The organism is Chitinophaga agrisoli, from assembly GCF_008386695.1.
Taxonomy (GTDB): Bacteria; Bacteroidota; Bacteroidia; order Chitinophagales; family Chitinophagaceae; genus Chitinophaga; species Chitinophaga agrisoli.
In genome coordinates, this window is record NZ_VUOC01000001.1 from 1,382,512 (window position 1) to 1,497,854 (window position 115,343).

General features: G+C 48.3%; 114 protein-coding genes and 1 tRNA gene (1 of these 115 running past the window's edge). 44 read left to right on the forward strand and 71 right to left on the reverse strand.

Translation table 11 applies throughout. The features are described 5' to 3' along the window. Positions 1-76 precede the first annotated feature (76 nt). The 9 genes from F0L74_RS05720 to F0L74_RS05760 all read left to right on the forward strand — a co-directional run bounded on the left by F0L74_RS05720 (position 77) and on the right by F0L74_RS05760 (position 14,881). A complete protein-coding gene (locus tag F0L74_RS05720; RefSeq protein ID WP_149836844.1) occupies positions 77-976 on the forward strand; it encodes an alpha/beta fold hydrolase in 900 nt (299 codons plus the stop codon). Between the two features lie 124 nt (positions 977-1,100). Beyond that, positions 1,101-1,571 (forward strand): beta-barrel fold lipoprotein, encoded by a 471-nt coding sequence (locus F0L74_RS05725; protein ID WP_149836845.1) that lies wholly within the window; start codon positions 1,101-1,103, stop codon positions 1,569-1,571. Positions 1,572-1,696: 125 nt separating this feature from the next. Beyond that, positions 1,697-3,691, forward strand: coding sequence for a sensor histidine kinase (locus F0L74_RS05730; RefSeq protein WP_149836846.1), 1,995 nt, complete (start codon positions 1,697-1,699; stop codon positions 3,689-3,691). Then, positions 3,678-4,316: a response regulator transcription factor gene (locus F0L74_RS05735; RefSeq protein ID WP_149836847.1), complete on the forward strand. Its 639-nt coding sequence runs from the start codon at positions 3,678-3,680 to the stop codon at positions 4,314-4,316. Before F0L74_RS05730 ends, F0L74_RS05735 begins: the two co-directional genes overlap by 14 nt. A gap of 59 nt (positions 4,317-4,375) precedes the next feature. Further along, positions 4,376-4,972 (forward strand): RNA polymerase sigma factor, encoded by a 597-nt coding sequence (locus F0L74_RS05740; RefSeq protein ID WP_149836848.1) that lies wholly within the window; start codon positions 4,376-4,378, stop codon positions 4,970-4,972. A gap of 125 nt (positions 4,973-5,097) precedes the next feature. After that, positions 5,098-6,315 carry a FecR family protein gene (locus F0L74_RS05745; RefSeq protein WP_149836849.1) on the forward strand — a complete coding sequence of 406 codons (1,218 nt, stop codon included), beginning with the start codon at positions 5,098-5,100 and terminating at the stop codon, positions 6,313-6,315. A 265-nt stretch (positions 6,316-6,580) separates the two neighbouring features. Next, on the forward strand, positions 6,581-9,853 hold the full coding sequence (locus F0L74_RS05750; protein ID WP_188315866.1) for a TonB-dependent receptor: 3,273 nt from the start codon (positions 6,581-6,583) through the stop codon (positions 9,851-9,853). 12 nt (positions 9,854-9,865) lie between these two features. Continuing rightward, positions 9,866-11,332: a RagB/SusD family nutrient uptake outer membrane protein gene (locus F0L74_RS05755; RefSeq protein ID WP_213086899.1), complete on the forward strand. Its 1,467-nt coding sequence runs from the start codon at positions 9,866-9,868 to the stop codon at positions 11,330-11,332. A 114-nt stretch (positions 11,333-11,446) separates the two neighbouring features. Then, positions 11,447-14,881 (forward strand): carbohydrate-binding protein, encoded by a 3,435-nt coding sequence (locus F0L74_RS05760; RefSeq protein ID WP_149836851.1) that lies wholly within the window; start codon positions 11,447-11,449, stop codon positions 14,879-14,881. 74 nt (positions 14,882-14,955) lie between these two features. Here the strand turns inward: F0L74_RS05760 and F0L74_RS05765 are convergent, their stop codons facing one another. After that, positions 14,956-15,249 carry a hypothetical protein gene (locus F0L74_RS05765; protein WP_149836852.1) on the reverse strand — a complete coding sequence of 98 codons (294 nt, stop codon included), beginning with the start codon at positions 15,247-15,249 and terminating at the stop codon, positions 14,956-14,958. Between the two features lie 202 nt (positions 15,250-15,451). Here F0L74_RS05765 and F0L74_RS05770 point away from each other — a divergent pair, with 202 nt between their 5' ends. Both F0L74_RS05770 and F0L74_RS05775 read left to right on the forward strand, forming a co-directional pair. Further along, the gene (locus tag F0L74_RS05770) at positions 15,452-16,210 is read left to right on the forward strand and encodes a carboxypeptidase-like regulatory domain-containing protein (RefSeq protein WP_149836853.1); all 759 of its coding nucleotides are present in this window, start codon (positions 15,452-15,454) and stop codon (positions 16,208-16,210) included. Positions 16,211-16,286: 76 nt separating this feature from the next. Continuing rightward, the gene (locus F0L74_RS05775) at positions 16,287-17,072 is read left to right on the forward strand and encodes a carbon-nitrogen hydrolase family protein (RefSeq protein WP_149836854.1); all 786 of its coding nucleotides are present in this window, start codon (positions 16,287-16,289) and stop codon (positions 17,070-17,072) included. Here the strand turns inward: F0L74_RS05775 and F0L74_RS05780 are convergent. Next, positions 17,067-17,453 (reverse strand): DUF302 domain-containing protein, encoded by a 387-nt coding sequence (locus F0L74_RS05780; protein WP_213086900.1) that lies wholly within the window; start codon positions 17,451-17,453, stop codon positions 17,067-17,069. The genes F0L74_RS05775 and F0L74_RS05780 overlap by 6 nt on opposite strands. A 267-nt stretch (positions 17,454-17,720) precedes the next feature. On the opposite strand from F0L74_RS05780, the gene F0L74_RS05785 reads away from it, so the two are divergent. From F0L74_RS05785 to F0L74_RS05800, 4 genes are all read left to right on the forward strand, one after another. Further along, a complete protein-coding gene (locus tag F0L74_RS05785; protein ID WP_149836856.1) occupies positions 17,721-18,317 on the forward strand; it encodes an RNA polymerase sigma factor in 597 nt (198 codons plus the stop codon). Positions 18,318-18,402: 85 nt separating this feature from the next. Beyond that, entirely contained in the window at positions 18,403-19,386 is a 984-nt protein-coding gene (locus tag F0L74_RS05790) for a FecR family protein (protein WP_149836857.1), read from the forward strand. A gap of 272 nt (positions 19,387-19,658) precedes the next feature. Beyond that, on the forward strand, positions 19,659-22,928 hold the full coding sequence (locus F0L74_RS05795; protein WP_188315867.1) for a SusC/RagA family TonB-linked outer membrane protein: 3,270 nt from the start codon (positions 19,659-19,661) through the stop codon (positions 22,926-22,928). Between the two features lie 24 nt (positions 22,929-22,952). After that, on the forward strand, positions 22,953-24,689 hold the full coding sequence (locus F0L74_RS05800) for a RagB/SusD family nutrient uptake outer membrane protein (protein ID WP_149836859.1): 1,737 nt from the start codon (positions 22,953-22,955) through the stop codon (positions 24,687-24,689). 72 nt (positions 24,690-24,761) lie between these two features. Here F0L74_RS05800 and F0L74_RS05805 read toward each other — a convergent pair whose 3' ends face one another. After that, positions 24,762-26,207: a hypothetical protein gene (locus tag F0L74_RS05805; protein WP_149836860.1), complete on the reverse strand. Its 1,446-nt coding sequence runs from the start codon at positions 26,205-26,207 to the stop codon at positions 24,762-24,764. 305 nt (positions 26,208-26,512) lie between these two features. On the opposite strand from F0L74_RS05805, the gene F0L74_RS05810 reads away from it, so the two are divergent. From F0L74_RS05810 to F0L74_RS05825, 4 genes are all read left to right on the forward strand, one after another. After that, entirely contained in the window at positions 26,513-26,902 is a 390-nt protein-coding gene (locus F0L74_RS05810) for a hypothetical protein (protein ID WP_149836861.1), read from the forward strand. Between the two features lie 172 nt (positions 26,903-27,074). Further along, entirely contained in the window at positions 27,075-28,157 is a 1,083-nt protein-coding gene (locus F0L74_RS05815; RefSeq protein WP_149836862.1) for an efflux RND transporter periplasmic adaptor subunit, read from the forward strand. 26 nt (positions 28,158-28,183) lie between these two features. Beyond that, on the forward strand, positions 28,184-31,351 hold the full coding sequence (locus tag F0L74_RS05820; RefSeq protein ID WP_149836863.1) for an efflux RND transporter permease subunit: 3,168 nt from the start codon (positions 28,184-28,186) through the stop codon (positions 31,349-31,351). 70 nt (positions 31,352-31,421) lie between these two features. After that, positions 31,422-32,777: a TolC family protein gene (locus tag F0L74_RS05825; RefSeq protein WP_246197628.1), complete on the forward strand. Its 1,356-nt coding sequence runs from the start codon at positions 31,422-31,424 to the stop codon at positions 32,775-32,777. 114 nt (positions 32,778-32,891) lie between these two features. Here the strand turns inward: F0L74_RS05825 and F0L74_RS05830 are convergent, their stop codons facing one another. Continuing rightward, on the reverse strand, positions 32,892-33,548 hold the full coding sequence (locus F0L74_RS05830) for an alpha/beta hydrolase family protein (RefSeq protein WP_149836865.1): 657 nt from the start codon (positions 33,546-33,548) through the stop codon (positions 32,892-32,894). Positions 33,549-33,643: 95 nt separating this feature from the next. Between F0L74_RS05830 and F0L74_RS05835 the strand changes: the two genes are divergently transcribed. After that, a complete protein-coding gene (locus F0L74_RS05835; RefSeq protein ID WP_246197629.1) occupies positions 33,644-34,039 on the forward strand; it encodes a DoxX family protein in 396 nt (131 codons plus the stop codon). Position 34,040: 1 nt separating this feature from the next. Here F0L74_RS05835 and F0L74_RS05840 read toward each other — a convergent pair whose 3' ends face one another. Further along, positions 34,041-34,472 (reverse strand): DUF1493 family protein, encoded by a 432-nt coding sequence (locus tag F0L74_RS05840; RefSeq protein WP_188315868.1) that lies wholly within the window; start codon positions 34,470-34,472, stop codon positions 34,041-34,043. 165 nt (positions 34,473-34,637) lie between these two features. Continuing rightward, on the reverse strand, positions 34,638-35,369 hold the full coding sequence (locus F0L74_RS05845; RefSeq protein WP_149836867.1) for a sensor histidine kinase: 732 nt from the start codon (positions 35,367-35,369) through the stop codon (positions 34,638-34,640). Between the two features lie 64 nt (positions 35,370-35,433). Here F0L74_RS05845 and F0L74_RS05850 point away from each other — a divergent pair, with 64 nt between their 5' ends. After that, positions 35,434-35,733: a helix-turn-helix domain-containing protein gene (locus F0L74_RS05850; protein ID WP_149836868.1), complete on the forward strand. Its 300-nt coding sequence runs from the start codon at positions 35,434-35,436 to the stop codon at positions 35,731-35,733. Positions 35,734-36,097: 364 nt separating this feature from the next. Here the strand turns inward: F0L74_RS05850 and F0L74_RS05855 are convergent, their stop codons facing one another. From F0L74_RS05855 to F0L74_RS05960, 23 genes are all read right to left on the reverse strand, one after another. Beyond that, complete coding sequence (locus F0L74_RS05855) at positions 36,098-37,339, reverse strand: hypothetical protein (RefSeq protein ID WP_149836869.1); 1,242 nt, start codon at positions 37,337-37,339, stop codon at positions 36,098-36,100. An 11-nt stretch (positions 37,340-37,350) separates the two neighbouring features. Further along, positions 37,351-37,875, reverse strand: coding sequence for a hypothetical protein (locus F0L74_RS05860; RefSeq protein ID WP_149836870.1), 525 nt, complete (start codon positions 37,873-37,875; stop codon positions 37,351-37,353). After that, positions 37,875-38,987 (reverse strand): hypothetical protein, encoded by a 1,113-nt coding sequence (locus tag F0L74_RS05865; protein ID WP_149836871.1) that lies wholly within the window; start codon positions 38,985-38,987, stop codon positions 37,875-37,877. The genes F0L74_RS05860 and F0L74_RS05865 overlap by 1 nt, the downstream gene beginning before the upstream one ends. Beyond that, positions 38,984-39,166, reverse strand: coding sequence for a hypothetical protein (locus tag F0L74_RS05870; protein ID WP_149836872.1), 183 nt, complete (start codon positions 39,164-39,166; stop codon positions 38,984-38,986). Before F0L74_RS05870 ends, F0L74_RS05865 begins: the two co-directional genes overlap by 4 nt. A 298-nt stretch (positions 39,167-39,464) precedes the next feature. Further along, positions 39,465-40,331: a nucleotidyltransferase gene (locus F0L74_RS05875; RefSeq protein WP_149836873.1), complete on the reverse strand. Its 867-nt coding sequence runs from the start codon at positions 40,329-40,331 to the stop codon at positions 39,465-39,467. Between the two features lies 1 nt (position 40,332). Beyond that, complete coding sequence (locus tag F0L74_RS05880; protein WP_149836874.1) at positions 40,333-40,608, reverse strand: hypothetical protein; 276 nt, start codon at positions 40,606-40,608, stop codon at positions 40,333-40,335. Further along, on the reverse strand, positions 40,574-40,876 hold the full coding sequence (locus tag F0L74_RS05885; RefSeq protein WP_149836875.1) for a hypothetical protein: 303 nt from the start codon (positions 40,874-40,876) through the stop codon (positions 40,574-40,576). The genes F0L74_RS05880 and F0L74_RS05885 overlap by 35 nt, the downstream gene beginning before the upstream one ends. 3 nt (positions 40,877-40,879) lie before the next feature. Then, positions 40,880-41,107 carry a hypothetical protein gene (locus tag F0L74_RS05890; protein WP_149836876.1) on the reverse strand — a complete coding sequence of 76 codons (228 nt, stop codon included), beginning with the start codon at positions 41,105-41,107 and terminating at the stop codon, positions 40,880-40,882. After that, complete coding sequence (locus F0L74_RS05895; protein ID WP_149836877.1) at positions 41,097-41,582, reverse strand: hypothetical protein; 486 nt, start codon at positions 41,580-41,582, stop codon at positions 41,097-41,099. The genes F0L74_RS05890 and F0L74_RS05895 overlap by 11 nt, the downstream gene beginning before the upstream one ends. Beyond that, entirely contained in the window at positions 41,579-42,544 is a 966-nt protein-coding gene (locus F0L74_RS05900; RefSeq protein WP_149836878.1) for a hypothetical protein, read from the reverse strand. The genes F0L74_RS05895 and F0L74_RS05900 overlap by 4 nt, the downstream gene beginning before the upstream one ends. An 89-nt stretch (positions 42,545-42,633) precedes the next feature. Then, the gene (locus F0L74_RS05905) at positions 42,634-43,185 is read right to left on the reverse strand and encodes a DUF6046 domain-containing protein (RefSeq protein WP_149836879.1); all 552 of its coding nucleotides are present in this window, start codon (positions 43,183-43,185) and stop codon (positions 42,634-42,636) included. Next, the gene (locus F0L74_RS05910; RefSeq protein WP_149836880.1) at positions 43,172-44,986 is read right to left on the reverse strand and encodes a tape measure protein; all 1,815 of its coding nucleotides are present in this window, start codon (positions 44,984-44,986) and stop codon (positions 43,172-43,174) included. The genes F0L74_RS05905 and F0L74_RS05910 overlap by 14 nt, the downstream gene beginning before the upstream one ends. Positions 44,987-45,151: 165 nt before the next feature. Further along, a complete protein-coding gene (locus tag F0L74_RS33210; protein WP_188315869.1) occupies positions 45,152-45,298 on the reverse strand; it encodes a hypothetical protein in 147 nt (48 codons plus the stop codon). A gap of 35 nt (positions 45,299-45,333) precedes the next feature. Beyond that, complete coding sequence (locus F0L74_RS05915; protein ID WP_149836881.1) at positions 45,334-45,729, reverse strand: hypothetical protein; 396 nt, start codon at positions 45,727-45,729, stop codon at positions 45,334-45,336. A gap of 54 nt (positions 45,730-45,783) precedes the next feature. Next, complete coding sequence (locus tag F0L74_RS05920; RefSeq protein ID WP_149836882.1) at positions 45,784-46,215, reverse strand: hypothetical protein; 432 nt, start codon at positions 46,213-46,215, stop codon at positions 45,784-45,786. Between the two features lie 29 nt (positions 46,216-46,244). Next, positions 46,245-47,480, reverse strand: a complete 1,236-nt coding sequence (locus F0L74_RS05925; protein ID WP_149836883.1) for a DUF2586 family protein — start codon at positions 47,478-47,480, stop codon at positions 46,245-46,247. Between the two features lie 48 nt (positions 47,481-47,528). Then, complete coding sequence (locus tag F0L74_RS05930) at positions 47,529-48,047, reverse strand: hypothetical protein (protein ID WP_149836884.1); 519 nt, start codon at positions 48,045-48,047, stop codon at positions 47,529-47,531. 10 nt (positions 48,048-48,057) lie between these two features. Further along, on the reverse strand, positions 48,058-48,558 hold the full coding sequence (locus F0L74_RS05935) for a CHAP domain-containing protein (protein WP_149836885.1): 501 nt from the start codon (positions 48,556-48,558) through the stop codon (positions 48,058-48,060). A 5-nt stretch (positions 48,559-48,563) separates the two neighbouring features. Next, positions 48,564-48,932, reverse strand: a complete 369-nt coding sequence (locus F0L74_RS05940; protein ID WP_149836886.1) for a hypothetical protein — start codon at positions 48,930-48,932, stop codon at positions 48,564-48,566. Positions 48,933-48,999: 67 nt separating this feature from the next. After that, on the reverse strand, positions 49,000-49,179 hold the full coding sequence (locus tag F0L74_RS05945) for a hypothetical protein (RefSeq protein ID WP_149836887.1): 180 nt from the start codon (positions 49,177-49,179) through the stop codon (positions 49,000-49,002). A 36-nt stretch (positions 49,180-49,215) separates the two neighbouring features. Continuing rightward, positions 49,216-49,626, reverse strand: a complete 411-nt coding sequence (locus tag F0L74_RS05950) for a hypothetical protein (protein ID WP_149836888.1) — start codon at positions 49,624-49,626, stop codon at positions 49,216-49,218. A 64-nt stretch (positions 49,627-49,690) separates the two neighbouring features. Beyond that, positions 49,691-50,722: a hypothetical protein gene (locus F0L74_RS05955; protein ID WP_149836889.1), complete on the reverse strand. Its 1,032-nt coding sequence runs from the start codon at positions 50,720-50,722 to the stop codon at positions 49,691-49,693. Between the two features lie 99 nt (positions 50,723-50,821). Then, a complete protein-coding gene (locus F0L74_RS05960; RefSeq protein ID WP_188315870.1) occupies positions 50,822-51,862 on the reverse strand; it encodes a phage protease in 1,041 nt (346 codons plus the stop codon). A gap of 170 nt (positions 51,863-52,032) precedes the next feature. Between F0L74_RS05960 and F0L74_RS05965 the strand changes: the two genes are divergently transcribed. The 7 genes from F0L74_RS05965 to F0L74_RS05995 all read left to right on the forward strand — a co-directional run bounded on the left by F0L74_RS05965 (position 52,033) and on the right by F0L74_RS05995 (position 57,892). After that, on the forward strand, positions 52,033-52,587 hold the full coding sequence (locus F0L74_RS05965) for a terminase gpP N-terminus-related DNA-binding protein (protein ID WP_149836891.1): 555 nt from the start codon (positions 52,033-52,035) through the stop codon (positions 52,585-52,587). After that, complete coding sequence (locus F0L74_RS05970; RefSeq protein ID WP_149836892.1) at positions 52,574-54,130, forward strand: hypothetical protein; 1,557 nt, start codon at positions 52,574-52,576, stop codon at positions 54,128-54,130. The genes F0L74_RS05965 and F0L74_RS05970 overlap by 14 nt, the downstream gene beginning before the upstream one ends. Positions 54,131-54,132: 2 nt before the next feature. Then, positions 54,133-54,546, forward strand: a complete 414-nt coding sequence (locus tag F0L74_RS05975; RefSeq protein WP_149836893.1) for a phage protein Gp36 family protein — start codon at positions 54,133-54,135, stop codon at positions 54,544-54,546. Between the two features lie 2 nt (positions 54,547-54,548). Beyond that, positions 54,549-55,910: a phage portal protein family protein gene (locus F0L74_RS05980; protein WP_149836894.1), complete on the forward strand. Its 1,362-nt coding sequence runs from the start codon at positions 54,549-54,551 to the stop codon at positions 55,908-55,910. A gap of 170 nt (positions 55,911-56,080) precedes the next feature. Further along, positions 56,081-56,785, forward strand: a complete 705-nt coding sequence (locus F0L74_RS05985) for a putative phage head morphogenesis protein (protein ID WP_188315871.1) — start codon at positions 56,081-56,083, stop codon at positions 56,783-56,785. A gap of 2 nt (positions 56,786-56,787) precedes the next feature. Continuing rightward, positions 56,788-57,363, forward strand: coding sequence for a phage virion morphogenesis family protein (locus tag F0L74_RS05990; protein WP_149836896.1), 576 nt, complete (start codon positions 56,788-56,790; stop codon positions 57,361-57,363). Positions 57,364-57,373: 10 nt separating this feature from the next. Then, positions 57,374-57,892 carry a hypothetical protein gene (locus F0L74_RS05995; RefSeq protein ID WP_149836897.1) on the forward strand — a complete coding sequence of 173 codons (519 nt, stop codon included), beginning with the start codon at positions 57,374-57,376 and terminating at the stop codon, positions 57,890-57,892. Here the strand turns inward: F0L74_RS05995 and F0L74_RS06000 are convergent, their stop codons facing one another. The 16 genes from F0L74_RS06000 to F0L74_RS06075 form a co-directional block, all read right to left on the reverse strand. After that, positions 57,893-58,219 (reverse strand): hypothetical protein, encoded by a 327-nt coding sequence (locus F0L74_RS06000; protein ID WP_149836898.1) that lies wholly within the window; start codon positions 58,217-58,219, stop codon positions 57,893-57,895. It abuts the gene before it with no gap. 83 nt (positions 58,220-58,302) lie between these two features. Next, positions 58,303-58,698, reverse strand: a complete 396-nt coding sequence (locus F0L74_RS06005; RefSeq protein WP_149836899.1) for a hypothetical protein — start codon at positions 58,696-58,698, stop codon at positions 58,303-58,305. Between the two features lie 153 nt (positions 58,699-58,851). Beyond that, positions 58,852-59,289: a hypothetical protein gene (locus tag F0L74_RS06010; RefSeq protein ID WP_149836900.1), complete on the reverse strand. Its 438-nt coding sequence runs from the start codon at positions 59,287-59,289 to the stop codon at positions 58,852-58,854. Positions 59,290-59,291: 2 nt separating this feature from the next. After that, positions 59,292-59,729 (reverse strand): hypothetical protein, encoded by a 438-nt coding sequence (locus tag F0L74_RS06015; protein ID WP_149836901.1) that lies wholly within the window; start codon positions 59,727-59,729, stop codon positions 59,292-59,294. After that, positions 59,726-60,142 carry a hypothetical protein gene (locus tag F0L74_RS06020; protein WP_149836902.1) on the reverse strand — a complete coding sequence of 139 codons (417 nt, stop codon included), beginning with the start codon at positions 60,140-60,142 and terminating at the stop codon, positions 59,726-59,728. Before F0L74_RS06020 ends, F0L74_RS06015 begins: the two co-directional genes overlap by 4 nt. Before the next feature lie 16 nt (positions 60,143-60,158). Then, complete coding sequence (locus tag F0L74_RS06025) at positions 60,159-60,788, reverse strand: DNA cytosine methyltransferase (RefSeq protein ID WP_149836903.1); 630 nt, start codon at positions 60,786-60,788, stop codon at positions 60,159-60,161. A 436-nt stretch (positions 60,789-61,224) separates the two neighbouring features. Next, the gene (locus F0L74_RS06030) at positions 61,225-61,722 is read right to left on the reverse strand and encodes a hypothetical protein (protein ID WP_149836904.1); all 498 of its coding nucleotides are present in this window, start codon (positions 61,720-61,722) and stop codon (positions 61,225-61,227) included. A gap of 293 nt (positions 61,723-62,015) precedes the next feature. After that, positions 62,016-62,666 carry a DNA repair protein RadA family protein gene (locus tag F0L74_RS06035; RefSeq protein ID WP_149836905.1) on the reverse strand — a complete coding sequence of 217 codons (651 nt, stop codon included), beginning with the start codon at positions 62,664-62,666 and terminating at the stop codon, positions 62,016-62,018. Then, positions 62,666-63,253 (reverse strand): HD family hydrolase, encoded by a 588-nt coding sequence (locus F0L74_RS06040; protein ID WP_149836906.1) that lies wholly within the window; start codon positions 63,251-63,253, stop codon positions 62,666-62,668. The genes F0L74_RS06035 and F0L74_RS06040 overlap by 1 nt, the downstream gene beginning before the upstream one ends. Positions 63,254-63,773: 520 nt before the next feature. Further along, positions 63,774-64,397: a DUF3164 family protein gene (locus tag F0L74_RS06045; protein ID WP_149836907.1), complete on the reverse strand. Its 624-nt coding sequence runs from the start codon at positions 64,395-64,397 to the stop codon at positions 63,774-63,776. Positions 64,398-64,409: 12 nt separating this feature from the next. Continuing rightward, complete coding sequence (locus F0L74_RS06050; protein ID WP_149836908.1) at positions 64,410-64,760, reverse strand: hypothetical protein; 351 nt, start codon at positions 64,758-64,760, stop codon at positions 64,410-64,412. Further along, complete coding sequence (locus F0L74_RS34085) at positions 64,757-65,101, reverse strand: helix-turn-helix domain-containing protein (RefSeq protein WP_149836909.1); 345 nt, start codon at positions 65,099-65,101, stop codon at positions 64,757-64,759. The genes F0L74_RS06050 and F0L74_RS34085 overlap by 4 nt, the downstream gene beginning before the upstream one ends. Next, a complete protein-coding gene (locus tag F0L74_RS06060; RefSeq protein ID WP_149836910.1) occupies positions 65,098-65,514 on the reverse strand; it encodes a hypothetical protein in 417 nt (138 codons plus the stop codon). Before F0L74_RS06060 ends, F0L74_RS34085 begins: the two co-directional genes overlap by 4 nt. An 11-nt stretch (positions 65,515-65,525) precedes the next feature. Continuing rightward, positions 65,526-66,407 (reverse strand): AAA family ATPase, encoded by an 882-nt coding sequence (locus F0L74_RS06065; protein ID WP_149836911.1) that lies wholly within the window; start codon positions 66,405-66,407, stop codon positions 65,526-65,528. A gap of 264 nt (positions 66,408-66,671) precedes the next feature. After that, a complete protein-coding gene (locus F0L74_RS06070; protein WP_149836912.1) occupies positions 66,672-68,639 on the reverse strand; it encodes a hypothetical protein in 1,968 nt (655 codons plus the stop codon). 14 nt (positions 68,640-68,653) lie between these two features. Beyond that, positions 68,654-68,854 carry a hypothetical protein gene (locus F0L74_RS06075; RefSeq protein ID WP_149836913.1) on the reverse strand — a complete coding sequence of 67 codons (201 nt, stop codon included), beginning with the start codon at positions 68,852-68,854 and terminating at the stop codon, positions 68,654-68,656. Between the two features lie 36 nt (positions 68,855-68,890). Between F0L74_RS06075 and F0L74_RS06080 the strand changes: the two genes are divergently transcribed. Then, complete coding sequence (locus tag F0L74_RS06080) at positions 68,891-69,493, forward strand: helix-turn-helix transcriptional regulator (RefSeq protein WP_149836914.1); 603 nt, start codon at positions 68,891-68,893, stop codon at positions 69,491-69,493. A gap of 532 nt (positions 69,494-70,025) precedes the next feature. Here the strand turns inward: F0L74_RS06080 and F0L74_RS06085 are convergent. Beyond that, the gene (locus F0L74_RS06085) at positions 70,026-70,772 is read right to left on the reverse strand and encodes a hypothetical protein (RefSeq protein WP_149836915.1); all 747 of its coding nucleotides are present in this window, start codon (positions 70,770-70,772) and stop codon (positions 70,026-70,028) included. Between the two features lie 258 nt (positions 70,773-71,030). Further along, positions 71,031-72,692 carry a leucine-rich repeat domain-containing protein gene (locus F0L74_RS06090; RefSeq protein ID WP_188315872.1) on the reverse strand — a complete coding sequence of 554 codons (1,662 nt, stop codon included), beginning with the start codon at positions 72,690-72,692 and terminating at the stop codon, positions 71,031-71,033. Positions 72,693-72,855: 163 nt separating this feature from the next. Here F0L74_RS06090 and F0L74_RS06095 point away from each other — a divergent pair, with 163 nt between their 5' ends. Next, the gene (locus F0L74_RS06095) at positions 72,856-73,368 is read left to right on the forward strand and encodes a hypothetical protein (RefSeq protein ID WP_188315873.1); all 513 of its coding nucleotides are present in this window, start codon (positions 72,856-72,858) and stop codon (positions 73,366-73,368) included. Positions 73,369-73,610: 242 nt separating this feature from the next. Further along, entirely contained in the window at positions 73,611-74,420 is an 810-nt protein-coding gene (locus F0L74_RS06100; protein WP_149836918.1) for a hypothetical protein, read from the forward strand. A 66-nt stretch (positions 74,421-74,486) separates the two neighbouring features. Here the strand turns inward: F0L74_RS06100 and F0L74_RS06105 are convergent, their stop codons facing one another. From F0L74_RS06105 to F0L74_RS06150, 10 genes are all read right to left on the reverse strand, one after another. Further along, positions 74,487-75,383, reverse strand: a complete 897-nt coding sequence (locus tag F0L74_RS06105) for a dioxygenase family protein (protein WP_149836919.1) — start codon at positions 75,381-75,383, stop codon at positions 74,487-74,489. Between the two features lie 359 nt (positions 75,384-75,742). Beyond that, a tRNA-Arg gene (locus F0L74_RS06110) sits at positions 75,743-75,814 on the reverse strand. Positions 75,815-75,876: 62 nt separating this feature from the next. Continuing rightward, positions 75,877-77,661 carry an AMP-dependent synthetase/ligase gene (locus F0L74_RS06115; RefSeq protein ID WP_149836920.1) on the reverse strand — a complete coding sequence of 595 codons (1,785 nt, stop codon included), beginning with the start codon at positions 77,659-77,661 and terminating at the stop codon, positions 75,877-75,879. Positions 77,662-77,688: 27 nt separating this feature from the next. Beyond that, positions 77,689-77,976, reverse strand: coding sequence for a 2TM domain-containing protein (locus F0L74_RS06120; RefSeq protein WP_149836921.1), 288 nt, complete (start codon positions 77,974-77,976; stop codon positions 77,689-77,691). A 62-nt stretch (positions 77,977-78,038) separates the two neighbouring features. Then, positions 78,039-78,695: a YceI family protein gene (locus F0L74_RS06125; RefSeq protein WP_149836922.1), complete on the reverse strand. Its 657-nt coding sequence runs from the start codon at positions 78,693-78,695 to the stop codon at positions 78,039-78,041. Positions 78,696-78,782: 87 nt separating this feature from the next. Further along, positions 78,783-80,441 carry a phenylacetic acid degradation protein PaaN gene (gene paaN / locus F0L74_RS06130; RefSeq protein ID WP_149836923.1) on the reverse strand — a complete coding sequence of 553 codons (1,659 nt, stop codon included), beginning with the start codon at positions 80,439-80,441 and terminating at the stop codon, positions 78,783-78,785. Between the two features lie 177 nt (positions 80,442-80,618). Next, positions 80,619-81,707, reverse strand: a complete 1,089-nt coding sequence (locus F0L74_RS06135; protein WP_149836924.1) for a tetratricopeptide repeat protein — start codon at positions 81,705-81,707, stop codon at positions 80,619-80,621. 195 nt (positions 81,708-81,902) lie between these two features. Next, on the reverse strand, positions 81,903-83,147 hold the full coding sequence (locus tag F0L74_RS06140) for a DUF1015 domain-containing protein (RefSeq protein ID WP_149836925.1): 1,245 nt from the start codon (positions 83,145-83,147) through the stop codon (positions 81,903-81,905). Between the two features lie 499 nt (positions 83,148-83,646). After that, a complete protein-coding gene (gene serC, locus F0L74_RS06145; RefSeq protein WP_246197630.1) occupies positions 83,647-84,756 on the reverse strand; it encodes a 3-phosphoserine/phosphohydroxythreonine transaminase in 1,110 nt (369 codons plus the stop codon). Between the two features lie 196 nt (positions 84,757-84,952). After that, positions 84,953-85,930 carry a zinc dependent phospholipase C family protein gene (locus F0L74_RS06150; RefSeq protein ID WP_246197631.1) on the reverse strand — a complete coding sequence of 326 codons (978 nt, stop codon included), beginning with the start codon at positions 85,928-85,930 and terminating at the stop codon, positions 84,953-84,955. A 237-nt stretch (positions 85,931-86,167) separates the two neighbouring features. On the opposite strand from F0L74_RS06150, the gene F0L74_RS06155 reads away from it, so the two are divergent. Next, on the forward strand, positions 86,168-87,001 hold the full coding sequence (locus F0L74_RS06155) for an alpha/beta fold hydrolase (protein ID WP_149836926.1): 834 nt from the start codon (positions 86,168-86,170) through the stop codon (positions 86,999-87,001). Positions 87,002-87,023: 22 nt separating this feature from the next. Here the strand turns inward: F0L74_RS06155 and F0L74_RS06160 are convergent, their stop codons facing one another. Then, on the reverse strand, positions 87,024-87,638 hold the full coding sequence (locus tag F0L74_RS06160; protein WP_149836927.1) for a DUF502 domain-containing protein: 615 nt from the start codon (positions 87,636-87,638) through the stop codon (positions 87,024-87,026). Positions 87,639-88,158: 520 nt separating this feature from the next. Between F0L74_RS06160 and F0L74_RS06165 the strand changes: the two genes are divergently transcribed. The 6 genes from F0L74_RS06165 (at position 88,159) to F0L74_RS34010 (ending at position 97,622) form a co-directional block, all read left to right on the forward strand. Then, positions 88,159-88,770, forward strand: a complete 612-nt coding sequence (locus F0L74_RS06165; RefSeq protein ID WP_149836928.1) for a TetR/AcrR family transcriptional regulator — start codon at positions 88,159-88,161, stop codon at positions 88,768-88,770. Between the two features lie 10 nt (positions 88,771-88,780). Then, positions 88,781-90,157, forward strand: a complete 1,377-nt coding sequence (locus tag F0L74_RS06170) for a TolC family protein (RefSeq protein WP_149836929.1) — start codon at positions 88,781-88,783, stop codon at positions 90,155-90,157. Between the two features lie 26 nt (positions 90,158-90,183). Next, complete coding sequence (locus F0L74_RS06175; protein WP_149836930.1) at positions 90,184-91,302, forward strand: efflux RND transporter periplasmic adaptor subunit; 1,119 nt, start codon at positions 90,184-90,186, stop codon at positions 91,300-91,302. A gap of 24 nt (positions 91,303-91,326) precedes the next feature. Then, positions 91,327-94,890, forward strand: coding sequence for an efflux RND transporter permease subunit (locus F0L74_RS06180; protein WP_149836931.1), 3,564 nt, complete (start codon positions 91,327-91,329; stop codon positions 94,888-94,890). Positions 94,891-95,062: 172 nt separating this feature from the next. Then, on the forward strand, positions 95,063-95,848 hold the full coding sequence (locus F0L74_RS06185; RefSeq protein ID WP_149836932.1) for a TIGR00266 family protein: 786 nt from the start codon (positions 95,063-95,065) through the stop codon (positions 95,846-95,848). Between the two features lie 571 nt (positions 95,849-96,419). Beyond that, entirely contained in the window at positions 96,420-97,622 is a 1,203-nt protein-coding gene (locus F0L74_RS34010; RefSeq protein ID WP_262714225.1) for a 2'-5' RNA ligase family protein, read from the forward strand. 109 nt (positions 97,623-97,731) lie between these two features. Here the strand turns inward: F0L74_RS34010 and F0L74_RS06200 are convergent, their stop codons facing one another. From F0L74_RS06200 to F0L74_RS06215, 4 genes are all read right to left on the reverse strand, one after another. Further along, complete coding sequence (locus F0L74_RS06200) at positions 97,732-98,727, reverse strand: FecR family protein (protein ID WP_149836933.1); 996 nt, start codon at positions 98,725-98,727, stop codon at positions 97,732-97,734. 4 nt (positions 98,728-98,731) lie between these two features. Continuing rightward, on the reverse strand, positions 98,732-99,412 hold the full coding sequence (locus F0L74_RS06205; RefSeq protein ID WP_149836934.1) for an RNA polymerase sigma factor: 681 nt from the start codon (positions 99,410-99,412) through the stop codon (positions 98,732-98,734). Positions 99,413-99,577: 165 nt separating this feature from the next. Next, a complete protein-coding gene (locus F0L74_RS06210; RefSeq protein ID WP_149836935.1) occupies positions 99,578-99,895 on the reverse strand; it encodes a carboxypeptidase-like regulatory domain-containing protein in 318 nt (105 codons plus the stop codon). A 340-nt stretch (positions 99,896-100,235) separates the two neighbouring features. Then, complete coding sequence (locus tag F0L74_RS06215; protein ID WP_149836936.1) at positions 100,236-100,976, reverse strand: Bax inhibitor-1/YccA family protein; 741 nt, start codon at positions 100,974-100,976, stop codon at positions 100,236-100,238. A 289-nt stretch (positions 100,977-101,265) separates the two neighbouring features. Here F0L74_RS06215 and F0L74_RS06220 point away from each other — a divergent pair, with 289 nt between their 5' ends. The 3 genes from F0L74_RS06220 (at position 101,266) to F0L74_RS06230 (ending at position 104,400) form a co-directional block, all read left to right on the forward strand. Continuing rightward, entirely contained in the window at positions 101,266-103,119 is a 1,854-nt protein-coding gene (locus tag F0L74_RS06220; RefSeq protein WP_149836937.1) for a 2-oxoacid:acceptor oxidoreductase subunit alpha, read from the forward strand. 72 nt (positions 103,120-103,191) lie between these two features. Then, complete coding sequence (locus F0L74_RS06225; protein WP_188315874.1) at positions 103,192-103,722, forward strand: OmpA family protein; 531 nt, start codon at positions 103,192-103,194, stop codon at positions 103,720-103,722. Between the two features lie 84 nt (positions 103,723-103,806). Further along, positions 103,807-104,400, forward strand: coding sequence for a DUF6134 family protein (locus tag F0L74_RS06230; RefSeq protein ID WP_149836939.1), 594 nt, complete (start codon positions 103,807-103,809; stop codon positions 104,398-104,400). A gap of 79 nt (positions 104,401-104,479) precedes the next feature. Here F0L74_RS06230 and F0L74_RS06235 read toward each other — a convergent pair whose 3' ends face one another. From F0L74_RS06235 to gldA, 9 genes are all read right to left on the reverse strand, one after another. Then, a complete protein-coding gene (locus F0L74_RS06235; RefSeq protein WP_149836940.1) occupies positions 104,480-105,673 on the reverse strand; it encodes a Gfo/Idh/MocA family protein in 1,194 nt (397 codons plus the stop codon). A gap of 81 nt (positions 105,674-105,754) precedes the next feature. Next, entirely contained in the window at positions 105,755-106,981 is a 1,227-nt protein-coding gene (locus F0L74_RS06240; RefSeq protein WP_149836941.1) for a nucleoside permease, read from the reverse strand. A 74-nt stretch (positions 106,982-107,055) separates the two neighbouring features. Continuing rightward, a complete protein-coding gene (locus tag F0L74_RS06245; RefSeq protein WP_149836942.1) occupies positions 107,056-107,922 on the reverse strand; it encodes a phytanoyl-CoA dioxygenase family protein in 867 nt (288 codons plus the stop codon). A 93-nt stretch (positions 107,923-108,015) separates the two neighbouring features. After that, positions 108,016-108,744, reverse strand: coding sequence for a YqjF family protein (locus F0L74_RS06250; RefSeq protein ID WP_149836943.1), 729 nt, complete (start codon positions 108,742-108,744; stop codon positions 108,016-108,018). Positions 108,745-108,747: 3 nt separating this feature from the next. After that, positions 108,748-109,398, reverse strand: coding sequence for an endonuclease III (nth, locus tag F0L74_RS06255; protein WP_149836944.1), 651 nt, complete (start codon positions 109,396-109,398; stop codon positions 108,748-108,750). Positions 109,399-109,661: 263 nt separating this feature from the next. After that, a complete protein-coding gene (locus F0L74_RS06260) occupies positions 109,662-109,874 on the reverse strand; it encodes a hypothetical protein (protein WP_149836945.1) in 213 nt (70 codons plus the stop codon). A gap of 100 nt (positions 109,875-109,974) precedes the next feature. Further along, the gene (locus F0L74_RS06265; protein ID WP_246197632.1) at positions 109,975-110,286 is read right to left on the reverse strand and encodes an FtsB family cell division protein; all 312 of its coding nucleotides are present in this window, start codon (positions 110,284-110,286) and stop codon (positions 109,975-109,977) included. Positions 110,287-110,368: 82 nt separating this feature from the next. Further along, the gene (eno, locus tag F0L74_RS06270) at positions 110,369-111,658 is read right to left on the reverse strand and encodes a phosphopyruvate hydratase (RefSeq protein WP_149836946.1); all 1,290 of its coding nucleotides are present in this window, start codon (positions 111,656-111,658) and stop codon (positions 110,369-110,371) included. Between the two features lie 41 nt (positions 111,659-111,699). Next, complete coding sequence (gldA, locus tag F0L74_RS06275; protein ID WP_149836947.1) at positions 111,700-112,608, reverse strand: gliding motility-associated ABC transporter ATP-binding subunit GldA; 909 nt, start codon at positions 112,606-112,608, stop codon at positions 111,700-111,702. 310 nt (positions 112,609-112,918) lie between these two features. Here gldA and F0L74_RS06280 point away from each other — a divergent pair, with 310 nt between their 5' ends. The 3 genes in view from F0L74_RS06280 to F0L74_RS06290 are tightly spaced (at most 36 nt apart) and all read left to right on the forward strand, a layout consistent with a single transcriptional unit that may run on beyond the window. Next, positions 112,919-113,605 (forward strand): hypothetical protein, encoded by a 687-nt coding sequence (locus F0L74_RS06280; protein WP_149836948.1) that lies wholly within the window; start codon positions 112,919-112,921, stop codon positions 113,603-113,605. Positions 113,606-113,624: 19 nt separating this feature from the next. Next, entirely contained in the window at positions 113,625-114,614 is a 990-nt protein-coding gene (locus tag F0L74_RS06285) for a hypothetical protein (protein ID WP_149836949.1), read from the forward strand. A gap of 36 nt (positions 114,615-114,650) precedes the next feature. Further along, positions 114,651-115,343: the beginning of an OmpA family protein gene (locus F0L74_RS06290; RefSeq protein WP_149836950.1), read on the forward strand. Its footprint extends 1,074 nt past the window's final position; only the first 693 of its 1,767 coding nucleotides appear in the window; it begins with the start codon at positions 114,651-114,653; its stop codon lies beyond the right edge, outside the window.

Consider the following 115,343-nt stretch of genomic DNA (forward strand, 5'->3'; position numbering starts at 1 on the left):
AGTAATACGCGTTAAAAGTAGCAAAAAATCTTACTACTTTACGCATCATATCTACACACCGTTTACAATAATACTTATGAAAAACACTTTAATCTTATTGACCTTTATCTGTACTGGCAGCCTTAATGTATTTTGCCAGCAAATAAAAAATAATGATACTACCATCCTCACATCAGATAGTGTGGCATTGTATGTGAAAAAAGCGGGCAAAGGCACGCCTTGTATCTTCGTGCATGGTGGCCCCGGCGCCTGGAGCCGCTCCTTTGAGGCTATGGGCGGTAATAACCTGGAGCGGCATCTTACCATGTATTATTTTGATCAGCGTGGTTGCGGGCGCTCACAGGCCGCTCCTAATAACGATTACAGCATGGATAGGATGCTGGCGGATATAGAATCCATCCGTTTGCTAACCGGCGCAGAACAGGTATATATAATGGGTCATTCCTTTGGCGGTATCCTGGCCTTTAAATATGCGCTCAAATATCCCGCGCATGTACGAGGCCTGATCATGCTCAATGCAACATTATATATTTATAATTCTCTTTTATCACAGATACAGTTCATTAATCTGCAGTTGGGCACGCATTTCACGGTAAGGGACCAGGATTCCCTGATGTCCGTTTTTACAGCGGCCAAAAAAGCCCTGAATGAAAAAGGGTTGGAGTACACCATGTTATCAGATAATAAAGCATCCATTCAGAAACTGGATAGCATAGATAGTTCACCCCGTAACACAGCATTTGCACGCTACGCATTCAGCAACCGGGTCTACCTGCAGGATTTTACCCGGGAAACGGCCGCCCTGCAGACCCCCGTGCTGGTAATTGGAGGAACAGTGGATCATAACATTGGCCCGGAGCACTATAAGCTGTTTAAATTCCCGCATCAGCAGGTAAAGATCATTCCCGGCGGCCATGTCCTATACTATGAAAAGAATAAGGAATTTACAGCCGCCGTCTGGAACTTCACCCGGTAACTACCGGAAAACCAGTAGATAAATTTACAAGATTACGGGTATTAGCCATCTACCCCATCATACCTACTTTTGCTACACTTAGAAAAACAAGCGTACTCATTCTTCATTAAACTCAAAAAAGCACATGAAAAAATTTAACCGATCCCTTTTCTCCGTAGTAGCATTGTTAGCCTCCGTAGTACTGTTAGCCTCCTGTGGAAAAGATAAAGACAACACCCCGGACTTTAACACCGTAAAAAGCGCTAAGTTCACGATCACCCTGTCCGGCGCAACAGCGGATGACCGCGCATCCTTTATATTCGCCAGCACCACAATAGATGGTAACAGCACCATCTGGAAAGTAGATGGCCAGGTAAGACAGAACGAAGCCGGCATCACCCTGGATCAGGACGACTTCGGTACCGGCACCAAAACCTTTGTAGTAGAAACTACCCAGGCGGTACCGGCTATCTCCGTAGGCATTCAATGCCTCAACTTCGACGCCAACTATACCGTAAGTTATAAAGCAGAGATCAATGGCCAGGTAGTGAATAACGACCAGAATGTGACCGTGACCACGGCCAAAGACTATACACATGATTTCAATTATAAATAAACAGCATCCACTGTTTAATATCACCATATTTAGCCCTGGCCTTGCCGCCGGGGCTAAATAATTGTAGGCCCCATCCCATCACTTTTCTACGGAAAAGTTAAAAACTATATTGCATTTTTACGTTTATGGTTAAACTCTTTTATACCTGTTGCCTTATTTGTGTAGCGTTTTGCAGCTATGCGCAGGTACTGCCGTTGAATGAGCAACGTTATGCAGACAGCCTCAAAAACCGGCTGCAGTCCAATAACCCGGATGCAGAAAAAGCAAAGGCCAGCTTCCTTTTATCAGAATACTGGTCCGCTAAAGATAGTACCCAGGCTAACCAATACCTGCAGCAGGGCTTACAGCTCAGTCATAATGATCCCTGGCTGCTGGCCATCTATGGCTACTATCATGCCCATGTGCTGGGCAGGGCACATATAGACGAAGCTGCCCGCAGCTATCTACAGGCAGATAGCCTGCTCAAAGCATTCAAAACAAAAGAGGCTTCCCTGTTCCGCGCCAAATGCTGGCATAACTATGCCGTTTTGCAAAAGCTAAAGGACGACCATAAGGCCTATACGGACATTCTCCTGAACAAAGCCATCCCGCTGGCCCGCGAGGCCGGTGATAGCATATACGTTGGCAAGAACTACCTGGACCTGGCCATTGCCTTTAAAAACCTGGTAGAGTTCCCCCAGGCGGAGCCCTACATCCTCCGCGCGATAGATGTGTTAAGACATGCCCATGCGCCGGCGGAACAACTGTTGCCTGCCTATCATACCCTGTCAGAAAACTACGTGCTGTCTGGCCAGAGCGATAAAGCAAAACCCTTCCTGGATAGCATCCGCATACTGCTTACCCCTTATCCAGAATCGGATGCCTGGCTGGATTATTACGCGGCCACAGGCATGTACCTTACCGTGGCGGAGAAATTTGACGAGTCGCTGGTGCAGATAGAAAAAGGTATCACCCTTGCGCGCAAGCTAAAAGAAGCCTACCCGGAGCAGCGTTTGCTGCTGCAGAAATTCTATGCGCTCTATAACCGCAAAAGTTTTGCAGATGCCCGGGATGTATTGCTGAATTTAACCGGCAAAAAGGAATTCATGGCGCTCACCGCCAACCGGCTGCAGCTGTGTTATGGCCTGGCAGAGACCTATGTGGGCCTCAACGATATGAAACCCGCTTACCAATGGCTAAAGCAATACGCTGCCCTGAGCGACAGTGTAAGCAGCAGTAAGCTGGTCAGTGATGTAAACGCCCTGGAAGTAAAATTCCATAATGCGGAAAACCAGCAAAAGATAGCAGAGCTGGAGGCATTTAAACAAAAAGCCGCCCTCCGGGAAAGTAATCAACGGTTGACCAACTGGCTGCTGGGCAGCCTCAGCCTCTTCCTCCTGATCACCTTCGCATTCCTGTGGTATTACTATAAAAACAAACAAAAGCTGGCCGCACAAAAAGAGATCAACCACCACCAGCAGATGAAGGAAATGCAGCAGCAACAGCAGCTGCATATGGCGCAGGCCCTGCTGGAAGGGCAGGAGCAAGAGCGTAGCCGCGTAGCCCGCGATCTGCATGATGGCCTGGGCGGTATGCTGGCCGCCGTTAAGATCAAACTATCCGGCCATGCAGGCGAAGAAACGAACGGCTTCCACTACAACAAGCTGGAAGGCGTGATCGATCAGTTGGATCAATCTGTACACGAGCTGCGCCGTATTGCCCGTAACATGATGCCGGAAAGCCTGCTGAAATTCGGACTGGAAACAGCGCTCAAAGACCTCTGCGAATCTATGATGACCACAGAGATGCAGATAGAGTTCCAGGCATTCTCTATTGACTCCGGTATGCCCATGTCAGCGCAGGTGGCCATTTACCGTATTATCCAGGAAGCCCTGTCCAATGCCCTCCGCCACGCAAAGGCCTCCAGGATCATCCTGCAATGCAGCCAGAACGATAAAATGTTCTTCATCACCGTAGAGGATAATGGAAAAGGGTTTGATGTAAATAAGCTGCATCAGCATAAGGGCATAGGCTTCAGCAATATCCGTAACAGGGTAGAGTATATGAAAGGAAAATTAGAAGTATCTTCCACCATCAATGAAGGCACGGTTATTAATATTGAGTTGAATGTCGAAGGATAATAATATCATACTGGCCATTGTAGATGATCACCCGGTGGTCATAGAAGGTATCAAGGCCTTGTTAAGACAGGAACCCGATTTTGGCGTATCCGTCAGTTTTACCAATGGAACAGATTTCCTCTCCTTCCTCAAAGGGAACGAGGTACAGGTGGTCCTGCTGGATATTATGCTGCCGGATATCAATGGTATCGAATTGTGTAAGGAGATCAAAGCCCAGTCGCCGGATACCCTGGTGCTGGCCCTCAGTAACCAGGTAGAGAGAAGTATCATCCTGCAGGTATTGCAGAACGGCGCCAGTGGCTATGTGTTAAAAAATGCCTCCGCGGAGGAGCTGCTGGGCTGCATACGGGATGTAATGAACGGCGAGATCGCCTTTAGCCGCGAGGTAAAGGAGATCATGACCCGCCCCTCCAAAACAGCGCTTAAAGAAATACCCACCATTACCAAACGGGAAAAAGAGATCCTGCAGCTGCTGGCAGAAGGAAAGACCACCGCCGCTATAGCAGAGCAGCTGCTTCTGAGCCCGCTAACGGTAGATACCCACCGCCGCAACCTGCTGCAGAAGTTCAAGGTCAATAACAGCGCGGAGCTCATTATGGCCGCGGTGCAACAACGGTTACTATAGTACGGAATTTCCCTCCTGCCGGAAATTAAATTTTCCTACATTAGCGGGGGGCGTCCGTCATGCATGTGGATCCAAATGACGATAAGGAACTTTTTCAACTGATATCGGAAGGCGATGAAACCGCTTTCCGTAGGCTCTTCCATCGCTATGTGCCCCAACTGCGCCCCCTGGTGCAGCATGTTACCAAAACAGCCGCCGTTACAGAAGATATTATCCAGGAAACCTTCCTGCGCCTCTGGCTCAGCCGCGATAAACTTACAGAGATAGAGAACCCCCGCTCCTGGTTGCTGCGCATCGTATTTTACCAGTCTTTTTCTTATCTCCGCAAACAGGCCGTACATGATAAGGCCATGGATGTAATGGCTGCCCGTTATCCCGGTGCGGAGCCGGCCAGCGCCACGGAAGAGGAAATGGTATTTACCTCCATGATGCAGCAGGTAGGTTTGGCCGTAGCGCAGCTGCCGCCCCAGGCTAAACGTATTTACCTGCTTAGCCGGGAACAGGGCCTGCGCATACCGGAAATTGCCAAACAGCTGTCTATCTCCCCCAATACGGTCAAAAATTCCCTGGTCCGCTCCCTGCAGGCTATACGTAAACACCTGGAGTTGTCCGGTTATTTCTTTCCGATATTGATACTGTGGTGTTTACGTGTCTGAAAATATTTTTTCAAAACCATAGGTCCTAAACTTTCGCTTACGCGTCTGTTATTATAAGGGGGATTTTAATGCCACGTTAGATGAATGACCACGTTCACTGCATTAAACTATAAAACAGATACAAATTGTCAATAGAGCAACGCTTAGCGTACCTGGTTGGGCAGGTAGCGCAACAGGCAGCCACCACGGAGGAATTACAGGAATTGTCTGAGCTGATCAACGCAGACCAGACGGGCCACACCGCCCGTGAGGTGGAACTGCTGCTGCAAAAAGACTTGCCCGCCGCCACGCCGGATTACAACGAAACTTATTGGGACCAGGTCGCCAGCCGCATCCTGGCAGCTGATCATCCGCAGCAAATGCCGGTTGGTAAAATAGTGCCTATGCGCTCCCGCCGCCCCTGGATGGCCGCCGCTATAGCCGTAGGGCTGTTGCTGTTAGCCAGTGGGGTGTACTGGCAGCTGCGTAAACAGCCGGCCGCACCCACGGTGGCGGTAACACAAACGCCCGCGCCTGCGAATGATGTAGCCCCCGGCGGCAATAAAGCCGTACTGGTGCTGGCAGATGGTACAGAAGTACCGCTGGATAGCACCGGCAGCGGTACGCTGGCCCAACAGGGCGATACCCGCATCACCAAACCGGCCGCCGGCCAGCTGCTGTATTCCCAGGCAGGCAATACGACCGGCAATATCCGCTACAATACCCTGCGCACGCCAAGGGGCGGCCAGTTCCAGGTCACCCTGCCGGATGGCACCAGGGTATGGCTCAATGCTGCCAGCACGCTCCGCTATCCCACCGCATTCAACGGGCGCACCAGGCTGGTGCAGCTAAAAGGCGAAGCCTATTTTGAAGTGGCCGCCAACGCCGCTAAACCATTCAAAGTAAATGTGCTCACCAGTCAGTCAGACAGTATGGAAGTGGCCGTACTGGGTACCCACTTTAATATCATGGCTTATGATGATGAGGCGCTGGTAAAGACCACCCTGCTGGAAGGCGCTGTACAGGTAAGCAGCGGCAACAGCCATAAACGGCTGAGCTCCGGCCAGGGCGCCAGCCTCAATAAGCAGGACTATACGCTGGCCTTGCACGATAACGTAAATACAGAAGAAGCAGTAGCCTGGAAAAACGGGTTTATCCAGCTGGAAGGGAATGATATTCAATCCGCCATGCGCCTCATCGCCCGCTGGTACGATGTGGAAGTGGTCTATAAAGCGCCCGTGCCCGCCCACTTCAGGGGTATCATTCCCCGGAATGTGCCGGTATCACAGGTGTTAAAGATGATGGAACTGACAGGAGAAGTACACTTCGAAATAAAGGGGAAACAATTGATCGTATCGCCCTGATCTATTCGCCACGTTTTTAAAAACTGATTTTTATGAGTCCTTAATATCTATCCCGTTACCAGTTTTATAAGGGCCAAAAAAAACCGGGGGCGTTCGCACCGCTCCCGGAAACGCTCGGGCTTATAACTACAATCGCTTACGGCAATCTCATTATTTACCCAAACCATACAAATGTATGCAATTGACGCTTTTTTCCCAAAGCGGGCTGCTATGCCATGCCTGGGGCAAAAACTTTCCACGATTATTAGTAAAAACGTTACTGATCATGAAATTAACGGTGCTTTTGATGACCATTACCCTGCTGCAGGTACATGCGGCCGGGTATGCACAAACAGTTACCCTTTCGCAACGTAACATTTCCCTTGACAAGGTTTTTAAAGAGATCAGGAAGCAAACAGGGTACGCCTTCCTCTATACGGACGAGCAGCTGCTGCAAGGCCGTAAAGTAAGCCTGGACCTGAAAGGCGTGCCCCTGCAACAGGCGCTGGACGCCTGCTTCCAGGATCAGCCGCTTACCTATACTATCACAGATAAAATGATCATCGTTAAACGGAAACCTGCCTTGCCAGCGCCCGTCAACACACCGCCGGAACGGGAAATAAAGGGAAAGATCGTGAACGAAAAAGGGGAGCCCCTGCCCGGGGTGACCGTGCAGGTAAAAGGCACGGCCAGGGGCGTGGTGACCAACGGCAACGGCGAGTATACCATTACCGTACCGGATGACAATGCGGTGCTGGTAGTTTCATCCATCGGCTATAATAAAGAGGAAATATTGGTGGGCGGAAAAACAGAACTGCCGGTTACCCTGCAGTCCGCCGCCTCCAATATGAACGAGCTGGTGGTAGTGGGCTATGGAGAACAAAAAAGAGGCTCCCTCACCAACTCCATTACCACCGTATCTGCCAAAGCGTTTAAAGACCAGCCGGTGAACCGGCTGGACCAGGTACTGCAGGGCCGCGCTGCCGGCGTACAGGTAACCAATGCGGCCGGCTCTCCCGGCGGCAGCGTTAGGATCCGTATCCGTGGCGCCAACTCCATCAACGGGGATAACAGTCCGCTCTACGTAGTAGACGGTTTTGTAGGGGCAGAGTTCTTCTCCATCAACCCGGATGATATCGAGTCCGTACAGGTGCTTAAAGATGCTTCTGCTACCGCTATTTATGGCAGCCGCGGTTCCAATGGGGTAATTATCGTTACCACTAAAAAAGGCAGCAAGGGTGGCCTGAAAGTGAATTTCACCAGCCGCTTCTCTTCTTCACAGGTCATCAAAAAACTGGACCTGCTTAATGCCGGCGATTTTGCAGAAACCGCCAACGCGCATGCGGAAGCTGTAGGCACCACCAAACCTTTTACGGATCAGCAGGTGGCAGACTATCGCGCCAAAGGCGGCACCAATTGGCAGGATGAGATCTTCCGCACCGCGCCCAGCCAGGAATACCTGCTTAGCCTTTCCGGTGGCAGTGATAAAGCAGGTTATTTTATTTCCGGCAACTACCTGGATCAGGATGGGGTGATCAATAATTCATTCTACAAACGCTATACCCTCCGTTCCAACATCAACGCCAACCTCTCCAGCAGGGTGTCTGCTTTCCTGAACATTACCGGCTCCTACAGCGAAGCGCAGAATGTGGATATCCCGGCAGATGGGCCCAGCAGCCCTCTGGCGCAGGCTATCACCTGGTCGCCTACCACCCCGGTGTACCAGGCCGATGGTAAGTTTACCACCAAAGATCCCGTAGGCTCCCTGTCCTTTAATCCGCTGGCGCTGACCACAGACCGCCTGGCGGTAACAGACCGTATGCTGGCCAACATGATTGGCGGCTTCCGCTTTGAGCTCTTGCCTGGCTTAAGCTTTAACCTGCAATACGGCGCTAACTACCTGGGTTACGATAACAAAAGTTTTGCCGGTAAGGTCACCAACTCCGGTAGCGCTACCAGCAGCCTGCGCTCCAATAAAGAGATCCGTTTGCAGAACACCAACACGCTCAACTACCGCAAGGTGTTTAACAATGTGCACAGCCTGGATATAACGGCCGTTACAGAATACCAGCAATCTACCTACGATTATGTATCTGCCGGCGCATCCAACCTGGTGTACGAAAACTTTATGTGGAATAACCTTACGCAAGGCACGGCAGGCAGCCCTTCATCAGGCTATTCCAAATGGGCGCTGTTTTCCCTGGTTGGCCGTGTAAACTATGGCTACGCCGATAAGTACCTCGTATCAGCCGCCCTCCGGCGCGATGGTTCCTCCAAATTTGCAGGCAGCAATAAGTACAGCTATTTCCCTTCCGTATCTGCGGGATGGGTAGTATCTAATGAGCCGTTTATGCAGGAGGTACCGGTGCTTAGCTTATTAAAACTGCGTGCCAGCTGGGGCTTAACCGGTAACCAGGCCGTGAATCCGTACAGCACCTTCTCTTCTTACTCCAACAGGATCGCTTCTTATAATAATTCCACTTTCCTGAACGGCATCATCCTGGGTAACATCGGCAACCCGGACCTGAAATGGGAAACCACAGAGCAGAAGAACGCAGGGCTGGATATCGGCTTATTTAACAACCGTATCTCTATCGCCGCAGACTACTTCATAAAAGACACCCGCGATCTGCTGCTCACAGAAACGCTGCCCCTCTACCTTGGCGGCAACAGTATCACCCGTAATGTGGGCAACGTACAGAATAAAGGCTGGGAGTTTTCCATTGAAGGAGATATGATCAAAAAAGGCGCTTTCGCCTGGAACACTGCCTTCAACGTGTCCTTTATCAAAAACAACGTACAATACATTGGGGAAGATAAAACGATGATCTTCGATCCCAACACCCGTAAAATAGGCGGTGGTATGTCGCCGCAGTCAGAGTTTGTGGTAATGCCCGGCCAGCCGCTGGGCGCTATCTGGGGCCTTACCTACCTGGGCACCTGGAAACCCGGCGATGCTAAAGCAGCGGAATTTGCCGCCAAACCTGGCGATGCCCGCTACAAAGACCTGAACGGCGATGGCGCTATCGATGCCAGCGACTATGGCGTAATAGGCACCGGCATACCGCGTACCTCCCTGGGCTGGAGCAACACGGTCACCTACAAAGCCTTTACCCTTAACATCCTGTTCCTGGGCCTGTTTGGGTTTGATAAACTGAACTATAACAAAGCTGCAGCCATGTACTATGGCGGCGATGCGCGCGAAGCTACCCTGGTGGATATCAAAGACCGCTACATACCCGGCGTGAACGAAACGTCTGATATACCGGCCTTCAGTTCCACCAACAAGAACTTCACGCAAAGCACCCGCTTCCTGGAAAAAGCAGATTTCGTACGCCTCAAGAACCTGAGCCTGGCATATGATATACCTAAGTCCAAATTGAAGAACGCGCTGGGTATAAAAGTATTTGTAAGCGCTACCAACCTGCTCACCTTCACCGGTTACAGTGGTATAGATCCGGAGGCAAATTCTGCGGACGGCGATATCCGCCAGGGCATAGACTTTGGCTCTTATCCAAATGCAAAGACCATCACCGGCGGTGTTACGCTTAGTTTCTAAAATCTCATGCACATGACCAAACGATTCTACATGAAACGCATATACCTGGCAGCCTGCCTGTTGCTGATGGCCGGCTGCAGTAAAGAGTTAACGGAAAATCCCCGGGGCCTGGTAGGCGGCGCTGCTGCCCTCAGCAGCCAGGCAGGATTGGAATCCGCCCTTACCGGCGCATACGGCAGCCTGCTGGTGCCATGGACCAGCGGTTTTACCAGCGTATCGCAGATAGCCATGACCATGGGCGGCGATGATCTGACCACCCATTCTGGCTCCAACAAAGAGGAGTTCCGCGAATTTGACCTCTTCAACGTATCCTCGCTTAACAGCCGCATTACACCCATCTGGCTGGGCTGTTATAAAACCATACAATCCGCTACGAACATCATCAACAATTACGAGGCGGTAGAAGATGGTACAGAAAAAGACATCCATACCATCGTAGGCGAAGCCAGCTTCCTGCGCGCGCTTTGTTACTACTGGCTTACACGGCTCTGGGGCGAGGTGCCTATCATCCCTTCAGAAGTGTATGATCCGGCTTATCTCACGCTCAAAAAAAGCCAGCCTGCGGAAGTATACAAACTCATAGAAGAAGACCTGAAACGTGCGGAAGAATGGCTGCCGGATACCAAGCGCGATCCGGGAAGGTCCAACAAAGGCGCAGCCAAAGCATTGCTGGCAGATGTGTATCTTACAGAAGCCGGCTGGCCGTTGAAAGATCAGTCCAAATACGCCCTGGCTGCCGCTAAGGCCAAAGAGGTGATCGACAATAAGGCCGCATATAAATTTGATCTTTATCAGGATGGTTTCCTGAAGATCTTTGCCGGAGGCACGGTGGAGGATGTATTTACCCTGTTTACCCGCGGGCAATGGTCTACCTACAACTCCTTCTACGGCCTCTCTACCATGCCGGAAAATGAAGGCGGCTGGAGTGATTTCTTCCCGGAGCTGAAGTTCTTTAATAACTTCCCCGCCGGCCCCCGTAAAGACGCTACCTTCTCTACAGCGTTTGTAGTAGGGGGGGAGACCATTACCTGGCAGCAAACTACCACCAAACATCCCTATTATAAGAAGTTCACTATCCAGCAACCCGGCGATAAAGCCGTGTATATGTCCAATAACCCGGTGATCATGATCCGTTATGCGCATGTGCTGCTTATTTATGCGGAAGCGCAGGCACGCGCTGCCGGTACGCCTAACGCAGATGCATATGCGGCCGTGAATGCGGTACGCGCCCGTGCAGGATTGCCGGACCTGGCGGCTGGTATGTCCGGTCCGGACTTTGCCGCAGCCGTAGTGCAGGAAAGGGCCTGGGAGTTTGCGGGTGAGTGGAACCGCTGGTTCGACCTGGTACGCCTGGATCAGGTGGCTGCCGCCAACGCAGATAAAGACCCCGGCGATATGAAGGTCACCACGCCCATCACCCAGGATAAATACTGGATGCCCATACCCGGCGTAGACGCTATCGTCAATCCAAACCTCTGACCAATAATACAGCCAATGATCCTATAGCCTGAAACTTTTCCCATGTAAGATCAGAAAACCCGGGCCAGCGCGATAAACCACCGTGCTGGCCCATTAATCCAAAAATGAAACGTTATGAGAAACAGTTCAACACTCTTTGTGTTGCTCCTGGGTTTGCTATGCTGTGGCAGGCTCCAGGCGCAATTCCTTTTATTAGATGATTTTGAAGGCCACGGCCCCGCCTCCGGCAAATGGGACTATTACGCCGGCGCCACCACTACCGGCAAGGTCCAGTTTGGCGTCCCTAATCCCAGCATCTCCGGCGTAAACACCAGCCCCCTGGTAGCCAAATTCATTAAAGACACTACCTGCTTCGAGTACATGACCGCAGGCTGCACCCTCACAGATTCCTTTGATCTCTCCGGCAACAGCGTATTCAAAATGATGGTATACGCCACTACAAAAGATGAGATCATGTTTAAGCTGCAGCACAACAACGACTACGGAAAAGCGGTGTACTTCACCTACAAGGTCAGCCAGATCAATCACTGGGAAGAAGCCTCCTTTAACTTCCAGAGCGTAAAGAACAGAACAGATTTTAACCGCGTGGAAGTGCATTACATTGATGGCCGCAAAGCCAATGGCACCCTCTATTTCGACCTGGTACAAGCCCCTAACGCTACTGCGGTGAACCTGAAGGACACCAGCATTGCCATGGGCCACGAGAACGGCGCCACGCTTACCGCCTCCCTGCGTAATGGCGTATACAGCTCCGTTTTAACAGCTTCTAACTGGGTGGCTGATAATCTGCCGCCAGGCGTAAGCATCGGCAACGTAACACGCGTAAATGATACCACCGCCCGTATTACGCTTAGTGGCAACTCAGCGGCTAATTACTCCCGCGCTACGCTTAAACTGTCTGTATCTGGCCAGGAACTGGTCAATGCCAACGTGAACGCCTATGTAGTAAAAGGCAACGTGGTGTTTGAAGGCAACCCCAACTGGACCATGATCTTTAATGATGAATTCAGCACAGATGGCGTGCCCGATGCTACCAAATGGAAAATAGACCCGCAGCCCAAAGGCTGGATCAACGGAGAGCAGGAGGTGTATACAGATGCTACGCATGATAACGCCCGCGTAAAGAATGGTAATCTCATCATCAAAGGCAAAAAGGATTTCCCCACCGGCAACCCCAATGAGCCCTGGTCATCTGCCCGCCTCATTACCCAGGGCAAAATGGATTTCCTCTATGGTAAGGTAGATGTGAGGGCTAAGCTGCCCCGCGCCCGCGGCTCCTGGCCCGCTATCTGGCTCATGCCCACCAGCAGCGCATATGGTGGCTGGCCAGCTAGCGGTGAGCTGGATGTGATGGAGCATGTAGGCAATAACTTCGGTACCGTACTTTCCACCGTACATACCCAAAGCCACAACTGGACCAACGGTGGCCAGATCTCCGCCAACAAGCGCCTCATGGATGCAGACACCGTATTCCATACCTATAGCATGGAATGGACCGCAGACTCTATCAGCTTCACCTATGACACCATACATGTGCTCACATACGCCAATCCACATACAGACTGGAAAGACTGGCCCTTTGACCAGAAATTCTTCCTGATCCTGAATGTGGCCATCGGCGGCGGTATGGGTGGCAACATCGTAGAAGCAGACTGGCCGGATAGCATGACGGTGGATTATGTGCGCATCTACCAGAAAGGCCTGGGCACGCCCGTAGTGGATACCGTAATGGTAACACCGGCAGATATCACCTTCCTGGCAGGTAAAACCCAGCAATACACCGCTAAGGTGCTGGATCAGAATGACCAGGTGATGACCGCTACGCCCGTATGGAGCATTACCGGCGCTGGCAACAGCATTACGGCTGGCGGCCTGGCTACGCTGAATGTATCCGGTACGGTTACCGCTACTGTTACGGTAGATAGCGTTACAAAATCAGGAACGGCCAACGTTACCCTTCGCCCCACCAACTACAAACCTATTCCCGTTAAAATAGAGGCAGAGAATTTTGATAACGGCAACGCCTGTTGTACAGAGCCTGCTGCTGATACAGGCGGCGGCCTGGATGTTAGCTACATTGGCGCCGGCACGTGGTTTGAATACGATATTGACGTACCGGACAGTAACGAATACCGCATACAGTTCCGCGTAGCAGTAAACGGCGCTTCCAGCCTTAACATACAGCTGGATACCACCATCCTGCAAACAGTAAGCCTCCCTGCAAGCGGCGGCTGGCAAAAATGGGTCACTGTTACCTCCGCGCCTATCCGGCTGCTACCCGGACAAAAGACCATCCGCATCACCGCCAATAAAGATGGCTTTAACTTTAACTGGCTGCGGTTTATCCGCGCGGATTCCATTTCGCTGGCGCGTATGGTGGTAAAACCGGATACCGTAACCATGAATACTGGCCAAACCAAACAATTCACCGTAACCGGCTACGGCCAGGATAGCAGCATCTATGCGGTAACGCCCGTATGGTCTGTATCCGGCGGCGGTAGTACCATCAATGCCAATGGCCTTTTCACCGGCTCCGCCAATGGTACTTATACCGTAAGGGCCACCCAGGGCAGCATAAGCGATACGGCCATAGCCACCGTAATACCGGTACCGGTACTAACCCGGATCGTATTAACGCCGGATAGCATTACGGTGCCGCTGGGCGCTTCCCAGCAGTTTACCGCTACCGGCTATGATCAGCGCGACAGTGTATTTGCCTTTACCCCCGCCTGGTCCGTGACCGGCACGGGTAACAGTATCAGCAACACCGGTGTTTTCACCGCCGGCAGCACCGCGGGCAATTATGTGATCACCGTTTCCAGCGGCAGTTTGTCTGCTACCGCGGATGTAACAACAGGTTACACCTGTACCGTGAATTACAAATATGAAGCGGAAAGTGCCTCCAACCGCGCCACGGGTCCTTACCTGCAGGCCTGTACAGATATTGGCGGCGGCCAGAACTTCACCAACCTGCATGTAAATGACTGGTTTGCCTACAGCACCTTAAACGTGCCCGTAGCCGGCAGGTACAAGGTCAGCGTACGGGTATCCACCACAGCGCCCGCACAGATCTGGGTAGGGCATAGCGGATTTAACTTTGGTACTATTGATGTGCCCAACACCGGCGGCGCCTGGCAAACCATTACAGATACCATGACATTGCCGGCGCTCACCTACACAGGCTTACACGTAGCAACCGGCACGTTTAAGTATAACTGGTTCAGTATCGATAACTGCGCCGTGGATACAAGTGGCGCCTCCTCCGCTGCCAGGATGGTATACACAAAGCTGCCGCCTGCCACAACAGCAGCAAAGGCGGCTATCCTGTATCCCAACCCCACCACCGGCCGGCTGGTGATATCGCTAAAAGCAGCGGTATATAGAACGCTGACCGTGCTGGATATGCGGGGCAATGTAGTAAGGCAATGGAACCTGCGCGAAGGAGAGACACTGATCAATAGGGATATCAGTTCCCTTGTAGGCGGTACCTACATTATAAAGCTGGAAAACGCACAGCAAACAACAACATTCAGGGTGGTTAAGCTTTGAGTGGGCGGTTGGTTACAAACAAAAAAGAGGCGCTGGTATCAGCGCCTCTTTTTTGTGGAACAAAGCCGGCTTAATCACCAGGTCTTATATATCTCCCGGCTGCCGGTCAGATACAGTTCATGATAACCTTTCATTTTTTCGGCCATCTTCTTATTTTCTTCCGTTTCCTCTTTCATTTTTTCCCAGCTTTGGTCAAAAGCAGTGAGGCTCTCAAACTGGGTTACACATACGACCTTATTGTATTGGCCGCTCATGTCCGTCATAATGTTTACAAATTCTTTTTGGCCGGACATTACCTCCTTAAACAGTTTAGCCAGCTTAGAGGCATTACCGGGTTTGCAGATAAAGATGTCATGTATAATGATCATAACCATGGATTTTACTGAATTTACGGAATTTTATGCAGGCGGTAAACCTGATAAGTTCAGTAACAGTGATTTAACCCGCTGTGGGCCATTTGCGGCTAATAAAAATGTGGCGGGACGATGCCGGAATCTAGTCAATTCCATAAACGAAAAATAAAATAAAGTTCACTGCAGCATTGAAAGCAAGTCCTATATTTAACACACTATGAGAAAAAAAACATCCCTTATACTTACCATCCCGGAACCATGTATGCAATCATGGAATGAAATGTCACCGGCCGGCAATGGCCGCTTCTGCGCACATTGTCAAAAGAAAGTAGTAGACTTATCCCTGATGTCAGATAACGCGGTCTTTAACATCCTCAACAATGGAACCGGTCTTTGCGGGCGTGTCAGCAGCGCACAACTCAATCGTGAACTGGTAGCCTCCGCGCCGCCAAAACGTGCCTTCCTCCCCGCAGCATTGCTGGCTTCCTTTATAGCAGCCGTTACGCCGGGTAGCAGTAAGGCCGGGCAACCAGTTGCAACTACGGAACAAACACCAGACACAAAAAAAGACAAGGCGGTTTTGATGCGGGCCTATGAAGGAAAGGTCGTTAACAGTAATACCAAGGTGGGCATTCCCGGTGTAACCGTTGTCCTGAAGGATTCAAGCATCATTGGAGCATCTACGGACGCCAATGGAAACTTCCGTATCAACATACCGGCTAAGTTTTTTAAGTCAGGGTTTACCCTCTCCGTCCATTGTATTGGTTATGAAACAACGGAGCTGCGCCTTGACGACACGTTTATACCTGAGTTTGTTACCATAGATCTTTACCAGGCTACTGTTGGCCTAAGCGAAGTAGAGATTGCCGCTTCCGGCGTAAAACATATACAGTCTTATGTAGGAGCACTGATGGTCCAAAGCGGTCACAAGCCATTTTTCCATTGGCTAAAACATCCCTTTAGAAAATGCCGTTGAGCAAGCGAAGACATACATCGCTGCAGGAATATTACGCCGCCTGTATTAAATTTACAGCACTAATCTGTGCACGATCATGAAAATAGCCTTAGCCTCCCCACCCATCCCAACATCTATGAATGATGGCCTGTACTGGCTCGAAAAGCTGGCGCAGGAGGCTGCACAACAGCAGGCAGTCATCATCTGTTTCCCGGAATCTTACCTGCCCGGCTACCCTGGCATGCCCTATCCGCCGGAAGACCGCTCGCCGGAAAAACTACAGGCAGCCCTGGATAAAGTATGCGCTATTGCCGCAGCCAATAATATCGCCATCATTGTGCCCATGGACTGGCCGCATGAAAACGCCTATCTGAACCTGGCCTATGTTGTATCCGATAAAGGAGAAATATTAGGCTTCCAGACAAAAAACCAGTTAGACCCCACAGAAGATAACCTTTGGATAGCCGGTACAGCGCGTACCATGTTTGAAGTGAACGGCCTGAAGTTCGGTATTACCATCTGCCATGAAGGGTTCCGCTACCCGGAATCTGTAAGATGGGCCGCCCAGCGGGATGCCGTCATCGTATTCCATCCGCATTTTAATGGCAGTGATACAGCAGGGCCGCAGTTAACAGAATGGGGCCACAAAAACAATCCCTACTACGAAAAAGCGATCATGATGCGGGCGCTGGAAAATACCATTTACTTCGCCAGTGCCAACTACGCCTCCCGTTTTCCGGAATCAGCCGGCGCGATAATAGCCCCGGATGGTACCTGCATCGCGCACGAAGTATACGGCCGCACCGGCGTGCTGGTAGCAGATATTGATCCTGCATTAGCCACCGGCCTCCTGGCAAAACGGTTTAAGAAACACCTGTTATAATACCACTTCCGCCACCAGCCCTTCCAAATGCAGCGGGCGCACAACAGCGTCAGACAAAGAGAAACGGCGCTGCACATAACCGGCTTCATTATATGCCAGCCATACCTTTTTTTGCTCATCCTCCCAGGCCACAATTTTCAGCGGCAGATCAAGGGCGGCTACCGGGCTTTCTGCCATCACAGGGCCGCCGGCTTTGGGGTTTCCAAATAGAATAAATTCCAGCGGCGGGATGGTCTGGCCAACTTGCTGTAGTTCATCTTGCTGGTTTATCCTTGCATATATTTTTACGCCTTTTGCTGTTAAAGAGGCCTGCAAACGATCGATCGTTTCTTTTACGCCATATTTACAGGCATGAATGGTAATGCCATTGGGATTATTCATGGTAGCCATTTTTTCTACAGCCGTTATTTTACAACCATCGCCATGATTGCACGTACTGTATCATCCAAGGTAGCAAACATATCCGGTATTTTTTTTCAGGGTGCCAATGATAACGGGAAGGCTATGTAATTGATTTTTAAACGCTCTGACAATTAGAAAATAATTTCTATCTTACTCTTAGAAAACCAAAGATCATATCGCAAAAATTGCTGACCTATTCCCATTGCAGCAGTTATAGATATTCCACTATCCGCGTTAAGAAAACACATGGGAGAGAACCAAAATATAAGTGAACTGAGTCTGCTCGCCGGCGTCGCCACCGGCAATGAAACGGCATTCCGCTCGCTGTTTGACCGTTACCGGGGGAAAATATACAGCTACGCCCTGCGCCTGTCTGAAGATACTTCCCTGGCAGATGAGGTAGTGCAGGATGTTTTCCTGAAAGTATGGCTCAAACGTAAAGACCTGCCCGCCGTAGAGAATTTCAACGCATGGCTCTACGCCATTGCCCGCCACCGTATGTTTGATATGATGAAACAGCAGGCCCGCGAAATACAGACCCTGGAAGCAGTGCAGCTCGCCGCGCCGGATACCGGCAATAACGCAGAGTTATCCCTCCTGGAAAAAGAGCACCAGCTCTTGTTAAAAGATGCCCTTTCCCAGTTATCCCCCCGGCAGCAGCACATCTACCACCTCAGCCGCCATCATGGTATGAAACACGGGGAGATCGCCCATACGCTCAACATATCCCGGCATACCGTTAAGACCCACCTTGTACACGCCCTGCGGGTTATCCGCCAGCATATTACACCCTACATTAATAGCATTATCCTGGGATCATGGCTCCTGGAAAATATTTTCTGAACATATACTCCTCTTTTGCTTTTTCACAGTCTTATTATAAAGCCCCGGCAAGCAGGCGCTATTTTTTACTTAAAATGATCGTGTAATGCAGACGCATGAAAGGTTTGCATACCTGTTTAGGCGTTACCTGGACAAAACGCTCACCCCGGAAGAGGTGGCGGAAATGAGAACTTATATCGGCCATCCGGATTATGACGAGGAACTGCGCACATTGATAGGAGAGGGTTGGGAACAGGATTGGCCGGAGCAGGAGCAAGACCCTGTCCGTGCAGACAGTATTTTCAGGGCCATCGTACAAGCGGACAAAAGCAGGCGGCGCCTATGGCCTTGGGTAGCTGCGGCAGTGGTGCTGGGAGCGGTTGTAACCGGCATAGGCCTGCTTTGGCAGCGCCCCGCCCCCGTAAAGCAAGTGGCACGGGTAACAACGCCCGCAGTACCGGCAATGCCTGTGCATGCTTACCTGGTTTTGCCGGATGGTAGTAAGGTGCTGCTGAACGAAGGCTCCACCCTGGACTACAAAAATAGTTTTACCGCTGGCGAAAGAGGTGTACACCTCTCCGGCGAAGCATTCTTCAGCATCAGGAAGGATGTCACGCGCCCATTTGTGGTGTATACCGGCAGCATAAAAACAGTAGTGCTGGGCACCAGCTTCAATGTGCGGGCTTACCCCGCGGATAAGGATGTAACGGTAACCGTCACCAGTGGCAAAGTACGGGTGCAGCACGGACGCTGGAGCATTGATATGGTAAAGCCCAATGAGCAGGTCACCGTAACCGGCCTGGGGCCTTTTAAAAAGCTGGAGGTGGATGTAAGCCTGGCCACTGCCTGGAAACAGCAGGACCTCCTGTTCGATGACCAGCCCATGCCGGAAGTGGCACACCTGCTGGAACAGCGCTTTCATGTAACGGTGGTGCTGGAAAGCCCGGCGCTGGCTGCTTGTAATATTACCGCTGCATTCGTAAAACAGGAGCCGCTGGAAGATATAGTAAAGGTCATTGCACGCATTAATAATCTTGCATACCGGATCAGCGGAGATAGTGTGCTGCTATCCGGCCAGGGATGTAGATAATCTTTTATTGACTTGTAAATCTAACGTTATGAAAAAAACAGATACAAACTAACGCGCCACAAAAAAACCGCTTCGACGTGCGAGGTCAAAGCGGCTGCCATACTGCCTGCCTATAACAAAGAAGGCAGTACCGTCTTAATTGATTCGGTCATCATTTAAAACAATTTAAAGCTATGTTTTTTTCTGCAAAAACTGCAGAAAGTGGTCCTATTGCTATAACTCCACGTTATGGATACCCTTCTGCCGCTTATCTAAAAAGACTGAAACAGTGTATGAGAATAAGCATTCTCTCCGTCTTCCTGATGTCATGTTCCTTCCAGGTATTATTGGCCCACAACAGCATGGGGCAAACACTGAACGATGTGACCGTACAACTGGAGCTTAAACACCAGACGCTGATAAAGGCGCTGAAAAAGCTACAGCAGCTTACGCCTTTCACATTCGCCTACAACAGACGGGCGCTGGCGGACATTACAGATGTTTCCCTGCCCCAGGGCACAAGAACCCTGAAGGAAACCTTATCGCTGCTACTCAAAGACCAGCCGCTCGTATATGAGCAGATAGGCAGCAATATTGTGATATCGCCCCTCCTGATCGTACGTTCAGACAGCGCATCCGCCCTGCCGGACATAAGCCTGGTGATGCGGCAATACGATATCCACGGAACCGTCAAAAGTACCCGTGGTGAGCCGCTGCCCGGCGTTACCATTGTTATCAGGGGTACTAAAACAGGTACCATTACAGATGCCTACGGCCGTTTTAAGCTGAACGTCAGCAGCGATAAGAAAGTATCGCTGGAGTGCTCAGCTATCGGCTACGAAACGCAGATCATAGAAGCCGGCGACCAGCGGGAGTTGAATGTTGTGATGCATGATAAAGCGGTAGGCCTTAATGAGACCGTGGTAGTGGGTTACGGTACCCTCAACCGCCGGGAAGTGACCAGCGCCATTACCCACGTCTCAGACAAGGAACTGCTGGCAGTGGGCGGCAATAACCCGCTCATGTCCTTACAGGGCAAAGTAGCAGGCCTTACCATCTCCAATCCCGGTACAGCAGATCCTAACTCTAATCCTACCATACAGCTGCGGGGCATTTCTTCCCGCAATGCCGGCCTGGGGCCGCTGATCGTAGTAGATGGCGTGCCGGGCGGCAACCTGGAGAACATCAACCAGAATGATATAGCTGCAATAGATGTATTAAAAGACGGCGCCGCATCCGCCATTTACGGCACCCGCGGCAGCAATGGGGTGATCATGATCACCACCAAAAAAGGTGGCCGAGGAAATGGCCCGCAGGTTACCTATAATGGGTACGCCGCCTTCGATATCCCGACCCGTATGCTCAAATCCCTTTCTGCGGATGAGTTCTTAAAGAACAACCGCGGTACGGACTTTGGCGCAAAAACAGATTGGGCAAAAGAGATCAGCCGGCAAGCGGCTTTCTCGCAAAAACATAGCTTGTCCTTTTCCGGTGGCGATGCCCGCAACAACTACCGGGCTACCATTGATTACCGCAAGGCAGAGGGGATAGACATCCGCTCCGGGCGCCAGGAATACGGCGGCCGCGTATCTCTTAATCATACATCCAAAAATGAGCTATGGAACATGGGCTTCAATATAGCCCCCCGTTATTTTAAACGTAACGATGCGGATTATGGCGCATTTAATATGGCCTTATCACTGAATCCTACAGAGCCGGTTTTCAGCCCCCAGAATCCTGACCGGTATTTTATGGCAGAAGGGTGGGAAGCCTATAACCCGGTAGAAAGATTAAAGACAGAGCTCAGCGGCTCGGAAGTGAAGTTCCTGGAAATGAATGCTACCGTCAAGCTCAATATCCTGCCTAACCTCTCCACACAGATCACCCTGGGACAGCAGACAAGGGATTATTTTGATTTCTTCTTCCGCCCGTCTACATCTACCTACGCGGCTAAGAATGAGGGTGGGCAAAGCTCTGCCAACCGGAAATACGACAAAAATGATCAGAAGACCTTTGAATGGACTGGCAGTTATGCATTGACCAGGTCCCGCCATTCCATTAAAGCATTGGCGGGTTATTCTTACCAGTATTTCCAGTATTCAGAGTTATTTGGTGAGAACAGGGGATTTACCTCCGATGCCTTTACCTATAACAACCTGGGAAATGGTATTTACCAACAGGTGGAAGGGCGTAACGGTATGACCAGCACCAAAAACGATTCGCGCCTCATCGCATTTTTCGGACGCCTGAACTATTCCTACAATGATAAATACCTGGCTACCGCCAGCTTACGGTATGAGGGCTCTTCCAAATTTGGTTTCAATAATAAATGGGGATACTTCCCGGCGGTCTCCCTGGGCTGGCGTATCAGCAGTGAGCAGTTTATGCAAACGGTTACCTGGATAGATGAGCTGAAACTACGCGGCGACTTTGGCGTTACCGGCAACCAGGATTTCGGTAACTACCTCTCGCTGGACCTGTATTCCGGTTACGGCTATTACCCCATCAATGGTTCCTATTACCAGGTATGGGGGCCGGGACAGAACATCAACTACAACCTCCGCTGGGAAAAAGCCCATAACTGGAACGCGGGCCTCGATTTTGTACTGTTCCATAATGTGTTCAGCGGCAGCATTAACTACTATCAGCGTAAACAGCAGGACCTGTTGGGTAACTATAACGTGCCCATACCGCCCAACATACAAACGCAAACATATGCTAACGTAGGCTCTATGCAGAACTCCGGTATCGAGTTGCAGTTAAGCGTAGCAGCAGTGAATAGAAAGGATTTTACCTATACCGCCTCTTTTGCAGGCGCCAGCAATAACAACCGCTTTGTTTCATTTTCTAATGATCAATACCATGGCCAGGGTTTTATTGACGTAGTGAACCTCCCTGCGCCCGGCAGCCCCGGCACTGCACAGCGCCTGCAGGAAGGCGAGCGTATTGGTAATTTCTACATGTGGAAATATGCCGGCGTAGATAACCAGGGCAATTTCCTGGTGTACGATAAAAGCGGCAAGCCAATACCCTCCACACAGGCCAATAATGATGATAAACAGATAGTAGGAAATGGATTGCCACGCTTTACCGCCAGCCTGGGAAATACGTTCACTTACAAAAAATGGGACGCCAGCGTATACTTCCGCGGCGCTTTTGGCTACGACATCTTTAATGTGCATGATTTCTATTACGGACTGCAATCCGTACAGGCCAACACCAATGTGCTCACATCCGCCTACGGCAGGAATGCGCATATCACCGGCCCTAATTCCCTGGCTTTCCTCAATGACTATTTCATTGAAAAAGGGGATTACGTAAAGTTGGATGTGATAACGCTGGGTTATACGATCAATTCCAGGTCAAAGTATTTTGAGTCGTTGCGTTTATATGCTACCGGCAGGAACCTTGCCACCTTCACCGGCTTTAAGGGCGTAGACCCGGAAGCTTACCCGGTCAATGGCCTGTATCCGGGTATCCTCACCAACACGGATGGCGCCGGCAGTAAGAACTATTACCCATCCACCATGCAGCTGCTTGTTGGCTTACAGCTCAATTTCTGATGGCATAACTAAATACCCGTAAAGATGAAAAAGAACATCCTCCTTACATATATCATAACAGGCTGCCTGTTCCTGCTGGCGCCGGCCTGTACTAACCTCGACGAATCACTGTATGATAAAGTGAACGCCGCCAGCTTTTTTAAGAACAAAGACGATGTATACCGCTCTTTCCTGCGCACCTTCGAGCACGGATACTCGACCGTGCGGGGAGATGTATTCGTGATGCAGGAAAATACCGCGGATCATCTTATGACGCCCAACCGGCAAGGGCACTGGTACGATGGCGGCACCTACTATCGCTTGCACTATCATACCTGGACCTCCCAGGACAGCTACACCAGCAACGCCTGGAATAGCCTGTACCAGGGCATTGCGCAAGCCAATAACTCAATAGAGGACCTCGAAGGGCTGGATCCTGCAAAGTTCTCCATGACACCGGAGGAGCTTAAGCAGTTGATCGCAGAACTGCGCACCATGCGCGGCTGGTATTACCTGCGCCTGTTTGACCTATACCGGAATATAGAAGTGATCACCAAAGCTAAAGGAGAGGTGCCCACCGTGCCACAGTCGCCCCCTAAAGAAACATTTGCGTTCATAGAAAAGGAGCTCAAGGAAGCCCTGACCGATCTTGCCCCCAAAGGCGGCAATGGCGTGCAGCCCTTCCCCGGCCGCTGGACCAAAGCCGGCGCCATGGCCTTACTGGCCAGGTTGTACCTGAATGCGAAGGTCTACATTGGGGAAGACAGGTTCACGGATTGCGCGGCCGTTTGCCAGGATATTATTGATGGCAAATACGGCAACTACGCCCTGGCAGACCGCTGGGATGCGCCGTACGACTGGAATAACGATAAATCAGACGAAACGATCTTCGGTTTCCCCGGTTCTTTTGGCCGTACCCATTGGCAATATGATGGTGGTATGTATTGGTGGGGCGCGCCCTTCAAGGCGGCTTCCTATTTTGGCTTTACAGATTGGGGGGATATGAATCCCAAATACGCCCTGCAACCCGGCAGGGATGTAGCCGGCAATGAATACGCTTTCGAGCTGGGCAAACCGTACCGGAAATTTGCCAAATACCCGGACGATGTAAGGCTGAAACTGTACAAAAATCTGGGTAACAGCCAGCGGGAAGGCATGTTCCTGTTCGGGTACCTCACCTTCAACAACGGTAAAGACAGCGTAAAAAGTGACAACGGTTACACCCTTTACATCCGTGACCAGGTGGGGATCTTTAACCGTAAAGTAGGTAGTCAGCTGGTAAGTTACGGCCCTGGGGAAGTGCCGGATGATAAACAATCAGACATGACCCACGCAGACCAGAACTCCGGTATGTACTTTATAAAATATCCCCTTTATCCGTCCGATGATCCGCATAAAATAGAATCGGATTATGTAGAAGTAAGGCTGGCAGAAGTGTATTACACCCTGGCAGAATGTAAGTTCCGGGCCGGTGATAAACCCGCCGCGGCAGCGCTGCTCAATGCCGTGCGCAGGCGTTACTACGCCCCCGGTTCCCTCAGCCTCTATGATGCCGGTGGCAGCACCCTCACAGAACAGGAGCTGCTGGACGAATGGGGCCGTGAGTTCCTGGGCGAAGGCCGCCGCCGCACAGACCTGGTACGCTTTGGTAAATTCAATTCAGGCAGCTGGTGGGATAAAAATCCCGATGCGGATAACCATACCAGTATATTCCCCATTGGCTTAAACGTGATGAATGTAAATACCAACCCTGCATTAAAGCAGAACCCCGGTTATAATTAATAACGGTCTTCGTATAATAAAAAAAGGAAATGCGGTAGGTCTCCGCCGCATTTCTTTTTTTGCCTGCCGTGTTTACAGATAATCCCCCGGCGTATATGGGCTGGTAGGCATAGTGCCTTCATCCTCAGAATCCACATCCTCCAACTTATTAAAAGCCCGCAGGATCTGGGTAAGCACCTGGCGGATGGCCTTTTTGGCGTTGTCCCTGTCACTGCCGCTGGAAAGAGGATTATCCACCACGGCAATAAAATTGGTAAGGGCGTCCATTTCTTCCCGCGCTGTAGGTACATGTTTACTGTTATGCAGCGCAGCCGCAACAGGCACATCCGGGCAGATCCTATAAGCCGATTGCAGGATGGCGTAATTACTGAGGGTCTGTTGACGCTGCATATTATCGCGTTGAGCGTTATTCAGGGAGCTGCCGCTCACGGCCCCTAAAAACTCCACACTGCTATGGTCATGGTTATAGCCCAGGCCCTGCGGCTTATCAAAATGGCCCTGGTTATATAATCCCCTTTTAAGCGCCGTTTGAGGGCTTAATTCAGGAAGACGGTTTTCCTCAAGTGGGTTAAGATAGCCCATTTGTTGCGGGTTGGGCCTTGCATTGGTTTCCCCCTCTTTCATATAGGTGCCTATGTCAGGGCCTATCTTAATGGTGCCAAGCCCAAAGCTGGAAGGTAGGGTCCTGGGGTCCACCGTTCGGTCGCCGCGGCTGGAATAGCCATGCGTATCTATCGTTACCCCGCCAGGCGCCATGAAATCCAGCCGTTGCAAACTGGCCTGGCTCAATGCATGCATATTTATAAACTCATTATTGGTATGGGTAAAATCGCTGGTGGCTGAACGGGCTCCGGGCCGTAATGCCTCCAGGTCTGATTTGGTGGAGGTAAATGCGGGCAGGGTTTCTACCTGCTTGGTGATCCGCCGGTGGGCTTTCCTGCTCTCGTAGGAAAGGATCCGCCCATATCGCATCTCTCTGGCGCCCGCTCCCGTATTAAGCCCGCGGATGCGCGCATCCTGTTCCCGGTTCTTTTCGGCAGGTGTTTTCCTGTTAGATTTGACCAGGTATTGGATAAGCTCCTGTACAGTGGCAAACGGCCAGGGCGTAACAGCCCTTTCCCTTACATAATCCTTTACCTTGGCTTTCCAATCCCAACGTAATACGGTAGTGCCCTGGTTGGCCTTAACCAGGTTAATAAGATCTTGCATGCCAAAACCACGCTTACGGAGTTTATAGGTGTCAGCCCCTATTTTTACTTTCAGCTGCGCCACTGGCGCTGCCTGGCTAACGGGTAACGGCGCTGTCAAGCCGCCATTGGCCATGGCGCCAAATGCCGCAGCTTGCCGGGCCTGTGGGCTGTTATTGGCCATCTCCTGTAATTTACGCTGCATAATAGCTACCGGGCGGTTGTCCTCCTGGGCGGCCGGGGAGTGGCCGGTTTGTGTCAGCTGGGCCGGGCGCCCTGCAACCGAATGTCCTGGGATTGCCTGAGTTTTCTCAGTATGACTGGTCTGCATGTGGCTTTATTGACTATAATAAGGGATAGTGCTTCACTAAAGATACCCAATTCCCTCAAAATCACGTCCAAAAGCGGCCTCGTTTCATATATTAAGCCGCCTGTTAGACTGGATAGCCTCAAAACTTTGGTCTTTTGCCAGTAGTTCATCGATCCGCAACGGGACAAAATCGTCGGCACAAGAATATTTCAAAAACAATAATATGTCTCTTTGTCGCCCCAGACTCAAAATTTAACCTTTTTTTTACCAAACTGGCCGACTGAGGCCTGTATTCCTATCAAACTTTTCCTAATTTTGGCCCCCGAATGAGAGTAGCTACCTTTTTGATCTACCTGTGCTTCCTTCTTTTAAGAGGGTACGGCTACCCGTATGCAGGCAGTCACTTTAATAATGTCAGCGCCTCTCAGCTCCGGAATATCGAAAAAAGGCATAAGGCCAACCTCACAAATACCAGCCTGGAAAACCCCACCATCGGGGATGCCGGCACCGCGGAAGATGATTGCCTCAGCGAGGATGTAGAAGACGATGATACCAGCAACCTCTTTTCCCGCAAGTACAAATTGTTAACCCGTTGGTATGTAACCGTTGCCTCAACCATAAGTTTAAGTGATCTCCATAGCTGCTGGGAAGACCAACTACCATTCTGCAGCAATTTATCTTATAAATATCTTATTCAACGCGCGCTGAGGATCTGATCGTTTTTGTAGATCAGTTACCGGAGGAGGCATGCTTTTACCTGGTGGACGACGTGATTGTACACGTCCCATCCGCACAACAATGGAGCGCCCCAACTGGCCGCTGACATCCTTATCCATCTTTGGGAGCTTGCATCCCAACATTCAATCCGCACAATATCTACTTAATATCATGAAGAGAATTTTCATGTTCACAAGCCTGTTGGGCCTGTTGTACCAAACAAGCTGTGTATCAAAAAAAGAAGAAAAAGAAGAAGCCAGCAAGTATACCGTTACCAATCCGGTAAGGATTGATACCTCCTTTGTAAAGGAATATGTTTCGCAGATCCGCTCTGTCAGGAACATCGAGATCCGCGCACAGGAGAAAGGATACCTGCAGAACATCTATGTAGATGAAGGCCAGTATGTAAAAGCCGGTCAGCTGCTCTTTAAGATCATGCCCAAAATGTATGAGGCAGAATTGCTGAAAGCACAGGCAGAAGCCAAAGAAGCAGAGATCGAGCTGCAGAACACACAAACCCTGGCCGATAAGAACATCGTGTCCAAAAATGAGCAGGCAGTAGCCCAGGCCAAACTGGACCAGGCTAAAGCCGAGATTGCGTTGGCAAAACTGCACCTGTCATTTACTGACATCCGCGCGCCGTTTGCCGGTACCATTGACCGCCTCCCTAAAAAACTGGGAAGCCTCATCGATGAAGGCGAATTACTGACCAGCCTCTCTGACAATAGCCAGATGTTCGCCTATTTTAATGTGTCCGAGCCGGAATACCTGGACTATGAGACCAATACAAAAGGCCGTGGTAACAATAAGGTAGGCCTGCTGTTAGCCAATAACAGCCCCTTACCATATAAAGGTGATGTGGAAACCATTGAAAGCGAATTTGATAGCGAAACAGGGAACATCGCCTTCCGCGCCAGGTTCCCCAATCCTGACAAGCTGCTGAAACATGGCGAAACAGGCAAAATATTAATGACCGTTCCCGCTAAGAACGCACTGGTCATTCCGCAAAAAGCAACCTACGAGATCCAGGACAAAAAATATGTTTTTGTGGTGGATAAGAACAACGTAGTAAGATCAAGAAATATCGCCATCACCGGCGAAATGCCCGATCTGTATGTAGTTGCAAATGGCATCTCAGAAACTGATAAAATACTGCTCGAAGGCGTACAAAAGGTAAAAGATGATGATAAGATCAACTATGAATACCAGGCGCCCAACGCAGTGATCTCGAATCTTCGTTTAAAAGCGGAATAGTAGTTTAAGACCTAACAGAGTGTGCAATGTTCAATAAATTTATACAGCGGCCGGTCCTTTCAATAGTGATATCGCTTATCATTGTTTTCCTGGGGGTGCTGGCCATCACCCAGTTGCCGGTTACGCAATTTCCTACTATATCACCGCCCAAAGTGAATGTTACCGCCGATTATCCGGGCGCTAACGGCGAGTTGATGATCAAATCCGTGCTCATCCCCCTGGAAAGGGCCATTAACGGCGTTCCGGGCATGAAGTATATGACCTCCGATGCCGGTAACGACGGTGAGGCTTCCCTGCAGATCATTTTTAACCTGGGAACGGATCCTAACGTGGCATCACTGAACGTACAGAACCGTGTGGCCTCCGTAGTGAATAAACTGCCGCCCCTGGTGGTACGTGAAGGTGTTAAGATCACCCGCGAGGAATCCAACATGTTGATGTACATTAACCTGTACAGCACAGATCCTAATGCCGACCAGAAATTCCTCTTCAACTTTGCGGACATTAACCTGTTATCAGAGCTGAAGCGTGTGGACGGTGTGGGTTATGCGGATATCCTGGGTAACCGCGAGTACGCCATGCGTATCTGGCTTAAGCCCGACCGCATGCTGGCTTACAAGATCTCTGCGGATGAAGTGATGGAGGCCCTTAGCTCACAAAGCCTGGAAGCCTCGCCCGGTAAAACCGGCGAAAGCTCCGGTAAAAGATCCCAGTCATTTGAATATGTGTTAAAATACTCCGGCCGTTTCAGCGCCAAACCGCAATACGAAAATGTAGTACTGCGCTCCAGCCCGGACGGTGAGATCCTCCGCCTCAAAGATGTAGCGGATGTGGAGTTTGGCAGTTCCATGTACGATATCTACTCTAACCTGAATGGCCGGCCCTCAGCCGCTATCGTGTTAAAGCAGTCATACGGCAGTAACGCCAGCCAGGTAATTGAGAATGTAAAAGCCAAGCTGAAAGAGATCAAAGCAAGTTCTTTCCCCAAAGGAATGGACTATGAGATCAGCTACGACGTATCCAAATTCCTGGACGCTTCTATTGAAAAGGTGATCCACACCCTCGTAGAAGCCTTCATCCTGGTGGGTATTGTGGTATTCCTCTTCCTGGGCGATCTGCGCTCTACCCTGATCCCTACCCTGGCAGTACCGGTGTCCCTGATAGGAACATTCATGTTCATGCAGTTCTTTGGTATTACCCTCAACCTTATTACCCTGTTCGCCCTGGTAATGGCGATCGGTGTGGTGGTGGATGATGCCATTGTGGTGATAGAAGCGGTGCACGCCAAGATGGAAACGGAGCACCTGTCGCCATTAAAGGCCACCAAGCGGGCCATGCATGAGATAGCAGGCGCTATTATCGCCATTACCTTCCTGATGGCAGCGGTATTTATACCGGTGGCGTTTATGTCTGGCCCGGTGGGTATCTTCTACCGCCAGTTCTCCATCACCATGGCTACCGCCATTATCCTCTCCGGTATTGTGGCGTTAACGCTTACGCCTGCCTTGTGTGCCATCATCCTGAAGAATAACCATGGCAAGCCTAAGAAGCAAAATATAGTAGACAAATTCCTGGGCGGTTTCAATAACTCCTTTAACCGCATGCAGGGAAAATATGTGGGTTTCCTGGGTAAGATCGTTAGCAGAAGAATGATCACCTTTGGTATGCTCGCTGCATTTTGCGTAGGCATCTGGTTCATGAACAAGACGGTGCCTTCAGGTTTCATTCCTAACGAGGACCAGGGTATGTTCTATGCCATCATCCAAACGCCGCCGGGATCATCCCTGGAAAGGACGAACGATGTGGCGGAAAGACTGCAGAAGATCGCTGAGCATATAGAAGGAGTATCATCCGTTTCTTCCCTGGCAGGGTATGAGATCCTGACAGAAGGTACGGGTTCCAACTCCGGTACCTGTTTGATCAACCTGAAAAGCTGGGAGGACAGGAAACACTCCGTACAGGAGATCATCACAGAGCTGGAGGAGAAGTCGAAAGATATCACCGGCGCTAATATAGAATTCTTCCAGCCGCCGGCTGTACCGGGTTATGGCGCCGCGGGTGGTTTCGAGTTACGCCTGCTGGATAAAGCCGGTTCTGGCAGCTATAAGAAAATGGAAACAGTGAACAATGATTTCCTGAAAGAGCTGGTCAAACGTCCGGAGCTGTCATCTGTATTCAGCTTCTACAGCGCCAGTTTCCCGCAGTACATGCTGAGCGTTGATAATGATATTGCCCAGCAAAAAGGCGTGACCATTGACAATGCTATGAACACGCTTTCTACCCTGATAGGCAGTAACTATGAGATCAGCTTCATCAGGTTCGACCGCCCTTATAAGGTGATCGTACAGGCGTCGCCACAATACCGTCAGCTGCCGGAAGATATCCTTAAGCTGTACGTGAAAAATAACCGGGATGAGATGGTGCCTTTCTCTGCTTTCATGAAAATGGAAAAAGTATATGGCCTGTCTGAGATCACCCGCCACAACATGTACAACTCATCTGAGATCAGCGGCTCCGCTTCACCCGGGCACAGTAGTGGCGAAGCTATTGAGGTGATCAAGGAAGTAGCGGCTAAATACTTACCCAGGGGCTTTGGCATCGACTGGGCAGGTATCTCCAAGGATGAGGTGGCGCAGGGTAACCAGGCTATTTATATCTTCCTTATCTGCCTGGGCTTCGTATACCTGATCCTCTCCGCGCAGTATGAAAGCTTTATCCTGCCGTTGTCGGTGATCCTGTCTCTGCCTGCGGGTATTTTTGGCGCATTCCTGCTGCTGAAAATAATGGGCCTGGAAAACAATATCTACGCACAGGTGGCCATGGTAATGTTGATCGGTCTGTTAGGTAAGAACGCCGTATTGATCGTGGAGTTTGCCGTACAACGGCATGCCGCGGGCGCCACAGTATTACAAGCGGCCATGGAAGGCGCAAAGGTGAGGTTCCGTCCCATCCTGATGACCTCCTTTGCATTCATCGCGGGCCTGATCCCGCTGGTGTTTGCCACTGGTCCGGGTAAAGTAGGTAACAGGACAATTGGTACCGCCGCTGCCGGAGGTATGCTGTTCGGTACCATATTCGGGGTACTGGTGATCCCGGGCCTGTACTACATATTCGGCACAATTGCAGAGAAACGTAAGTTCATTAAAGAAGAAGATGAGCATCCGCTAACAGAAGAAATAGACCATAATGTATAAATACAGGAAATATCATTGTATTCCCTTAAGCATTTGCCTGGCTATAGCAAGTTGTAAGATCCCTGCGATCATGCCAACAAACGAGAACAGGACAGTGCCGGAGGCGTATAATGATAGCAAGGATACAACGAATATGTCGGCCATTCAGTGGCGGACATTTTTCAAGGACCAGGACCTGGTGAACCTGATCGATACCGCACTGGCAAATAATCAGGAGCTGAAGATCACCTTACAGGAAATAGAGATCGCCCGGAACGATATCCGCTCCCGGCATGCCGCCTTACTGCCCACAGTAGGCTTAAGGGCCGGCGCGGAGCTGGAAAAAGTAGGCCGTTATACCAGCCAGGGCGCTGGTGACGCCTCTACAGAGATTGAGCCAGGCAAAGAAGTACCGGAGCACTTGCCCAACTTTACCGTCTCCGCTTTCGCCAACTGGGAGGCAGACATCTGGAAAAAGCTGCACAACGCTAAAAAGGCGGCAGTGACCAGGTATCTCTCCACCATGGAAGGCCGGAATTTTGTACTCACCAACCTGATCGCCGAAGTAGCCAATTCTTATTACGAACTGGTAGCCCTGGATAACCAGCTGCTTATCGTAAGACAGAACATAGAGCTGCAAAAAAGCGCGCTGGAGATCGTAAAAGTACAGAAGGAAGCCGCCAGGGCAACAGAGCTGGCCGTTAAAAAGTTCGAAGCGGAAGTACTGGGCTCTCAAAGCCTGGAGTTCGACATCCGCCAGAAAATAAAGGAAACAGAGAACAGGATCAACTTCCTGTTAGGCCGCTATCCACAGGAGATCACCCGGGATAAAAGCAATTTCCTGGATCTGCTGCCACAGACGGTTAACACCGGCATCCCGTCCCAGCTACTGGCCAATCGTCCGGATATCAAACAGGCAGAGCTGGATCTTACAGCCGCCAAACTGGATGTAAAAGTGGCCCGGGCAGAGTTCTACCCCTCATTCGGGATCTCTGCTGCATTAGGCTTCGAGGCCTTTAAGCCCAATTACCTGGTCAAATACCCGGTAGAGTCGCTGCTGTACTCCCTGGCCGGCGATCTGGCTGGTCCGCTCATTAACCGTAATGCGATCCGGGCAGAGTTTAACAGCGCCAATGCCCGGCAGCTGCAGGCAATCTACAACTACGAGCGTACCATCCTGAATGCGTACCTGGAGGTAAATACCCAGCTCTCCAATATCAACAACCTGGAAAAGAGCTACGACCTGAAATCACAACAGGTAGATGCCCTCACCAGGTCTATCGACATTGCCAATGACCTGTTCAAATCCGCCAGGGCAGATTATTTTGAAGTGCTGATGACACAGCGCGATGCACTGGAGTCTAAATTGGAGTTGATAGAAACCAAGAAAGAACAGCTGAATGCAGCGATCAATATTTATAAGGAATTAGGAGGCGGTTGGAAGTAAACCCGTGTTGAGTTTTTTAGTAGGAAGAGCCGGTCGGTTGACCGGCTTTTTCTTACTGTATCATTTACCGTATCACCGATTACGTTACTGTATCATCAATTACAGTATTTTTTTCTATTTAATTACCTTCTTCACCCACTTACCCGTCTCCTCCACCAACAACGACATCACATCTTTTTTCCCCGCCTTAAACGAATGATCTGCGCCCTCTAACTTCACCAGCGTAGCTTTCTTCAATGATTTGCATACCCCTTCGATCAGGTCCCAGGTAGCCAGCGTATCCTTACTGCCCTGCAGAAACAGCATAGGGATCTTCAGCGCTTTCAGATGCTCCGCCCGGTCAATGGACGGCTTGCCAGAAGGATGCAACGGGAAGCCATAGAACACAATCCCCTTAACATTACCATCCGGATTAGCCGCCAGGTATTGAGAGCTCATTCTGCCACCAAAAGACTTCCCGGAGGCAAACAACGGCAATGCCGGCTGCAGCTCCCGCGCCTTTGCAATAGCGGCTGCTATAGTCGCATGTGCTACGGCCGGCGTATCTGGCCGGCCCTTTTTATTTTCCGCAAAAGGAAAATTGAAACGCAGCGTAGCAATACCCACTTTGGAAAGCGCATCCGCCAGCGTTTCCATAAACGAATGGTCCATACCAGCGCCGGCACCATGCGCCAGGGTAAAGATACAGGTGGGCTTTTCCGGAGTTATATATATGCCCGAAACATCGCCTATAGCAGGGGAGACGGCTATTTTAATGGATTGCGTATTCATGATAAGGCCAAATTTACTTCATACCCTGATAAAATAATGCCCTGTTTATTTGTGTAGTTAAATAACTACATGTATATTTGTAGTCAAATAGCTACATGATGAAAATATCAGCAAAAGTAAACAAGATCATCTACTGGATTTCCACGCTCTGGCTTGCATTAGGAATGGTATCCACGGCCATCGTACAACTGTTAAAGCATGAGAACGAAGTAGCCTACATTACGCGCCTGGGGTATCCCATCTATATTTTAACATTAATAGGCGTATGGAAACTACTGGGAACAGTGGCCGTACTTACCCCCAAATTTCAATTACTAAAGGAATGGGCTTATGCCGGCTTTTTCTTTGCCATGTCAGGCGCGATCATCTCTCATCTCGCATCCGGCGATCCTGTGAAAGAAATATTTCCCCCATTATTGTTATTAGTGTTGACCGTAGCATCGTGGTATTTCAGACCTGCAGATAGGAGGCTTATTCCTGTCAGGAATTAAATCAACGGAAAAAGAGTTGGTAAATAGCAAAGGTGAGTAAGCTGGCAGCTAATAGCAGCATTGGAATGAAAATATACCTCCTGGTAGGTACTGTATGCTCAGGATATTGCAGATCCCACTTGCCTTTTTGTGCAAATTCCAGCAGCATTAGCGGTGTCACGGGGATGTGTGTAACATATTTATCGGGAGAATTAGAAATTGACCATATTATATTGGCCTCTTCTGTACAATGAAAATACCACAGACAGGATGAAGTATCAACATTATACTCCCTGGCGAATTTACTGATCAGCTCATCAAAATCATCGCCATCGCAACCTAGATCCCTGTTAATATCACTATTTTCCAGTACTTCATCAGCGCCGGTTTGATCTTTTACAAACTTCAGGATTTGTGAAAGCGTATGCATAGTTTCGCCCATAAAGGTGCGCATAATTCTGATATGTAGGGGCGGAAAATCCACCAGTATAACAAAGAAAAACCAAAAGTACATTTTTTCACACACCGCTAAAAGGGATTGAGGCACAAAAAAAGAGGGACAAAAAGCAGGGTTTTTCCCGTTGCCTCTCTGTCCCTCCTACTCAATTTAAAGGATAAATTAGCCTTTTTGAGCGGGTATTTTTACCGTTACCAGTGTCCCCTCCCCGATATGACTAGATACCGTTATATCGCCTCCTAATAGCTTTGTATTCTTTTTGCAGACAAATAGCCCAATACCAAGGCCGGGTACATTGTTTTCGAGACGGGTATGCGGCAACCATATATTATCCATTTGAGATGCTGGAATGCCTATACCATCGTCCTGTACCTCAAATACCGTTATATCATCCTTGTTGTACAGATTGACGTAAATGTGGCCCTCAATGGGTGTATATTTTACAGCATTTGATAAAAGGTTGAATATTATTTGAGAAAGTTTAATATCGTCCGTATCTATGGTACCGGCCTCCGGTGCAAACAACTCAATTTTTTGTCTCTTATATGATGCAACAACCGCATACAGACTAACGATCTGTCGAAGCCATGGCAACAAGTCAATACGTTTGATGTGCAGTCGTTCATAATGTTCTCCATTCATGAACGTGCGGATGTTACTATTAATTTCTTCAAGATAGCCTACTATGTACATGAGATCACCAAGCACTACGGCCAGGTCTTCTACTGTAGTGATGGCTTTAAGGGCTTTTAAGCCATTGTTTAGCGCCATAATAGGCATATTAATGTCGTGGGACCATATTCTTATAAATTCATCCATTTGGGCTAATTGTTCCTGTAATTCTTTGATTTTGGAGTGCTTTGTACGCCTGGGGCCGGTAAAAATTGAAAACATATTCAGGTATTTTTATTTGTATTAAATATTGATAGTTACGACTCTCGTTTATGAGGTATAAAACTTGTTATCGAATATACTAACAAATATTCTAAAAAGAGGATGCACTTTAGAGGGGTTAATGGCTGAACATAAGGAAAATATAGACAAAGCAATTCGCCAGGTTGTAAAACAGGCGCGTAAAAGAAAGGGATTATCTTATCGACAGTTAGCCGCGTTGGCTGAGTGTGAGGCTGATTTAGTATTCCATTATGAGGCTGGCACTAGGGATATAAGAGTAAGTAGCCTTATAAAACTTATTTTGGCGCTCGATTTAAGTATAAAAATCACTGAGGAAATACAGGAAAAACCTGATAAAGAATAAGGCCAGCACGAACGGGGACGGACGCTATTTTAAAAGGCTTGAATACCTTTCCTCGATCTCCTTCAATTTACACTCTGCCTCTCGCCACAAATTGGACAAAAAAGGGCTAGGAACTATCGTTGTATTGCCGTTGTGGCTCACTGCTGTAAAGGGTGCCTGTCTACTCACCTCCGCCAGGACGGAAAGCCAATATTTCCTTTCAGGATCATTTAAATACTGTTCATGTATTAACTTAATTTCAGAAGGTTGTGGTATACTAGCTCTTGCCATACAAATGAATTTACATTGCTAATGTATTAATAAAAAAGGATAAAAGGGCCAGGTACAATACCTGGCCCTTTTACTATCGCCTACCAATACACTTTTAATTTGCTCCGATAAGATACCACCCGCCATTTATTTTTTGGACTGTGAAACGGCTGTAGGCACTTAATGTAGGGTTATTGGCATTGTTATATGTCGTGCCTTTGTATGTTATCGCCGGGGTCCAGGTCATTCCGTCCACTGTAGGGTTAGCTGCTTCCTCTACAAGTACGTATATCTTACCCTCTTCACCGGTAAGCGTAACTGTGGGGGAGTTCCCAGCGCTCATAATTGTATAGTCGCTTGGCAATGTAGTATAGTCCCCATCAATCGTATGTGCATTTAAAGTCATTCCCATAGCCTTAAACGCACCACTCAAAACTAGCATATCCCGCGAATTATCATGAGAGGATTGTAATATAACTTCGTTTCCTAAACCATTTTCAATAACAGCTAACCTTATTTGAGCCTGACCTTCAGGGCCACCAGGCGTGGCCATTTGGATATAGCCCCCTTGTGCAGTATCATCCCTTGTCCATAAAGTACTCACCCCTCCAAAATAATTTATATTCAACCGGTCGCCCAATGTTGGCCCACTACCCGTTATTTGCATGCCACCTACATTAATTGGACTTGTCGTTGTATTGCCCATTGCTGTTACCGTCTGCAAATCAGGGGTGGTGGGAATTGTAGGTATTACATACGACTTGGTAATTATTCTCCAATTGCTCCCATCAGATAAGAAGGTGGCAAAATCATTACCGTCAATACTATTCATTTCGTAATACGGCTCTCCCTCCATATTAGCGCCCGCAGCCTCGATTATTACGCATCCGGTGTTTATTCTCTTAACAACATACTTACGTCCAGCTATACCGGCTGCTGAAGGGAGGGTCAGTGTTAATGCTGGACTACCTGGCCCACCACATCCGGTACCATTACACAATATCGTTTGATCACCAATATCATTGATAACTGTTGATCCAGATATAACACTCGTAGTCATTAACGGCAATTGGCTTGACGGTATCTTACCACTGCCGTCTAAACTAGCAAGTCCATTTACAGCTCCTCTTTGTGTAAGTGGTAAATATTTGCTCAATACTCCTTTTATGGCCTTTTCTGTAAGTACTACACCGGATGCACCATTTACCATTGTGCTGTCGTCTGAAAACTCTTTTATCCATTTGCTATTCAACCAGATGCTATCCGTTACACGCAGGGTAACGAACATCCCGTTGTTTTGGGCAAAACATAAGGATGAAAGGACGGTCATAGAGATCGCTAAAAACAGTTGTTTCATTGCATTTATATTTATCTGTTATAAATTTTTATTGTTGTTTGAGCAGTGATGCCGTTAAAAAAGATTGTTCGGCTGTCAAGGGCGTAAAGCTCCAGGCTAAATATATACGCCTGTCCTGCGGTTAATTCCATCGGCGGCCAAATGCTATTATCATCAGCAGCATTGCCGATACCAAACATGATGGTATCAGTAGGTATAACAATTATTTTTTCCAACAAAGAGGCTACTGTCATTTCATGGGAACTATCCGCGTTCAATGTAATTTCAGTTGGCGTAATTATTGGCGGCCATTGCTCCTGCTTTAAAACACCGTTCACAAGGTCTGCTTTATTAGCCATCGCAGTAGTTAAAGCAGCTATTGCATCTGCGGTGGGTAACGATGTAATAAGATTCAATAGCGCGGGGTCTAGGTCTGCCGTACCTATCTTATCATCCCTGTGACGGAAACTATCTAGCCAGTCCCAAAACTGCGATTGTACCGGCTTTGCCAGCGTTACAAACCAGCCCTTTAAAGTTTCTATAGATTGCTTAGCCATTATGCGCTCCTTTTTGCATAAACAATAATTGTATAGGCCTGTACACGGTTTAATGGTGTACCATCTCCCAACGGATCGGTTTGCAATGTGGGGCCTGGGTTGGGTTCATTTCCATGGTTGCCGGTGGTTATTAGCCCCTGTCCTTCCGCATCAAAGGAGGTTTTCTCGCGCGGAATAAGCACATCAATTCTGACATTGGGCAGATTGTTTTTTTGAATAGCAATGCTATTTGTGCCTCCCTGGTTGCCAGCTGTTGTATAATTTACATCTCTAACGTCTGTCTCCGCATTCCCGTCAAACCATAGTCCAATAGGCGTACGCCCTTGCATGCTTGTCAGCAGCTCAAAGCCTTTCATTTCCCAACGCCCTATGCCGTTATTGTCAAAGCGGTCACTTTTAGTAGAGAATGTTTTTATCTCGTCCGGCGGAGTGGTAGCGCGGCGTAGTACATCCGTATAACGCTGGCTTGTGTACGGGTCGAATTTCACGAAAAGGCCAGCCCCTGGCTGAGCAGTTACCCAGGTTCCGTTATCTTTCAGAAAAGCCGGGAATGGTCCACTATACGGCAGTGAGGGAACCACGTTCCCCATAAACATAACACTGCCTCCACTGACTTGCATATTGGCCCCAACAACATTGCTAACGGTACATCCAGATAGTATAATTTCCGGCTCCAGGTTAATGATACTTTTAAGAGTACTTTGTATAGTGCTTAAAGCGTCCTTAATACTTGCCGAATTAAAAGCGTAACGGGTAATATCACTATAGGGAAAACCACCAGCAGGAGGCAAAGCATTCCCAAACTTCAGTCTGCGCGTCTTATACACGGGACGCTGTACTGCATCATCAAACTGCTCACTCTGTATTATCTCCTCCAATACTATATATGTAGCCTTAAGCCCACCTGTAAACGGCAATATTTCCCCAGCATACGAGATCCACCCGTCTGTAACTGTCGCACCTTGATCAGTCACTCCTGTAAGTATTACTTTATCACCTATTGCCCTGGCAATCGCATCCATGGGCTGGCCAAATGCGGATTGCATGAAATCAAGTGTGTCCTGATATACGAACAACCCACCCAACTGGGTAAAATCAATGTTACGGTTCATACAATCTTTACTTTAAAAGTTTTACTTGCCAGCTTGTAGCTATTCACAAAGGCCGTTAGCTCATTCATATCAAAAGAAACAGCTATCGGCACGTTAACTATGAAATCCACGTTGAATGCCGTGGTTTCCGCTTTTGTATACAGTACAACGGCGCCGCCTTCGCTTTTACGATGTAACACTATTCGCTTATTTTCTACTCTGCGAAACAGCGGAATACCAGCCATATCTATTCCGTCTGTTATGTAAATACGGCGGGCTACAACGTCATAACGATCGTTTAAAGCTCTTTCCAGGTAACAAACCTGGGGCGTAATGGAAAGCCGATATAAGGCCCCTTGCCGGTAGTATAGAAATCGTGTGTGCAGGTCATTTACCGGTGATATGATAGATTTAACCAAGGCTATCATTTTCTCCTTACGTAATAACGGAGGTATAAGCCACCGGGATAGCTTACCCCAATCAATTGTGAATATGTTACTATTTAATGGCACTATGTGGCAGATAATTAATTAACAAATCAGTGTCTTGGTATATGCGGAGATAACCCGCATCGGGATTATATAGCACATCCACACTTTGGTATGGCAGATCACCATATTTTGTTTGCGCAGTGTTGATAACCGCAATCACAACCCCCTCTACTGCCTGTACAGCATCTGTGTGGTATGACAGCACATACAGCCCATTAAATGGCAATTCACTCAGGTATTGACGTATTGCATTACCAACGGGGTTACTATCCGTACCGTCTAACCGGCCACCTTGTGAGTTAAGTAATAATGGGTCATAATAGACAGTCCATTGCATCTTTAGGCTATCAGCAGGGAGACTGTCTACCTGTGCGCCTACACCCGCATCCTTTACCCGTGCAACATATTCTTTCAAGCCCCCCAATTGCTCAGCGGAGAGCGGTGTAAGATCGCCGCCGCTTTCTGCTGCTGCCTTAATCCGGAGAAATACACGGCCGAACTCGTTTGTTTGCTCTACAACGGCTGCATACTTTACCACCTTTGCCGCTTCAATATCTGAGTCTGTAAAGCCAGTGTTGTCATATTTGTCACTGTCCGGTAATAAGTTGAACCCATGTTGGTATGCCATCACCTTAGATACATACCATCGCAATGTATGTGGCTTAAGTGCGTTTATTATATTTTCTATCTCTGTACGCAGAGCATCAAAGATGCTTTCTAATACAAAGGCGGCAGCTGAAAATATGAATATAAACAGCCTGACAAGGTTAACGCGGCTCCATGTTATGGGGTCAACTACTATACCAATAGCCGCCATTTCCGTAACATATGTAGCCGTAATTGTTTGTTGTATCTCTTGTACTGACCGTGCCATATTAACTAACTTTAAAATCTAATGAGATAATCCAATAACCAATGCCTTCCAGCTGCTCCGGCTCCAATACACGGCCAATGGTCGCTATTTCGTCCCCTGTGGTTTGAGTGCTGTTTCTAACATCAATCACCTCTCCAGTTACAAGATCAGTACCAGGTGCAATATCGTCCGTCATTGACAACCCATTGAGCTGTGCCACCTGTACTAAGCCCTGTATGGAGCCGGTATATTGCGTGGCGAAGTCAGCTAATGTCTGATGGCGTTTGATAACTGGCATGTACTTCAATTTTTGCATCAACCATTTTAACGGATGTAATGATCATGCCGTCTTTTTCAAATTCACTTTTGATTTCCTGTAACAGGCCAACGGTATTTTCATCCTTCAACCATATAGCAGCTCCTACGCAAGCGGCCGGAGTTTCTTTAAAATCACCAGGGTTGCTAATAAGCAGCAGCCGCTGGTGTTGTTCAGTACTTTCTCCCATCATCAAATCAGCACCGATAATTAGCAAATCTCCTTCCTCATCTAATAGTATATCCTGCATGCGCTATTGTATTGTGCCAGTAGCCTCCCCGGTTACAGGGTTGCTGCCAGCGTTTAGCCCGGTACCTGGCACCTTCACGATCCCACTGCCGGTGATATGGTTTATAAACGCTTCCGCTATAGCTTTCCAAAATGCCTTACGCGCATCCTCTATCTGTGGATACTCACCATCGTTAAAGGCGGAAGCCGCATTATACAATGCCTGTCCTAATACATCTTTATTAAGTGCCATTTCTCAGTATATTTTGAGCCTTCGTTAATGCCTGCTGTAGCTTAGCATAGTCCGGGTTTGTTCCTTGCATTACTACTATCTTCAAAACAGACTCAATGATCATTTCAAACACACTTAAAAGATCATCCCCGTCCTTTTTAAATAGAAAGCCATCCGCATTATGGCTATATTTGGCACCGCCTACTAATTGCACTATTTCTGAAATCTCATGAACGGCTATTACCACATAATCATCACTGTTATCAATGCGGCCTACCAATACGATGCTACCTACAGCCGGAATGAGTATAACCTTGTTTCCATCCTTGATAATCGCCTTTAACCGGCAATCATTCACTGAGCCTCCCTCCAAGAATACCACGGCAATTGTATCATCATTATTTACTGCTGTTACTTTAGCCTGCACTATCGCTGTGGGGCCAAACTTACTGGCAAACTCAGCCAGCCTATTAGATATTTCCTCGTGTTCCTTCATAGTTTGATTCCTATGCCGATAACCCGGCGCGCACCATTGGTACCATAACTTACCTCAGTGGATTCAACCAGGTAAACACCGTTACGTTCAGGATATTTTGTATCCCTTATCTCAACCCTTTGAGCTGGTCTACAAAATGGCTGTAGAAAAGCGGTTATCTTACCCTCATAACCGGTATAGGATAATGACGTATGCAATTCTTTTGCGAGCTTATTAAGCGAATCTTTATCAATAACTGATCGCGTCTTTACAATTTTCGTTTCGCCTTCGTCCCCCGCAGTCCCGGTAGTTTTAACCTTTTTTGACTTACCTGGCAGAAAAAGCACATCGGTACTTTCCTCCGCCTGCTGCACATCCCCGCTTTTATGTATCCCCAAAAATTTAACGGTTACGTCCTGGTTCTTTGCCTGCCTCAGCTTAAGGTTATCATCCTTAACAACATTCCATCCAAGGCGGTAAATAGCATCAGGTTTAACAGTGGTACGGGATAGCTGATCTGTCAACACCAGCCCCATAAACAACATGTTTCCCCTGAAAAAAGCACGTATGGTACCGTGTGTAATTTTTTTTATCTCATCCAGTGCCTCACAACCGTTGTGCCCTTGCAATAGCAACTTTTCAATAATTAGAGAGGGAATATTTTTCTCATCCAAAGCAATGTCTGTACTTGCCACCAGATACTTTAATATGTCCAGCAGTTGGGCATGTACAAATGTTTTAGTATAGGTCATATTGCGCAGTTGATAACTGTATCCCTCACATTCGATTTCCAACGGGGACGTGAAATTAATCCGGCTGATAAACCCCTCGAACTCTGTTTGTAATTGCGAATTATACCCCAGCTTTATTATTACTTTATCCCCCTCATCGAACTTCTTAGCAGTGTCAGCGCTCTCCGTAATTACCCTACCTGCGCGTGTTATGCGAGCTGTGATTGGCACCTTAATAACCGCCTTGTCCACGAACTCGTATATACTTTTATTAACCTTTACCTCATGAGGTTTCACGTTAATGTATCTCCCTATTGATATGTTAGAACACAACGCAAACATTACTGAGAAATTTCAAGTTCAAAAATCATATCGCTTTCAACAGTCATTTCAAACGCGCGGGCGTGTTGCACCCCTTGCATATCTGGCCATCTAACATCCCGGATAATCACCCTCTCATCAAACTCTCCTTTTAACACAATGGCAGAAAGCGCTGAGCGCATGGTTACGCTTGAATTTTTCTTGAATAGGTTATGCAGGTCTATTATGTCCTGCTCAGGAAAATCGTTACCGTCATTGAGGCAGATACCACGTATCTCAAAAACATAGTCATCAATGGAGATAAGCTCCTTTACACTTCCGCCCCTTTCTGGCATAGATGTACTGATATAGGTTTTTTTCCAATACATGGACATAACAGCAAATGGAATAAGGTATCCGTCTATGGTAACCGGCATAAAAAACTCACGTCCTACCGCATCCTCCAGGTAATAAGGTTGCGCTAATATGCTCGTTTCCAGACGAGGGGGCGCGTCCGGGAACTCTGGAGGTTCAGGTGGCGGGCTATAGCCAAACACCCTTTCAAATATTTCTCTTAGATCAAATACCGCCATTATTATTGCTTGATAAACTATTAAATACTCTTACCATTTCCTCACGGACAGCGCGGGCTATTTCCTGACCGGCTTCCTCTTTGCCCATCACATGTATATCAAGATGTTCAATCTGTTTTCCTATATTGATTACAATGCTGCGCTGCCCACCTTTATTAATCTTATCCTTACCACCTGAAAACAAATCTCCAGTATCTGTACTGCCACCAGTGCCTCCACCTGTACCTCCCCCCGTATCAACCGGCGCGGCCTGGCCTCCTGCGGTGGTATTAACCCCAAACATTTGGTTATATGCATTCGTGGCTGCTGAAATCTGACGCTTAACATTGGAAACCTCCGGTTGCAATTGCTTAGCAATTTTATTCGCATCCTGGTTGGCATGAATTAACCCCAACAGACTATTAAGTTGGTCCTGTTCTACTGATGAATTTGTAGTATATGCACCGCCATACGCACTAACCGTAGTTGAGGACGTTTTTTGCGGGTTATTCTTAATTTTTGCGCGTAAGTATTGTATAGCCGTCAACTGCTTTTGCCCAGCTGACATATCTGTACGTTCGGCTAAATCTGGGTTTATCTGCGCGAGCAAGGCAAATACAGCGGCGTTTGTCTCTCCACTAGTGGCAACGGCTCTATTATACTTAGTTATAGTTTTGGCATTTTTTTCCTCTAAGGAGGAGGCTATTTGCTTTTGTCCTAATGCCGTTACAACATCATTTATATTGGACGCTAGTTTAGAATACTCGATAGCTTCCGCCTTAATCCCCTTGGTAATATTCGGATTTATGTCAGTAAGTTGTTTCAATATCTCCAGGCGGCGGGACTCTGAGGTATTGGAGGATGTTAGCTCCAATTGCAATGCCCTAATTTGATTAATCTGCCTGGTGACCGATGTAGATACAGACTCGCTATGCGTCATAAATTTTAGCAGCGCAATGCCTGCCTCTAAAGCAAATCGCGTAAGAGGCGCAAATCCTTGACCCACTGATATTTGAAACGCCGCGTACTTTCCTTTAAGTAGCTGCAGCTTTCCTGCATTTGTCTCCGCAAGCTGGTCCATCATATTAAAGAAACGCCCGCCTTTACCGGTAGCTACCTCAAATGCTTTCGTAATTGCACCGGATGTTATCTTTCCCTGCTCCATCCACTCTTTCAACTGTCCTACCGACATTTTTTGTTTTAGACCAAACTGTTGCCAGTTTTCAGAAATAACGCCCAACGGGTTAAATCCTGCATTTATATATTGTAGCAAATCCTGTCCCATCAAGCGGCCCGCAGCCCTGGTTTGCGCAAATGCTAATGTTAAGCTCTGCATACGGTCAGCATCACCCATTGCAACATCCCCGATCATCTTTAGGTCTTTCGTCACTTCTTTATCTGACACCCCAAATCCCATAAGGGTTTGCGCGTTTTGGTATACGCTTGCACCCAACATGGTATTTTGTTTCAAGTCTAAAAGCTCCCCGGACAATGCGTTGCCGCGTGCTTTACTGCCGCTTAATACCTCAAAGGATTTGTTTGTTTTTTCAAAGTTCATCGCCGCGCCTATGCTACTACCGACAAACGCGGTAATCGCGGCGGCGCTGGCCATCCCCAGCAATGGGGCGGCTGCATCCATAGCAAAGCCTTTTATCTTACTAAAGAACCCTCCTTTCCCCTGGTTATCTAATCTGGCAATTTGCCTTTCCAGGTTACGGGCCTCCCTTGTAGCTGACTTGAACTCACTTTGGATGCGGGTATTCATGCGAACTTTATTAACAGCCTCCAGGCGCTTCTGAAGGTCTGAAATACTATTCGCCATTGTGCGGCCACCTTGGTTAATTCGGTTAAAGTAGCCGTTCAATCTATTCGCCATCTGGTTCCCAGCGCTGGTAGCTGCCCGCATTGCGGGGGTAAGCATATCACGCAGGCGTAGTATAAATTCAACAGATGGAGACATATTTTATTTTTGTATAACGGCCCCTTACTACATTGTAAAGGGCCGTGTTTTTGCTTGTTGTTCTCTTATATCTATCAGGATAGCTATTGACTTTGTCCATAGCTCATCACTCATCTCGCGTATCTCTGTAGCCGTAAAGCCCAGGTGATACATGAGCAGGAAATTGTAATACATTATAAAGTTGTTTTCAAAGGAGCCGTCAGCCTCTTTTATAGCTCGCGCAAGGTTCCCTTTTTTTTGGCCATCAAGTCCTCCACAAAATCAACGAGCGCCAAATAATAGCGGTCATTCTTTCGTATCTCCTCATCACCCCCCAGCCATATACTTTCCAGGATAGTTTTGCTAAATAATGACGGGTTGCTACTGGTAACCTTTGCAAGAGCAAGGGCATATGTATCGCGGTCTACTGATCGCAGATAACATATCTTATTATCCACGTCATAGCCGAACACCTGGCCATACTGTTTTTTCCAGGCGCTTATCTGTTCCTCGCTTACCTGTCCGGTCATTACAGGACGGGTAATCGCAGGAATAGTAGGCGCATTATCAGCCTGGCCACCCTGATTGCCGGGCATTAATGAAAATGTAGTTTTTTCTCCCTCCATGATTGTTTATATTGAATTGTTTTAATGAACGTTTAAGTAGTATATAAACAGCGCTTAAAGCTGCTTTTTGCGCAGGAAAATAAACGGCAGTGTAATCTCTTGGTACTTATCATTTTGATTCATGCCGTCCTCAACTTCTTTAAACTCGCAATTAATCAGTACGTCTGTTGTTACCGGTATGAGTCCGTTGGGCTTATCGTAGACGCACGTAATAGTTATTAACCTGCCGGGTAAGTCTATTACGTCCTCATATCCAGCCACCTGGGCCGCACGGCGTAGCGCATCGTGGTCGCTTTTGAGCATACGTAACTCCCCCTCATAGGATTTATTACCGCGCTGTATACCTTTCGGCTCATTGCCTTGCCCATAAACTACTTCTTTCTCCTGCGCCTTTTTCCACTTAAGGCCCCGCAGTCCGGATAATTCAAAAGCGCCAACGGCTACTTTCATATCGCAGTAAGCATATTCGTTGCTATCAAACGGCATGAGTGTAAAATTTGAACTGTTTTAAAATGTTATTCTACGGTCGGGCTGTACCCTAAATAGAGATTGATATAATCAAGGCTGCCTTTGGGTAACAGGCGAATGAATACATAAATAGTCCCCGTTTGTAGGAGATTGAAATTAGGCTGCTCTATATCCGCCTGTTCATATAACAATGCATACTGTGCAGGATCGGGATTAATAAGGCACTCGACAGCGGCAGAGCCGTCTGTTTTTTTGGATAACTGATTGCGCATTCCATCATCAATAGCCTGCTCAATGCCTATTTCCAAGGCCTTTTCCGCTACGGTGGAAAGTCTGCCACCGGCAAAGACCTCAACATCGTCTTTTAGCTCCCTATAGTATGTAACGAATGCAATTCTAGTGGCGTTATCTATTACCCGTCCAAAGCGGAGATTGTTATAGTCGTCTGTAGGGTCGCATAACGCGCAGTCGTAGGTGAACACGTAGCCGCTTGCACTTTTATTTTTTTCAATGGATATGTAGCGCTTTTCAAATAGAGTATCCAGGTCAGCGCCGGAGATAGCATCCACTGCAATAGCCCCAATCTTGACATTGGATGTTTCCGGTATTGGCAGGCTGCCGTTTTTTATACGGCCTATGTTTCGTTGCGGCTCCACGGCGGCAGCAGCGCCCATTGCCAACATAGTGGCTCGTGCAGTACTGCCGTCAATGTTTGCGGCAACAATGAATCCATTACGATTTAGAGAGGTGGCGTAGTTCTTCGCGGTAGCAGGATCAGCAAAAGCAAATCCCTCAACAAAATACCTGAAAGGCTTATTATCATCGAACCAGGTAGCAGATAGCGTTTGCAAAGCGGTAACGGCGGTATGTACATCCTGGTCAAATCCATCCGTTACGGTAGGCTCGTATTCTTCGTCCGGGAATTTAATAGCAGCGAGTAGCCGCACTGTACCGGCTCCTAAACTAAGCACCTTATTTGCGTTCGCGGCAGCTCCCAGGGTTGTTAAGGTGGTAGCCGCTGCCATACAAAGCACATACAGCTTCGTACCCTCCGGGGCGGCGGCGTAAAAGCCTTCGTTAATTGCTTTCACTACATCCTCATTACCTACCTGAGCGAAAGCCGTAGCTACCTGCGTTTTGGTTTTGACCATAAAAGCAGTACCGTAGCCTGCCACTGGTGCCACCGGTGATGCTATGAGTACGGCAGACACTCCAAAGTCGCTTGCAGGTTGGATGCCTAATCCGCCATTAGTAAGGAAAATTTCTACTCCGGGACGACTCATCTTAAATATGAATTAAGTTTGAAAACATGTGTTACTACGTTAAACGGGTTACTTTTTTGTACCCTTGCTTGCGCCTTTTCCTGCGCTTTTAACGCCATCTTTTGCAGCTGATTTACCGGTTGGTTTGCTACTGGTAGCCGGGTTCCTGCTATCTGCCGTGGCAGAATCTGCTGCGCCCGTTGGTTCAACTCCTGGCTCCGGTTCAGTAGTTACAGGAGGTGCCGATAGTGCAGCTGCTTCACGGCCGAAAAGGGACGCGGTTGTACCATCTCCAGGCGCAGGGGGTCCGTCCCCCTGTTCAGACGGCAAAGTAGATCCAGGGAGGGACGAGGGCGAAGGGTCGGTAAGTTCGGCCGTCATATGCTCCAGGTTGTTATAGCTCTCGCATTCTTCACGAGTAACGATAATTACCCGTTGCTGAGCGGCTACTTTAAAGGAACGGGCGTGGTTACCAGCCTGGTGATCCTTTTGGAACGCCTGGCCATCACTGGTAATATGAAATGCGTCAACGGACGGATAATTTGGAAATAGCTTAGATGCTATATCTATCGCCTGTATATTGTTCATAACAAAAAATTTACGGTAATTGAATAAAGCCTTTTACGGATGTTATAAGACGTTCACGGCGGCAGACCTCGTACCCCTCACGGCTTCCGCCGTCATTGGTGTTACCTTCAATAGTATGTACAATGCCGCCTTTCACGCTTTCTACGAATCCGGTATGGCCAACACCTTTACCGAAATCCATAATAAATATGTCGCCTGGTTTAACACCAGATGAACGCGCTATCAATCTCCGGCAGGTGGTGTTATTCCATTGTTGCAGCACACCTGCCGTTTTTACCAGCGGATTACCCACCCCCGTTTCACTGGCAGCCTGCTGCACGCACCAGTAAACGAATGCCATACACCATGCATAACCAGGGCCTAACCCCACGCTTTTTAGGTATATTGTAACCTCCGGGCCGCCATTGCTACCCCGCGGGCTTTCTTGTACGCCATCTTGTGATAGTGCAACCCGCAGGGCGGCGGCGGCCAGGGTGATCTCAGAGGGGGGATTAATTATGGCAGTGTTCATTACAATTATTTGTTAGTGCTAAACCGAGCTTGTACAAGCAGGTCGTACACATTTTGAGCCTTTTGTTCATCATCCAAGGAGCGAGTAATAATACTGGCCACCTTATGAAATATTGCATCCTGCAAATCCGGGTTACGTTTCCTTACCTCGCTGATAAAACATTCCAATTTTGCCTCCAGGCTGTCAGCGTTTTTGCATGTGCTTTCCAGGTTTAGTACCTCTATGGCAATATTCAATCCCTGGATAGCCTTTACGCGGATAACTTCGTCCACATCACCGGGAATGATGGCGGTAAGTATCTGAGCGGCCGGGTTGTCAAGCAATGATTTTAAAGTGGTGGTGATCTTTAAGGCGGTGTCAACGTTGCGTTCCATGTAGGAATCAAATTGCTTTAAAAGTGCCTTAATCTTTGTACGTATGTTAGTGCAGAAAGCCATGATGTTATTTTTTGTTTTTTAACTCTTTACGGATTTTCACAAGGTTGTAAACAACAGATGTCACGCCGCTGACTACCGTAAGTGTAAACAGTATCTGTGATTGGCTGATACTTTGCATAAACCCACCCAGCCAGGTGATTGCACACATCGTCCAGCTCGCCCCATCTGTTTGAATTTGTTTCATTAAAAATTGCCTTAATGGTTACTGAAATGGTGCTTACTATTCATCCCCACGCCTTAACAGGGCGGCGTTAATCTTCGCCTGCATGGTGCCGGATGTGATTGACCGCGCACGGTAACTGTTGTAATAGGTATTTGTGAAGAACCAGGTACGTTTATTATTCGCCTGGTTGGCGAGTGTCAGCGTATCAGTAACCGAATCCCAATTGAACCCGTCAACAGTTGCCTGAATAAATACCGAACCGGCAACCGTGCCGCTGATCTTGTCAACGGATACCTGTATGGATTTAAGATGTGATCCGATTGAGTTAAAAGACAGATATGCCGTATCTGCATTGGTCAGTGTGTCTGAGGCGGTAATTCTTTGTACCTGGTTGACCACTTGCGCCTGACATTCAAAGGCGACAGCCACCAGCATAGATACAGCTGATAATATGAGTAACTTTTTCATGAAAGCGTTTTGAGCGGTGTTTGAGTAATAATCTAAGCGAGAAAGGCGGGCAAGGCCGGGCGCATTAAGCGGCCGGCTTGCCTTGTATGATGTTATAAATGCCTTTTCCATCTTGACGGCGCACACGGCCCCCTCCCATAACCAGGGCGCTGTGAATATCACCGAAGTAAAGCGGGTTGTTTGTATCCTGGAATAGCTTCTTAGCACCCAGGGCAAACGCCACTACATTTTTCTGCCAGGCAATGCAGCCAAGGTTATCGTTTGGCCCGATAGCGGCCCCTAAAGCCTTAATCTCGCTATCTTCGTCTGCTGCCAATACTGAGCTGCGGGTAAGTACGTTCCAGCTATGTATCTTGCCTACGATGCCGTTTGCCGCGTCTACCATCTTGGAGAAATCACGCTGCATGGTTTCAGAAAGGCTATCATAGAAAAACTCAAACATGTTATCGTCAATCAGGACGTAACGGTCCTGTTTGGGAACATCATCAACATTGGCCTTAACCATCAGCTTTGCAAGGTCTTTGTGGTGAAAGCCAAAACGATTTCCTACCTGTCCATCTACAGGGCTAACCTGAGATGCCTGCGGGCCACCAGTAGTGGCAAAAGGAGTACCATTGATTGCCCATTTGATAATCATATCATCAGCTACCACCTGGTCCAGCTCCTCCATGTGATCGCCTAAAACGCTATCCTGCTTGGAGTAAGATAAATCCACCTCATCAATATTGGGAATATGTGTAGGGTCCGTTGTGTATTCGTCCAGTGCATAAAGTACATCGCCATCATTGCGTCTAACGGCAACAGCAGGAAACTGATTACGGTTTTTAACCACGTTAGGACGTGCGCCCGGTTGCGGAATATGTATAATGCGGCCAGTGCCATCTGCGTATTGGCTATCGTCATACGCAAATCGTAAAAACGTGTTATCGCGGTAGAACCGCTCCATGATGTATGATGCCCAATGCTCCAGCACTAAGCCATTGGCAACGCCTTTAGGCATAGGCACCGGCAGGAAATTCAATAACAGGAAAACGCCCGCTACAGCAATAAATGGAATGTGCCAAAAAGCGGAGATTGCACCCGCCATAACGATCATACCCAGGAGACTATAGAAAAGACGCAAGAAATGTTTCATATAATTCTGATTAAAGTTTAAGAGTAATTTTAGATTGGCGAAAGGGAGGCGTTAGGCTTTTTACTTATATTCTACCCCGTGGGCTTCCTTATACTTTACTTTAAAGCCCTCCAGGTTGATCTCTTTAAGACGGGCTAACTTACCGTCCATCCAAAGTTGTTTGCCGGACAACTTCATTAGCTCAGCGGATTCGGCTGCGCTAGTCTCGCCTCCCTTCAGCTGTAACTCTTGCAGGCTCTTGTAGGGCTTCATGGTATCAATAAGCGCTTTGGTAGCATCAAAATTTGACTGAGCCAATTGTAAGTATGTATCGCGTTCTTTTGCGGTGAACTTGCCATCGGTAATACCACCGTCCACTAGGTCGGTACGTGCTTTCTCCGATTGCGCTTTCTCCATATCGTCCACTTTCTTTTTAAGCTCCGTGTTTTCAGTTGTGAGCTTTACATTAGGTGCAGCGGCGGAATTGAGTGCGTCCAACTTCGCGTTAATCTCTGCATCTGTGGCAGATTCAGGGAGGCCCAGCTTTAAGGCCAGTATTTTTTTATCCATTTCAGAACTATTTTTTTCAGGTACTAAACTGCTGAGGTATGTAAGGACTTCCGCCTGGCTATTGGAGTCTACACTGGAGAGGCGTAGCATCTCACCCGCACTATTGCGCATGGCAATTGCATTCCGGCAGGCTGGTATGTCAACGATAGAGCCTTCGCGTAATCCCCACTTAGTAATCGTAGGGCCGCGCTGTCCAGCCACTTTTAGGGCATCATCGTCACTTACGGCTATCGGGTCAATCCAAACACTGGCGGCGTTTAAGTATTTACCTTTTACTTTACTCTCTATCTTTTGCGCAAACTCATCATTATCATCAAACTCCGGCTTTGCCATCAATCGGCCACCCTCTATACGTATATCATACCATCTGCCAATAGGGAGCAATACGTCATTGGTAGGTTTTTCCCAACCTTCATTCCCACGTAAGTGCAGATATAACATAACCGGGTTTTCCTTAAACCCATCCAATACGGCCCCGGTCATTTGAACACGGTATCCGTAATCAACTACGCTCTCATCGAGTAATACAAAGTCAAGATCAAGTTTAGCCATGTGTAAGTATTGCCGTTTTCGTTTTGACATAGCAAAAATGCAACGGCTGGAAACCCTTGCCAAATGGGGGTTTTACTGGACGGCACTATGTGACGCATGTAAAGTGAATATCTGCCGTGTCATTGTTTTACGAATTGCCGGACAGCCCGTACTGATAGACATTTGCTTACATGAATGCTAAGAGTAAACCGAAAGCAAAACAACAGAAGGCCGTAAGAGGGAAACCAAAAGGCCCAGCTAAAGCACGGCCAAAGGCGGCAACCGAACGTCCTGCCAGACAGGACATAGACCGCAAAAAGAAACTGGCCTATACCCTATATGTAGAAAATGGATTTGAGCAGAAAGTAATAGCAGAGATAACAGGCATTTCTGAGCAGAGTATCAGTGCATGGAAAAGGGCCGGTAGTTGGGATGTAGATAGACATGAGGCCCGCATGGGATTTGACCAGCAGCGGCGTAACATTTCCCGCATCATTAGTACCATGTTAGAGCAGATAGACCAAAGGAAGCCGCCATGTAATGTACCGGATAGCAAAGAGAGCGATACATTAAATAAACTGGCAGATACTGTTAAGAAGCTACAAACAGAGCTATCCTACGCCCACAAAGCGGAAGCCGGAAAACAGTTTATTCTATTCATTCAAAAAGTACATAGCCAGGAAAAAGCAATTGAAATAGTTGAGCTATGGCACGAATTTATAATGCAGTCTAATGATCAGCGATAAACAAGCGTTAATTGATTGGGAGAAATTCAGGCAAAACGTTCGTAAAAGCACGCCGGTTAATCTTTCTGAAACAACTGAGGAAAAAGTTAAGCGTATAAAGGATTTAGAAAGCGATCCGCAAGCCTGGAAAAAGTATTATTTCCCGCAGTACTGTAAATACGAATCTCCGGATTTTCACATTGAAAGCTCAGAGGCTCTTTTTGAAAATTTTTCCGGCAGGAAACACTATTACATTGTACGGAGCTGGGCGCGGGGATTAGCAAAAAGCACTGTAACAATGATGGATATCCTTAACCTGGTAATGACCTGTAAATTACGTTTCATCGTGCTTACATCCAGTACATGGGATGCCGCTACTAACTTTATAACGAAATATCAGGTACAGCTGGATAGCAACCAACGGTTGATTAATGATTATGGTTCGCAAGAGCTACCAGGTAGTTGGGCAATAGGGGATTTCACCACTCGTAAAGGTGTACGCTTTCTGTCTGTTGGCGCGGGGCAGTCCCCACGTGGGGAAAGCAATGAGGAAATAAGACCGGACTGCATCATTTGTGACGATTTCGATACCGATGAGGATTGCCGAAACATTGATACCATCAACAAAAAATGGGATTGGTTTGAGAAAGCATTGGTTTTTACAGTTGATGTATCGTCACCGTACCTTATTATTTGGAATGGCAATATCATAGCTGAAGATTGTTGTGTAGTAAGAGCCGGGAAAATATCAGATCGTTATGAGGTAATTAATATCCGGGACGCCGCCAATAGATCAGTTTGGCCCGCAAAGAACAGTGAGGAGGATATTGATTATCTACTGAGTATTGTTAGCTATGAGTCAGGGCAACAGGAATACTTTAATAACCCTATACGCGCAGGGAGAGTATTTAAAGAGTTAACATATGGTGATGTTCCCCCAATTCAATCATTACCATTTATTGTGATATATGCAGACCCTAGCACCTCTAATAAGGACCGGCCCGCGCTAAAGTCAAAGCAACAAAATAGCTGCAAGGCTGTAGGGATAATTGGCTCCCCTGACGGCATAAAGTTTTATGTGTATAAAGTTTTCGTTGATATAGTCACTAATAGTGATTTCATAGACTGGTTATATACTTGCTACCTCCTCATTGCCAATAAGACACAGCAATACGTTTTCATCGAAAACAATACACTACAAGACCCATTTTATCAGCAAGTATTTAAGCCTCTGATAGCCGAACGCGGGAAAGTGTTTAGACCTAAAATCATGCTCCCTATTACACCTGATGAGCGGATTAAGCCGGACAAGTATTTCCGCATTGAGGGGAATTTAGAACCTCTTAACCGGAATGGCCAGTTAATTCTAAATATAGCCGAAAAGGATAATCCACACATGAAGCGGCTGGAGGCACAATTTAAATCAGTAAACCCTAACAGCAGAACAATGGACGGCCCGGATATGGTGGAGGGAGGGGTATTTAAAATACGCGAAAAAATAAACGCTACCAATCCCCGCTCTATGGTATTGGGCAAAAGATCACCTAACCAAAAACGCTTTTAAATATGCCCTTTTTAACTAATGATGAAATTAATACACATTTATATGGCGAAGTGATTGACGAGATCACGCGCGGAGACGATGAAAAAATACAAGATGCTATAGAGGCTGCCGTCAGTGAAGCTGAAGGATACCTCACTGCATATGATACTGATGCCATCTTTAGTGCAACTGGTGCAGACCGGCTACCCATACTACTACTTTATGTAAAAGATATAACAGTATGGCACTTTATTCAGTTATCTAATCCTGGGGTAGATATGGAACTCCGCCAAACGCGCTACGAGAAAGCTATCAAGTGGTTGGAGCGTGTGCAATCCGGAGATGTTAACCCGCCGTTACCACTACCAGCGCCACCTGAATCTAACAGCAATTTTATAAAGGCCGGGGGCAATCGTAAACGTCATAATCATTACTAAGAATGGCAAAACAATCGCGCATAACAAAAAAGACGGGTAACGTAGAGGGCGGCGTTATGATTCAAAACATCACAGTACGCCCTGTAGTAAGACAATCCCAGGATATACAAAAATGGCGTAGCTCTCTCAAAGCTGCTGAGGGTATTGTTCCCAACCGTGTTATGTTATATGACATGTACGCTGATATTCTCCTGGATGGCACGTTACGGAGCGTGGTAAGCAAGCGGATAAACGGGGTGACTAAAACCCAGCTCATCGGGATGGATAGCAACGGTAAAGAAGTTGAGGCAATGACCAAACTGGCATCGCGGAGTCAGTTTAGGCATTTACGTAAGGAAGCCAGAAAACACCTTTTTTGGGGCGGGTCTGTATTGGAGCTGGGCAGGAAAGGTGACGATATTACCGTATGGAGCGCCCCGCGTAAAAATGTGAGGTTTGATATTGGCCGGATCACTTTTGAACAAAGCGGTTGGGAGGGATACGATTATAGGGAGCCGCCATACAGCAACTATGTTTTTGAATGCGGTGACCGTGACGACCTGGGGCTATTGCTCAGCGCCGCACAATATGTGATATACAAGCGTGGCGGGTTTGGAGATTGGGCGCAATTTGCAGAGGTGTTTGGTATGCCATTCCGTGAGGCTCGCTATGATGGATATAACGAACAAGTTCGTAAACAGCTGGAAACAGCATTAAACGAGGCTGGTAGTGCATCATATGCCATCCTGCCAAAAGATGCAGAATTTAAGCTACATGAAACCCGTAACGCATCCGGAAACGGAAATCTGTATGATCAGCTCCGGAAAGCCTGCAATGAGGAAATTTGCATCAACATCCTGGGGCAAACAGAAACTACCACCTCCAGTGCCTCCAGCGGCTACGCTCAATCCAAAACCCATGCAGATGTAGAAGAAAGTATCCTGGAGGATGATAGGCAGGACGAACTTGCTATTTTAAACGAAAAAGTACTGCCGATACTTATTAATCTTGGATTCCCCTTTGATGGGTGCAGCTTTGCCTACAAGATGCAGCAGGAAAAGCTGAGTAAAAAGGAAAAGGCAGATATTGCTATTAAGCTGAAAAAGGACGCAAAACTGCCTATCGGTGACGATTATTTTTACGAGGAATTTGGCATTCCTAAACCAGATGATTATGACGCGCAAAAAAAAGCCATGGAGGAAAGTAGTAACCCGTTTGCTCCTGATAATTCTGAGCCAGATGATGAAGAAGATGGTGAGGAGGCCCCCCCGCGTAAAACACCCACAAAAGCCAAAAAAGAAGGGCGTAAGGGGAAACTATCTTTTTGGGACCGGATGCGTTTAAAACTTGCTGATTTTTTCGACCTAGCCCCCGCCGAATATTAGCGGCAATACGGGGGCTGCCAGGTAATACGGATGAACAGCTGAGCGCTATTTTAACACCGCTTTATACCGATGATTGTTGCCAGGGTGATCATAAGTTATCCGGGATAAGTGTTGATGATCTTGCCGCTGAGCTGGCGAAGATGGTGAATAATATATGGCTGCAAAAGGGGATGCCCAAAGCTATCGACAAGGATGTTACGCGGGCATTTGCAAAACGATTGTATAAAGGTACTGAGGCAGGTTATGGTAAAGCCATAACAGATATTAGGTATAACAGTCCGGACTATAAAATGCTGGAGAACCTGCGAAATAATGTATATCAATTTTCCGGGGCTAAAAACTATCACCAGCTTAAAGCGCTCACGGAGGCGTTAGTTACACCTAACGGTAAACTCCGTAGCAAAGCACAATTCAAGAGAGCCGCTAAGAAACTGAATGTTAAATATGTGGAGACCTGGTTAAACGCGGAGTATGATATGGCGGTTACCAGCGCCCGCATGGCGAGCATGTGGCAGGATATTGTAGGCGAGGGTATGGACACTATGTTGGAATTTGACGCGGTCCTGGATGATCGTACAACGGACATATGTAAATCCTTAAACGGCGTACGCAAGCCTGCCGGTGACTCATTTTGGAAAAGGTATTTCTTACCTAATCATTGGGGGGAACGCAGCACTATCCGTAAGGGAGTATCAGGAAAGGCAACACCTGATAAAAAGATAGTGCATCCGGAGAAAATGCCTGCAATGTTTGCCGTAAATCTAGCGGAGAAAGGGCTGGTGTTCCCTCCTGGGCATCCCTATTGGGACGGCATACCGGACGATGTGCGCAATGATGCTTTGAGCCTTATACCTAAGACGAAACGGAAAAAATAACCATGGACCAGATACCGCAGCTGAAGCAAATAGAGCGACATTTTAAGCAGGTTTTATTATATGCGCCCGGCATGGCGGGTAACGAGGCTGTTAACTTTTTTTTAGATCGGTTTAGAGAACGAAATTGGTTAAACATTAGACGATCAGCCTGGAAAGATAGGAAAGACCCTACAAAGTGGGGACCAGCAAAGCGGAATAAAGGACGTGCCATCCTGGTATTGAGCGGCAGGCTACGGCGGAGCATTCGTATAACAAGTATCGCAAACCTGCAAGTACATATTGGTTCAGACGCGCCTTATGCCAAAGCCCACAATGAGGGGTTTAAAGGCATCGTAACGCAGCACGTAAGCCCGTACACACGTAAGGTAAACAGGACTGGGATTATTAAAAGGACGGCGCTTAAAACGCGCTCAAAGATTAAGTGGGGTAAAGTGACGGTCCGGGAGACAACGGTTAAAGGACATACCCGAAAGATCAAACAGAACATTCCGCGCCGTCAATTTATGGGGCGAAGCCAACAGCTGGACGAAAAGATTAAACGCCTGCTTATAGCAGAATTAATGAAGGGAATACGTTAAAATATTTTATATGCCAGAGGATTTATTATTATCACCGGAGGAAAGCCTTTACCAGCAGATAATACAGCGAGTGACAGAGAAAGTGCCGGAGGTACGGTACATTGACCTGGATCTAGGCCAGTTGGAAAACTACGAACTGCGCCCCCCTGTCAGCTGGCCCTGCTTGTTGATTGACCTGGACGAATCGCGTTACAGTGATACCGGCAATAAGTTATACCAGGTGGTGGAGCTGGCTATTACCTTTCGCATTGGCTTAGTGAAATATACTGACAGCAATAATTTAACGCCAACTAACATTAGGCCCAATGCGCTAAAGTATTTCCGATTGGAAAACAAGCTATTTATGGCCCTTCATGGCTGGGAACCGGAGGGATTTGGGCCGTTAACCAGGTTTGGTGCCGGAACAGAAAAACGGGATGATGATATAAGAGTCAGGGTTGTGAGGTATCAGTTATGTTACACGGATATGACAGCGGCGCCGCAGAGTACTAAGGTGGCGCGCCCGACTCCCACGATTAATAAAGGCTGATTAGTCCCAGCGCATCCAGGCGTATTTTTCACGAAAGTACTTTACGGTGGGATCGGATGCGCGTAGCTCCTTTAATATGCCGCTATTTTTAGCGAGCATATCCACAATGGTACGCTCTTGAATAAAAAATTCATTTGCGAGCGTTTTGAGCGCCCTTTCATATTGGAAAGCCTGCAATCTTACATAATAATAGTAACGACAGATAAGGGCCTCATTTCTACGTAAAATGAGCATCTCAGAACGGCCCTTTCTTTCAGTGGTGGGAGTGGTATTAAGGACGGTTTGATCTTCAAAAAGGGAGGTATATATTGAACGATTGCCGCGCATATTGTACACAATATTACCTCTCTTTTAAACATGCTTCAAAAAAAGATATAAACAAAAGCCAGGCTAAATGCCCGGCTTTCATGTTAAAATTTGATCCGTGTCAGTAAATAAGCCACGCCCTCCTGAACGGTTCCCCCTTCTTTTGCTATCCAACTTTTAACCACCTCTATAGCATCAGGCGTTAAATGTGTGGGTACTGAGTGTGTTTTAAGTAATGATAATATTTCATCATCCATTAGTTTATCCGCTGCCGATACAATTATGGGAAAAAAGTACCGGCCATCAGCGGTGATACGGGTATGCGCGCCCCGGTCCTCACCTTCGTACGTTGGGAGATGCAATTCAGCATCATAACGTACACCGGCGGTGGAGGGGTGAATATCAATTATTGTGCATTTAATTGCCCTGGCAAAAGGATATAGGATAAATAAAGCCTCTTCATTTGTTTCAAGTGCAGGAATAATAGCCTTTGACTGCATGTATTATAGATGTTCAGTAGCCCTGTCCCCGGTTAACGGCGCTAAGTTACATAGAGTAAACAGGAGGTACGGAGGGGATTTTTCCGGTATTTTATGACAAAAAATAAAAAACCGGGCCATTTGGCCCGGTGCAGTTGTATGCAGATATGGTGATTATGATTTTTTTAATCGTGCCAGGTACGGGCCGTTTTCAAATTGAGTAACCAGGGCGGGCAGCTCCATGTAGGTGTGATCATCCAAGCGTTTGTGATTAGCCCCAAATCTTATACACCAATCGTTAAGCCGCCCTATATCAATCTTGCCTCCGTCCTTTGTCCATCCGCACTCAATAGCCAGGCCGATTATCTTAAACTTCATTGTGTTTGTTGCCTCATATATTTTGCCCGCGTTACGCCCGCCCGCTTTCATACCTATGTTAACTTTTATTTCCTCCAGGTGTGTGATCATCTTTACGGCTTCAGCATCTGTCATTGAGGCGCTACTGGCTGTGCGGCCACCGGTGAACCCCAACACCATATCAGCCTTTTGCTCCTGGTTTCTCGTCTCCTTCAGCAATATGTGGAGCTTTGCAAGGTGTCCTTTTGATGGCATAACTATAGTTTTTTCCAGTCGTTAAGATATTCTTGCTTTTTAAGCCAGGTAGCGGCAATCATTGGTTTGTACCATGTATTTCGCTGGCAATACCCGCGATACTCTATAGCCGCTTTCCATGCCAAAACCTGGTTTGTTTTACTCATTTTATCCCACTCATGCGGCAACAAATGCATATTTCTGGAGTAGGGGTATTCCTGCTTAAAATCATCTAAAGAAACGGTAAATTCTGATTCAACCAGGGTGAGCGCCAGACCTTTGAATCTGTTCTCAATATTTGTGACGAACACCGGAATAACAGCCGTCATTAACTGGTTAATGCCAGCAGGTGTAACATCCTTTGCCCCACGTAAATCAAATAACATAAGTTTGCCCGATTCATCATATAGCAATTCTATAGAGCCTTTGAACTGAGAGGACGAGATATAAAAGAGTCTCATAATATTTCATTTGAACGTATGAAAACAACTGCATCCGTAGCATGTATATTTCTTACCCCGGATTCATCTAACGTATTGATGCCAACGGCATGTTTCCCATCTTCTGTAACAACATATTCTTTAATGAAATCGTTGGGCAATCCAAATACATTGCCTGGTTTTAAGTCCTGAAACAGCCCGCGCTCACCTGGCTGCAGTTCGGTATGCCTCATAAATATCACCTCAGTTTTCCCTTTCTTCAATTCATGATGCCGGTGTATAAACGCTGCAATTTCAGTACCCGGCTTAGGCTGGTTAACTGCAACATGCGTTCGGGTCTTTTCTATAATCTGCCAAACGGCGAAATCCTTAAGGAAGTGAAAGCGGTCCCCTATGCGTAATTCTGATAATGTGGTCTTAGTATTACGATTCATGATAATTCATTTAACATTAACTGTTTGCTTCAAAAAACGCCCGCGCAAACCCGCGCGGGGTTGTACTTCTTATTTCAGCTCGTTTTGCAGATGGGCCTATATTATGCATTAATGAACCGTACAGCGGGAGTGCAGATTGTCCGCTTAGATGTTGGTTAAACTCACCCCAGAGGATTGTATACTTTGTGTATGGATCGCCAAAATCACACGGATTAAAGCCCATGCGCCGGTAGGGTATTAATTCGGGGATAAGCTTTTCTATGCGCCCTTTGGGGTTTTCAATCACCCAAAATTTAGGTTTTACGATGTCCACAAAATGCAGCACAATTAACACCAAAAAAATGCTAAGCTCCGTAGGGCTTTCAAAAGGTTCATAACCCGTTTGCGGTTCGTCCTTCGCAGCCCACCATCTGGCTCCACTAGCGCAAAAATCGGTACAAGGGCAAGCGGCAAAAACGCCATGTACTTTTAGTCCGGTATCCTCTATCTCACTAAGCAGCTTTGAAAACCCTTCCAAAATATCCCCCTCTATCTTCTTATCCCACAACATCACGGGATACCCCGCGTCTATGTAATCTTTTACCCAATTACCGGTAAAATCATATAAACTTATAATTAGCCTATTATGTATGTCTGCTGAGTTCATTGTGGTAAGAAATCAAAGTATTGGTTGTAACATATTATGCATACTATATGAGAGACCCCTGGGTGGGAGGCTGGTTGCTGAACATCCGGCAGTACCAGCTCACCACATATTTCGCAGGGGATGGGCGTTATTTCGAGTGCATCCATGTACTAATTAGTTGATTTAATAACATATGGTCCGGCTATCTCTATTAGGGTATCCTTTTTAAAATAGTAGATGCCGTCTCCATCTTCCTGGTTAACCACCCCGTTAAATCTATCAGTATAAACAGCGTGATCACCGGAATAAACCGTTATTATATAGTCACGGGACTCGTACTGATGCGTCCGTTTCCAATCCTGGCAGGACTGCGTAGTACAGGAACATAATAAAAGACTGAGCGCGATGTAAATAGATCGTTTCTTCATTTGTTTAAGCGTTTTTTAAGCGTGAGTTATTAATTGTGCTTTTTGAAGGTGGTAAACACTAACCTGATGGCGTACCGGTTGCATCTTACATCCCGCATTACCTCCACTGAAACCATATCTCCTTTACGGGTCCAGGTAACCCGGCCACCCGCCCAGGCGGATGGAATGTTCAGATTTATGGAATACCAGGGTTGAACAACTGCATATAAAGACACGGGGGCCGCATTTAGCACTCGCATGTTATATTTAAGCCCCACCGTGTGGGAGCTGACACTGTTAGTTATTTCCGGGTGTACCAGCTCAGGATGGCCGTATTTAAGCAGATCAGCGTTATCTATCCGGTCTGCTTCCAGGGTGGCCATAAATGAGTGTTTACGATTTGTGGTATAGATTCCACCTTCAATACCCAGGGATGTTAAACCGGCGCGGAAGTCACTGCCAGCTGTTAGAGAAAATGCTGGGGTGACATGCTGTCCGTAGCAAGCGGAGGCAACGAACAGAGAAAAAAGGACTATTGTTGTTTTCATGTGTATGTTGGTTTGAGCGCGTTTAAGCGCGGGTTATCACTTTTGTTAATAAATACGATTGTATATGTGCGGGGAATATATAGTTGCGGCGATCTTGTTTAGTTGCGCTACATTAACACCCATGCTATATGCCTGCATAACGATTTTGGATATTGCCTCCTCATTTCTGCTATGCGCTGGCAGATTGTGGCATAAGGTTGTAAGCTCCTTTTCCACAATGGTATCACACATACAGCCTTTACTGTGTAGTTCATTGGTGATCTTTCCCGCCAGGAATGCTAATTGTTGTGTGTTCATAGGCGTTTAGTTAACATCGTTTTGAATTTTTTGCCCCAATACTTTTTAGCTCCATCCTCCCAAATCACAAAGTTTTCACCACCACCATAGCGGCTTGTAATAAAGGCTATGTAGCCCTCAACCCGTACCTTTATACCGGAGTCATACCGGATGTTGGTAGCTGTTGTGCCTTTGGGGTTCTTACCTTCAGCATGAGAAATAAAAATGAATGCTTTGTTAGGGAACATTTCTTTCAGCTGCTTATACTGCTCGTAGGTGATGTTCCAATACTGGAGACTGTCTATTACTATAAATCGGGGGCTTTTCTTCTTTTTCAGCTTTGCTACTAAAGCATCAAACGTCATTTCATAGTCTGCAAACTCTATCTTTCCGTTATGCGCATCCACATCCAGGTGACGGAATACCATTTTTTGGAAAGATTTTTCGCCGCCTTCCTCCAAACTGACATACAAAACCTTACCAAATGCCAGTAGTGCAGTAAGAAATTGCATTAAAAAATTGCTCTTACCGTTACCGCTCATCCCCCATACAATCATGATAAAGGAGGTAGTTAAGTCGCCGAAGCATTTTGTAATATGATCCCCTACGCCATCCAGCAGGGTATAGCGCTTTTGGTGTAGCTGTTTCAGCCCTAATACCTTCGCCATTATCTGCGTATTTCCCTTTGGTAACTAAGAGCATTGAAAACAGACCATAATTTTGTCGCTGCTTCATCTGGTGGCCAGGCTCTACAAAAATCACTACTTAACCACCGTTCCGCTATCAGCATTTTTAGGGGGCCGCCGTTTCCTGCCTGAAATGCTTCATGTTCAACAGTTACAGCTATCCTGTCTGCCTCCTTTATAATCTCCCTAGCACCTACCCCGGTATCTAAACCAAACTTTTGTGCTATCACTAACTTAAATCGGGATTCAATAACCCTGAACCCCTCACCCAATAAGACTTTAAGCGGTTTTTTAACATCTCCGGTATATGCCTCCTCCGCATCATCCAACAGCGCCTCCAGGGCGTAGTTAGGGGGGACAATTGAGGCCATTAAACAGCAGTGCTGCGCAACCGTGTACATCCTCCGAACATGGCCGCCAAACCGGCAGGTCTTTGATAGGGAGGATATAATGTCCAGGATGTTTATTTGCTCCACCGTGGGTGCTGTCAGTGAAACAATTCCCGTCAGCGTGTTTACAACCCCGTCATTTACATTGTGAATCGGGTGAAATCTTGTGTTGTGGATCATTTGAGCGTTTTTTTAAGTGTTAATAAATAGGAATTAAGGGGTAAAACCCCTCTGTTTATTTAGGGTTTTGGAGGTCATTTATCCAGGGATTCCGGGATATTATCTCACTTCTTTTCATTTGGGTTGGTAAATCCCATCCCCGCATAATCTGCCGTATTTTGTCTACTTTCTCCTGTGTTAAAGCTGCCTTAGCGATGGCTAAATTGGCGGCTCGTAACTGCTCCTCCTTGTGTTTTCGCCTATCCTTGCGGTACATCCATATACCCCCAATAGTAGCTCCCGTAATTACTGCCAACAGGACAATACAAATCGGGTCCGTGAGCCGTAGCTCCGAAAATTCATTGAAAGCCATATATATTGTATTTAAAGTGTTAAGGAATTTTTAGAGTAGCCCCAGCCGTGGAAACGGCCGGGATCAATCCTATGAAAACCTATGCCAACAAAATATCTTTAAAAAGGCCCCCGATAGTGGATACTGACAGGGCTTTATCAACTGCTAACTAACCCAATGAAAAACTAATTATATTATACTACTGAAATTCAAATCTATGGCGTTATACTCTCCGTCCACTCCGCGTAGGTAAACCCGGTAATACTTTTTGCTTTGGGCGACACGGATACTCTCGTCCAGCAAGGTCATAGCCTCCTGGTAGCGGGCATCTTTTATCCGTGGGGCGTAGCGTTTAAGCCCCATAATCTTTTTGGTATCAAGGTTACCCCGCTTAGTTTGGAATGCAGACAATACCAGTTCTTTAATAAAGGCTTTATCCTCACTGATACTGTCACCTACAAGTGAAAGCAGTTTTAGCTTACACTTTTCTATCAATAGGCTGTCAAAGTCCAAACGATCATCCACTGATACCTCTACTTTGATGGAGCCATCAAAATTGTAAAACGTAAAGTTCCCTTTAGTGGCCTGTTTACGTTCTTTGGCTGTCATTACCTGGTTATAAACCTCCTCACAGGCATCGGCAATTGACTGCCGGAAAGTTGACAGCTGCGCGTTTAGCTTGATGGCCTGAGTAGCAACTGAATAGGCGCTCTTTTCCTTCAACTTTTCTACCAGCGTAACACGGGAAAATGGCACCTCCATGCCCTGGTTATCCTGCCACGCCTTTTGCTTATTTGTTTGCTGTTTTATCATCGTTATGGGTGTTTAAAAAGTTATACTTTTCGTTTTTCTATCAACCTCTCCAATGATGGTGTTGACGACATTGCTGGAGATAATATCCCGTGCAGGCTTACCACTCCAAAATGCTTGAAAGGCCATTGCCTCAGCTATTGGTATTGTGAAGTTGTACGCCCGTTGCTTGATCAGCGCTTTACTTTGGAGCCGAACGTAGAAGCTCTGTACAAGGCATAGAACTATTTTATCCTTAATTCCAGCCGGTGGATCTTGTAGGGTCACAAATATCATTACGTCCATAAGCGTGTCATATTCGGCAGGACTTAAGACGAGCTTAAATTTTTGAAAATCAGCGGCATTAAAAGTGAGTTTAAATTTCATACAGTTAGGTATTGCACGTTTTTTTGAAATTTTTCTATAATCGGCGTTACAAGTGGATCATTAATATCTAACCACGCCCTAACTTGAGCCGTACCATGTATAATAGTGGCGTAGTGCCGATTGATATTGTGACCAATCTTTAGTACTGATTCCCCGGCGTAAAGACGCATTAAAAAGGCGTAGCAGTAACGAGCTGCAACCAGTTCCGTTTTGCGGCAAGGGCCAACAACGTCATGCCATTCTAAATTAAACTGCTCCTGTATAAACCACCGGACATAGTGATCTATGGTCTGTTTCGTCTTTTGGGGCAGACGTTTAGGTATTGTCCGTTGCCTAATCATTGTGGTACATTTTCAGCGTCAAACAATCGGCCTATCATTTCTGCGTAGGATTGCTCCAGGATCACGCGGTTGGGGTAAATATCCCTAACCAGCTCACCGGCATTATTGAGGGCGCGATACAAAAAACGGCGTTCATCTGTTGAAAGGTTACAATCCACCCTTGCCAGGATATAGGACCGGTCACGCGCCAACCAATGATTAAGCCACCACTGCCAATATATTTGTGATCGGATCAGTAAATCCTGGCCGTCTGGATCGTCCGGGATGTATAACCGGAGATATTCTAGTCCGGTGTCGTGCTGAAATTCGGCGTATTCCATTTGCTCCCAGGAAAGGAGGCCGCAAATTAGCCCCATTGCGGCCCCTTTATCCATTTCCTGAGCGTTCATACCACCGGCTACCACTTCTTTCATTCTAAGTGCATTTAAGCCCTTTTTGAGCGGGTTGATTCAAATTTGCCTATGGCCTTCTTTTTCAAATGTTCCCTGTCTATACGGCTAATATCTCCCTGGTACTCGTTGCGTATCCTATTAATCTCCTCCGCACCGTTGATCCCGTACATCTCGCAAAGTTCCTCTACCTCCTGCTGGTTGGTGCCTGAAAGCGGGATAAACCTGCGGCCTATCCGGCGGTAAACTTCCTCATACCCCATTTTATTGAGCCGGATACCTTTTTCTATCCTACGCTTGATTGCGTCCGTAGAAGTCCATACGATCCCGCAAAGGCCGTTCAGCTCATTATAAAAGGTGATGAAAAATAAAAGTACTTCGTCCTTCAGCTTGTCTATCTCGTCAAGGATAATGAGGGGCTGATCCTGGGTGCGTAGCTCCGAAATGATGTTTTCCATAAGATCGTACACACTCATCCCTCTATAATTAATGCCCATGGCCTTCCCTAGTTCTACGAGGAAATACTTTTTATTCCAATAGCTGGCACACTGGAGGTAATACACCGGCTTACCCTTCATACTGTCAGCGTACCATTTGCCCGTGAAGGTTTTACCATAACCAGCGGGCGCAGTTATTGCAAAAGTTGCTCCCTCCTCCCTTGCCAGGTCGAAATAGAGGATGAGGGTGTTAAAGTCCATGGTTTCCACAAACCGGCTCAGCTGATTATCCATACCGATTTGTTTAGCCACGGTACGCCACTTACCATCACTGATATTATCCCACTTGCCGGACTTCATGTTAATGATAGTCGCCTCGCTAACATCCCTTAAGGATGCGCAGGCTTTAGCCTGACTTTCATAACGGCCAATAAATGCTATCAGTGCTTTCTGTATGTCTTGTTTTTCTGTAATATTCATACCTTTGGATTTACATGTATTTAATATTGATAGTAAATGCAGCCTGCTGATCACAGCGGGCTTTTTATTTCCCTTGATATTGTAACGTCTTGGCTACGGACCTCTACATGTACCGTTTTGCCACATGAGCCACATAACCCGGTAATAACCCATTTTCCAGGAGGGACGATGTTAGCCTCTCGACTACCACATGCCGGGCAGGTCCAGGCGACTGGCTTGGCGGTCTTTTTTCGTCTAAATAATAGCTGCATATATATAATGGTGTTACATTAACTCAAATGGGTTGTAGTCTCCTCGCCGTTCAGTCGTCTGTTGTAGGTATCGTTCCTCTGCCGCCTGTTTCAGCTCTTTTACCATTACGCCACCCTGCAACATTGCCTCCGCATCCACCCCATTACGGCGTAGTATCTCCCTGCGCCGGTCAGCAGCTTCCGCTACCTTGCGGGTATCCTCCCTCTTTTCAGCCAAAAATGAATTAAGTGCGGTACGGTTGCCTACCTGAAAGTCTGCCAAAGCGCGGGGGCCACGGCGATCGCTGGAGGCCAGGAAACGCAGGGAGGCAAAATCCGTACACAGTACACGGGACATATCGTAAGGATCATATATTACTGTTACCTGCCTACCAACGTTTTGTAAGTACAGATCAGGGGGGACGATGAACCCGTATTGTACTCCCTGGATCATCGGCTCGACTCCTCCCTTTGTTATGGCAACCGTGCGCCCTTGCGGTAAGTGCTGAACACCAAACGTTAACAGGAATTGCTCATCATTGATTGCCTTTTTGTCAGCATCCGGCATGGCGGCAAACGCATTTAACCACTGCTGTTGCTTGGTAATACCCGTTTTATTGTCTGGAGTGTGGCGGAGCCGGTGAAAAAAGTTTTCAACCTGGGTACGGCCTTCCGTTAGGGTAGGGCGTTCCTTTCTATTCAGCGCCAGCTCCTCCACGTTTACGCCACGGGTTTTAGCCACCATGTTATTGCCGCTATAGTTATTTGCACCTGCTTTGAGGCTGTTTTTCCATAATGGGGAGCCAAAAAACTGCTCCAGAAAGCCGCGCCTTTTACTGCCCACCGGCGTACGGAAGTAATTACCCATAGATTCGTAGAACGGCTCCAGGCGTTTGATACCCCAACGGTCTGTCTTTACTTCGTGAGGGAGATACCAGCCGCCTGTCAGCTCCCGGAGGTGGTGCATTGCATTTAGGTATGCGGCCTGTACAAGCTCCACCGTGATCTCACCGGAGGTATAGGCATATCCTAATACATAGTCATTATAACTATCAGTAACCACGATGGCCTTATATTTACTGAAAGCGTTACCGGTTTCCTCATCTATAAATAGGAGGTCCAGGTGGTTATCATCGCTTTCAACTAGGTAAAGCGGAGCAGATGGGCGGTAGCCCTTAACCTCTTTACCGTATTTGTCATACCAGGGCGCTTGCCCCTCACGCGTGCTGAGAATCAGGTGTTCATTATCCTGCCGCCAATTGCACACCGTACGGGAGGTAATGGGGGAATGTCCATTTTGAACAGCCCACTCATTGTACCGCATGCATACATAAACATCATCGTATTGATTGGCATTAGAAACCAGGGTCAGTAATAGGGAGCTGCTTACCTCATTATCCACCTTAGCGGCGTTTTTATTACCAAAGCGCCAATCTATCAAACACTCATATCCTTTTTCCTGGTACTCCCGGCGTCGGCGGAGTAGCGCCTGGTAATTGCTGGGTAGGTCTATCTGATCCCTTTTAATGATCTCCAGGACGTGTAGATAAAACTGCTCAATATTCAGATTCACGGCCTTTTTAATAGCCTTCTTATCCTCTGCTGCCTTTACAAGCATATTTAACCAGCTGGCAGCAGTGGTATATCTCTTTACATAGTCCACTTTGGCCTGGGTGCCAGTGGGGAGGCTGTTATCCTTATTTGGACCGTATCGATACGCCAGAAAAACTGCCTCCGCCTTTAGGTCTTTCGTCACCATATCCCGTATGGGCTGCTTTGCCATATGCTCGTACGGGTTACCGTATCGCGCAATCACCATATCCTTATACTGGTCTTTCAGCTTTTCATAACCAATTAGCACTTTACGGCGGTCTGCCGGATCGTCTATAATTTGCCAGCTGGGACTCTTGCGGGAGGAGGCATGCCAAATGGTATTTTCCTTTATACCACACTCCACCAGCTCCGGTAGCTCCATATATAGTATGTTATCAATCAGCTTCATCTGGGTTGCGGTTTTCAGTCAAATGGAACGGCCTTTTTAACGGCCTCTAATAAGTTGTTGGTACCCTCCAGCGCCATCATGTAATCACTTAAAATGCGCTCAGACGCGGCCCCATTTTTAAGAACCCGATAAATATAGCTGGTGCTAACCCCGTACTTATCTGCCAGCATCTTGACTATTGCGGCCCTGCGGTTATCTCTTTTCGTGTAGTTCATGCTATATTTTGATACCTTTGTTTTTGTTCACTTCAGATGAACAACACGAAAGTACAAACTATATTTGTATTACAAAGCAAATTTGTAAAAAAAATTTTCATGCAATCATCCAATTGGCGACAGACATTAAAGTTATCCCGAAAAAAAAGTGGTAAAAGTCAATCTGACATTGCACTTAAGCTAAATAAGACACAGCAAACAATTGCAAATTGGGAGTCGGGTAAAGCCGATCCTAGCGTTACAGAATTGATAGCATTTACAAATTTAGTTGGTATTTCGATGGGGCAGCTGTTTGGAGATGTACAGATAATTGATAAAACAGCGCCGATAACCAAAGACTATGAAAGTACAGGTAACCGTACAGGTAATAGTACAGGTAATACCCCAAAAGCCGCTCCTCACCCTGGACAATCAGCGGCAGAACCGTCAGGTGTTTTGCAACAATTATTGGACGCTAAGCAGGGCATAATTGAAAGCCAACAGGAAACAATACAAACCCAAAAAACCCTTTTAGACATTAAAAATCAAGAAGTTGCGAAACTTTCAGAAGAAAATGAGCGGCTAAAAAGAGCTATACCAGAGCTGGGTAAGGACGTGGAAAGTCATTCCGGGCAGGGAGGCAAAAAAAATATAGCCTGATTCACATGCACAACGGGTCCGCAACGCAGGCCAGAGGCGTATTTGCGCTGAGAACAATAGTTGCAAATAGAGGGTGGTGGATGGATACGGGAAAGACAGCCCTTAAACGGGTAATAATTGCCCAAAGCCCCATCGGTATAGGTTTTCGTAAAAATGTTTGGCTAAAATGTGTGGGTTACACTTAAATAGGGTAAAATCTGACTCCAAAGCGTTTGTTATTGCCCCAAAAGCCCCATCGGTATAAGGTTTCCTCAAAAAGTTCGGTTAAAATAGGTATGATCTGTCGTTGAATGGGTTAAAGGTTAATTCAACGGAATTAAAGCTACTGCATTTTTCGTTTTTCTTAGTTAACTGGATGTAAACGGCCGTAAGTTCGCCACTGCATTGCATTTCAGTGCATTTTTTGCACTTTTTATATTTACTCTTTAGTTATACTTATGGTTTTACCCCCCCTATATGTATCCGTACAAACAGTGTGGTTAAATAAAACGGCTGCCAGTCCGATGACCGGCAGCCGTTTTAACAAATTCATTCAATACCGTTGTGCTATCCGGAATACAAGCCGTTCCGGCTTACTATTCACCCCTGCCGCTTCCATTCTCTTTTTGATCATGTCTGATTGCCAGAAAGCATTGGCTTTGGCGGTATCCGTTATAGCAGACACCACCATTACTTTATGATTATCGTCCGCATCATGGCCATAAGCCCTTACGGATAAACCATTGTCCAGCCCTTCTTTTCTGTTTACATCAAATGCTTTTTGCCAGGTATCCCAGTCCTTGACGGTGAACCTCGTGCTAACCCGGATGTCTGAAGCAATAACCGCAGTATCCTGGAAAGTAACCGTATAAAATCCGATCATCGGGTTACCGGTTACCCCTCCGTTTTGCATGGCCTTTTTCAGGCCAGGGTCTTTGGCAAATGTTTTTGCTTTCTCCATGTCATCTGCCTTCAGGGCTACCAGTACCATATTGGGATCCTTTACACCGCGGCCGATAACATAATTGTGTAGCTGATTAGACAATCGTACAGAATCATGTGCATCATAGGCGGTTTTCCATTTTTCATAATCGGCCACCTTGTGAGTTATTACCACCATATTCTGCGGGGTGGTGATCTCGGTATTTGCTACGGGTGCTGTGGTTGCAGCTGTTGTGGTGGTGTCCGTACCTGTGGTGTCAGTATTGGCTTGTTGTCCTCCGGTGCCCCCTCCACAGGAGATCAGGAAAGACATTGCAGATGCCAAAACAAACATGCCCGTAAATCTTAACTGGTTCATTGATTTTTTGGTTTTAACATGAATAAATACAATGGTAATTGATCGGGGTTTCGTCGGGATAAAGCCGGTTAAAGATACGGTATATTAGTTTTTCAACGAAAGGATTGTTTGTTAATTGATTGAAAAAGAGAATATTATAATTTGGGTGCTGCCCAAGCCAGGATATTCTGTTAAAGAGTTTTGGCTGAGTATAATGTTTTATAGTTGGCCAAAACGTGTAAAAATGATCAGTTTTGGCTGAGTATATTATTTTATAATCTAAGGATCATTGGGATGGTCTCCAACTTTTATCCCTTCTCCATCAAAAATAAAAACCTGGCGCCTCCATAGATTCACCCTTCTGCCGCTTATGCTTGCAGGCACCCAATAAGGACAGGATAGCTTCATTAAATAAACCGCCTCATCCCTGGTCTGTTCAAATTTATAATGAACAACCTGGAGGTTGCTAAAGCCGCCTTCATCCCGCACAATGTATCTCAGCACAACAGAATCCTGTACACCGGCAACTTTGTTTTTACGAAGATGATCCACCGCAAAATTCTGCCAGGCTTGATGACCTTTTATAAAGTGGGGATTGACCTCCATGTGTGTAAATACTTCGCTGGTGTCTAAAAGACCGTCTATATAACAGGGACGGTCCTCATCTTCAAAAAATACGATCTTGTCATGGGGAAGAGCTATGTGCTTCCCAACAAGTCTCTTGTATGCCATATACTCCGTATTGGAGATCCACGTACTGTAAATACTTAACCATGTCAGCTTTGCGGCATGTTGGATCTCTACCGGTATATGCGTGATAGGATTATTACTGATATCGGCTGTTTCCAGCGCTGGAAGTAAAAGAATATTGCCGGGGACCGTGTCTAACAGGTTCCCTGACACACGGAATACGCGGAGCTTGTGCAGGTCCGGCAGATCGTGGATCACAGTAAGTTGATTATTATTCAGCTCAAGCCAGTTAATTGCTTTCAGTTCATTCAACCAATTTGGAATGGAGGCGATGGAGGTATGTGTGATCTTGATATGTTGCAGATCTTTGCAGTGCTGTAGCGAAATGGGAATTTGATGGATGGCCTTACCTGTCAGTTCGAGATGTTCCAGCCGCATAGGAAATACAAAATGCTCGATTGAACTGTCAAAGGAATTATTCTCCAGTACCAGTGATTTTAGCTCACGCAGGCGGGACAAAGATGCAGGGAGGCTGGTGAGCCGGTTTGAACTGGCTTGTACACGTGCCAGCTTACTGCATTTACCCAATTCTTCGGGAAGGCTGGATAGGTAGTTACTATTTACCTCCAGTGTCTCCAGATTTTTCAACCTGGTGATCTCTTCCGGCAGTTGGGTCAGTTGGTTGCCATCTGCAGAAAGCTCACGGAGTGAACGAAGCTCGCCGATCTCCTTTGGCAAATGCCGGAGCATATTATTGTTTACGGCAAAATCAGATAATTTATGCAGTCTGCCTATTCCCGGACTGATGCTATCAATTTTGTTCCTCACCAGGATCAATGTTTTGAGATTGGTAAGCTCCCCTATCCACGCGGGGACCTCCCGGATCTCGTTATCGTACATCACCAGGTAGTCCAATTGCTTCATACGCCTGACCCCTTCGGGGATCTTCGTAAATTTATTCCCGCATAGATTAAGCGTCCGGATATCTGGAAGGGAACAAATTGCTTCGGGCAGGGAATCAAGCTTGCCGTTTTCCAATGCGAGATACTGTAGCTGCTTCAGTGTTGCGATCAGCTGCAGGTCTTCCCATTTGAAGCGGTACAACCTTAGGTTATATACATCGTTTTTATTGGCCAGGGCTTCTTCCAGGCTACGGTATACTTTTTTTCCTTTCACAGACCCATAGTCCTGGCCAAGAGCAGCCAGGTGAAAGAACCCAAAGAGCAGTAACAGGAAAACGATTCTTTTCATGGTATAAAAGGGAAGCTTTGTTTTTCGAATATAGATAAAATCAGGCACCTGCAGGTTATCATCCCCCTCCAGGCCAAACAGATAGAGAAATTCTCCTTTTGTTAACCAGCACAAAGCCCATTTTAAAAGCGCTTGGGGTATATTAGCGCCGTAATCTGTATCTATGATCTGTTCAAAGCAATTAAAGACGTTAATTCTATTCACATTCGCAGTCATCTCCAGCCATTTTGCCTATGGGCAGGAATTGGAAATGGAGGATATATTCGACATGTATCCCCTCGATAGCATTTCGCTCAAAAAAGCATGTAACGATAAGGACTTCAGTTTGGTGAACATTCAGGAAGACCATTGGATCTTTAGTTACACATTCCGGAGTAACAACAAGAAAGAAATATCCTTTTTAAGAACATTTCCCAAGGATACCACCGCCAGCAAACATTTACAATATCATTTTCTTAGTTACAAAAGCTATAATAAGCTAAGAAAACAAATCAGGGAAAATGGCTTTACTTTCACACGGGAGCAAAAAAAAGATTACGGAAGCGTCGCATACAGCCGGGAGTATTACAGGAATGATGTCTTTGAGATCGCGCTGGAAGAACAGCTGCATCAGGGTCCTCATTCGTTTACATTAATGCTCTATAAAATTCCGGATGTTGAGCGGCGTAAGGAGTAGGAATACGAAAACCCTTAGGAAACGCTGCGTTTCCCCGTAACGCTTTTAATATTGCGATTGCTTTATGAACTGGCAGCCTGGGCCTTAGGTGCGCAATATATTCACCCGTATTCCCGTTCGAAAGAAAAACGATGCGCAAAATTAACTCCATAACTGCAACAGTAATACTGCTTTTCATCGCAGTGTCCGGATGGCATCAGATACCCCCAACGCCCACCGAGAACATCCGCAACAGCATCGGCATGCAACTCATCGTAGCAAAGGAAAACACACAGCCAACCCTACGGATTGTCTTACCCGGTCATCCAACCTCAGATCGCGCCATCGAGATCATCTTTCCGGAACACGTAACAATACGGCTGCACGGGGATACAGACGCCAGTCAGCTCTACATGTTTCAACCGGGGCAATACGGCGAACGGCCCAAATGGAAACAATCCGGACAATCCCTGGAGTATGAAAGAACCTTTCCCGGCGCTGCCCACCTGCTCGCACGGGCAACCCTGGAAGAAGATGGCGTTCGCTTTCAATTCAGGCTTAGGAACGAGTCTAAGAAAAAGTACGATCTGGTACTGGCTATACTTGATCCCCGGCTTACCTCCATATTTCATGACGTCAGGCTGGAGCGGACCTACGTCCATCATAAGGACGGTTTCGATCTGCTCGCCTCAGAAACACCGGCCCGCCTGACCATGCCGCTTGACAAATGGTTGCCCGCCCGGTACCTGGTCTCATTCACCTGGCCGGTACCGTCGCAACGTGTCGAAGATCGTGACGGTATCCGATACTACAATAAGTCACGGGCAGTCGATGCGCCTTTCATCGCCACTATTGCTAAAGACAGCAGTTGGGTGATCGCAAGTTTTACCCGTAATACAGGTAATGTATGGAGTAACCCGGAATTGACTTGCCAGCACGTTGATCCCCAGGCGGCACTGTCGCCGGGTGAGGAAACGGTATTGGAGACCAAGCTGCTCGTGGCTCGCGGCTCGCTAGAGGATGTATTTAAGATAGCTATGCAGCAACGCGGCTCGCTGAAGCTGTCAAACTGAAACAGTTGATAGTTGTTGAAATAGACAACATGTATGCGTTCGAAAAACAAGTTACAGGACAGGGGATTATTCCTTTTGGTAAGACATTAGTTTTATTCCTTCTATTATTGTTTCCCTTCTTCTCGAAAATCGAAACCAAACTTTCGCTTCGCCTCGTGATAACAATTCAAACCTGGCCTCCGTATCATTCTCCTTTCCGCCAAAACTATTGTTACCAGCATAAGATAGCCCACCCCAGATTTGTCCGTTTGTTTTATAAAAAAGCAGGTCTCCATTCCGATAGAATTCCATTATGGAACCATCATTCATTTTATAAATACCCGATATTTTATAAAATACATTGTCATCCGGTAGATACTCTTTATTCAATACAATATCAAACTGCACAGCATTTTTGTTATTGTTTACCTTTTTTATTTCAAGGATCCTATTTATGGCTAAATCGGATCTTGTGCTGGGATCGGTGGTAAGGTATGGATCGCCCTGGAAATAAATTTGTGTGATCAGATCCTGTTGTCCTTTTGAGGAGATACGCAGGTGAATATGGGCAGGACGAAAAACATCATTTCTTTCCGGAACAGGCTCCGGAACCGGCAGGGTGGTAATGAAATGATAGCGGCCATCACCATTCGTTTTTTGACTTGCCCTGTAAAGAAAGTCATCCGTGATATTATCATAAAAGCCGTCTTGCTGATTTTGCCATATCTCAATCATACATTTTGTGGCCGGCGTCTTACCATCATCGTTTAAAATGGTGCCTGATAAGTCAAGTATGCTGCCGGTGAAACCAGGTGGATTGAGATTCGTTCTAAACGGGGCTCCCGGTCTGTAAAAGGGACCGAGTATATCTGTGGTGGTTGCTGTATTGCCAATGAAACGATTGTCGTTCCATCGAATGGAGCCAAAGGTTCCTGCTGCAATTGCAACAAGGGATGTGTTTTTAATAAATTTTCGCCGGTGCATGAAAGTAATTTTGGTTTAATTAAACTATCCGGCAGCATTAGTGGATAACCGTGCTGCAATGCCAGCTGAATTACCTGATCATCTTTTATATGCTTGGCTCATTCATTAATTGAAATGACTTCGAACTATGCTTTCCACAGCGTTTTGATAATAAAAAGTGAATGTGCTAATCTACCAGTATCATGTAACAGCGATACTGTTTCATTAGAAATGATATTCTTTGCGATCTATCTTAATAATTTCAATCAGGGTAACATCCTCAAAGCTACGGATTTTGAGCGGACGGGTAGAAAGCAGGGCGGGTATAAAACAAAAAAGTCTTGTAATCGACTGTTTTACAAGACTTGTATCTCTTTTCGTAGCCCCGCCAAGAATCGAACTTGGATCTAAAGTTTAGGAAACTTCTATTCTATCCATTGAACTACAGGGCCAATTCCCTCTCCGTTACCGTCAAGGGAGTGCAAAAGTAAGTTTTTTCATTTCAAAATCCAACTCAGTTATACATCGCCTCTATCACATCCCGGTATTTCTCCAGGATCACCTTCCGCTTCAGTTTCAGGGTAGGGGTAAGCTCGCCGCCATCTACCGTCCACTCCTGGGGCATCAGCTGAAACTTCTTCAGCTGCTCCACATGGCTAAAGAACTGGTTGTACTTATCCAGCGCCTGCTGGAACAGTTCTTTCACCTCCGGCAGCTGGACAATCCCTTCATTGGTGGCGTAGGCCAGGCCTTTTTTGTCGCACCAGTTCTTAAGATTGGGGAATGAGGGCACAATGAGGGCGGCGGTGAATTTATGGTCTTCGCCTACCACCATGATCTGCTCTATATAGGGCGATTCCTTGAACTTATTTTCGATGGGCTGCGGCGCCACAAACTTGCCGCCGGAGGTCTTGAACAGCTCTTTCTTACGGTCCGTGATCTTCAGGAACTGGTTATTTACCAGTACCCCGATATCGCCGGTATGGAACCAGCCATCCTTAATGGCGTCTGCTGTGAGGTCCGGGCGTTTATAGTAGCCCATGGTGATGTTTGGGCCTTTGCAGAGAATTTCCCCGTCTTCGGCCAGTTTTACTTCTATGCCGCTGATAATGGGGCCTACGGTGCCAAACATGCGGTCTTTTTCGGCTACGCGGTTCACGCTGATCACGGGCGAGGTTTCTGTGAGGCCGTAGCCCTCCAGCACGGGTATGCGGCCGGCGGTGAAGATCTTAAGCAGGCGCATCTGACAGGCGGCGGCGCCGGTTACAACGGCTTGTATATTACCTCCCAGGGCTTCCCGCCATTTTTTAAATACCAATGCATTGGCAATGGATAGCTGGAGGTTATACCACCAGCCCTGGCTTTTATTGATCTCGTATTGTTTGCCCAGCTCTAAAGCCCAGAAGAACAGGCCCCGTTTAATGCCTTTCAGCTCCAGGCCTTTGGTCATGATCTTTTCGTATACTTTTTCCAGCAGGCGCGGTACCGTGGTGAAGATGGTAGGTTTTACCTCCCGGAGGTTCTCCGCAATGCTATCCATGTTTTCTGCATAGTAAATGGGTACGCCGGCGGTAAGGTATACATAGGTGACCATGCGCTCAAAAATGTGGTTCAGCGGCAGAAAGCTCAGGGCGCGGGCGTTGGAGCTTACCGGCAGGTAAGGCGTGCAGGCCACTACGTTGCTCATCACGTTACGGTGACTTAACATTACGCCTTTGGGTGTGCCGGTGGTGCCGGAAGTATAGATGATGGTCATCAGCTCTTCCGGGTCGGTGGCTTTTTTAATGGCTTCTATTGTTGGATAGTCCGCTGGGGTGCCCAGGGTCAGGACCTCTGTCCAGTGGCGTACGCCGGGCAGCTGATCAAAGGAGAAGATCTCTTTCAGATGCGGCAGTTGTTCGCGGATGCCGTTCACTTTGTCCAGGATCTCCTGGTCGCTGACGAACAGGATGCGTGCGCCGCCGTCATTTAAAACAAAAGCCAGCTCGTGCTGACTGATAGTAGGATAGATAGGGGTAAGCACCGCGCCGGTTTGCTGACAGGCAAGATCCGTCAGTATCCATTCCGGCCGGTTAGGCGAAATAATGGCAATTTTGTCCTTCCCCTCCATAGTACCGTCGCCGCGGCTAATACCCAGCTGCAGCAGACCGGAGCTGAATTGCATGGTAAGATCAGCTACTTCCTTTGTACTATATTTCTTCCATTTTCCATCTATCTTGCCCGCCAGCATGTCTTCCTTAGGGTAGTTTTCAAGCTGGTAAGCGATTACGTCAAATAATCGGCTAGGTTGATCCATCATGCGTTAATTTGCTGTTGACCGTCTTTTTTAAAGGCCACGTTGTTGTCGTTCGTTCTGTAATTTTTCATATTCGCGGAGCGCGTCCCCATGGGGATCGCTGTGATAAGCGCTAAAATAGTGGAAGGCAAGCCCAATGCCCCAACCAAGGGCCGGCCAAATGGGCCAGGGAGTACCGGCACGGTCGCCGTCGGTAATGAACCAAAGGGCCCACAAACCGGCATTTACTACAAGGTAGGTGATAAGGTGGGATTTAAACCCAGCCCTCGCTTTGGCAATACGCCACAGCCTTTCATCCCGTTGTTGTGAATTTTCCATGTGTACAGGTTTAATATGATTGAGGCATATTAAATTTAAATATTTTATTTGATTTCTCCAGCTTATTGTCGCTGTGCCCTTATCGTAAACTGTATATTCACCATGGAGTTGATCAATTTATCCTGGAGGGATTTATCGGCGCGGTAGGTCATCCCCCATAACGTGCGGTCTATATTAAAATTGGCGGTCGCCTCTATCTCCTTATTTACCAATGCTATCTTGGCCGGGAAGGTGATGTTTTTGGTGATCTGTTTTATGGTCAGGTTACCCTGGATAGTATGGGTGGCGTCTTTTAGCAGCACTTCCGTGCCATCCGGCCGGAATTCCTGTACCCCTGTAATGGCAAATTCAGCGCCGGGGTATTGGGCTACATCAAAGAACAAGGCGCTTTTCAGCTCCCGTTCCAGCTTGTTTTTCATGGCGGTATCAGCGGCCAGGTCCACATCCTCCAGGGAGGCTACATCTATCACAAATTTGCCGCCCGTTACGGTGCTGTCTTTCACATACAGTGTGCCGCTCTGCAGTTTAAAACGGCCGGTATGTTTGCCGGTAGGTTTGGTGCCTATCCATTGCACGGCGCTGCGGTTGGTGTCTATATTATAAACATTGCCTTCGCCTTCCTGAACGGACTGGGCGTCAGCGATCTTTGCTTCATCTGCCTTGGGCGCCTGCTGGCAGGCCATGGCCAGCAATAGTATAAGTAAAGTGTACCTCATCATGTATATTTTAGTTAGCAGTATGCAGCTGGCAGTTATGAAACATAGTTATACTATCAAACAATATTCCATAACTGCCCGCTACAGCTATCAGCTGCCAACTACCTCCCGGTTGCCTACCCACACAAACCTTTTAATGATAAATTCCTGGTTCGTGAAGCTGGCATTGCCGGCCGGGTTACCGCCCGTTACATGGAAATCTGAAAAGGCGGCGTGCTGGTTTACCCAGATGAACCCGGTAAAGTTAAAGGAAACGGGAGTGAACACGCTGTTCATTTCTTCCGCTATTTTCTCCTTCACCACCGGATCAGTGGTATAAGCGCCACAGGTGATAGCCCCGTGTTGCTGCGCCATCTGTTTAGCCAGCTGTATGGAATGGTCTGTATCTTTTGTTTTGATCAGCAGGATCACCGGACCAAACAGCTCCTGCTCGTAGATATTGTGATCTGCGCTGCTTACCTCCAGGAGGGTGGGGGAGCATACCCGCGCATTGCTGAATTCTTCATTTACCACAGGGCCGCCTTGCAGCAGTACTTTCCCGCCCAGGGTGGCGGCGTCCTGCGCACGGCGCAGGGTGGCATCGTTCTGTACGGCCCCCAGGGTACCGGCGCCCATTTTAGGATTATTCACCAGGGCGGCGATGGCGTCTTTCAGCTTTTGGGCCACCTCGTTAAAGGACAGCATACCAGCCGCCGTGTTAACGCCCTGCTCCGGTATAAAAAAGTTCTGGGGGGCAGTGCACATTTGGCCGGAATACAGGCTTACCGCAAAGGCCAGGTTCTGCATGACCGCGTCTATATCCTGCACGCTATCCAGGATCACGGAGTTCACCCCGGCTTTTTCTGTAAATACGGTCTTGCCCTGCAGGGTCTCTACGTAATTGCCAAAAGCGCTGCCGCCGGTATAGTCTATCAAACGCACATCCGGATGCTCACACAGGGCTTTGGTAATAGGTTGTTCGCTGCTGTCTGCTGCCAGCTGGCACAGATGCGGGTCAAACCCGTTCTCCTGCAATACCTGCTGGATGGCGGCAATAGCCAGCGCAATAGGCAGTACGGCTTTAGGATGCGGTTTTACAATCACCGGGTTGCCCGTGACCAGGTCCGCATAAATGCCTGGCAAAGAGTTCCATACCGGGAAGGTAGAGCAGCCTATTACCAGCCCAATGCCTTTGGGCACCGCTTTAAAGGTCTTATGCAGCTGCAGGCTGGTTTTGCCCATGGGCTTTTCCCAGGATTGTTCCGCAGGGAAACGTTGCAGCTCCTCATACCCCATGGCAATAGACTCCAGCGCACGGTCATTGGCGTGCGGGCCGGAGGCCTGGAAGCTCATCATAAAGCTTTGCCCGGTGGTATGCATGGTGGCGTAGGCTATTTCAAAGAAAAGGCTTTTGATCCTTTCCAGGCTGTCTGTCAGCACATCGGCGCGGTTGGTTACCGGCGTATTGGCCCATTGCCTGGCCGCGCCGCTTGCTTTGCCAACCAGCTCATTTACGGGTGTGGAAGGGTACGTGATGCCCAGCGGCTCCAGGGTGTAGGGCGATACTTCTTCGCCTACCCGGCTGCCGCTGCCGGTTTGCAGTAACTGGTCAAATGGCTGTTGCAGCATCGCCTGAAAGTTGGCGGCGCCCTTAGCCGGCGCTTCTTCGCCATAGGCCTTGGGGTGTTCTGGGTACTGCGAGTAAAAACGTCTTTCATGGTTGGCTTTTACCGCATTGTCGAGGATGTTTTGGTGTTTGGTTGCAAGCATAAATAGTTAATAATAAATAATTAATAATATTATCGTGGCACGTGGATCTGTTGTTACTTGCATTCATCTGTATCTCAGGGTCTCCGCTGCTAGGTCTGTCCGCACAGCTACTTGTCTACGGGTTTTTCCGCATATTCTCTCATCAGCACATTAGCATATCAGCACATTAGCACATTATTACTTGGTCATCGTAAACCTGCCGTCGTTATAATATTCATCCGCACGGGGTTTGAACGGGTGGCTGCGCTGATACTGCATAAATTTATCATATTCCGCCTTATGCAGGTTGGTCCAGGAGCGATAAGCGGCCTGGCTGGCCACCGGGCCAAACAGCCACTGGTTATACGCCTCAAACAAACCTTGTTTAAGCAGCTTGCGCTGCAGGTCAAACAACGCGTAAGGGTATTTGAAGCTATAGAAATTAAACCAATCCAGTATAAAACGGGTACGCAGCATGATCAGGCTTTCCGGGTCTATACCGTTGGAGATCACGCCCGTCTGTTTCGCCATCAGCTGACGGTAAGCCGCCGTAAAATTGCCAGTCTCTGTCTTATTGCCCCGGCGTTTCTTGCCGCCATCCTCTGACTCCGGTACGGGAAGGCTCAACATATTGGGATCGTCGTACAGCTTTTTGTAGGATTCCATCATGATCTCCCGTACTTCTGCTGTGCGGGTGGTATAACTTTCCAGGTTCATGAATACCTCGCCATAGAGGATACACCATACCGGTTCCTGGGCATAGTGATAGGTGCGTACGGCGTTGTAATAGTTGCCCGGGAAGTTCGGGTCCTTCTCAATGCCTTTGAGAAAATTATTCAGGGCGCCGTCATACATCTTCAGGGTAAGCAGCAGCTGCCCGTTATCGTTATACAGCTCCCCGCTTTCCGGGAACTTACGGATGCCTTTATCGTAGAGTTTTTGCGCGCCCTTCCACTCCTGCCTGGCCTGGTAAATATTACCGGCTATCTGGTACAGCTGGGGATCTGCGTCTTTTTTATCCAGTAACGGGTCGATGATACTTTTGGCTTTGGCCATTTCTCCCCGCAGGTAATAGGCGTATCCCAGCTGTTTCCGGTATTGGATATTATCCGGCTCCAGCTGGAGGGCCTGGTTTAGCACCAGGATAGCATTGGCGTAATCGCCCGTACGGATAAAATTATTGGCGGTATTGAATAGTTCATTTGCATCCTGCGCCCAGGAAACCTGGGACAACAGCAGAAAACCACTTATTAATATTTTTTTCAATAATGAAAATCCTCTCTTCATGCCTCGCTTTGCTTTGTTGTAAAAGTAAAGAAAATGTGCTAACTAATGTGCCGATATGCTAATGTGCTAAGGTGCTGATTGTTCGGCCAATAGCCGAAAATAAAAAGAGTTCCGGAATATTGATCCCGGAACTCTTTTTATTGAATATATTTTTTATACACGCTTCTCCATCAACACATTAGCGGATCAGCACATTTAGATCACCTGCGTAATAAGGCCATCGCGGAGTTTAGGCTCAAACCAGGTGGATTTGGGCGGCATTACATTCCCGCTGTCGGCAATATCAAACAGTTGCTGGATGGTAACCGGGTACAGGGCAAAAGCTACTTTCATATCCCCGCTGTCCACACGTTTTACCAGCTCCTGCAGCCCGCGGATCCCGCCTACAAAATCAATACGTTTGTCAGTCCGCGGGTCTTTGATACCCAGCAGCTTATCCAGTACATTATTTTGGAGGATGGTCACATCCAGGATGCCGATGGGATCTGTGGTATAGGTGCCTTCACGGGCTACCAGCCGGTACCAGCGTCCGCCCAGGTACATGCTGAACTCGTGCAGCATGCTGGGTTGCTGGGGCAGATGGCCTATCTCTTCCACGGTAAAGTCATAATCCAGGCGGGAGAGCAGGTCTGCTTCGGAATGGCCGTTCAGGTCCTTTACCAGGCGGTTATAATCCAGTATAGCCAGTTGGCTGGCGGGGAAAATAGTGGTCAGGAAGAAATTGGCGGGTTCCTCCGGGGATTTGATCATACCTTTTTCCGCAAACTCCTTTTGTACCAGGCTGGCGGATGCTGCCCGGTGATGCCCGTCCGCAATATAGGTGCAGGGCACTTTTTCTGCAAACAGCGTGGTGATCTGCTGCACGGTATTGGCGTCATTTACCACCCAAACGGTGTGCTGAATGCCATCTTCTGCCGTAAAATCATAGGCCGGGGCCTGGGCTTGCTGCCAGTGGTCGATCACTACGTTCAGCTCCGGCACATCTTCATAGGCCAGGAACACATTACCTGTCTGCGCGCGGGTGGTCTTTATATGATTGATGCGGTCCAGCTCTTTATCCGGACGGGTAAATTCATGTTTTTTGATGATGCCTGCGTTATAGTCCGTAATGGCGGAAGCACATACCAGACCTACCTGGGAGCGGCCGTCCATGACCAGTTTGTAGATATAATAGCAGGGCTGCGCGTCCTGGAACAGGGTGCCTTCTTTGATAAATCGCTGCAGGTTCTCTGCCGCTTTCTCATACACGGCCTGGCTATGGATATCTGTACCGTCCGGCAGATCTATTTCGGATTTGGACACATGATAATAAGCGTACGGGTTGCCGGATGCTGCTGCTTTTGCTTCTGCAGAGCTGAGCACGTCATAGGGCCTTGCTGCTACTTTAGCTGCCAGTTCGGCTTGGGGCCTTAATCCGTTGAACGGTCTGATAATTGCCATGGTTGTCAGGTTGTTGAGGGGGCAAAAATAATAGATAATGTGCTAATGTGCTAATATGCTGATGTGCTAATATATGCATAGCCGTCTCTACGCTCTCGCCGGGCCGGGTTCAACCGGTCGGGTCGTCGGGCTCTCGGGTCATTCGATCATCGTTCATCGTGCCGTGGAAGTTGGGTCATCTGGCAGTGGAAGTTGAATAATAGCCCCAACAGGCTCCCCCTATCTCCCTACGTGCAATCTGCGTTGCCGGCAGGTTCCGGGTGGGGCCTTGGCCGGCGCGGTTCCTCCAGCCAACTTGCCAAACGAACCACCCGCGGCGGGCGCAGCCCCACAGCGGAACTCTGCCGGCATAGCATATGCCTGTAGCGTTTTAAAAAACAGACTTCAACCCATAAAAAAATCCCGCTCCGGTAAGGAGCGGGACTTCATACTTATAGCGGTTAATCAACGTGACGATAGACATTAGCACATCAGCACATTCGCATATCAGCACATCAGATCATGCTTTCTTCAGACTAAAATACTTCATGGCTTCCACCATTACCTCTACGCTTTCATACGGTAAGGCATTATACAGGGAAGCGCGGAACCCGCCTACGCTGCGGTGTCCTTTAATACCTACAATATCTTCTTTCTTGCAGAATTTCAGGAACTCTTCTTCCAGCTCAGGCTTATCCATAATAAAGCACACGTTCATACGGCTGCGGTCTTCTTTGGCCACGGTGCCGCGGAACAGCGGGTTATTATCGATCTCGCTGTACAGCAATCCCGCTTTCTTCTCATTCAGTTTTTCTATAGCGCTTACACCGCCCTGGTCTTTGAGCCAGCGCAGGGTCAGCATAGATATATAGATCGCAAATACCGGCGGGGTATTGAACATGGAGCCGTTCTCGATATGCACGTTGTAATCCAGAATGGTAGGGATCTTACGTGTTACCTTACCCAGTATGCTCTTCCGTAACGCTACCATCGTAGCCCCGGCTGCGCCCATGTTTTTCTGAACGCCTCCATAGATCAGCGCAAACTTGTTAAAGTCCATCTGACGGCTCAGTATATCACTGCTCATATCGGCCACCAGGGGTACATCCGTTACCGGAATAGTTTGCCACTGCGTACCATAAATGGTATTGTTGGTGGTAATGTGCAGGTACCGGGATTGGGGCGGTATATTGAACTGTTTGGGGATGTGGTTGTAATTGCTTTCGCGGGAACTGGCTACTACATCTACATAGCCAAAGGATTTAGCCTCCTTGATAGCCTTGTATGACCATACGCCGGTGTCTACATAAGCGGCAGTTTCGCCGTTCTCCAGCAAGTTCATGGGAACCTGCATGAATTGCGTACTGGCGCCGCCATGGAGGAATAATACCTCATATTCGTCGTCCAGTTGCATTAGCTCCTTTACCAGGTTACGGGCCTCGTCCAGAACGTTCATGAACAGTTCTGTCCTGTGACCTATTTCCAGTATAGACATACCCGATCCCTCGAAATCAATCAACGCTTTGCTGGCTTTGTATAACACCTCATTAGGTAATACAGAAGGCCCTGCGTTAAAATTGTGCACCTTCATGTTACGATCCTGATTAAATACGTTTTTAGCTTTTTCCACTTTGTTTGGTTTTTCTAAGGAACGGATAAAAAAGTAAAGGTGTTTTCAAGTAAACCCGTAGTTGCGTGGTGTAGGATAAAGGTTAAAAAGATAGTACCGGCAAAGATAATTTAACTTTTCCTAAAAACCGTATTTATTTTAACCATCGATCCATGCGCGGAAATGGCCGTCAGTAGCGGGTCTTGATATCTTTGCCTCACTCCCCGCAAGCCTTTTGACCTGCCTGCACGCCCTTTCGCCAGGCCTGGTCCAGTTGTCTGAACTGCTGTACATCTTCAGCCGGAAAATGTTTCCCGGATAATTCCGTCAGTGCAGGTTGACCCGCGTTTACCCACGCCGTATACCAGCAGCTGGCCGTGGCCCGTATGGAAAGGCGCATACGCCGTTCCACCATATCGCCCATCCGCCGGTGATAGGCCAGCGCATAAGCCTTAGAAAAATTCCTTACCAATATGCCATTCCGTTTTTCGTAGGCATAACGTTGCGCCGGCGGGAACTGTGCGCTCAATTCCTTTTCCAGCCGCAGCACGGTATCCGCTGCCAGTGCGCTGGAGAGAACGATCTCCCACGCAAAGGCCTGCACATCCGCAATATAACTGGCATGGCCGGCCAGGTAATCAAAGGTCTGGTCTGCTGCCAGCTCCGGTATGCGCGATTCCCATAACCCGTGGATGCCATGCTGGTTAGTGAGCTGCCCGTTATGATTGGCGCTGGCATGCAGTGGTACATGGGCATCCGCAATATAATGGCCCAGCTCCGCGGATAGTTTTAAAATGCGCGCGGCATCCCTGGCCATGAAGGCTTCCGTAAGCCGCGCCATCATACGCGGTATATGCCAGGGTAATATGCCGTGCCGTTGCAGGGTGTCCTCCGTATATTTGTCTACGGCGGCCTGCCAGCCACGCGGCAGACTGTCAAAAGGAGGGGGGCCGTAATGATCAATATCTATAAAATGCCGCGGGCCTTCCGCTGCTACCGCATATCTTCTTTTATCCGGATCAACTGCATGCTGTGTGATAAAATCCAGCTGCGGTTTATAAAATGCCATCATCTCCGGCGGCAAAGAAAATACGGCCAGGCGGTTAATACGCTGGTGTGCAAAAAATCCCCAGCCATTGAGCCGGAATGGTAACAACAGGCAACAAACCAATGCCGTTGGTAAACGTATACGCATACAGGTTAACATTTTACAGTAAAGGATTTGAGTGACAAGAGTGAGAGAACGCAGCAATTACTAAGATAGGAAAAAATATAGCGCTGCCGAGCACGGAATTTGTTTTGTTAATGGTTGGTTAAAGCTATGGCAGATCCCTGCAGGGGTTTTATATTTAATATAAGGGACCTCTACCCCGGCTCACGATAGGAAAAGCAGTGCAGCCACGGCGCAGTAGAGGAGGGAACCAACTAAACTATGGAGAACATCGCAACTATTCCGGTAAAAAATGGTGTGCCTATTTTCACGCGAAGCACAGGGCAATCTGGTAAAGCAATCATCTTTATTCATGGAGGGCTGCAACAGTCCGCTATCTGGGATCAGCAGTTAAAGGACGAGCTGCTGCAGGAGCAATTCCGCCTGGTGGCGCTGGATCTGCCCGGTCATGGCCGCTCGGGGCGCAGCGCACAGCCGGAGCAGGATTATAGCATGGAGGGCATGGCCCGCCAGCTGGCAGATTGCATCAATGCTATGCCTTGGAAAGAGTATATGCTGGTGGGCATCTCGTCCGGCACCAGTCTTATTACAGAGGCATTGCCGCACCTGACCGTCGCGCCCAAAGGGCTGCTCTTTGCAGGGGCGTCTATCGCAGGCCGTCAGGTACCGCTGAATTCGTTATTGATGTCTTCGCCATTTGACCAGGTACTTACCGCTACCCCGCCATCAGACGCGGTGCTGACCACCTACACCAAACGGCTCGTATATAAACCTACGGACAAGTTCATTGCAGGCGTTAAACAATACTACTACGATACAGACCCCGTATTCCGCACCACTTTTGGCGAGTACATCAGGGCCGGTGGCTCCACGGATCATATTGATGGGATACAACACAGCGAACTACCGCTATGCCTGGTAATGGGTCAGCAGGAAACAGTCGTAAAAGTGAATTACCTGGATGGTATCTCCTTCAAACATAAATGGAAAGACACGATCTTTAAGGTGCCGGCTGCCGGTCACCTGGTGAACTATGATCAACCGCAGGTATTCAATCACCTGTTATGGCAGTTCGCGGAAGAAGTGCTGAAATAAATTGTTGTAGAAAGTTCAGTTATCATCCGATCGTCGTCACCCCGCCGCTTACGGCAAACTTCATCGCTTCGCCGGCGGAAACATTTTCCAATGCTTTCACCCTGTCCTTAGGTACCATAAATACCTTACCGGTGATGGCATAGGCATGGGGCACATACACCGCCATATAACCTTCCAGCCCAAAATGGCTGACATCCGGTTGCGTAATAAAACCCATCTCCCATACATCCAGCCCATACAGCTGCACCAGTACCGGATGATCAAATTTCTTCTTCTCGCCCACAAATGCATCGAACACATCCTTTACAGAAGTATAGATATACTTGATGAAAGGCGTACGCTCCATCAAACGGTCAAACATGTCGAAGATGCGGCCTACGATAAAAGAGGAGCTCAGGTATCCAACGCCCACGATCAGCAGCAGCACCAGCACAAAACCTACGCCTTTATAGCGCAGATACTTCAGCACCATCGCATCCTCCGGGATAAGGGCCGTGGGAAGGAGGTTGTCAATGGTGACAAACGCCCAGTAAATAGTGAAGGCTGTAATGCCAATAGGGGCCAGGATCAGCAGACCCTGGAAAAAATACCGCAGTAAACGGGCGGCAATGGCTTTCATTTGTAGTTTGGGCGACATAATTTGATGTGCTAGGTGTGCGATGAAGGCGTAAAATTACCCCGATTATTCCAATTTCCTGCTTACTGAGATCGGTATATAACGCAAAGTTGATGCTGCATTGCCTGTTGTAAACTACAGCCAGGATTTTCCGGTAATAACTGTAAACCTATATAAGGACTAGACCCATCACCAATACAACCATAACCCGGGTCAAACCCACGGCAATTCGCCGCATTTCTCCTGCCAATTCACCCGGTCACCGGCCTGTAAACCACCCAGATCCTCACACAGTTCATCGAATTAATAAAATATATCATCTATCTATTCGCCCACCATTTCCCTCCTAATTTACCATCCCCCAACCCCTAATATTCCCAAATAACTGCAAAATCACCCCTCCCAAGGTGCCCAATTGCCCACCTTACCCATACACCATCAACTTTTTTATTATGGAAACTTTTGTAGTTTAAAAAGTTTCCCTAGTTTTGTCGAGGCATCGCCAATCTGTTTTTTACCACCAAAGCATAGACATCTGGACATGGAAGTACAGGAACGAATTTTAGATACGGCATTTGGACTGTTCCGGCAATACGGGACCAGGTCCATTACCATGGACGATATAGCTACCAGGATGGGCATCTCAAAAAAAACACTGTACGCCCATTTTGTAGACAAGGACGATATGGTGGTACATTCCATCCGCCGGTACCTCGAGATCATGCAGGAAGAAGACCGGCTGGCCCGCGAACGGTCTGCCAATGCCATCGAAGAGCTGTTTGAAACGATGAATATGATGGACGTGAAGCTGAGGAACATGAACCCGGTGATCATGCTGGACCTCCAGAAGTTCCATTCCAAAGCCTTCACCGTGTTCCAGGAGTACCGCAATAACTCCCTGCACACCATCATCCGCGGGAACCTGGAAAGAGGCATCGCGGAAGGGCTGTACCGCAAAGACCTGGATGTAAATATCCTTACGCAGTTCCGGATCGCTTCCGCTATGCTGTGTTTCCAGCCAGAAGCCTTCCCAATGGACGGGTATGAGATGAGCCGCGTGCAGCGGGTATTACTGGAACATTTCCTGTATGGGGTAGCGGCAGAAGAGGGCTTCCGGTTGATCGAAAAATACAAACAACAACAAACCAAATAGACACAACTGTATGCAATCACAACGAATGCACACCATCCTGGCCGGTTCACTGCTACTGGTACTGACGTTCGCTACGTCTCTCCGCGCGCAGCAGCCAGCGCCCCCGCAACAGCAGGGCGTTATGCAGCTAAGCGCTAAGCAGGCGGTGGATTATGCCCTGGCTAACCAGTCAACCGTAAAGACTGCTAAGCTGGATGAGCTGATCCAGCTGGCCAAGAACAAGGAAGTAAGCGGCCTGGCACTACCCAGCATTACCGGTACCGGATCGTACACCTATAACCCGGTGCTGCAGAAGCAGCAGATAGATCTGCACAACTTCGATCCCAGCCTGCCAACAGGTACCTATCAGGCCGTGGCCTTTGGGCTGGCTCACAACATGAGCGGCGAAGTACGGCTGAACCAGACCTTATTTGATCCCAGCGTGCTTGTAGCCCTGCAGGCCCGTAGAACACTGGAAGACCTGGTGGCCAAGAACGTGCAGAAATCAGAAGTAGATGTAAAAGTAGCCGTGTATAAAGCCTATTACAACGTACTGTCCGGCAACAAAGCGCTTACCATCATCAAAGGCAACATCACCACACTGGAAAAAACGCTCAACGATACCCGCGAGACCTATAAGAACGGCCTGGCAGAAAAGCTGGATGTAGACCGGCTGACCGTACAACTGGTCAACCTGAATACGGAAGCTACTAACCTCCGGAACGTGATAGAAGTTGGTACCGCCGCGCTCAAATTCCAGATGGGCATGCCCATGGCACAGGAAGTGGAGCTTACGGATACTTTAACCACAGAGGCCATTGCCCAGCAGAATATTGAAACGGATCAATTCGATTATTCCCAGCGTATCGAATACCAGGCATTGCAGACCCAGAAAAAGGTCAATGAGTACGATCTGAAACGTTATAAGCTGAAAGGCTTGCCTACCCTCTCTTTCACCGCCGCTACCGGCGCACTGAGAGGCAGCAGCAAGTTCGACTATTTTCAGAGCCCTTTATGGTACGGTTATGCCAGCCTGGGCCTCAACCTCTCTGTGCCCATCTTTACCGGGCTGCAAAGGAAACGGCAGGTAGATCAGGCATTCCTGAATGTAAAGAAAACAGAACAGCAGGTAGAGAACCTGAAACTTTCCATCGACCTGGAACGTTCCCAGTCATCCTCTACCTTCCGCAATAACCTGCTGAGCCTGCGCTCACAGGAAGAGAATATGAAACTGGCCCAGGAAGTGTACAATACCACAGAGATCAAGTATCGTGAAGGGGTAGGCAGCAGCCTGGAAGTGAGCAATGCGGAGAAAGACCTGCTTACCGCACAGCAGAATTATTTTGATGCCTTGTATAAAACGATAGTGGCGAAGATCGATTACCTGAAGGCATACGGCAAACTATAAACCTTTGACCTAAAACTGACTAATATATGTCCAGCAGATACCTCATTATTTCTTTAACAACTGTAATACTGGCCGCCTGCGGTGGTGGTGCTCCCAAAGACAAAACCGCCGAGCTGCAGAAACTGAAAGCGGAAAAAACCAAACTGGATGCGCAGATCACCGCCCTGGAAGCAGAGCTGGGAAAATCTGATACCGCCCAGAAAATAAAGACCGTTGCCATCGCCACTTTACAGGACACTGTGTTCCAGCATTACATAGATATCCAGGGCAGTGTAGACGCCCGCGAGAACGTAAATGTAACCGCCAAAGTGCCCGGTATCATTACCGCCATCCTGGTAAAGGAAGGGCAGCAGGTAAGCAAAGGCCAGGTGCTGGGCCAGGTAGATGACCAGATCGCTCGCGCCAGCATTGCGGAAGTAAAAACACAGCTCGAATTAGCCACTACCACTTTCCAGCGTCAGCAGAACCTCTGGAACCAGAAGATAGGCAGCGAAATGCAGTTCCTCACTGCCAAGAATAATAAAGAAAGCCTGGAGAAAAAGCTGGCCACTTTAAATGATCAGCTGTCCCAGACCCGTATTGTATCCCCCATCAGCGGTACGGTAGATGCGGTGATCGCCAAATTGGGCGATAATGCCGGTCCTGGCACGCCCACTGCAGCTTTCCGCGTAGTGAACAGCAATGCCCTTAAAGTAGTGGCCAATGTGGCAGAAGGATATGCAGGCCGCGTACAGACCGGTAACCAGGTGCTGATCGGCTTCCCGGATATTGATAAGGATATCAAAGCTAAGATCTCATTTGCTTCCCGCACCATTGATCCGCAGAGCCGCACCATCAAGATAGAAGTGCCGCTGCCGGCAGATCAGGCCATCCGTCCTAACATGATCGCACATGTGCGCATTATCGATTATACCGCTAAAGACGCCGTAGTGATACCGGTGAATGTGATCCAGTATACCATGGGTAAACCCTATGTGATCGTAGTGAAAGAGAATAGTGGCAAAATGGTGGCGCAACGCCGCGATATAGAAATGGGCCGCACCTATAACGATATAGCAGAGATAAAGAACGGACTGCAGGCTGGCGATAAACTGGTGACCGCTGGTTACCAGGGACTGAATGATAATGACCTCATCAAGCTGTAAAGGCGCAGCGCTAAACGCTATTTTATGCAAGACAACCTGAATAAAGAATTTAAGCCTACCAGCTGGGCCATTGATAATAAGGTGAGTATTTACGTTGCCACTATTATCATTGCGTTTGCAGGTATACTTTCCTACTTATCGCTGCCTAAGGAGCAATTTCCGGAGGTAGTGTTCCCGCAATTCTATATCAATACCATATATCCCGGTACAGCGCCGGAAGACATGGAAACGCTGGTGACCAAACCCATCGAAAAACAGCTGGGCGGCATCTCAGGCGTAAAGAAAATTAAAAGCACCTCCCTGCAGGACTATTCTATCATCACCATCGAATTTAATACAGATGTGGATATAGAGACCGCCCGCCAGGAAGTACGGGAGAAGGTGGATGAGGCCAAGGCCGATCTGCCTTCCGACCTTACCGTAAACGGTAAAGAACCACAGATCATTAAGATAGACGTATCACAGATACCTATCATGAACGTAAACCTCTCCGGCGATTTTGACCTGCAGTCACTCAAGAAGTATGCAGACGAAATGCAGGACAGGATAGAAGCATTAACGGAGATCACCCGCGTGGATATCGTAGGCGCACTGGACAGGGAGATTCAGATCAACGTAGATAAATATAAGATGGATGCCGCCAGGATCAGCTTCGATGATATCATCAATGCGATAGGAGCAGAGAACCGCACCATTTCCGGTGGCCTCGTATCCATGGACGGGCAGAAACGTACGCTCAGTGTAAAAGGCGAGTATAAAGATGCTTCTAAAATCGGCAACATTGTAGTGCGCGGTATGTCCGGCGCTGTAGTGTACCTGAAAGATGTAGCACAGGTAGTGGATGGTTTTAAAGAGCAGGAAAGTTATGCCAATTTAAATGGTAAGAATGTGATCACGCTGAACGTGATCAAACAGAGTGGTAAGAACCTGATCGATGCATCAGACAAGATCCGCGGCATTATCACGGAAATGCAGCAGAACTATCTGCCCAAGGGCCTGGATGTGACCATCACGGCAGACCAGTCAAAGTCTACCCGCGTAACGCTGCATGATCTTATCAACACCATCATCATCGGCTTTGTGCTGGTAACGGTGATCCTGATGTTCTTCATGGGCGCCGTGAACGCCATCTTCGTGGCGCTGTCCGTGCCTATCTCTATGTTCATCGCCTTCCTGCTGATGCCTATGTTTGACTTTACGTTAAACATGATGGTACTGTTCTCCTTCCTGCTGGCCCTGGGTATTGTGGTGGATGACGCCATTGTGGTGATAGAGAACGTGCACCGTATCTTCCAGGAGCGGCATGACCTGGGCATTGTAAAAGCCGCCAAGATAGCGGCGGGAGAGGTGTTCCTGCCGGTATTGTCCGGTACCTTAACGGTGCTGGCGCCATTTGTGCCGCTGCTGTTCTGGCCGGGTGTGATAGGTAGCTTTATGTTCTTCCTGCCGGTAACGCTTATCGTTACACTGGGCGCTTCGCTGGTGGTAGCCTATATCATCAACCCCGTATTTGCGGTAGATTTTATGGATCGCCATGAAGGGGAGGAGCATCCCAAACCTAAGTTCGACAAGAAGTTCAGGATCCTTACCGCCGTATTTGCCGGCATTGCCATCATCGCTTATCTGAACGATGTTGGCGTGGGCAACTTTGTAGTGTTCCTGTATATACTGATCGTGCTGGAGCGTTTCTGGCTGGCCAGCGTAGCCCGCCGTTTCCAGCAGCGCGTATGGCCGCGGGTACAGGAATGGTACCATCGCCGCCTGGCCTGGTGTCTGATAGGCTGGCGCCCCGTAGGCATACTGATAGCTACTTTTGGCCTGCTGGTGTTTAGCCTGGTGCTGACCGGTATCCGTAATCCTAAAGTGGTATTCTTCCCTACGGCAGATCCTAACTTTATTTATACGTATATAGAGCTGCCCAACGGTACAGATCAGAAGTATACGGATTCCATTACCAGTATTATAGAAAAGCGGATCACCGCCGTAGTAGGTAAGAACAACCCCATGGTGGAATCCATCATCTCCAACGTAGCAGTGGGCGCGGGCGATCCCAGCCAGATGGATATGAGCGTGCAGCCGCAGAAAGGTAAAGTGACTGTTGCCTTCGTAGAGTTTGGCGCGCGTAACGGACAATCTACCCTGGCTTATCTGGATAAGATCCGTAATGCCGTAAAAGGCATACCGGGCGCAGATATCACGGTAGAGCAGGAGCAGGGCGGTCCTCCCACAGGTAAGCCCATCAACATAGAAATTACCGGCGATGAGTTTGAAGAGCTGACCACTGCTTCCGATAAACTGAAACGCTACCTGGACTCTCTGCAGATTGGCGGCGTAGAAGAATTAAGAAGTGATTTCCAGGCCAACAAACCGGAGATCCTCGTAAATATAGACCGTGAAAGGGCTAATAAAGAAGGCATCTCTACCGGCGTGGTAGGCCTGGCGCTACGTAATGCGCTGTATGGCGCAGAGGCTTCCAAGTTCCGTGATCCGGAAGATGATTACCAGATCATGGTGCGCTTTAACGAAGACCAGCGTAATAACATCAATACGCTCATGAACCTGAATATCACTTACCGTGATATGAACATGGGCGGCGCTATCCGCCAGGTGCCGTTGTCATCGGTAGCGGATATACGTTATTCCAACACATACGCCAGCATCAAACGTATTGACCAGAAACGCGTGGTTACCCTGTACTCCAACGTGCTTACCGGGTATAATACGAATGAGGTGGTGCAGCATATACAAACTGCTATCAATGACTTTAGCCGTCCGCCGGGTGTTACCATCAAAATGACCGGTGAGCAGGAAGACCAGATGGAAACCATGAACTTCCTGATGATGGCCATGCTGGGCGCAGTAGGTTTGATGATGATGATCATGGTAACGCAGTTCAACTCCATTGGCCGTCCGCTGGTGATTGGTATGGAGATCATATTCAGTATCATCGGCGTATTCCTGGGCTTTGCCATTTTTGGTATGAATATATCCATTGTAATGACGGGCGTAGGTATCATGGCGCTGGCCGGTGTGGTGGTACGTAACGGTATCGTGCTGGTAGAGTTTACAGATCTGCTGGTGAAGCAGGGCACGCCGGTATATGATGCGGTAGTAGAGGCCGGCCGTACCCGTATGACGCCGGTATTGCTTACCGCTATTGCGGCCATCCTGGGTCTGATACCGCTGGCTGTGGGCTTTAACATTGACTTTGCCACCCTGTTCTCCACCGGCAACCCGCACATCTTCTTTGGCGGTGATAACGTGGCCTTCTGGGGCCCGCTGGCATGGACCATGGTGTTCGGGTTGATCTTTGCCACCTTCCTCACCCTGATACTGGTGCCGGTAATGTACGCCATGAACAAGCGCTCTATTGATGTGCTGGACCATTATGGCTGGCCGCGCGGCTTAAAATATGTGCCTTTCCTGGTACTGATCACAAAGCTGTTCTCCAAGCGGGAAACCGTGCGTAAGCTGCATGATCCGCACTATGTATCATCCAAACCTTACCGCTTCTTCCCCAACGGGGAGGCGGAAAAGGAGGAGCTGGAGCATGCCCGGCATATAAAGAAAGGAGTTTCAATGAATTAAAATAAACGGCTATTGCAATTCGTCAATAGCTGATACAGTGTAACAGTTGTAGGTTTAACAGATCACCGTTCCGATGTCTATCGGGACGGTTTTTTTGTAATATTTAACAGTTGTTTCCCTGCCGGTTTTATTATTTTTGGTATCTGATTATCCCTTTAATTCAGTCAATATTATGCGAAAGAACCACGAAATCGACTACAGGATCTACGGTGAAGAGATCCAGATGGTGGAAATTGAGTTAGACCCCCAGGAAACCGTTGTTGCCGAAAGCGGCAGCTTTATGATGATGGATCAGGATATCCAGATGCAAACCATGTTTGGCGATGGTTCCCAACCCAACCAGGGCCTTTTTGGCAAGCTGCTCAGCGCCGGCAAGCGCATCCTCACCGGCGAAAGCCTGTTTATGACTGCCTTTACCAATGCGGGACAAGGAAAGAAAAAAGTAAGTTTTGCCGCCCCCTATCCCGGTAAGATCATCCCCCTGGACCTGTCCCTGATGGGCGGTAAGATGATCTGCCAGAAAGACGCCTTCCTCTGCGCCGCTAAAGGCGTGAGCGTAGGTATAGAGTGGCAGCGTAAGCTGGGTACCGGCCTGTTTGGCGGGGAAGGCTTTATTATGCAGAAGCTGGAGGGCGACGGGATGGCCTTTGTACATGCCGGTGGTATGGTCATAGAAAGGGAGCTGCGCCCCGGAGAAGTGTTGAAGATAGACACGGGTTGCGTGGTAGCCTACACTCAGAATGTGGACTTTAATATAGAATTCGTAAAAGGCGTCCGGAATATGATCTTTGGCGGGGAAGGCCTGTTTTTCGCCACCCTGCGCGGTCCCGGTAAGGTGTGGGTACAGTCCCTGCCCATTAGCCGCCTCGCTAGCCGGATTATTGCATATGGTACCGGACCAAGGAAAGAAGAAGGTAGCGTATTGGGCGGTTTGGGTAACCTCCTGGACGGCGATTGAGCCATTGGAGCGGCCCGGCTATAGAAAAAAAATGGGATTTAAGAGATATTTTACAGAATATTTACCAACAAAGTAGTAGCTTAGCTTAGGATTACTGTTGAAAAACCATTTGCCTATGCCAGCCGGTACTTGAGCAGGAAAATTTGAAAGTTTGTTATGAAACGACTGACAGTATAAAATAAATGGGGTGGACCAGCGGATTGACATAAGATATTCCCGTATATTTGATATCAGGTAGCATCACAATCTGTCGTTCTGTGTAAAATTACGTTAACTGGGATTCGCCAAAAACACTAATGAAAGGGTGCATAATTAAAAGAATAGCACCATAGTATTGTAAGGAATGCGGCACTCACTTATCTTTGTTCCTCCAGAAAGAAAGGTAAAGAGATAACTAAAATTAATGGAAACAAAACAGCCGGTATAAAACGTGGACTGGAGAAAACCCGGATGACCATACCTGGGTATCACCGGCATCATAACTAACATTACATATATCACTCTATACAGAGATGAGTTTCATTTTTATGAAATCATAGCTATTATTGCTTCAAACGCTTAATTAAGTAAGATGAATTTTGAGAGAAATGAACGCCCCCGCAAGTACTCTTCAGATGTAAACAAGGACAAAGAGTATGATCCCAACAAGGAGAGGCCGGGCGGCTACAACCGACCCGACTTTAACAGTGAGCGGGAGGGAAGACCCAACTACAACCGGGGGGATCGCGATGGCGGCAGACCCGATTACAACAAAGGAGATGGCGGTGGCGGCTACAGGCCCCGCGAAAATTACAACCGTGATGGTGGTGGCGGATACAACCGCGAAGGTGGCGGCGGCGGATATGACCGCGGCGGCGGCGGTGGTGGTTACAACCGTGGCGGTGGCGGCGGTTACGATCGCGGCGGCGGCGGTGGTGGATATGACCGTGGTGGCGGCGGCGGCGGTTACAATCGCGGCGGTGGCGGCGGTGGTTACGACCGTGGCGGCGGCGGTGGTTATGATCGCGGCGGTGGCGGCGGTGGTTACAATCGCGGCGGTGGCGGCGGTGGATATGACCGTGGCGGCGGCGGTGGTGGTTACAACCGTGGCGGTGGCGGCGGTGGTTACAATCGCGGCGGCGGTGGCGGTGGTTACAATCGCGGCGGTGGCGGCGGTGGTTTCCAGAGAAGGCCCGGCGGCGGTGGCAGACCGTTTACCCCCAAACCTGATAACAAAATTTACTTTATCGCCTTATTGCCTACTGCCGAAGTAGGTAAGGAGATCATCAAAATAAAGCAGGAATTTGCAGAGAAATACGGCCCTATGTACGCATTGAAAGTACTGCCGCATATCACACTGCAGGTGCCTTTTACCGCAGATCCCGCATTGGAAAAAGCATTCTGCGATGAACTGGCTGAATTCGCAAAAAGCCAGGCGCCCTTTGAAGTATCCCTGAACGGCTTTGGTACTTTCCCCAACAAGCAGAACCGGGTACTGTTCATTAACGTAGAGAAAAGCGAAACCATGTCTGCCATGCACCGTCAGCTGATCAACTTCCTGCGTAAGGAATTTGGCTTCAGCACTATGCTGGCCCGCACAGGCTTCACTCCTCACGTTACTGTGGCCTTCAAAGACCTGGAAGATGACCAGTTCAACAAGGCATGGCCGGAATATGAAACCAAAGAGTACCAGGCTTCCTTTAAGGTGAATAACCTGTACTTCCTGCGCCATAACGGCAAATCCTGGGAAGTGCTGCAGAAATGCAAACTGGGTGGCGGCGCTACTCCTGCGTGATCATCAACTTGATAGCATTAGCGGTATATGCCGCGCTGAAAGCATAATAAAAAGCCCTCCGCATGCGGAGGGCTTTTTTTGTTGTGTTGTATGATGGATTGATAGTGGGCTACTGTCCGTTAGACACTAATATGTAATTACCATCGGTATCCTTTTTCCAGTACAGGTTCACGGTAGGGCAGATCACTTCCAGCACAGCATCTACACTGCCCAGCTGCTCCGGATCAAAAGTGCCGTTATAACGTAGGTTGGCCATCTGTGTATCTTTAAGCGTGATATGCACATTAAAATAGTCTTGTAGTGTATTGATCACATCACGGATCTCCGTATCCTGGAAAGACAGGCGGTTCTCTTTCCACGCCATAAAATTGGGGTCTTCTATAGGTACCTGCTTCAGCGTTTGGGAGGATTGTAACACCCCTTTATCGCCGCCCTTCAGCACCAGCCGTTGCTGCTGGTTAGCACGGGTGGAGAACGCCACCTTGCCCGTTACCACCGCTACTTCTACCTGTTTATCTTCATAGTTCTTTATATCAAAGGAGGTACCCAGTACCTGCGTTTGCGTATGCCCGGCATATACTACAAACGGCTGGGATGATTGCTGTGTTACTTCAAAAAATGCTTCCCCTTCCAGGTGTACGGCCCGTTCCCGGCCTTTAAAACCCGCGGCATAGGTAAGTTTGCTTTGCTGGTTCAGATAGGCCTTGCTGCCATCCGGTAAGGTCACTGTTTTCTTTTCCCGCGCAGCGGTAAACACCGTTACATCCGGTTGGCGCAATAGCGTGAAATAAACAGTGGCCGCGCCGCCCAGCAGCACAATACCGGCGGCTATACGTAAAGCATGCCGGTAGGTATAGAATATACTGCGTGCAGGGGCCGGGGTGATATGCTGCCGGAAAGTTTCCCAATGGCGCTCCGTAGCCGGTGCATAGTCTATGTCTGCCTTGCTGGCCAGTGACCAGGTGCTTTTCAGCGCATCATAGTACGCCCGGTTGGACGCGTCTGCTGCCAGCCAGGATTGCAGTGTCTCCCTCTCTTCCGGGCTCAGGCTGTTGTCAATATCCCTGGCAATGAGCGTTTCTATATGGTCTAACTCGTAAGACATACCATCAAAATTGTGAGAGTAAAGGATATAAGGAACTGCATACCATTATCAAGATCAGGGGCAGGTATTCCTGCAGGGAAACCCTTAGTTTTTTTAGTGCTGTGATCATCTGGTTCTCGACTGTTTTTACAGATATATTAAGGGTCGTTGCTATTTCGCGGTACGTCATTTCCTCAAAACGGCTCAGGACAAAGATCTCCCTGCATTTCTCCGGCAGCCGGCTAATGGCCTGCTGGATATCTGCGGTGGTCTGCTTCAGGTGATGACGGCTCTCCGCGGTGCCGGTACTGGCCGGTAGCTGTATCACATCCTCCTCCAGCGACAGGTGTTTACCCTGGCGCTTATTTTTATCTAAGTGGTCCAATGCCATATTTATAGCTGCTCTGTGCAGGTACGCTTTAAAATACACCTCCTGTAAGGCGCCGCGGCGGTTCCATATCCGGATGAATACTTCCTGCGCAAGGTCCTCTGCGGTGGCGGTATCAAGTACCAGCCGGTAAATGGTCTTACAAACAAGGGGAAAGAAGGACTTGAACAGCGTTTCCATAAACGCTTGCTCATCGTCCTGCAAAAGTTGGTGTAACCTGGCATTATCGGGCATGACACAAAAATAGCTTTTGTTCCCGTTATGGGTGCTATTATTGACGTCAGCCATGGAAATCACCGGTATACTTTGTGTTTGCATGGTGTGACTGGTTTGGGCCGATGGCTGTTACTAATAAGACGGGAAAACGGGGAGACACCCCCAGACTGGATAAAAATAAGTTGCCGTAAAAAAAGAAGCCGGCCATACAGACGTATGGAACCGGCTTTTTGATTAACCCCTATGAAAACCAACTATTGCTCTTAGTTATTGCTGAAGACTGATCTCGCCAAGGTCAGTGGCCTTACCATCTTCTACCTTTACATCACTCAGCGTAGCATCCTTAAATGGATCCTTCGCATCAATGATCACGGTGTAGGTACCAGCCCTGGCGCCGTTAAAGGTGAATGCGCCGTCAGAAACAGCGGTCTTCAGCGTATCTGATCCCTGTATAGCCCAGGCTTCTGTAGCGCCATCCGCAGGCCTTACTTTGCCTGTGATGGAGCCTTCCACACTATCTGTGAAGGCAAACGCGCCGAAAGCTATAGCAGCGAGTGCTAACATGCTTACTTTGATCTTATTCATAGCACATACTTTTAAACGGTTCATAATACGGTATGGTAAGGGATCTTGTAAGCGGTGTATAGCGGTAAATTATTAAAGAACTATCAAGAAAAATGCAATTACCATGCCATCGCGTACCCGTTTAAATCAGTAGGTGGTATTTAACATTTTTTTAGCTATCGCATGCCCTTGTGGCTTGTTTTAGCATTTGGAGAAAAACGCGGGGTTGTTGCCATTTGTTGTGTTATAGACTTGTTAAAAAAGACCGTGGCCCGCAAACCCTGATCCATGGCCCGTATGCAACTTTAGCATCATGCGGGTAATGGACCATGGCAGCGGGCCACGGTCGTAAAATGCAGTCTTATCGGCGGTTCAGCTTGGATAATAAACGTAATATCTCCAGGTACAGCCATACCAGGGTTACCAGCAGGCCAAAAGCAGCAAACCACTCAAAGGATTTAGGCGCGCCGCCGGCGATACCCCGCTCGATCAGGTCAAAATCCAGGATCAGGTTCAGGGCAGCCACTGCCACAATTACCAGTGACAGTACAATGCCGATAGTGCTGCTGTCATGCAGGTAAGGCATTTCTATATTAAAGAAGCGCAGACCCATCGCGATCAGGTAGAATACTGCTATACCCGCGGTCGCCGTGACAATAATGGCTTTGAACCTTTGTGTAGCGCGGATCACACCAAAACGGTACAGCGCCAGCATAGCGATAAAAGTGCCAAAAGTAAGGCCTACCGCCTGCAGCACAATTCCCTCAAACTTACTGGCGTAAAGAGCGGAAATAGCGCCCAGGAATGCGCCTTCGCATAATGCGTAGGCGGGAGCCAGGTAGGGCGCCCAGTCCCTTTTGAATACGATCACCAGTGCCAGTATAAAACCACCTATGGCACCTATAGCCAGGTAGGGAACAATGTTTCCATTTTTATAAAAAACGCCCCAGGTATACGCTGCGGCCGCCATTACCATTGCCAGCAGGAAAGCCATCTTATTCACGGTGCCACGCAGGGTCATGGCGCTGCCATCCTGCACCATAGCGGCTTGCTGGAAGGTACTTTCTTTTAATACAGGGTTGTTTGACTGAAATAATGCCATATTTGATAAAATTTTACGGAATAAATGTACAAATAATTTCACCGTTTGGCGGACAAGTACCGGGCGGCGCCCGCTGTACGCCTATAAGCCTGCACCCGCCGCTTACCAGGCAATCTGGTCAATAACTTAAAGTTATCACCCATAACAAGAAGCAATCCCTGACAGCCTTTCAGATAATTAAAGTCTATCAGCTTTGTGTACTTTTGCGGAAGGGGTGACAGTTATTCCGCATATGAGTAGCTAACTACCACCGCGAAATCATAAATTTGCACACTTAAATATAAGATGGATGTCTAATACTTCGATTCAACAGATAGAAGACGTAGTGATAAAGTTTGCCGGCGATAGTGGCGACGGTATGCAGTTAACCGGCAGCCAGTTCTCCAATAATACCGCGCTGATAGGCAATGACCTGAGCACTTTCCCGGACTTCCCTGCAGAGATCCGTGCCCCCCAGGGTACCCTGCCCGGCGTGAGCGGTTTCCAGTTACACTTTTCCTCTAACCGTATATTCACCCCCGGCGATGCCTGCGACGTGCTCGTAGCCATGAACGCCGCGGCTTTAAAGGCGAACCTGAAAGGCCTCAAAAAAGGCGGTATCATCATCGCCAATACAGATGGTTTTGACGGCAAGAACCTGCGCCTGGCTAACTATCCGGAAGGCATCAACCCCCTGGAAGATGGCTCCCTGGTAGATTACCAGCTGCATACCATGGATGTGACCAAAATGACGCGCGAAGCGCTCAAGGACATTAACATGGGCATGAAAGAGAAAGACCGCGCCAAGAACATGTTTGTGCTGGGCTTCCTTTACTGGCTGTACAACCGTAACATGGAAAGCACAGAGAACTTCCTCCGCGATAAGTTTGGCAAAAAGCCAGAGATCCTGGACAGTAACCTGAAAGTGCTGCATGCCGGCTACAATTTTGGCGATACGGTAGAAGCTTCTTTCAGCACCCGTTTCCATGTAGAAAAAGCCCGTATGGAACCGGGCACCTACCGCAGCATTACCGGTAACACTGCGCTGGCATATGGCCTGATAGCGGCCTCCCAGAAGGCCAACCTGCCTATATTCCTGGGCACCTATCCCATTACGCCCGCTTCCGATATCCTGCACGAGCTGAGCCGTTATAAGAACTTTGGTATCCGCACCTTCCAGGCGGAAGACGAAATAGCCGGTATTACCTCTGCCATTGGCGCCTCTTACGGCGGCCACATGGGGATTACCACCACCTCCGGTCCGGGTATGGCCCTGAAATCTGAAGCCATGGGCCTGGCCGTGATGCTGGAAATACCCTTAATGATCATAGACATACAGCGTGGCGGCCCCTCTACCGGCCTGCCCACCAAAACAGAGCAAAGCGATCTGCTGCAGGCTTATTATGGCCGTAATGGGGAATGCCCCATGCCGGTAATATCCGCCTCTACTCCCTCTGACTGTTTTGACGCTGTGTACGAAGCTTTCCGCATCTCCGTGCGGCATATGACGCCGGTGATCTTCCTGAGCGATGGCTATATCGCCAATGGCTCTGAGCCCTGGCGTTTCCCCCAGAGCGCAGACCTTACGCCTATAGAAGTGAAGTTCAAACAAGGCCTGGCAGAAGGAGAGGAGCAGTTCCTGCCCTACCACCGCGATGAGAACCTGGTACGCCCATGGGCAGTGCCCGGTACCCCCGGCCTGGAGCACCGCATTGGCGGTCTGGAAAAACAGAACATCACCGGTAACGTAAGCTACGACCCGGAAAACCACCAGCTGATGGTGAAGATCCGCCAGGAAAAAGTAGACCGTATCGCAGACCATATTCCCCCGCAGAAAATAGAAGTAGGCCCGGAAAAAGGCAAAGTGCTGGTACTGGGCTGGGGCTCCACCTATGGCGCCATTAAAAGCGCGGTACTGGACCTGCTGGCGGAAGGACATGCCGTATCCCACGCGCATATCCGCCACCTGCGCCCCTTCCCCAAGAACCTGGGCGATATCCTGCACAGCTTTGACAAAGTATTGATCCCTGAGATCAATAACGGTCAGCTGATCAAGATCATCCGCGACCAGTTCCTGATAGACGCAGAAGGCTACCACAAGATCATGGGCGTGCCCATTACCCGTGGCGAGCTGGTGATCAAGATCAAAGAAATGCTGGGTTAAACAAAGTGATTGCTCAGTTTGTTCTTTTGCATAGTTTTGCAACCCGTTTGTATATTATGTAAATGAATGATTATGAGAATGCTTTTACCCCACCTCAGAATAGGATGGTTGGCTGTTAGCTTGGTGATCTTTGCCTCTTGCGCGTCTACCAAAAAAGTGAGCCAGCAGCAACGGTATATGAATGAACAATACCGTGAGCTGAAGGATGTACTGAATGAGGCCGATGTGACCATCATTAAGGACAGTATCAAGGTGATCTTTTCCAACGGCGTATTGTTTGAGTCCGGTTCCGATCAGCTGCGGGACGATATAAAACCCGCTTTTCAGCGTTTTGCCCAATTGCTGAACAAGTATGACAAAACAAAGATCATTATAGCCGGGCATACGGATAATACCGGCTCCGTGGAGTTTAACCGGGAACTGTCTGAAAAGCGCGCCAAAAGCGCCAAAGAGCTGCTTAGCAGCTACCAGGTGAAGGAAGACCGGATGTTTACCTGGGGTATGGCAGACCGGGACCCGCTGGCCGATAATAGTACAAAAGAAGGCCGCGCCAGGAACCGCCGGGTAGAGTTTGTGATCCTGTACAACGTAAAAGAAGGATAATTATTATTTTAAATATTTCGTGTGATCCTGCCCATTAGGGCAGGATTTTTTGTATTTTCCCTATTGTTGTTAATAGCTGTTTCTATGAATCGTTTAATCCGGCTGGGGCTTTTTACGGGCATGTTGCTGATAGCCGCTAAACAGCTTACCGCACAGACGCATACATTTGAGATACGTTTAGGCTCCCATGCCATTGGCACGGTGGAGGCCCGGCTGAATATTAATGGCGCCGCCCGGCGTACAGAGATCAAAAGCCGTATTGAAACCATGCTCAAATCCAAGATCACAGATATCTCCTGCGAATACAGCAATAATATACTGGTACAGGCCCGCTCCTACAGCAGCTCCGGTAAGAATGCGGATGATGGTAAAGCCACCGTTACCCGGCGCGATGGCGTGCATTACCTGGTAAGCCTGGAAGGACAGCAAAGTACCCTCAATGACGGGGATATACAACACTCCGTATCTGATCTCTACTTTTCAGAGCCCAAACAGGTTACCCGTATTTATTCAGAAACCCTGGGCAAATTCCTGGCCTTAAAAGCCCTGGGGAATGGCGCTTATGAGTTAAGCCTACCGGAAGGTAAAAAGAACGTATACCGCTATCAGAAAGGCGCCCTGGTGGAAGTAGAGGTGAACCATACGCTGGGTAAGGCATTTATCGTAAGAACAAGCTAACCATTCTTTAAATAAAAAATGTGCAAATGAGCAAGCGTTAGCGCCTTTTCATTTGCACATTTATATTTTACAGCGCGGATCAATTAAGCACTTTCTCCACTATCTGCCCGCTCTGCTTATCTTTCAAGATCAATTTCTTCGCGCCAAAATGCGTCATCTCCTCTTTTACCAGGTAATATTGCGCATCATATTCCGTAAGCGTTTTGGCTTTTTCTACGCCGGTCCTGCCGCGCCAGACATCCAGTTTCACCGGCTCCCATAATTTGCTTTGGGCGCTGCGGTAAGCGGCGTCCAGTACGGCATTTACCACGTAACCATCGTAAAACGTTTCGCGGGCTACCTGGCCACTTTCCATGGCGTTGAACATATCCGTGAACATGTGGTTATAACCAAGCTCATTCAGCTCATCGCCCACCGGGAACAGCCATCCGGAATTGCTTTCCGCTTTCTCGGCTACATAGTCCGCGCCTTTGCCGGTGGTAAACATATCAAAGCCGGTGCGGAGGAAGCTATTGAGCCATATAGTGCCTTCTGTGCCCATTACTTCATCGCGCAGGTCCAGCCCGCCGCGGAAGGTCCAGCTTACTTCAAACTGGCCAATGGCGCCGTTCTCATATTTTACCAGGCCAATGGCATGGTCTTCCGCATCAATGGGTTTTACCTGCGTATCTGCCCAGCACATCACCTCTACGGGTTTGATATCCTTGCCAATAAAGCTGCGTGCTATCTCTACGCAATGGCAGCCCAGGTCCAGTATGCAACCGCCGCCGGCCTGCTCCTTATCCCAGAACCATTCGCTGTGGGGGCCAGGGTGCGTTTCGCGGCTTTTGGCCCAGAGTATACGGCCTAATGCGCCATTCTTAACGCTTTCCAGCGCTTTCAGGAACTTGGGCGTGTACACCAGGTCTTCCAGGTAGCCGTTAAAAATGCCGGCCTTTTCTACGGCTTCCAGCATACGTTTGGCTTCTTCCGCATTACGGCCCAGCGGTTTGGTGCAGATCACCGCTTTTTTATGCTTGCAGCACAGGTTCACCGCTGCTTCGTGCAGGTTATTGGGCAGGGAGATACATACTACCTCTACATCCGGATGCGCAATGGAAGCTTCCATATCAATGGTCCAGTGGCCTACCTGGTAGTCTTCCGCAAATTTCTTTGCACTTTCTTCCCGGCGGGAGTAAATGCTTACGATCTTATCCCTGCTTCTTTGCCCCTGTAAGGAGTCGGCATAAAAGCGCCCGATGAATCCCGAGCCTAACATAGAAATTTTAGCCATGACGTGAATGATTTTATTGATTAGGTGGTGAATGTTTTAACGGTCTGTTTCCAACTGCGAATGTAAATTACACAAGCCTGATCAGCCAGCCTTTTCCATCGTTATATTTTTTTCCGCATGCCCTTCCTTAAACAGCAGCAGGAATAGCAGCAGTACTACAAGGGCAATACCGGCCGGTATAAGCCAGATGGTGGTCCAGTCATGGCTGCTTTCTCCCGTTTTCCAGGCGTCTACAATTGGTCCGGAAATAAGATAACCTATCAGCATACCTACGCCATAGGTGGCCAGGGTAATAAGGCCCTGCGCCGCGCTTTTGAACTGTTCGCCGGCATGTGCATCCGTATAGATCTGGCCTGTAACAAAAAAGAAATCGTAACAGATACCATGCAGCACAATACCGCCTATCAGCATCCAGTAATTAGCGCCAACATCGCCGTAGGCAAAAAAGACATAACGGATCACCCAGGCCAGCATGCCCAGCGCCAGCATCTTCTTTACGCCCAGGCGGGCAAAGAATAAAGGCATCAGCAGCATGAACAGGAACTCTGACATCTGCCCCAGCGATTGTTTGCCGGCGGCGGAAGCCATACCTACCTCATTCAGGAAAGGATTGGTGAAATTGTAATAGAACGCCAGCGGTATACAAATGGCTACAGAGGCCAGGAAAAACAGCAGGTAAGAGCGCCGTTTCAGCAGGCGCAGGGCATCCAATCCCAGGAGCCCGCCTATGGATACTTTCTGCCCTTTCTTTAAAGGCGGCGTGTTAGGCAGCGTAAAGCTCAGTAAACCTAACAGGCCGGAGGCTACGGCCGCCATCTGGAAGGTAAGCGCCAGGGTGTTCTGTTTTTCCCACGCCAGCCAGCCAATGGTAAGGCCTGCCACGATCCAGCCAATGGTGCCCCATACCCGTATGGCGGGGAACTTTTTGGCCGGGTCATCCATCTGCCGGAAAGAGATGGAGTTCACCAGCGCCAGCGTAGGCATGTACAGGATCATGTACAGCAGCAACAGCGGGTAAAACGTTTCAAAGTCTGCGGAGTGGCCGGCCAGCCATAACAGCAGGGCCCCTATTAAATGCAAAATGCCCAGTATTATCTGGGCAGGAAAAAAACGGTCTGCGATCAGCCCCACAATGAACGGCGCTATGATAGCGCCTACAGATTGGGTGAGGTAGGCTACGCCTACTTGTGTGCCGCTGGTATGCAGATTATTAAGCAAAAATGTTCCCATTGTCACGAACCATGCGCCCCAAACAAAAAATTCAAGGAACATCATGACAGAGAGCTGAAGTCTTATGCCTGATTTCATACGTGTGGGTCCTGAGTTAAAAGGTGCTTTAATGAGTTATGATGAAGTATAAGATAAGAAAAAAGATCGATGTGCTATTTATTTCCGGTATCTACGGTGTTTTCCCAGCCGGTATCTTTCAGGGCGGGGTCTGCCTCCTTCTTCAGGAAGTCTGCATGGCTGGTGGCGGCGCCGGCATTGCTTTCCAGCAGCGCCTCGTCAGCCGCTACCTGCAGCGGCACATTATAGGCGGTAGAAGTTTCGTTATACGCCGGGTTGGATTGCGAGGTATATACAGAGATCATGGACCAGCGCGGGTGTTCTGACAGGTTAGCTTCTGAGCGGTGCAGCAGGTTGCTATGGAAGAACAGGGCATCGCCGGGCTGCAGCTCGCTGTACACCAGCTCCATGGTCTGCAGGGCATTATCCACCATCACCATATCCGCGCCTACCTGCTCGCCGGCAAAGCCATGGTTCACGCGGCCCAGTTTGTGCGAGCCTTTGATCACCTGCAGGCAGCCATTCTCTTTATTGGCATGCGTGAGCGCTATCATAATGCTCACCATCTGGTCCGGGAACATGAACTGGTTCTTATACCAGTACCCATAATCCTGGTGCCATTCCCAGGCGCCGCCTACGCGGGGCTCCTTTTGCATTAGCTTGGTATGAAAATGACATACGGGGGCGTCGCTGTCCAGCAGCAGGGCGGCAGATTTTACCATCCGTTCGCTGCGTAACAGCAGGCTGTAAATATCATCACCGGGGGTAAACCATAAGGTGAGGCGGGTCTTTTTGCCTGTCTGATCATTCAGGTCCAGCGCATTTTTGCGCATGGCCTCATCTTCCAGGGCGCAGGCATATACTTTCTGTATTTCTTCCGGGCTAAAGAAGTGGCGGGCTATCACATAGCCATCACGCCGGAAATCAGCTACCTGTTGGGCGGTTAGAATGGGAGCAGGCATCACGTGGAATATTTGGTGTTACAGTAAGGTACTGAATTGCACTAGAAATTCCAAGCTCCATAAGGGTTTTGACGGTTCTTTAACAGCGGTATATTACAGCGCGGCCCGTAGCTGTTTACCGGGCATTACCGCTATGGCAGAGCCTTCCGCCAGTAGCGCAGATATTGGCTGTTGTGCCAGCGCTTCTGCAAAGGCCGGTCCGTAAAGGATCTCCGCGCTGCAGCGGTAATCATAATCAGTGATAGGATGTATGCGCCATTGGGGATGGGTAACCTGGTATTCAGATGTTTTTTGTATGCCTAGTTGTGTATAACCCCAGTAATGATCGGTGATAAAAGCAGCTTCGCTGTCTGCGGCAATGGCTTGCGGCGCTGCGGCAGCCGTGGCTTTCAGGTAATTCCATTCCGTGCCGGCCTTCCATTCATAGGCTACCTGCAGCGTAGCGGTATCCGGTGTTTGCCAGCTATGCCGCATAGGCAGGGTGGCGTATTTTTCTCCGTAAAGGCTGTTGGCTATAAAAGTGATCAGGCGTTTAGGCACCAGCTCTTTGATAAATACAACGCCGCGTTTCCATTCCGCTCCATCTTTATAACGCACATAAAAGCGTAGGTTCACCTCTTCAAAGGTCCGGTGGCCTGGAAAGGGGATGCCTTTTACCCGGGTGTCCTGGAAAAGGAAACCTACCAGGCTTATATAGTGGGTATTATTCCAGGTATCCAATTCCGTACGGTGCGGCAAATATTGTTGCAACAGGGAAGGGGAGGCTTCAAAGTTGATCATCAGCAGGTTGCGCCATTGCGCGGTAAGAAAGGGACTGGGCATAGTTTATTGTTGTTTTCTGATCACTGTCTGGTAATACTTGCATGCGGGCCGCAGGCCGCATTCGCCACATTTGGGCGTACGCGCCACGCAAATATACCGTCCATGCAAAATGATCCAGTGGTGGGCTATATGCACTTTATCCCGGGGAATGTATTGCAGCAGCTGCTGTTCTGTTTGCAGGGGTGTTTTGGCGTTGGTGGTAAGGCCTATGCGGGCAGATACGCGGAACACATGCGTGTCTACCGCCATATTGGGCTGGTGGTGCACTACGGAGGTGATCACATTAGCCGTTTTGCGGCCTACGCCGGGCAGGGTGATCAGTTCCGGCACCGTAGCGGGTATTTCGCCGTTGAAATGCTCCACTACCTGCTGGGCCATGCCTATCAGGTGTTTGGTCTTGTTATTCGGGTAGCTGATGCTTTTAATGAGCGGGAACAGCTCATCAAATGTGGCCTTGCTCAAAGCATACACATCCGGATATTGCTCAAAAATGGCCGGGGTGGTCATATTCACCCTTTTATCCGTGCATTGGGCGGAGAGGATCACCGCCACCAATAATTGGTAAGGATTATCGTAGATAAGCTCTGTTTCCGCATTGGGCGCGTGCTCCTCAAAGTATTTGAGCACAAATGCGAACCGCTCTTTTTTTGTCATAAGTGCTGGTCGTCGGTCGTATGTAAATGATCATTATCGGCCGCTAAGTTAAGTACAAACGGGTGATAACGTACTCATTTACCGGGAATCAGCCGGACATGATGCCCCGGCCGCCAACTGCAACCAATGTCATAAGTGCTGAGCCGGTCGTACATGACCATTATCGGTGTTAAGTTTAAGTACAAACGGGTGATAATGTACTCATTTATGGGTAATCAGCCGGATGTTATGATCCGGCCGCCAACGCAACCAACTATAACGGACTAGCTTTTCTTCCGGGCGTGCTCAAATATCGCCTTTAAGGTATCGGCACGGGGAGAGAACTTGATAGTGTTCAGCGCTTTTTTTGTTTGGGTATGACAAACCCTCTCTTCACGGGGAAGTTCCTGATCTTTAGACATATCCGGGTAGTTATTTTTGCTATCAGCTACAGAAGAACGTAAGACGGCAGAAAAGGATAGTGTAGAATTGCCCATGCAAAATAGTTTTAATACAAGAAATTAATTTTCAGACTTATAACGGAAAATGCGCGGAATCTATTGTTAAGTTATAGCAATTTTTTAGAAAACTGCAAGCCTATTTATCGGAAGTTGCCTCTTTTATTATAAAAAGATCCTCATTGTCTTTTTTCATCAGGTACTGCTCGCGCGCAAATTTCTCAAGCTTTTCGGGGCTGGAAAGCAGCTCCCGCTGTTCTTCCCTGGTTTTATCTATTTCCGTCCTGAAGAACTCTTTCTGGTTCTCCAGTTTATTTACCTCAGATTGGAGCTGGAATTGGGAGAGTAGGTTATTACGGTCCAGGAACATGAGCCATATAGTAAATGCCGCGGTGGCAATAAGGAACTTATTGCGCAGATATGCGGGTACTTTTATGGATCTTTTGGACACTGACACAGGTTTTGTTTAAAGATCCGGGTACTGGGATAACCCAGAACCCGGAAATATTGACCACTAATTGAAATCTGGATTATTACTTACCAAATTTAATGGAATTTTTTGGATAAAAAGCAACATTGCCCAGCGCCTCTTCGATGCGCAGCAGTTGATTGTATTTTGCCATACGATCCGTACGGGAAGCAGAACCGGTTTTGATCTGGCCGCAGTTCAGGGCTACTGCCAGGTCGGCGATGGTGGTATCTTCCGTTTCGCCGGAACGGTGGCTCATGATGGAGGTATAACCGGCTTTATGCGCCATGTTCACCGCATCGATGGTTTCTGTAACGGTACCGATCTGGTTTACTTTGATCAGGATGCTGTTGGCAATGTTCTGGTCAATACCTTGTTTCAGACGGTTTACGTTGGTTACGAACAGGTCGTCACCTACCAGCTGTACCTGGTTGCCTACTGCTTCGGTCAGTTTTTTCCAACCGGCCCAGTCATCTTCTGCCATACCATCTTCGATAGATACGATGGGGTATTTTTTGCACCAGTCAGCCCAGTAAGCCACCATTTCATCGCTGCTGATGATCTTGCCGGAGCTTTTGTAGAATTTGTAAGTTTTGTTGGCGTCATCGAACATTTCGCTGCTGGCGGCATCCAGTGCAATGCCTATCTGGGAGCCGGCTTTGTAACCAGCGGCTTCGATCGCCTGCAGTACGGTTTCGATGGCCTCGTCATTGCTCTGGATATCCGGGGCAAAACCGCCTTCGTCACCAACGTTGGTGCTATAGCCTTTCTTTTTCAATACGGATTTGAGGGTATGGAAGATCTCCACGCCCCAACGCAGGCCTTCAGAGAAGGAAGAAGCGCCTACAGGCACGATCATGAACTCCTGGTAATCGATCTTATTATCAGCATGCGCGCCACCGTTCAGGATGTTCATCAACGGGATAGGCAGGGTAGTAGCGTTTACGCCGCCCAGGTAACGGTACAGGGGCAGGTTGCTTTCTTCTGCAGCTGCTTTGGCTACGGCCATGCTCACCGCCAGGGTAGCATTAGCGCCCAGTTTAGCCTTGTTGGGGGTGCCATCCAGCTCTATCAGCATACGGTCAATGCCAGCCTGGTCGTTCACATCCCAGCCTGCCAGTTCTTCTGCTATGATCTCGTTCACGTTCTTTACCGCCTGTAATACGCCTTTACCAACGTATACGCTTTTATCGTTATCGCGGAGCTCTACAGCTTCGTGTTTGCCGGTAGAAGCGCCGGAGGGTACGGCAGCGCGGCCAAAATGTCCATCTTCCGTAGTGATATCTACTTCCACGGTAGGATTACCACGGCTATCTAAAATCTGTCTGGCATGGATCTCTGAAATGGTACTCATGATTTATTAGTTGTTTTAACGTTAGGTGACCTGAAGTACAGTTAGTTAGTTAATTGCCTGAAAATGGCTTCCAGGCTTTGCGAATTGCTTTGCAAAGAAAGGATGTTCCGGTTATTTATCAAAGCAAATTGCAGCAGGTTTTTGCGCACCCCGTCTACATCTCCGGTAAACAGCTGAAAGCTGTTGCCCTCCGCCGCCACTACGCGGCTTACCCCCTCCAGCTGCTCCAGGGCGGCCAGCTCTACCGGCTCGCCAAAGCTTACCTGTATATAACCGTTGCCCTGCTGGTGCTGCTGCAGGTTTTGCAGGCTGTCATCCGCTATGATGGCGCCTTTGTTGATGATGATCACGCGGCTGCACATGGCTTCCACTTCCTGCATAATATGGGTGCTGAGAATAACGGTCTTGTTGCTGCCCAGGTTTTTGATCACCTGGCGTATATCGGCCAGCTGGTTAGGGTCCAGGCCGGAGGTAGGCTCATCCAGGATCAGTACTTCCGGATCGTGCAGCAGGGCCTGCGCCAGCCCTACGCGCTGTTTGTACCCTTTGGAGAGGGCGCCTATCTTCTTTTTGCTTTCCGGCTCCAGGCCGGTGAGCCCAATAACGGTACGGATACGCTCAGGCGCGGTTTTGCCCAGCTGGTGTACATTGGCCACGAACGAGAGGAACTCCTTCACATACATATCAAAATACAACGGGTTGGCCTCCGGCAGGTAACCTACGCGTTTACGCACCTCCAGCGGGGAAACTGCCACGTCAAAACCGCTTACCAGGGCTTGACCGGCGCTGGGGGGCAGGTATCCCGTGATCATCTTCATGGTGGTGGATTTGCCGGCCCCGTTAGGTCCCAGGAAACCCACGATCTCTCCCTTGTTCAGCGAAAAGGAGATATTATCTACCGCCTTCTGTTCACCGTATGTCTTAGTTAGTTGTGATACCTGGATGGACATGGTTCTCTATTGCGGGCACTAAAGTAAAGAAATAAGTCCATAGTGTGTTAGAGCCGGTTTTTGATATTCTTTACCAGCTCATTACCAGATATTTAAGCGATTTTTGGCCCGGATATCCGGAAAAGTACTAATTTTACATCTGCAATAAACGCTATACCGAAAAAATGTAATCGACCGTTCTCTACCTATACCATGAGTTGTGTTTAATGACCCGACTTTGTGTCCCTGCCTATTCCCGTGTTACTTATTAATCACTTCTGGTAAGAGTTACCCAAATATCCTTTTTGGACAATACTAATACAATGCACTAATGGCAAATTTTTTGAAAAAAGCATTGGGCCTGTTCGTGGAATTTGAGCCCGGTGAATCATCCCATGCGAACAATGCAAATGACGCCCATCTCGCACAAAAATTCCCCCTTGGAAATATTAAAAATCAGCCCGCTGCTGGTGCGCGCGCTGCTGCCCCGGCTACAATGAGCCAGGCTGATCTCGACAAATTTGAAAAGCACTTTACAGACCTGCTGGAAAAGGCCAACCTGCCCGGTCCGGACTATTTCGAGTTCTGGAAGATGATGGAAACGCTGGAAGCGCACGTGCCTGATGAAAAGACACGTATGGCCGCCGTATTTGCCACCCTCAGCATCCAGGGCCTTACCAAGCCTAAACTGCTGGAAACGGCTGCGCAGTACAAACAGATCGTAGCGCAGGACCGTGCGGAGTTTGACAAAGCGGCTAATGACAAAGCGGTGCAGGAAGTACAGGGCCGCCAGATCCAGTTGGTGAACCTGGAAAAAACAGTGGCGCAGCACGCGGAAACCATCAAAAAACTAACGGAAGAGATCACAGCCGCACAAGCCCAGATGAAGGAAGTGGAAGCCGCCATCACAGAACATGAGCAAAAAATAGCATCCGGCCGCCAGAGCTACCAGCTGGCCAGCGATGCCATGATCAATAAAATAGAAACCGATCTGCAGAAGATACAAACATCCCTTTAACTATAATCCCTGAAATAATATGGAAACTCAGTATTTCCCTGCTAATCCTGCAGGGCAAAAGCTAAAGTCATACTGGAACCGTCCGGGCGGTAAGTTTGGCGTTGTTATAGGCCTGGGCCTTTTAGTAGTGATAGGTTATTATGTGATCCCTATACTCACCAACGTGGTATGGAACACGCTCCATTTTGGGATCGCCTTGGTATCCCTGGGTATATTCCTGTACTGTATTACGCATCGTAAACTACGCTTAAGCCTGTTTTACCTGTACGAATGGCTCATGAAAAAGCTGGTAGGCCTGGTGATAGAGCTGGACCCCTTCCTGATCGCAGAAGACTATATCGGCGATATGGAAGAACAGCGCGAAACCCTGTATAAACAATCCGTAGAAGTAGATGGGCAGAAAGAAAAGATAGACATGAAGATCCAGGAGAAGGAGAAGGAAGCCAACCAGCTGATGGCCCGCGCTAAAGCTGCCCAGGATAATAACATGCTGCCGGAACTGGGTAATGCTACCCGGCAGATAGCCCGTATCAAAGAATACATCCTGCAACTGGCGCCTATACGTGATAACCTGGCCAGGATCGGCGACTACCTGACTAAAGTACATAAGAACAGCGGTTACATGATTGAAGACGCCCGCAATGAGCTGGAGCTGAAAAAAGACCTCTATAAATCCGTTTCTTCCGGTAACAAAGCCCTGACCTCCGCGCTGAAGATCTTCAAAGGCGACCCGGAAAAGAAGCTGATGGTAGAACAGTCTATGGAATTCCTGAAAGAGGATATTGCCACCAAACTGTCCAGCATGAAAAAGGCGATCAACTACTCCACAGATTTTATGCGCTCCATTGACCTGGATAACGCTACCTACGAGCTGCAAGGCTTGCAGATGCTGGAATCATTTGACCCGGATACCACCTTCCGCCTGGACACGCAGAAGTGGCAACCGTCTATAGAGCCGCGTATGCCCGGCACCGTAGCAAAGGATAACTACAGCAACCTGTTGGATTAATCAATATTCATACACTTACAACTAATAATAAGCACTATGGCAATGAAAGTAAAACCCGGCGGTAAGATCCTGTTGATCGTACTGCTGTTGGGAGCGATTTATGCGGCAAAAGTATTATGGTGGGATAAACGTCCCCAGGAAGCGAAAGCAGCCGCAGATATTGGAAAGGTATCCCTGCCGGATGCACCGGAAGCATCGCTGAGCAAGGATGCAGTGATGATGTCCTTACCGGGCCAGGAAACAGCCGTAAACGGCGGTACCAGGATCGTATGGAAGATCATGGCCTGGAACTCTCAATTCCCCTTAATGTACGCCAACGGCGGCGCCAATACCACCAAAGGCTCCCTGATCGATAAAGCAAAGCTGGATGTGATCCTGGAACGTCAGGACGATTGTAATAAATCCATCGCAGACATGGTAAAGTTTGCACAGGAGTATAAGACCAACCCTAATACGCCGGGTGTATTCGCCTCCTTTATGGGTGATGGTATGCCTATGTTCTTTGCCGCTTTAAGCAAAGAGCTGGAGCCCCTGGGACCGGATTATCAGCCTATTGCTTTCTATACCATGGGTAAAAGCTATGGCGAAGACAAGCTGATGGGCCCCACCGACTGGAAACGCGATCCTAAGAACGCGCTGGGTAAAACAGTAGCCTGCGTACTGCGCGACGGCGATATGAATATCCTGCTGAAATGGGCCGGTGATAACGGTTTGCGCGTAAACCCGGAT

Coding starts and splice junctions, on each gene's coding strand:
- F0L74_RS05720 (WP_149836844.1), top strand. CDS start 77: ATGAAAAACACTTTAATCTTATTGACCTTTATCTGTACTGGCAGCCTT.
- F0L74_RS05725 (WP_149836845.1), top strand. CDS start 1,101: ATGAAAAAATTTAACCGATCCCTTTTCTCCGTAGTAGCATTGTTAGCC.
- F0L74_RS05730 (WP_149836846.1), top strand. CDS start 1,697: ATGGTTAAACTCTTTTATACCTGTTGCCTTATTTGTGTAGCGTTTTGC.
- F0L74_RS05735 (WP_149836847.1), top strand. CDS start 3,678: ATGTCGAAGGATAATAATATCATACTGGCCATTGTAGATGATCACCCG.
- F0L74_RS05740 (WP_149836848.1), top strand. CDS start 4,376: ATGCATGTGGATCCAAATGACGATAAGGAACTTTTTCAACTGATATCG.
- F0L74_RS05750 (WP_188315866.1), top strand. CDS start 6,581: ATGAAATTAACGGTGCTTTTGATGACCATTACCCTGCTGCAGGTACAT.
- F0L74_RS05755 (WP_213086899.1), top strand. CDS start 9,866: ATGACCAAACGATTCTACATGAAACGCATATACCTGGCAGCCTGCCTG.
- F0L74_RS05760 (WP_149836851.1), top strand. CDS start 11,447: ATGAGAAACAGTTCAACACTCTTTGTGTTGCTCCTGGGTTTGCTATGC.
- F0L74_RS05765 (WP_149836852.1), bottom strand. CDS start 15,249: ATGATCATTATACATGACATCTTTATCTGCAAACCCGGTAATGCCTCT.
- F0L74_RS05770 (WP_149836853.1), top strand. CDS start 15,452: ATGAGAAAAAAAACATCCCTTATACTTACCATCCCGGAACCATGTATG.
- F0L74_RS05775 (WP_149836854.1), top strand. CDS start 16,287: ATGAAAATAGCCTTAGCCTCCCCACCCATCCCAACATCTATGAATGAT.
- F0L74_RS05780 (WP_213086900.1), bottom strand. CDS start 17,453: ATGAATAATCCCAATGGCATTACCATTCATGCCTGTAAATATGGCGTA.
- F0L74_RS05785 (WP_149836856.1), top strand. CDS start 17,721: ATGGGAGAGAACCAAAATATAAGTGAACTGAGTCTGCTCGCCGGCGTC.
- F0L74_RS05790 (WP_149836857.1), top strand. CDS start 18,403: ATGCAGACGCATGAAAGGTTTGCATACCTGTTTAGGCGTTACCTGGAC.
- F0L74_RS05795 (WP_188315867.1), top strand. CDS start 19,659: ATGAGAATAAGCATTCTCTCCGTCTTCCTGATGTCATGTTCCTTCCAG.
- F0L74_RS05800 (WP_149836859.1), top strand. CDS start 22,953: ATGAAAAAGAACATCCTCCTTACATATATCATAACAGGCTGCCTGTTC.
- F0L74_RS05805 (WP_149836860.1), bottom strand. CDS start 26,207: ATGCAGACCAGTCATACTGAGAAAACTCAGGCAATCCCAGGACATTCG.
- F0L74_RS05810 (WP_149836861.1), top strand. CDS start 26,513: ATGAGAGTAGCTACCTTTTTGATCTACCTGTGCTTCCTTCTTTTAAGA.
- F0L74_RS05815 (WP_149836862.1), top strand. CDS start 27,075: ATGAAGAGAATTTTCATGTTCACAAGCCTGTTGGGCCTGTTGTACCAA.
- F0L74_RS05820 (WP_149836863.1), top strand. CDS start 28,184: ATGTTCAATAAATTTATACAGCGGCCGGTCCTTTCAATAGTGATATCG.
- F0L74_RS05825 (WP_246197628.1), top strand. CDS start 31,422: ATGCCAACAAACGAGAACAGGACAGTGCCGGAGGCGTATAATGATAGC.
- F0L74_RS05830 (WP_149836865.1), bottom strand. CDS start 33,548: ATGAATACGCAATCCATTAAAATAGCCGTCTCCCCTGCTATAGGCGAT.
- F0L74_RS05835 (WP_246197629.1), top strand. CDS start 33,644: ATGATGAAAATATCAGCAAAAGTAAACAAGATCATCTACTGGATTTCC.
- F0L74_RS05840 (WP_188315868.1), bottom strand. CDS start 34,472: ATGCGCACCTTTATGGGCGAAACTATGCATACGCTTTCACAAATCCTG.
- F0L74_RS05845 (WP_149836867.1), bottom strand. CDS start 35,369: ATGTTTTCAATTTTTACCGGCCCCAGGCGTACAAAGCACTCCAAAATC.
- F0L74_RS05855 (WP_149836869.1), bottom strand. CDS start 37,339: ATGAAACAACTGTTTTTAGCGATCTCTATGACCGTCCTTTCATCCTTA.
- F0L74_RS05860 (WP_149836870.1), bottom strand. CDS start 37,875: ATGGCTAAGCAATCTATAGAAACTTTAAAGGGCTGGTTTGTAACGCTG.
- F0L74_RS05865 (WP_149836871.1), bottom strand. CDS start 38,987: ATGAACCGTAACATTGATTTTACCCAGTTGGGTGGGTTGTTCGTATAT.
- F0L74_RS05875 (WP_149836873.1), bottom strand. CDS start 40,331: ATGGCACGGTCAGTACAAGAGATACAACAAACAATTACGGCTACATAT.
- F0L74_RS05880 (WP_149836874.1), bottom strand. CDS start 40,608: ATGCCAGTTATCAAACGCCATCAGACATTAGCTGACTTCGCCACGCAA.
- F0L74_RS05885 (WP_149836875.1), bottom strand. CDS start 40,876: ATGCAGGATATACTATTAGATGAGGAAGGAGATTTGCTAATTATCGGT.
- F0L74_RS05890 (WP_149836876.1), bottom strand. CDS start 41,107: ATGGCACTTAATAAAGATGTATTAGGACAGGCATTGTATAATGCGGCT.
- F0L74_RS05895 (WP_149836877.1), bottom strand. CDS start 41,582: ATGAAGGAACACGAGGAAATATCTAATAGGCTGGCTGAGTTTGCCAGT.
- F0L74_RS05905 (WP_149836879.1), bottom strand. CDS start 43,185: ATGGCGGTATTTGATCTAAGAGAAATATTTGAAAGGGTGTTTGGCTAT.
- F0L74_RS05910 (WP_149836880.1), bottom strand. CDS start 44,986: ATGGCGAATAGTATTTCAGACCTTCAGAAGCGCCTGGAGGCTGTTAAT.
- F0L74_RS33210 (WP_188315869.1), bottom strand. CDS start 45,298: ATGTATTACAATTTCCTGCTCATGTATCACCTGGGCTTTACGGCTACA.
- F0L74_RS05915 (WP_149836881.1), bottom strand. CDS start 45,729: ATGGAGGGAGAAAAAACTACATTTTCATTAATGCCCGGCAATCAGGGT.
- F0L74_RS05920 (WP_149836882.1), bottom strand. CDS start 46,215: ATGCCGTTTGATAGCAACGAATATGCTTACTGCGATATGAAAGTAGCC.
- F0L74_RS05925 (WP_149836883.1), bottom strand. CDS start 47,480: ATGAGTCGTCCCGGAGTAGAAATTTTCCTTACTAATGGCGGATTAGGC.
- F0L74_RS05930 (WP_149836884.1), bottom strand. CDS start 48,047: ATGAACAATATACAGGCGATAGATATAGCATCTAAGCTATTTCCAAAT.
- F0L74_RS05935 (WP_149836885.1), bottom strand. CDS start 48,558: ATGAACACTGCCATAATTAATCCCCCCTCTGAGATCACCCTGGCCGCC.
- F0L74_RS05940 (WP_149836886.1), bottom strand. CDS start 48,932: ATGGAACGCAACGTTGACACCGCCTTAAAGATCACCACCACTTTAAAA.
- F0L74_RS05945 (WP_149836887.1), bottom strand. CDS start 49,179: ATGAAACAAATTCAAACAGATGGGGCGAGCTGGACGATGTGTGCAATC.
- F0L74_RS05950 (WP_149836888.1), bottom strand. CDS start 49,626: ATGAAAAAGTTACTCATATTATCAGCTGTATCTATGCTGGTGGCTGTC.
- F0L74_RS05955 (WP_149836889.1), bottom strand. CDS start 50,722: ATGATCGTTATGGCGGGTGCAATCTCCGCTTTTTGGCACATTCCATTT.
- F0L74_RS05960 (WP_188315870.1), bottom strand. CDS start 51,862: ATGGCTAAACTTGATCTTGACTTTGTATTACTCGATGAGAGCGTAGTT.
- F0L74_RS05965 (WP_149836891.1), top strand. CDS start 52,033: ATGAATGCTAAGAGTAAACCGAAAGCAAAACAACAGAAGGCCGTAAGA.
- F0L74_RS05970 (WP_149836892.1), top strand. CDS start 52,574: ATGATCAGCGATAAACAAGCGTTAATTGATTGGGAGAAATTCAGGCAA.
- F0L74_RS05975 (WP_149836893.1), top strand. CDS start 54,133: ATGCCCTTTTTAACTAATGATGAAATTAATACACATTTATATGGCGAA.
- F0L74_RS05980 (WP_149836894.1), top strand. CDS start 54,549: ATGGCAAAACAATCGCGCATAACAAAAAAGACGGGTAACGTAGAGGGC.
- F0L74_RS05985 (WP_188315871.1), top strand. CDS start 56,081: ATGCCCAAAGCTATCGACAAGGATGTTACGCGGGCATTTGCAAAACGA.
- F0L74_RS05990 (WP_149836896.1), top strand. CDS start 56,788: ATGGACCAGATACCGCAGCTGAAGCAAATAGAGCGACATTTTAAGCAG.
- F0L74_RS05995 (WP_149836897.1), top strand. CDS start 57,374: ATGCCAGAGGATTTATTATTATCACCGGAGGAAAGCCTTTACCAGCAG.
- F0L74_RS06000 (WP_149836898.1), bottom strand. CDS start 58,219: ATGCGCGGCAATCGTTCAATATATACCTCCCTTTTTGAAGATCAAACC.
- F0L74_RS06005 (WP_149836899.1), bottom strand. CDS start 58,698: ATGCAGTCAAAGGCTATTATTCCTGCACTTGAAACAAATGAAGAGGCT.
- F0L74_RS06010 (WP_149836900.1), bottom strand. CDS start 59,289: ATGCCATCAAAAGGACACCTTGCAAAGCTCCACATATTGCTGAAGGAG.
- F0L74_RS06015 (WP_149836901.1), bottom strand. CDS start 59,729: ATGAGACTCTTTTATATCTCGTCCTCTCAGTTCAAAGGCTCTATAGAA.
- F0L74_RS06020 (WP_149836902.1), bottom strand. CDS start 60,142: ATGAATCGTAATACTAAGACCACATTATCAGAATTACGCATAGGGGAC.
- F0L74_RS06025 (WP_149836903.1), bottom strand. CDS start 60,788: ATGAACTCAGCAGACATACATAATAGGCTAATTATAAGTTTATATGAT.
- F0L74_RS06030 (WP_149836904.1), bottom strand. CDS start 61,722: ATGAAAACAACAATAGTCCTTTTTTCTCTGTTCGTTGCCTCCGCTTGC.
- F0L74_RS06035 (WP_149836905.1), bottom strand. CDS start 62,666: ATGGCGAAGGTATTAGGGCTGAAACAGCTACACCAAAAGCGCTATACC.
- F0L74_RS06040 (WP_149836906.1), bottom strand. CDS start 63,253: ATGATCCACAACACAAGATTTCACCCGATTCACAATGTAAATGACGGG.
- F0L74_RS06045 (WP_149836907.1), bottom strand. CDS start 64,397: ATGATAAAACAGCAAACAAATAAGCAAAAGGCGTGGCAGGATAACCAG.
- F0L74_RS06050 (WP_149836908.1), bottom strand. CDS start 64,760: ATGAAATTTAAACTCACTTTTAATGCCGCTGATTTTCAAAAATTTAAG.
- F0L74_RS34085 (WP_149836909.1), bottom strand. CDS start 65,101: ATGATTAGGCAACGGACAATACCTAAACGTCTGCCCCAAAAGACGAAA.
- F0L74_RS06060 (WP_149836910.1), bottom strand. CDS start 65,514: ATGAAAGAAGTGGTAGCCGGTGGTATGAACGCTCAGGAAATGGATAAA.
- F0L74_RS06065 (WP_149836911.1), bottom strand. CDS start 66,407: ATGAATATTACAGAAAAACAAGACATACAGAAAGCACTGATAGCATTT.
- F0L74_RS06070 (WP_149836912.1), bottom strand. CDS start 68,639: ATGAAGCTGATTGATAACATACTATATATGGAGCTACCGGAGCTGGTG.
- F0L74_RS06075 (WP_149836913.1), bottom strand. CDS start 68,854: ATGAACTACACGAAAAGAGATAACCGCAGGGCCGCAATAGTCAAGATG.
- F0L74_RS06080 (WP_149836914.1), top strand. CDS start 68,891: ATGAACAACACGAAAGTACAAACTATATTTGTATTACAAAGCAAATTT.
- F0L74_RS06085 (WP_149836915.1), bottom strand. CDS start 70,772: ATGAACCAGTTAAGATTTACGGGCATGTTTGTTTTGGCATCTGCAATG.
- F0L74_RS06090 (WP_188315872.1), bottom strand. CDS start 72,692: ATGAAAAGAATCGTTTTCCTGTTACTGCTCTTTGGGTTCTTTCACCTG.
- F0L74_RS06095 (WP_188315873.1), top strand. CDS start 72,856: ATGATCTGTTCAAAGCAATTAAAGACGTTAATTCTATTCACATTCGCA.
- F0L74_RS06100 (WP_149836918.1), top strand. CDS start 73,611: ATGCAACTCATCGTAGCAAAGGAAAACACACAGCCAACCCTACGGATT.
- F0L74_RS06105 (WP_149836919.1), bottom strand. CDS start 75,383: ATGCACCGGCGAAAATTTATTAAAAACACATCCCTTGTTGCAATTGCA.
- F0L74_RS06115 (WP_149836920.1), bottom strand. CDS start 77,661: ATGATGGATCAACCTAGCCGATTATTTGACGTAATCGCTTACCAGCTT.
- F0L74_RS06120 (WP_149836921.1), bottom strand. CDS start 77,976: ATGGAAAATTCACAACAACGGGATGAAAGGCTGTGGCGTATTGCCAAA.
- F0L74_RS06125 (WP_149836922.1), bottom strand. CDS start 78,695: ATGATGAGGTACACTTTACTTATACTATTGCTGGCCATGGCCTGCCAG.
- paaN (WP_149836923.1), bottom strand. CDS start 80,441: ATGCTTGCAACCAAACACCAAAACATCCTCGACAATGCGGTAAAAGCC.
- F0L74_RS06135 (WP_149836924.1), bottom strand. CDS start 81,707: ATGAAGAGAGGATTTTCATTATTGAAAAAAATATTAATAAGTGGTTTT.
- F0L74_RS06140 (WP_149836925.1), bottom strand. CDS start 83,147: ATGGCAATTATCAGACCGTTCAACGGATTAAGGCCCCAAGCCGAACTG.
- F0L74_RS06150 (WP_246197631.1), bottom strand. CDS start 85,930: ATGCGTATACGTTTACCAACGGCATTGGTTTGTTGCCTGTTGTTACCA.
- F0L74_RS06155 (WP_149836926.1), top strand. CDS start 86,168: ATGGAGAACATCGCAACTATTCCGGTAAAAAATGGTGTGCCTATTTTC.
- F0L74_RS06160 (WP_149836927.1), bottom strand. CDS start 87,638: ATGTCGCCCAAACTACAAATGAAAGCCATTGCCGCCCGTTTACTGCGG.
- F0L74_RS06165 (WP_149836928.1), top strand. CDS start 88,159: ATGGAAGTACAGGAACGAATTTTAGATACGGCATTTGGACTGTTCCGG.
- F0L74_RS06170 (WP_149836929.1), top strand. CDS start 88,781: ATGCAATCACAACGAATGCACACCATCCTGGCCGGTTCACTGCTACTG.
- F0L74_RS06175 (WP_149836930.1), top strand. CDS start 90,184: ATGTCCAGCAGATACCTCATTATTTCTTTAACAACTGTAATACTGGCC.
- F0L74_RS06180 (WP_149836931.1), top strand. CDS start 91,327: ATGCAAGACAACCTGAATAAAGAATTTAAGCCTACCAGCTGGGCCATT.
- F0L74_RS06185 (WP_149836932.1), top strand. CDS start 95,063: ATGCGAAAGAACCACGAAATCGACTACAGGATCTACGGTGAAGAGATC.
- F0L74_RS34010 (WP_262714225.1), top strand. CDS start 96,420: ATGAATTTTGAGAGAAATGAACGCCCCCGCAAGTACTCTTCAGATGTA.
- F0L74_RS06200 (WP_149836933.1), bottom strand. CDS start 98,727: ATGTCTTACGAGTTAGACCATATAGAAACGCTCATTGCCAGGGATATT.
- F0L74_RS06205 (WP_149836934.1), bottom strand. CDS start 99,412: ATGCAAACACAAAGTATACCGGTGATTTCCATGGCTGACGTCAATAAT.
- F0L74_RS06210 (WP_149836935.1), bottom strand. CDS start 99,895: ATGAATAAGATCAAAGTAAGCATGTTAGCACTCGCTGCTATAGCTTTC.
- F0L74_RS06215 (WP_149836936.1), bottom strand. CDS start 100,976: ATGGCATTATTTCAGTCAAACAACCCTGTATTAAAAGAAAGTACCTTC.
- F0L74_RS06220 (WP_149836937.1), top strand. CDS start 101,266: ATGTCTAATACTTCGATTCAACAGATAGAAGACGTAGTGATAAAGTTT.
- F0L74_RS06225 (WP_188315874.1), top strand. CDS start 103,192: ATGAGAATGCTTTTACCCCACCTCAGAATAGGATGGTTGGCTGTTAGC.
- F0L74_RS06230 (WP_149836939.1), top strand. CDS start 103,807: ATGAATCGTTTAATCCGGCTGGGGCTTTTTACGGGCATGTTGCTGATA.
- F0L74_RS06235 (WP_149836940.1), bottom strand. CDS start 105,673: ATGGCTAAAATTTCTATGTTAGGCTCGGGATTCATCGGGCGCTTTTAT.
- F0L74_RS06240 (WP_149836941.1), bottom strand. CDS start 106,981: ATGAAATCAGGCATAAGACTTCAGCTCTCTGTCATGATGTTCCTTGAA.
- F0L74_RS06245 (WP_149836942.1), bottom strand. CDS start 107,922: ATGCCTGCTCCCATTCTAACCGCCCAACAGGTAGCTGATTTCCGGCGT.
- F0L74_RS06250 (WP_149836943.1), bottom strand. CDS start 108,744: ATGCCCAGTCCCTTTCTTACCGCGCAATGGCGCAACCTGCTGATGATC.
- nth (WP_149836944.1), bottom strand. CDS start 109,398: ATGACAAAAAAAGAGCGGTTCGCATTTGTGCTCAAATACTTTGAGGAG.
- F0L74_RS06260 (WP_149836945.1), bottom strand. CDS start 109,874: ATGGGCAATTCTACACTATCCTTTTCTGCCGTCTTACGTTCTTCTGTA.
- eno (WP_149836946.1), bottom strand. CDS start 111,658: ATGAGTACCATTTCAGAGATCCATGCCAGACAGATTTTAGATAGCCGT.
- gldA (WP_149836947.1), bottom strand. CDS start 112,608: ATGTCCATCCAGGTATCACAACTAACTAAGACATACGGTGAACAGAAG.
- F0L74_RS06280 (WP_149836948.1), top strand. CDS start 112,919: ATGGCAAATTTTTTGAAAAAAGCATTGGGCCTGTTCGTGGAATTTGAG.
- F0L74_RS06285 (WP_149836949.1), top strand. CDS start 113,625: ATGGAAACTCAGTATTTCCCTGCTAATCCTGCAGGGCAAAAGCTAAAG.